This is a genomic window from Paenibacillus sp. FSL R7-277 (assembly GCF_000517965.1).
Taxonomy (GTDB): domain Bacteria; phylum Bacillota; class Bacilli; order Paenibacillales; family Paenibacillaceae; genus Paenibacillus_AQ; species Paenibacillus_AQ silagei.
The window spans coordinates 57,672-156,943 of sequence record NZ_ASPX01000091.1; the positions used below are offsets into that span (position 1 = coordinate 57,672).

The following is a 99,272-nucleotide window of genomic DNA, read 5'->3' on the forward strand; positions in this document are numbered from 1 at the left end:
GGAGCATGCCCGCTGCCTTTGAACGCCCGGCCTTTGATGGCTCCCGGATCAAGCAGGCCCTTAATATGATTAAGGAACGTGCTAATGCCGGACTGCTTGATGCAGGAGATACGGAGCTTCTGCTGCATGCAGGCGAGCGGGTCATTCACATGATGGACTCTATGGAGCGGACAGCCAGCAATTGGGGCATGATTCATGCCGATCTGATTCCAAGTAATTTGGTGTTTGATGGAGAAGAAGTACGGCCCATTGATTTTGGTGCTTGCGGGTTCGGTTATTACTTAGTGGATTTGGGCTGGACGTTCTCCTACATCCATCCTTCATTCAGAGAACAGTTGCTTCAGTCTTATTCCAAGCACCATCCGTTGCCGGATAACTATATTAAAAGGTTAGAGGGCTTCTTCATTGCAGCACAGCTGGAGACGATGAATTTCTGGCTGGGCCTGCCGGACTGGCAGGAATGGCTGCCCGGGCATATCGGTAAATTAGCCAGTAGAGAGATTACGGCCTACTTAAACAATGAATCGTTTCTCTTCAGCGGCGTGCCGTATTGGGAATGAACCTTCACCTGGGCTTGGCACAAACGTAAAAATAAAGACGCTGCGGGGTAACTCCCCGAGCGTCTTTGTTCTTTTTTTATAGAAGGAAGGGACTCCCTTAATTCTGCCCCCCATACCCCTTATACGTACCATAGACGGCATTCGCATACTGATCCGCCAGGATCGGGCGGCCGTAGGAATCGGTGGCTCCTGGATACCAGTTGTCGCCCCCGTTGTAATGTAAGAGTCCGTTGTAGATGTTGCCGAATCTTGCGATCTTCTCATCAAGAATCAGTCCGCCTAAGGCTACCTGATCCTGTTCGCTGCTGTGATTATAGGTACGGCCGAATTTGGCGCTGAATTGGGAGGCATACGCGGCGCGTGTATTCGGCTCGACCTGCATCAAGCCGTCACCGGCGGACGGGCTGCCCGGCAGGCCTGCTCCGAAGCTGCTCTCCTTCTTGATCACCGCGCTCAGCAGTAGTGCGAAATCTCCGCCTTTTCCGAATTTATTGTCCACATTCATGGCATAGGTCCAGATCTGGCTGGGCACCTCGGAGGGGCGGGTGACGCCGGACGCTGGCGGTGAACCGGTGTAGATTTTGACCGAAGACATCTTGTCATTCACACTCTCGCCGACCCAGGAGGAGCTTGATGTATAGGTCCACTTCGTGCCGCCGAAATTATCGTCCGCATACACTTCAACCGTCCAGCCATTCGGTACCTTGAGCGAGGACATCCAGTCATTCGGAATGCCCGCATTGTTCAACTGGGACAGCACATAATTGCCTGTTCCCAGAGTGACGGCCTTGCCGCCATAGTCCCTGTCTGCATAGAAGATGGCTCCGTTCGTGGCCGGGGGGGTGCTGGGCGTGGGTGTCGGTGTAGGTGTTGTGCTGTTCCCGCTCTTCCACAGTGCAGGAACATTCGGCGGCTCCCAGCCGGTCAGGGACGTATGCGCCTGCAGACAGGTATATGTACCTCCTCCATACGTTACGGTGTCATTCACCGCATAGGCCGTGTTCGGTGACCACGCTCCTCTCGCGGCTGCATCTGCATTCGGTAAGGCGGTGAAGAACACGGAGAGCAGTAATACGAACGCGGCCAACAGGGATACAGCTCTAGCTGACACTTTGGTATACAATAGCCAAGCCTCCTTAGATCGTTTCCCCTCATAAAATCACCCCATAAAGCCCCAAAACATAACATTAAAAAGAGCCCTCCAGGGGGCTATTCATCAGGGTACTATATTTTATTACCGATTTTCTAATTCATTCCATAAATCATGTAGTTTTTATATAGCTTGTCGAAAGGATTTTATTACCATATATTAAAAGTTAGATATTCCTTATCCAAAAGAAACGAGGATGCTCTTTTATGAAATTCAAAATAATGTTACTTATCTCAATATTTGCTTTCTTGTTTGTGGGCTGTGACATTAATGTTGTAAATGATCCTCTCCCTCAAGCAGAAATTTATCACCCGCCTTCTTCCCTCTTAGAGATTGCAATTGTGGGTAAAGTCCCTTTTGATTCCGTCAGAAATGTTAACTACATCTCTAAGAACCTCAAGGATATTGTCGAAGACCCTACTATTCATTATGACGGATTAATTATTACTAAGGATTATCTGGCTGAAGCAGCCAAGCAAGAATATAGAGATTTCTTTAGCAACCTAACGTATCCGGTATTTTTCATGGGGACGGAGAATTTGCTAGCGAAGGTATTTCTGGATGACCGTTTAACCCTTGATGCAGCAAGAATAGACGGCTTCGGCGCTAACGTATCCGGATTTGTTCTGTCGGAGGGTAAGCATTTGGAGTGGGGCTTGTATCTACCAGACAACCCTACAGAAGCAGATAAAGATATCAACATGGTTCTAAGAATCTCCAATATATTAGAAGATTTCAAGCGCAAATGGAACAAGGGGCTTCACAGTGATTGATCACTGAGAAGCCCTTGTTCCTTTTAATTATTCATCAGAATGGCATCACGGAAAAGCTCCCCTTGCACCCCTGCACGATGGATAACTCCTCACTTAATCACCTCGAGAAACTTACAATTTTCGACATATCCTTTTCCTTATCTAGCATTCTACACAGGAATTTAGCCTCTTAATGTAAGAAAAGAAAACTTAAATAGTGCAATTTCACACAATTTTCGGCAATGATGCTATCATTAAGGCAATGAGCTTAAGAATGACGAATCTTGTAGATTGGGGTCGGCTTCATGATGAGGGGTATACTAAGGTCCGGTTCTCGTAATATCTGGTTACATATCGCTGTGGTCGTAGTTATCGGGCTGATCGCAAGCTATGCCATCCTGTCTGCAACGCCGGGCGCCCCCAAGCCTCGAAGCAAGGAAGGCCTTCTGGATCTAACACATACTTCTATCCGTATGAATCCGCTGAAGTTACAGGGAGAATGGGCCTTCTATTGGCACGAGCTGCTCTCACCCGGAGACATACGAAGCCGGATGGCAGGCGGGGAACCGGCTGGCCGGGAACGATATATCAACATCCCGGGCTCCTGGCTCGGCTACCCGCTGGACGGTCAAGTGCTGAAGGGCGAAGGCTATGCCACCTTCCAGCTGGTGATCCGGCTTAGTGAGCAGGATAGTCAGGAGCGGCTGGCTCTGCGGCTGCCTACTATTTTTCATGCGTATAAGTTGTGGGTGAATGGAGAGCTGCTGACAGAGGTCGGTGTGGTGGATCAGGACAAGGAGGGCATGACGCCGAGCTTGGCTACGAGACTGGTGTTCTTCCAGCCTGAGGGTGACACGGTCGAGTTGGTTATGCAAGTAGCGAACTTCCATCATAAGCGGGGCGGCATCACCAAGAATATCGAGCTGGGCGGCAGTAATGTGTTAACGGTCCGGACCCATCTGAGGATTGCTGCGGATATGTTCATCACCGCCAGTCTGCTGGTGATCGGCGTGTATCATCTGCTGCTGTTCATGCTGCGGCGTAAAGACCGGGCACCGCTATACTTCGGTCTGTTCACTGTGATGTTCGGTATCCGCTCCCTGCTGAACGGCGAGCTTATGCTTACCCAATGGCTGCCGCATTTTCCGTGGGAGTTGCAGTTCAAGCTTGAGTATCTGATTCTATGCCTTGGCGGGTGGATGATCACGATGTATTTTGAGTGCATTTTCCCGGATTACGTGTCACGGTGGTTCCGCTATGGCAGCCGGATCGTCACCGGTGCACTCTGTCTGGTGGTTGTAGTGACTCCTGCCGTGATCTATTCAAAGATACTAGTGCTGATAGGTGTGGTCGTGGTTCTCCATATGGTGTATCTGATGGTGGGGCTTGCTCATGCGGCGGTGCGGCGGATGGAGGGAGCGCTGATCTTCCTGCTGGTGTCGGTGGTGGCTCTGGCTACGGTGATCAACGATTTCCTGTATTACAACGAATGGTCCCCCATCGGGAACAGCTCGCCGTTCGGGCTGCTTATCTTCACGGTCGCCCAGATGCTGCTGCTCTCTTCAAGATTCACGCAGGCGGCAACGAATGAAGAACGGATTGCGCGGGAGCTGCAGGAAGCCAATCTCAAGCTCACCGGGATGAATGCCAATCTGGAGCAGATCGTACTGGAACGCACCCATGCCTTATCCGCAGCTCACGAGGATCTCCGCCTGTCGTATGAACGGTTACTGCACTCCGAGGAAGGCCGAAAAAAGCTGCTGGCCTACATTACGCATGATCTGCGCATGCCGCTGTCCAGTATGCTGGGTTATGTCGAGGCGGTGATGGACAGGGTCAAGCCGGAGAGCAATGAACAGTATCTGCAGTATATCCGCGATAACACGATAAGGATCAACCGTATGATCGGGGAGCTGAGCTTCTTGTCCCATCTGGAGACAGGGCAAGTGGAGTACCGGATGGTGCCTGTTCAGGTGACTCCGTTCCTGCGCGGCTTCTATGAACAATATGAGCTGGTGGTGCGGGATGCGGGACTGGATTTCGATCTGGACATCGGGGATACAGCAGACCTGGGCGCTGGCCTGCCTGTTGCCCGGATTGATTCGCAACGATTAGAGCAGGCACTATTCAATCTGGTGTCAAATGCAATGAAGTTCACTCCTGGCGGCGGGTTAGTGCGTCTTGCCTTAGCCGTGGACGAGGTGAATGCTACCCGGTGTGCGGTCATCAGCGTGCAAGACTCCGGCATGGGTATTCCTCCAGAGCAGCTGGAGCAGATCTTCGACCGCAATTACCGGGTGGACCGGCCGGGGCTGGACATGGGCGTAGAAGGTAGCGGGCTGGGGCTGGCGATATGCAGGGAAATTGTACAAGCGCATGGCGGGAGTGTCCGGGCGGAGAGCGACGGGAAGACGGGGTCGATTTTCCAGGTCATATTGCCATTGATTCAGGAAGCAGGAGAGTGACAATAGAATGGACACATACCGAATTATGATCGTCGACGACGATCCCCATATCTGTGAGATTGTTCAGCTATACTGCCAGCGGGAAGGCTTCGAGTCCTCGTATTGCCACAGCGGGGCCGATGCTATGGTGCAGCTTGGGTCATTTAACCCGGACCTGATTGTGCTGGATGTGCTGCTGGCGAATGAGAACGGCATTGACTGGTGCAAGAACGCACGCAATTACACGAATGCCCCGATTGTGTTCCTAAGCAGCCAGGAGGAGGATGAGGTGAAGATCAGCGCCTTATCGTATGGCGGGGATGATTATGTGACCAAGCCGTTCAGTCCGGGCGTACTCATGGCCAAGATCAAGGCTCATCTCCGCAGGGTATCCGCGGGCAGAAGGGAACAGCTGCTGGAGCTGCCGGGACTGACGCTGGATTTCTATGCACAGTCGGTCCATATGGGCAGCAGAACGATTTTTCTGTCGAAAAAAGAATTCAGCCTGCTCTCCTACATGGCACAGAACGTGAATCAAGTAGTCACTGTCGATACGCTGTTTCACCTCATCTGGGGGATGAAGAGTCTGGAGGATACGCGAACGGTGGCGGTCCACATCAGTAATCTGCGCAAAAAAATCGAGCAAGACCCTATCCATCCCGAGCGGATTATTACAGTCCGGGGGGCCGGATATATGCTGGTTGCCGGGAAACGCTGAGTACAAGCGAAAACGGATTTGCCGTCCTTTTAAAGGACGGTACTGTTTCAGCGAGAAATAGAAGGCTAATTCATAACGTACAACATATAAATTCTTATATTTTAACAAATCGCTCTAACCGCGGCGGCTATAACAGTCATAATGCCCCGCGCCGCAGATCATAGAAATACTCCACCGCCGGATGCTTCCGCTGCATCTTCACGGACATCCCCTCGATCCGCTTCCGCCCGACTCTCCGGTCCATCAAAGCCAGAATATTCAGTACTATATCACTGCTCTCCAGGCTCTCCTCGATAGGAGTAACCAGGAACTTATTCGCTATTACAATGAAATTCGATTTCGTCAGGGCGGCCTGGGCCAACATCAATGCCTTGGCGTGTTCGGTGGTTAAGCGGCTTCGGGCCATGATGACTAGGCGGTCCTCAGGGATGGGCCCCTTGGCTGTCAGTCTGACTGCTTCAATGTCTTCATGGGTGACGGAGATATGGAGCTCCGGGTCATTCTTGACCTCCAGCTCAGACGAATACCAGCGGATGGGGCAGGACTTGTCGGTCATGCTGAGAATGTTCTTCTTGTCCACCGTAATATAACAGGTGCCTGATTTATCCGGCGAATAGCGGTAAGCGGGCGCCCGGTACTCTACCCGTCCTTCTAAGGATGGACTTAGGAAGCCCTCCAGTTGTTGCTTCAGTTTGCTCCAGGACATGTAATCCCTCCCTATTGAAAATGGGAAAAGGCCTGTCGGCCTCTTCTTGAAGTTCTATGTTACCATACTTCCCGTCCTTGTTGCCCGCCTGTGGAGACTTCGTGATGGATATTATCTGGGGTGATCCAAGATAGGATTTCATCCAGTGTAACCGACTTAGGGTTGATGTTAAGCTGTCCATCTTCCTTATCATGACGCACATGAATCACCCCCTCAATCCTTATACGGATCGAACTCATCCGCGCCCGCCATACATACGCCCACTGGCTTTAGCACATGCATAACCTCAATGGTCCCGGCGTGCGCGTCCAGTACTTCTTGCAGCTTGCGGTATACAAAAGGACTCTCGTCCGTCCCCGCGCCGCGTAGCACTACGCCGAACTGCCGGACCGCCTCCAGCATTTGCGCTGTCGTAATTTGACCGCCGCTGCGGGTACGGGTTTTATAGTTCATACGGCCCGCAGCCTGGGTCCGGCTCATGATTCGGCCCGCTCCATGAACGGTGCTGTAATAAGCATCCCGGTTCTCCTCGCTGTCCTTACCCCGGACGATTACGGAGATGTCTCCCATGCTGCCCCCCATAAAACCAGCCTGGCCGGGAGCCGACGGGGTTGCCCCTTTGCGGACGACGATGACTTCCTTGCCGTCATGCGTCTCTTTCCAGGCATAGTTATGATGGTTGTGCACCGCGAGATCCGCTTCCGTTCCCAGAATCGCCAAGACCTGCTGGATGACATAGTCTCTTCCCGCATAAGCATAGCGCCCGGCCAGCTTCATCGCTCTGTAATACATATCGCCCAGCTCACTGTTCAGGTCGAGCAGAACGGGCGGCTGATCCATCTTTTCCCCGGGGGCATTCGCCAGAAAGTCTCTGCCTGCTGCCAGGTTAAGGAACCCGCTCGCTGTCTTATGCCCGAAGCCTCTGCTGCCGAAATGATTGGCAATCCATACCCGGCCCGTTGCGTCTTCTTCAAGTATATCTACGAAGTGGTTGCCGCTGCCGACCGTACCGAGCTGATTCTGCGCCAGGGCCTTCAGCTTATCATGTACTCCGCTGCCCACCGCCTTGAACACCGCCCAATCCGGGTCGTCGAACAGCTCGTGTTCCACACGCTCGTTATTAACCCGTCCTACACCGAAGGAGATTCTGCGGGCAATCTCATCCATAATCCCTGAGAGCCGCGGCCGCAGCTCCTCTATCTTCAAGCCGGTCCGCACCGCCTTATTCCCGCATCCGATATCGTAGCCTACGCCAGACGGGGAAATCTGTCTATCGTATACGACCACGCCGCCGATTGGCTGGCTGTAGCCTTTATGATGATCCGCCATCAGCAGGGTCTGCACCACATTTCCATTCTCCGCACACACCCGTGCCTGCACCAGTGCTCCTTCATCCGGCTTCCCCCACACGCGCACACCGTCAATATTCTGATAAGCCATATCTTTTCAACCTCCTATGTTCGGGATCACCCGACGCTTCTGTGTCTATATTCGCTTATATCGGGTCCCAGGTACATGGCGGAAGTATTACGATTGGGTAGATATAACAAAATAGAGGACAGGCTTGTTGGCTCCAGGATTATCCCCTGCCATTCATCCGGTCCTCAGTTCATTTACGCATTCGTATCACCCTTGCTCTCCCATACGCCAACATTATAGATGAATACGTCCAGGGTAACGCTGTTCAATGATTCTGGAATCCGTCCGGCAGCGTACGTTCTTATAAAATAAGTAATTCTCCATCACGGAAATAATAAATATTCTCCCGTTTAAAACCGTACAATCCATTTCTGTGCTTAATATGCGGCTCAAATGTAAATAGTGATCCTTCACTAAGCTTCATCTTATTCCCGGACTCAAAGTATTTTCTGTGATCTTTATCGAATTCGATGGTGTGCCCCAAATTTCCGGAAAAATCAAGATTAATGTAACCAAGTTGTTGGACAACCTCATTCATGTATAAGTAGACTTCTTCAAAAGTCATGCCCGGTCTTACAAAATCCATAAATTTGTTATGGAGCTCCTTTTCGGCGTTAATTCCATGTGAAAATTCTAGTGCAGATTCATTATTGGTATGTGCAATTGCGTCTTCGGCAATGACTTTTCCATCAATCACTATTAGTGTTCGTGCATAGTCTCCCCAATAGGCGTTAATCTCTGGACTAAGATCTATAGTCACGATATCATTTCTGCGGACCAATGTATCCGAAGGCTTATACTTCTTACCCGACTCGGACCTAATTGTTCTCTTCCCAACGTGAACAAATGCCCCTACACCGTGATACCAAAAACTATGAATCCCCTTATCTCTCATAATCTCTTCGGCTCTATAGACGATTTCCTTTTCTGTGATGCCTTCTTTAATTATCCCCTGTAATTGACTTATAGTAGCTTTTGCGATGGATTGAACGTAAGTATACTGTGACAGATGCTCCACTCTAAAACCTCTCTCCCCTTGACCGCGCGGATCGCGGCTGCTGGCATTCTATTAAGTCTGATTCTCCGCAACCCTAAGGCAAGCCGTACGCCTGATGAAAGAGTGACGGCCCCAAAAAGAGTGCTTTCTTCGGGTTGGACTTATTAGGATGAATCTGAGGTTCCAGGCAACACGATCACTGTCGGATAACCGATATCCTTGCCATCATGGGCTTGATAATTGAGACCCTTGATCCCGTCTTCTCTTAACTCTGCGGTCTGCCCGCTTCCATAAGTGAATTTATCTTGCTCTACTTTGGTAATAAGCCATTCTCCGCTGCGTTTCTCCAAGGTATATTTCTTAGCAGTTGCGGTGAACGGCTGATCCTTCAATTCTTTATGTTCGAACGTGTATATGTTGGCTTGATTGGAGCTACTCCCTGCATACACATCCGATATGCGAACCGTTGCACTAAGCTTATCCATTTCCGCTCCACGAAGGATTTGAAGCATACGCTCTTTGAGTATGTCGTACTCCTCTTGCGGCATATTCGCCAGATCATCCCGGGTGTATGTTGCAGCATCATATTCGAATACAATATCACCGCTGATCGATGCCCAATATTCTTCACTTACCAGTTCATTTACAGCTTTATGATATTGTCTATATGATTTATGAAGGTTAAGGAGATTATACTCACTCTGTTCAACGATCCTCACCTGCTCCACCATCTGCCGCTTCTCGGAATCGCTTATTGAAGAACCAGAACTGCATGCTGCTAATAGGGATATACACAAGACCAGCAACCCGCACATTAAGCTTTTATAGCTCATGCTCCTCCCCCTTACCTGCCGTTTGTCTGAGCCACTGCGTAATGCCCCCGAAGCTCTTCTAACCGCGCAACATCCTTCATCCCTACGCATTCGAGTCCAGCATCGCCGGAATATTGATTTCCTTCACACAGGAAGCCTTGGACAGGTTCATGACGCATTGCACCAGGGATACGATATCCTGAAGCGGAATCTGCGCACCGTTATAGGCGGACAAGACGGGCTCCACCCCAGCCTCCAATGGAATCTGTGTGGCAATCTCGCCAGGATTGATGACAGTCACACCGATGCCGTATTTCTTCACATGCTCCCTCACCGCATTGGCAATCCCGCGCAGACCGAACTTGGACGCGGCGAACGTTACCTGGGTGTAATCATTATGGTCAAGACCTGCCGTAGAACCAATCAAGAAGATTTTGGCGTTCTCTGACTTTATAAGATTGGGCAAAAGCTTCTGGATGCACGTAATCGCCGAAGTCACATTGATGTTAATAATGCTGGCAATCTCAGCCGGATCATCCTGCTCAAAATCATAGTCATCGCTGAACCCCTTGCTCTCCCATACGCCAACATTATAGATGAATACGTCCAGGGTAACGCCGTTCAATGATTCTGTGATCCGCCCCGCAGCATCCGGCTTCGCCAAGTCAGCCTCAATCCAGGTCCGCTGAACCCCATCCTCCAGCTTCATGCTGTCCGGATATGTTCTGGAGACCACCCAGACCTGATCGCCCGCCACCGGCAGCGCCTTGACGAAGGCCTCTCCCAAGCCTTTACTTGCTCCGAAAATAATAAAGTTTCTCATACGCCCTCCCTCGAGTCCCCAAGCTCTTCCGCCCCGTCTTGCTCCTTGCCTGCGAATTCATCCAGCAGTGCACGCACCTCACGGGTGGACTTGGTGTTCATTAGATTATTTCTGAGTTCACTGGCGCCGCGGAAGCCGCGGACGTAGATTTTGAAGAAGCGGGGCAGCGGCTTGAAGGAACGGGGTTCCATCGCCGAATAGTGATCGTGCAGATCTAGGTGCAGCCTAAGCAGATCCAGAAGCTCCTTGCTGCTATGCTCCCTTGGCTCCTGTTCGAACGCATACGGATTATGAAAAATCCCGCGCCCGATCATAATCCCGTCTACCCCATACTCTGCGGCCAGCTTCAGGCCCGTCTCCCGGTCTGCAATGTCCCCGTTAATCGTCAGCAGGGTGTCCGGCGCGATCTCATCCCGCAGCTTTTTAATCTCAGGAATCAGCTCCCAGTGGGCCGGGACCTTGCTCATCTCCTCCCGCGTACGCAGATGGATGGACAGATTCACAATGTCCTGCTGCAAAATATGAGTCAACCAGCCCCGCCATTCGTCCACGCTGCTGAATCCGAGCCGGGTCTTGACGCTGACGGGCAGTCCTCCGGCCTTCGCCGCCTGTATGATCTCCGCTGCGGTCTCCGGACGGCAGATCAGGCCGCTGCCCTTCCCGTTCTCGGCTACATTCGCTACAGGACAACCCATGTTCAGATCGATGCCCTTGAAGCCCTCTTCAGCCATGCTCATGCTCATCTTCCGGAAATACTCCGGCTTGTCCCCCCAGATGTGCGCGACCATCGGCTGTTCATCCTCGGTGAAGGTTAACCGCCCCCGCACCGCCTGCTTCCCCTCCGGGTGAGCATAGCTCTCTGTATTGACGAACTCCGTAAAAAACACATCCGGCCGGCCCGCCGCACTCACCACATGACGAAACACTACATCCGTCACATCCTCCATCGGAGCCAGTATAAAAAAAGGGCGTGGCAATTCACGCCAGAAATTATTTATCATATGAAGTACCTCTCTATGCGTGCCGGGATAATCCCTTATCCGGCTGTAGTAAAACTAAATTATATCATAACTCCTTGGGATTTGTAGCCGCCAGCCAAGGCCCCCTCTACAGACAAACAACCCCAGAGAATCCTCTGAGGTTGTTTGTGTCTCAATCCGCTTGAACTCTGCCTAACCACACCTGCCATAATCTCTTCTGTCCTCCTCTAGCCCTTGGGTTTCAACTGCTTAATCACGGACATCATCAGGATAATCATCCCCGTGCCGAAGCCTGACATTGATAGGGGAGCCAGGACGAACCGCATGATCTCCCCCTGCACCCAGAAGCTTGCCAGCATGACCACCATACAGATCACGGTGAAAATCCCAACCGTCAGCGTCCCCACGAAATCCGTCAGACTATGATTGTCCTCACGCGCCAGAGTGATCCGGTTCTCCTTCAATAGTGGCAGCTCCAGCAGCTTCGGGATATAGTCCTCCAGCCGCCCCTTCACCTTGCTTAGCTGCTCCTTGACGATCTGCCCCTGATCCATCTGCTCTGCGAAGGACTGGCTCGCTGCGGATAAGGAATACGAATCATCCACAGAGGACAAGGTCCCGTCCAGGGTAATAATCGCCCGGAAGGCCCCGGCCACCGTCGGCTTCAAAGACATTCCCAGCTCGGTAATCATCGACATCAGCCGTCTCATCATGACACTGGTAGGATCAGGCGAGAAAGAGGCTTCGGATAAAAGCCTGCCGAGGCGCCGCTCGATCATTCTCACATCCAGCAGCTCCCCTTCTTCACAGACTCCGGCCAGGCCCTGGGCCATCTGCTTCGTATCCTTCCGGCTGTAGCCCATCAGGAAATTCATCATCCCGGCCCGCTCCTCCTCCGTCAGATAACCCACGGAACCGAAGTCAATCAGCGCGACCTTCCCGTCTTGGGTCAGCATCAGATTGCCGGGATGCGGGTCGGCGTGGAAGATGCCGATCATCAGAATCTGCTGCAGGAATGCGTGCATGATCATTTCGGACACATCGCTGCTCACCTTTCGGGTGAACCGGTGCCCTTCAATATATTCCATGGTCAGAATCTGCTTGGTCGAGTACTCGGCGTAGATCTTCGGCACTTGTATCGGAATATCGTGTTCCTGGAATGCTTGGCGCAGCAGGTTGGTATTCAGCGCTTCGATGTCGAAGTCCGTCTCTTCAATCAGATTCGTTTTGAAGCCTTGGGCGAGCTGGATTAAGCCGAGTCTTTGGATTTTGGAGGAGCGTTCGGAGAGCCGGGTCACGAATTGGATTAACAGATCCAGATCTACGCTCATCTTCTGCTTCACATCCGGCCGCAGGATTTTGACAACTATCTTCTCTCCCGTGGACTTCAGCCGTGCCAGATGCACCTGACCGATCGAAGCGGCTGCAATGGGCTCCATTCCGAAGTCTTCATACGTCTCCTCCAGATCGCCGATTCTGCTGTCGATGATCTCCTTCAGCTCCTTCCGGCTGAGCGGCTTAACCTGGTCATGCAGGCTGGAGAACGCTTCGATATATTGCGCAGGCAGCAGATCCTTCTTGGTCGATAAGACCTGCCCGAACTTCACGAAGACTCCGCCCATGTTATCCAGAATGGCAGCAATCACCTGCGGCAGCTTCGCATGATCCTGCTGGAGCAGATGGTTCAGCCCTTTGCGTGAAGCGATCCAGAGCAGACGGATCATACGCCTGAAGCCCCGTACCTTACCCATCACATACCCGAGCGGGTTCCCGGACTGAAGCAGCTTGAAATTGAATACGCTAAGCAGCATGTAGGTATAGCAGGAGATAAATAGAATCAGCAGCGGGTAATAGATGAACATCACCCTGACCATCTCCGCTTCGGAGGGAACCACAGGCTGCTTGAAGTAGGTTGAGGTTATGATGAGAGTAACAACGGACGTGCTGAAAAGAATCGCCACCATCAACTGGAACTGTTCATGCTTGAAGGTCCTGATGCTGCTTATAATGAAATACAGAATGAACGCCACGACAATAATGCTGCTCATATAGAATTGCTCCAGCACTTGCACTAGCATACTGACCGCCACCGCGCTGATAAGCGGCATCACGATCTTATGCTTCGCATTGAATATATAGGCAAGCGCTACGAACACACCGAAACATATAAGCATTACTATGAAAAAGAACATCCTCCAGCCCCCTGTATCCGCTTCATTATTCCCAATATAGCATACTAGGCTGAAGATGCGGAAACGGGAAAAGGGCGCAGCCGCGAACGCCGCTATTCCAGGCCCTTCAGCGATTCGATCATGTTGATCCGGGTCACCTTGCGTCTAAGCAGCAGGTTGGCCATAAGGGTAAGCGCGAACGCAACCACCACCGACATCAGGAGGCTGGCAATGCCTAATTGATCCGGGATCTGCTGGTGAGTGCTGGATAACGCTTGAACGACCAGCTCATACACATAGCCGCAGACAAGCAGGGCGAACATGACGGCCACCGTGGTAATGATGATATTTTCCCGGAAAATAAGCCGGTTGATCTGATTTCTGAAATAGCCTAATACCTTGAGCGTCGCCAGCTCGCGGTTTCTCTCATACATATTGATCGACGAGATCGTGTAGATCGCGCCAAAGGACAGGATCACCGCGCAAACAATAAACATAATAAAGACAAAGCTGTTTTGCTGCAAAATATAACGCCCTTCCTTCTCCAGTTCATCCTTGCCAGAGATAGCTTCCACCTTTAGATCGTTCCCGAAATCGCTCTGAATACCGGCTAGAGCTTCCTGTGTGTCAGCTTCCACCAGCAGGGTCGACGGTTTGTACACAACCCCAAAGCTTGCCAAATAGTCTGGCGTGATGTAAAAAGCCGGGCTTGAGTATTGTGTAGAAATGCCTAGCACCTTCATCTCTGCCACCTTGTTACCCAGCTCAGGCGCAGTAAAGGCAATGTTTATGGTATCCCCTTCCGCAATGTTATAGTGGTCGGCATACGATTTGGGCACCAGTACACCATGGTCCTCCAGTTGTAGGGGATGGTCTTTGTCATCATAGAAATGAATGAGCCGGTTATCCCGCGCCGTGACAATCAGCTCCGCTTTTTCGGACTGCTGGTTCTTTTTCAGTTCAATCGGGAAGGCGGACAACGCATAATGGCTTTTGATGCCCGAAGGAAGAGACTGCCCTGCCAAGACCTCCCCCGCTTTATAATCGACACGAAGGTCATAGGTGTACACCTGCCGGAACTGACCGGCTACCTTTTGCAGGGAGGCTTGGGTGCCAAAGGCGGTGATTAACAGCACTGTACTGACCATCACCCCGACTGAGCTTGCCAGAACCTTAACCTTGTTCAGAAAAATATTCCGCAAAATCAGCTTGTACCTGTACGGCAACCGTCCCCAGAGCCCCGGAATTCTTTCGATGAGTATGGGCCGTATGGATCTGGGCGGCTTAGGGCGCATGGCCCGTGATGCACTTTCCTTCAATAGATTTCTTCCGCTGAAATAACATGCAAACATTCCAAACAGGCTGGAGACGAGCATGGGCGGGAAGCTCAATCCTATCGACAGGTCAAATTGTATGCCCGGCAGTGTAAAGGACCTTGCATTCGATACCGCGATAAGGGGCACAAATACAGTCGCAGACAGGATGTACCCCAGAATCGAGCCTGCCACTCCGACCAGCACAGGGTAACCCATATAATGAAGCATAATACTGCTTTTGCTCACACCGAGTGCCTTCATGATGCCGACCTGATTCCGCTGGGAATCGATTATTCGGGACATGGCCAGGAATAAGATAATCGCTTCGATCAGGAAGAGCACCAGAGGAATGACCTTGCTCATTAACCCGTTATTATGGAGCGTAGCCTTCAGTCGCGAATAGCTGAACGAGCGTTCCTTGCTCTCTTGGCCCAGATACTGCAGGCCTTTGGACTTCTCCTCTATAGACTTACCGATTTGATCCACATCGTAGCCTTCCTTGGCATCCACCAACAGTTCATTATAGACAAAAACGCCTGCAACCTCAGGGATAACCGCCTCGTTGACGTAAGCAATACCTTCATGCTTATGATCCTGTGTTTCATTCTTTTTGGCGTGCTCCACATTCTCACCTAAGCCGCTGATCCTGAAGGTCAGCTCTTGGTCTTGAACGCGGATCGTCACTTGATCTCCAACTCCGTAGTCATGCTCTGCGGCATAACGGGAATCCAGTACCATCTCACTTGTCCCGGACGGAAGTCCTCCGTCCAGCATCGCCAGCGTGTTGATTTCATTATTCTCAGGGATCGAGTGAATCCTAAGTGTTGAACGGTAGCCGTCAAAAGCCTCCGTGGCATTGAAGGTATACCGCCCCTCCAGCTTACGGATGCCCTCCACTTGGCTGAGCGGCGCGATACTCTCTGGCGGGAGTTGACTATAATACAGGTTCAGATCGCTTAATGTGTGCTCAGCAAAATAAGCCTTCGTATAATCATTTAAATTATTGCTTAAGGTCGCCAGCCCTGTATAGAAAAAAGCACCTACTGCGACAATTAACACAAAAGAGAAAAACTGCCCGAGCGACTGCCTGATATCCCGGAACAGCTTGAATAGAAGCTTCATCTCACCACTCAATCCCTTCAGCACTTTGTCTGTGTTCATTCATTGTAATACTTTCAATCCGGCCGCTCTTCACCTTAATAATCTTGTCCGCCATCTGGGCAATCGCCGAATTATGCGTGACCAGCACAACGCATTTGTTCGTCTCCCTGTTCAAGTCCTCCAAAAGCTTCAATACGGCCTTGCCCGTCACATAATCAAGTGCCCCGGTGGGTTCATCACAGAGCAGCAGCAGCGGATTCTTAGCAACGGCTCTGGCAATCGCCACCCGCTGCTGTTCGCCCCCGGATAGCTGGGACGGGAAGTTACGGTTCCGGCTGCTTAGCCCCACCTTGTGCAGTACCTCCTTGGCATCCAGATGATCCTTGCACACCTCAGCAGCAAATTCGACATTCTCCAGTGCATTCAGGTTGGGGATGAGGTTGTAGAACTGAAACACAAAGCCAACCTTCTCACCACGGTAGCGGGTTAACTTCTTCTCGCTGTACTTCGTGATCTCCTGGCCACCGACAAGAACTTGGCCTGATGTAGCCGTATCCATACCTCCCAGAATGTTAAGAATGGTGCTTTTACCTGCCCCGCTTGCTCCCAGTACTACGACGAACTCCCCTTCGGATATGGAGAAGTCTACACCGTCAAGTGCCCGGATAGTCACCTCCCCTACTTGATACTCCTTGGCTACATTCTTGAACTCAATCAGCTTATTCACTGCTGCTTCCATCTCCTCTGCTTCTCTGAAAGGTCACACAACCACATGAGTGAGGCTGTTATTTCCGGCTTCAGTATGTTAGTATGTTACTCATGTAGCATACTGTAATACATGAAAGTTCAAGCTGTCAATATTAGCCTCCCAGGTTCACCTGGAGCTATGATCCTGCGGATTGACAATTGTTTGTCCATCCCTTATGGTGGTATGTTATATGAGTAACATACTAAGAGGACGAATGGTGAAGCCATGACCATCACTTTTGACGATAATCTACCGATATTCCAGCAAGTCGCCCATATCATTGAGGATGATATTCTGAACGGCACGTTTCGCGTGGACGAGCAGATTCTTTCGGTTGCCCAGTTTTCCCAGCTGTTTCAGATTAATCCGGCCACTGTGGTTAAGGGGATTGGCTTATTGGTCAACGAAGAGATCCTGTACAAAAAAAGAGGGCTCGGCATGTTTGTCGCGGCTGATGCCAAAGAGAAAATTCAGTTGAAACGAAGAGAGCGTTTTACCAAAGAGCTCTTGTCCGAGCTGCTGAACGAAGCCGACAAGCTTGGGCTGACCACCGGCGATATCATTGACATGATCACTCAACTGAGAAAGGACTGAAATCCGTGAGTATAGCATTAGCTTGCGGCCGTCTGACCAAATCCTTCGGCTCTGCTCCGGCTCTGAGGGCGCTCGATTTACAGCTGGAGGAAGGCGTCATTTACGCATTGCTCGGACGCAACGGGGCCGGAAAAACCACTTTACTAAATACGATTGCGGGTGGAATTGCGGCAGATTCCGGCACGATTGAGGTTGGCGGACAGCGGCTGCGCAGGGGAGAGTTACCGAAGGACCTGTGCTATGTGCGCGATCACTACCGGCACTTCGGGGGAGCGAGAGTCATCGAAGCATTGGAGACCGCAGCAGCCTTTTATCCCAGGTGGGATTGGTCTTATGCCCTTGAGCTCCTTGACATCTTTCTAATCGATAAGAACCAGAAGATCCGGCAGCTCTCCAGCGGTAACCAGTCGCTAATCCAGAATGTAATCGGACTGGCCAGCCGGGCGCAGTTAACCTTATACGACGAGCCTGTGCTAAGCCTTGATGTGTTAATGAGGGAACGGTTCTACAAGGCACTTATGGAGGATTACGCCAATCATCCGCGCACGATTCTGGTGTCCACGCATTTGATCGATGAGATCGCACCGGTCGCAGAGAGGATCATTATTCTTGAGTCAGGCGCCCTCCTTCTTCAGGACGATATGGAGCAATGCCAGCAGTCGGCTTATCTGATCCGGGGAAATTTGGAGGCTGTATCTTCCTATACATCCGGCAAACGGGTGATCTACCGCGAGGATTATGGAAGAGGCACGCTTGCCGCTCTTTACGAGAAGCTGAGTGACAAGGACAAACGGTTGGCCCGTGAGCAGGATATATCTATCGAGGTGCTGAGTCTGCAAAAGCTATTCCTGTATTTGATCGAGGGAGGTCTCTAGATTGAGTGCGTTGACCGTTCATTTAAAAGCAACCTACAGACAGCTCAAACTCTATATCTGGCTGGTTCCGATGATTATTGTGCTTGGCCGGACGACAGAACTTGTGATTACCTTCCTGACAGACACGATGGGTGCCTCCCGTCTATCCGAGAGCAACATGCTTATTCTTCTATTGCCATTGTTCGCCATCGCTCTGCCGCTAAGCTATTACAAACGAATTGTTCATTTGGGCGCCAGCCGGATGCAATATTACAGGGGAATACATACCGTTTTTGCCGTCTGGGCGGCAGCCGTCGCCTTGATGAACTCCCTATGGCTCGCCTTACAGGTCCATGTCTTTCACAATTATGATAACGCTATTGATCTGGTCGCCGCCTTTCATTGGAACGACTTTGGCTTTGCCGGTTCATTTCTGTATCAAACAGCCTTTTACCTGATGGCTATGTCTTTGCTGAGTATGCTGGTCTCGGGATTCTTCACCCCCGCAGGCTGGCTGCTGTCTGTACTGGTTGTTGCGGCCATTCCGGTCGGAACAGCCATCCCGGAGCTCCGGGTTCACGTGGCCTCCTTCTTCCGCACCCTGCTGCTGAACGATTCTCTCTTGCTGGGCACCGGATTCAACCTGCTGCTTTATCTTGTTTTCATAGCTGGCGGGTGGCTGTTTACGCGAAGACGGGTCCATTGATCGTTGAACCGGGGGGCTATCCTGTTGACACCTCCAACATTCCAATGTTAAACTCCACCTATAAAATTTGAGGAGGATGGTAGCCGATGATTCCACGTATATGGTAAGCACGCCCAACAAAAGCTGATTTCTCACCAAGTGTGGGCTTTTTTTGTGCTGCTGCTATTTACGTTAAGGACATCGGTTGCGATCCGCTACGGCTTATTTCACTATGCCCGGCTTCGCACTGTCCCGTCATGTAATTGTTGCAGACCCAAGTCCACTTCCGGATTTGGGTCTGTCTTTATTTAGGGAGGTTGAAACCTTATGAATTCGCAATGGAAAAAGACATTTGCCTTCATCTTCAGCGGACAAATCTTCTCGATATTAACCTCTGCGATGGTTCAGTTCTCCATCATCTGGCATCTGACTGCGACCACGGGGTCGGCAGGCGTGCTGATGCTTGCCGGTCTGGCCGGGTTCCTGCCGCAAGCCGTATTAGGCCCGTTCATCGGCGTCTGGCTCGACCGCTGGAACCGTAAGCTCACCATGATCGCCGCGGACAGCGCCATTGCACTAACCAGTCTGATTCTGGGCGCTTATTATCTATGGGGCGAGCCCAGCTTATGGATTGTGTATGCCATCCTGCTGATCCGTTCGGCAGCCTCGTCCTTCCATGCGCCATCGTTCCAGGCGGCGATTCCGCTGATAGCGCCGGAAGACCAGCTCACCCGGGTAGCAGGCTGGAACCAGCTCATCTTCTCCGCTTCCAGCTTACTCGGGCCTGCGCTTGGAATAGCGGTATACTCGGCTTCTTCACTAGGAACCGTATTGCTTTTAGATGTGGCAGGTGCCTTAATCGCTAATGTCATGCTTCTGTTCGTCCAGATTCTTCAACCGAAGCCGGAGAGCGTGGAGACACCCTCGTTCCGTAAGGAGTTTATGCTCGGCTGGCGGGCTTTCCTGTCGCAGAAGCCCATTGTCACGGTAACGGTTGCCATGGCGGTCTTCAGTGTGGTATTCATGCCGCTGGCGGTGCTGTTCCCCTTGATGACGCTATCCCATTTCGGACGCGGCGGTTACAGTGCCAGCCTGATTGAGGCCGTATTCGGGATTGGGATGATCCTTGGCGGTGCGCTGCTGTCGGTGTTTGCTTCCAGGTGGAAGGACACTACCTACATGAGTGTGAGTCTGGTTGTGATCGGGCTCACCTGTGTCCTCAGCGGGGTAGTCGGGCGCGATGCGTTCCTTGCTTTTACCGTCCTCTCGTTCCTGATGGGTGCCGCTGCCCCCTTGTTCAACGGCCCTTACATGGCGATGATCCAGAAGTCTTATGAGCCTGAGCTCCTGGGGCGTGTGCTCTCCTTCGTGACGAGTATTGGACTTTTGTCCTCCCCGATCGGGCTTGCCCTGGCGGGACCTGTGGCCGACAGGTTCGGCGTTCCGTTCTGGTTCTTCTGGTCGGGGATCGTTGTGGTTCTGATTGGATTATTCATATTTATCAGGTTTGCGGGAAAAGGTACAGACGAGCAACCTGCTAGTAAGTAAATGAAGCTAAATAGACCGTCCTCCCGTAAGTGGGAAGGCGGTCTATTTGCCTTACATCAGCGCTATGCACCCGAACTGCCGCAGGACTTCACCAAGTTTATCTATCTGCAAAGCGCTTCAATCGTCTAGATCTGAGCCATAAGCCGAATCCGATGAACAGAATCGTTGTAAACACGCCGGTGGTCGGGCTAAACCACAGTTCGCCTGCCGGCGTGAATGTAATGATCCCCGCAACCGATACCAGCAGGGTAGGCACGCCATCCTCCACTGCGTGCATGAGTACGCACGGCCACACCGATTGCGTAAGACGATAGATTTCAACGTACATGATGGACCAAGCAACCATGAGCACACAGCCTATGACGACATAGCCCCATCTTGACGTAGTCCCGAAATAAGTATCCGGCAGGAAGACCAGATAATAAGCCGTATGCCACAGCGCCCAGACCAGACCGGATACGAGATAGATCATCCAGTCATTCAGCTTCAGCTCAATCAGCTTCGGAGTCAGATAGCCGCGCCAGGCGAACTCCTCGAAGATGTTCTTAACAAAGCTGCCTGCGAGCGATATCCCAACCAATGACAGAATAGTATGTAGTTCGGCCTCTGAAGTGCTGGCGCTATGGAATAGCAGAGCAAGCCCCACCACAATCACCATGATTACCGGATAGATAGCAATGGCTGCGCCGTACCACTTCCTATTTTCTCTAAAATTGAACCTTACGCCCATATCCTTCCAATCGCGGTTCACCAGCCGCAGGACAAGCATGGCGATCACCGGCAAAATCAGCCACAAGCCCATTCCCGGCGAATTCCCTTCCGGCTGATCCGGCAGCTTCGTATCCACCCATACCCCAATCCAGCCGCACGCCAGCACAATAACGATGAACACTAGAAGACTGAGCTTTGTTCTGCCTGCTGTCATATGATCATCCCCTCCGGGTTCAAGATTTCTCCGAGCTACGCTTCGCCGTGCTGATGACATCCTCTGCCGCGCTGTTCAATAGCTGAATCATCTGCTCCTCCGTATAATGGTCCGGCAGCAATTCGTTCGCAACCATTACACTCATCCCGACCTGGAACATCTTCATCTTGAGCAAAATCATCCCCAGTTCATCATCGGTTAATCCATTCAGATCCGGGTCCGTTCGCATCATCTGAATGAACCCTTGCGTCTCTGCCTCATTGTACTTCGCCTGATCATTCTTCTTCATCACCAGATCCCGGAACAGCACCGGATACTCTCTGGCAAAACGGATGCTGGCCGCCCCGATATCATGGAACGGATGCCCGGAGTTCTGCTCCAGCAGAATCTGTCTGCTCACCGTAAGCGTTCTCTGGTATACCTCCTCCACCAGCTCGCCAGCCTCTTTGAAATTGACATAGATGGGGGCGATAGAGCCTCCCAGCTTCTCGGCCACCTTACGGATGGTCACGGCATCCACTCCTTCGGTCCTCGCAATCTCGAACGCCGCATCGATGATTTGTTCTTTGGTGAACTTTTTTTTGGGTGCCACGGGCTTCCTCCTGAAATAGAGCATTAATTACATAACAAATGATATATATCAGATGATATATATAAACCGTCCCAGATGTCAACCTAATCTTAACGGCTTGATTCTCCTTTTTAGCAATTGTTGTGTTCTGAGCACTTGTTCATATAGAATCAAATTATCAGCTTCTCTCCAGAGAATAATGGAACAAATCAGCGTAACTCACGTAAATTCCGATAAGTTAATTCAAGTGATCCCGGCGCAATTTCATCATCACATCATGAAGGAGGCGGCAGCCCGTGGCATTTATCCCGTTAAATTGTCCCAATTGCAGCGGAAGAATTGAATATAAGGAAGGCACCATCCTCAAGTGCCCTTATTGCCAGACTGAGCTTCTGCTCAAGCAAAATAATGTCTACTATGTGGATCAGACCATTAATCATTATCACGGGGCACCCCCTCCCAAGGCCGCGCCGAAGCCACCCGTCTCCGTCTCTATCCCCATTAGGCTGGTGTTGGTTCTGCTGCTGGTGCTGGGCGGGGCCATCGGTACTTATTTCTATTACGGCCTCAGCTCTCCGCAGCAGGCAACCAAGGCTAATCTGTCTGTACGGAATATGCCCGAAAGCGAGGTCCTGCTCACCTTCCTGCGGGAGACCCTGGGTAAGGGCTCTGCCATGCCGACAGAGGAGGAATTGGCCTCACTGCGTTATTTAACTGTGGAGCGTTCGAAGAATGACCAGTGGCAGTTCACTTACAGCTTCTCCGATCCGTTCAGCGATGCGCAGGCCGAGAAGCTTACTTATGTGACCCAGGACAAGCGGCTGAATACCCAGCGGATTGATCAACGTGATTTCGAAGCCTTCAAGGGACTGACAGCACTGAACCTGACGAATACCTACGAGATCAACCAGGCGGACCAGACAACGCTTGCCCATATGCCCGGATTAAAAAGCTATGGCGGCGCCTTCAACGAATCCTTCAGCGCCTTCTCCGGCTACTTCGGCGATAAATCTAAAATTACGGAGCTGTCCACTCAGCTGCGCAGTAATCAGGAAGTGGCCCTGCTGCTGGAATTTCCCAATCTAAGCTCACTATCCATTACCTATGTGGATGAGTCTATAACGGATTTGCATCTGCTTAATAAGCTGCCGCTGAAGTCCCTGTCCCTTACCTTCGTCAATGAGCTGGGGTGGTTGTCGTCTATGACCGGGCTGTCCTCCCTGGCGATTCATTACAGTGAGGCAACAGACCTGCAACCGCTCTATGCGTTAACCGGCCTTAAGGAGCTTCAGCTGTCTTATCTAACCAATGTGAAGTCGATAGACTTCGTGCAGAACATGCCTGCGCTGCAAACGCTGGATATCGAAAACCTGAATTTCTCCAGCTTGGAGTCTCTGGCCGGCAAGACCTCCATTACGTCACTCCGCCTGGCTTCCTTAAGCAAGCTCAGCTCGGTCAAGGCCGTGAACAGCCTGTCCTCGCTGCGGAAATTCACCTTGTCCGGTTATTACGAGCAACCAGACAGCCTTACTTTGCCGGGCGTCAAACGGGTGGAAATCCCAGCTTCCTTCCTCTCCGGGCTGAAGGCCCCTGCGGTAACGGACCTGACACTCCGGGGCGGAAGCGGGGAGCTTAATATGGCTGAGCTGAAGAAATTCCCTGAGCTTGCGGAGCTGTCCCTCTGGGGGGTTGATGAAATGGCCAGTCTCGCCGCCCTCGACAAATTGCCACGTCTACAGAAGCTAAGTATCTTCGACTCGTCGCTGTATATGGAGAGCGATGCCTTATTCCGTCTGAAGCAGGTGAACACGCTGGTGTGCTCGGAATGCCGCCTGAATTTCAAGCAGACAGCAGCAACGAATAGTGTGCTTGAGCATCTGACCTTGGACCGGCCATACTTCTCCATGAACAACAACTCCGTTAGTGAGGTTGACCAGGTGATGCCTTACTTCGCGGGCCTGACTGCCCTGCGTTCCTTCACCCTGCAGGACAACAACCTGGCTTCTCTTGCGTTCATGAGCAAGTGGCAGGCCATCGAGGAGCTTCATCTGGAGAACAATGCGATTTCCAATATAGAGCTTCTGAGCAAGCTGCCCAAGCTGCAACAAGTATTCCTGACTGGCAATTCCGTGGCGAACAAGTCCGTGCTTGATGCAGGCGTGCTGGTGTATTAATTCCCCTATTATGATATGAGAGAATAGACTGCCCTCCTTACAGAGGCTAGCGGTCTATTTTGTCGGCAGCACACTTATAGGTAATGCTTATTAACTGTATAGCAACTATATATTTCATTTATAAGCTATGCAGTACTATACTGAATTTCATAAGGAGGGGAAGTACATGAATGAGCCGGCTTCCAATAACCAATGGCAGGCAGACACGTATGATCACAAACTGGATTTCGTCTCCAAGCTGGGCGGCGATGTCCTCTCGCTGCTCCAGCCTCAGCCCGGTGAATGCGTGCTGGATATCGGCTGCGGGACGGCCGACCTGACGGCTAAGATTGCATCCGCCGGAGCGGAGACTGTTGGCATTGATCTGTCGCCCGAGATGATTGCACGCGGCCGTGCCAAGTACCCGCATCTGAATCTGAGCACCCAGAATGCTTACACATACCGAACCTCCGGGACCTTCGATGCGGTGTTCTCCAACGCTGCACTGCACTGGATGAAGGACGCACACGCAGTTGCCGTGACGGTAGCAAGCGCACTGCGGACCGGCGGACGGTTCGTCGCCGAATTCGGCGGCTACCGCAACGTTGCCGCGCTGGTGAATGCGACCGAGGCCGCACTGTCCGCGCATGGCTATGATCCGCAGGGACGCAATCCATGGTATTTCCCCACCATCGGAGAATATACGGCAGTGCTGGAGGCGCATGGCTTCCTCGTCACGCTGGCCCAGCATTTCGAACGACCGACTCCCTTGCAGGGCGAGAGCGGAATCCGGGATTGGCTCGACATGATGGCCGATGACTTCTTCTACGATGTTAATGCAGAAGACAAGACTGCGATCTATCGCGAAGTGGAAGAGCAGCTACGTCCGGAGCATTACCGGCAGGGCCAATGGATCGCCGACTACCGGCGGCTGCGGGTCTGTGCGGTGAAGATGGCGGACTAAGAATAGATTGGCGGGAAGCCCAGGTGAATCAAGACCTTGGGTTTCTTTGTATTTTCAAGGCAGGGAAAACGGGAGGATTGGGAATATCTGTTTCTTATAATGCAGCTTCTGGGTAATACATAGGGTTGCATCTGTCTACATATCAATTGATTACAGAATAGGAGAACAAACATGGAGAACCAAAACCAGGATACGTACCGTTTTCAGGTGAACTTAAGCGGTATGATCAACATTTTGTCTAACCATTTGTATAGCAGCCCGAAGGTATTCTTAAGAGAGCTGCTCCAGAATGGCATAGACGCGATTACTGCACGGCAGGCCTATTCCCCCGCTGGATATGAAGGCAAGATTCATGTCGAAGTAAGCGGGACCTCTACCGGGGCGACCTTACTGGTAGAAGATAACGGAATCGGGTTAGACGAGGCCGAGATTCATGAGTTCCTGGCGATGATCGGACAATCCTCCAAACGGGGCGAAGACTTTCTCTCCACCAATACCTCTTTTATCGGGCGGTTCGGCATCGGGCTCTTGTCCTGCTTCATGGTGAGTGACGATATCGTTATGGTTACCCAATCCGCCAAGGGCGGCCCTGCACTGGAATGGCGCGGGAAGCCGGACGGCACCTATACGATCCGCAAGCTCGAAGGGGAGCACGCTCCGGGCACCAAGGTTTTTTTGCGTTGTAAAGAAGGGTCCGAAGCTTACTTCGAGGAGAGCAATCTGCAGGAAGGGCTGTTCCATTACGGCGCTCTGCTGCCTTATCCGATCCAGCTGGTGTCGGACCGTAACACCCGCCTGATTAATCCGCTGACCCCGCCGTGGGTCAAAGATCCGCAGCTGGCCCGGAAGCATCGTGACGAGGTGCTGTCCTTCGGTAAGCAGGTGCTGGGAGAGACGTTCCGCGATTTCATCCCCCTGCACACCGCCTCGGGCCGGACGGGAGGCATCGCCTTCATTCTGCCGCACGCGGTTAATCTGAACGCCAAACGCAATCACCGGGTGTACCTGAAGCACATGCTGGTCTCCGAAGCTGCCAGCAATATCCTGCCGGACTGGGCATTCTTCGTGAAATGCCTGATCTGGACCAATGAGCTGCAGCCGACCGCTTCCCGGGAGCATTTCTACGAGAATGCCCAGCTGGAGCAGGTGCGGGAAGAGCTCGGGAACTCCATTCGTCAGGAATTGATGCGGATGGCCGAGTACGACCCGGACCGCCTGCAATCGATCATTTCACTACATGCCTTATCCATGAAGGCTCTCGCAGTGGAAGATTCATCGTTCTATTCTATCATTCACGAGTGGTTGCCGTTTGAGAGCACGTATGGCAGAAAGACGCTTGGCGAGCTGAAGCAGCAGCCTCCCCTGTACTTCACGGCCACGCTGGACGAATACCGCCAGATTACCCACGTGGCTTCGGCCCAATCCATGCTGGTGGTGAACGGCGGGTATATCTATGATGCCGAGCTGCTAGCCCGGCTGCCGCTCATTGACCCGGATGTGCAGACGGAACGGCTGCTGCCGGAGGAGGTGTCGTTATCCTTCACCGATATCACCCCTCAAGAGCGGCTGGACTACTATGAGTCCGTAAGACTCGCAGACAGTGTACTTCAGAAGTTCCGCTGCCAGGTGCAGCTGCGCCGCTTCAAGCCAGAGGAGATTCCTGTCCTCTACACGCTGTCTGAGGAGTCCGCACAGTGGCGTGTAATGGAAGCAACTAAAGAAGTGAGCACCGATGCCCTAGCCTCCGTGCTGGGCAGCTTGGGCGCTTCGCTTAAGGAGACGGCATACGCCACACTCTACTTCAACCTGAATAATCCTGTCATCGGGCGGGCATTTCACCAGGCGAACCAGAAGATGCTGCCCTCCATTGTCGAGATGCTGTACTGCAATGCGCTGATGATGGGACATTATCCGATGAACCGCCAGGAGATCGCGCTGCTGAACCAGGGCATTATTCAATTCATTGATTGGGGATTGACGGCTAATCAAGCCACAGGAGGAGACGAATAGATGAATCTTACCGAGATGGATTTTGACGATCTGATGGAGGAAGCCTATGGCCTGCCCGGAGGCAAGGCTAAGCTGGAGCTACTGGAGCAGGCGGTACGGGTAGCAGATGCCGCAGGAGATATCGATCAAGGCTATGAGGCCCGCAGCGAAATCGTAGAGCTGGGCAGCTTCCACGGGTATCCGATGAAGGCGCTGGTCGCCTTCTCATGGCAGCTGGGACAGTATGACAAGAACCCGGGCCGGTTCGATGATTACAGTCTGATGTGGTCGTACAAGTGGGTGCTGGACCGCATCACCGCTTTTGCAGATATTAGCCGCACTCAGATTGAGAACCTGCTGGAGGATATGAAGACCCGCTATGCAGCGGAAGGCTACAGCAGCCGGACCTATCACTATTACCGGGCGAATATCCTCGAAGATTTCGGGGAGCTGGAAGCTTCAGAGGCCGAATGGGCGATTGTCCAGACCATGGACCGGGACGAGATGAGCGATTGTGAGGCTTGTGAGCAGCATGGCCTGGTCGAGTTCCTGGCGAAGCAGGGAGACGACGAAGCAACCGTGAAGGCGGCTGAACCGATTCTCAAGGGCCGAATGACCTGCGGTGAGGTCCCGCATGTGACCATTACGAAGGTACTGTTCCCACTCCTGCGGCTGGGCCGCCAGAAGGAAGCTGATAAGCTTCAGAAGAAAGGCTATAAGCTGGTAAAAGGAAACCGCGACTTCCTGTATCACCAGGCAGAGCATATTGGTTACCTGGCCCTGACCGATCCGGTCAAGGCGCTGGAGGTCTTTGAAGAGTATATCGCCTCCTCGCTCGATCATGAGAACCCGGCCGATCAGATGATCTTCAACGCCTATTCCGCCAAAATGTTCCGCCGTCTGGCGGAAGAATCCATCCGCTTCCAGGTTAAGCTTCCGGCCGGCCACCCGTGTGAGCGTCAGTCCGAAGACGTCGCTGCGCTTGCGAAGTACTTCAAGCAATTGGCTCTCGCCACAGCGGAGAAGCTGGATAAGCGGAACGGTAACGGCTACTATACTGAGCTGCTGGAGAAGTTGTAGGTTGTGTTCCGGCTGCGGTTTGTAAGAACAAACGCAAATAAGAGCAGCTCCCGTATTGGGGGCTGCTCTTTGTGTATTTTAAATACGCATTTACGTCAAAACTTCTCCAAATTTAGGTAATGCCGAGGCATTTGATATGTTATACTGATTGAGCAATAGAATAGGCTTAAAAGGGTCGGTCGGCTACCTCTCTCAGAAGGGAGGGATGCCTTGTGACAGTGTTTGAAGCAATCATGCTGATGCTAACCTTTGGTTTGCTTATCGTAGCGCTGCTGTCCAATACACACAAATAGACCGCCCTCGACAAAGGCTTGCGGTCTATTTGTCGTATCCTGTTGTTGATGCCTACCGCCCTTAAAAGCGGCTATTGCTCTAGAGAGTCGTGTTAGCGCACGGCTCTCTTAGCATTGTACGCCCGTTCTGCTTATACTATACCACAGGTGTTAACGCATGTTAACAGTGGTTAACAGATTTGTGAGCACCAGTTCGAAGACGTAGTTGCGCTTGCGAAGTACTTCCAGCAGTTGGCTCACGCCACAGTGCATTTCCCGAGGCTCTTGGCATGACCTTCTAATCCCTCATGCTTTCAATTCGTCTTAGGCTCTCCGTGTCACGGGCTGGAGATGCACCGAAGAAGCGTGAATACTCCCGGTTGAACTGTGAGGGACTTTGATAGCCAACATGATATGCAGCACTTGCTACCGGATAGCCCTCGAAGGCAATGAGGTTTCTGGCCTCCAGGAGCCTTAATTGCTTTTGAAATTGAATAGGACTTAACCCCGTGGCCCTTTTAAACTGACGGTGAAAAGTATTTATAGCCATACCCGATTTCGATGCCAGCTCACCAATGTCTATGGGCCTCATAAAATTACTCCGAAACCATTTTACAATTTGGGATATCCGGGATAAATCACTTTCCCGCTGACCAAATTGCCTCAGATACCCTCCCTGTGGTCCCATCAGTACGCGATACAGGATTTCGCGCTCATAAGCTGGTGCAAGAGCCGGAATATCTCTTGGCGCTTTCGATAATCGCAATAAACGCAGCCAGGCCTCCATCAATTCAATATCCATGTCGCAAGCTGCGAATTGCCCGGAAGCAGCCGGTAATAGATTCTCCTGGAGATCTCTTAGCAGACTCTGAAGAATATTCTGATTCAACTTGAGACCAAGGGACATGTAAGGCTGGCCACAGCGGTCCGGATGTACAACCGCCGTTGCAGGAACATGCACTGGTAGTACGTAATAAGATGGTCCTGCCAGTTCCGTGCTGCGCCCCCCGATCGATAGAATCTTTCTTCCTTGAACCGTGAAACCAATCATCGGCTCGTAAAGCGCTGCAAGTTGATGATGAGGGATCGCTCCCTTAATCATACTTAGCCCCGGTACTCCGGTTTCAATCTGCCTGGTGCCCGCATCCTTCATCAGATCCATTATTTCTTCAAGGACATTTTTCATGCACATAGTTTATCACACGAATGGTGCTTTTAGGCAATCAATAGGCATTTTCAGGTCTATTTTGGTGACGCAGCTGCGGCTACAATTAGAACCAAGCCGAACACAAACCAAGGAGGATCTTATGACAATTGCGATAATAACGGGTGGAAGTAATGGCATTGGAAAAGCGGCAGCGCTGGAGCTTGGCAAGCGCGGAATTAGCGTCATTCTCACATACAATTCCTATAAGGACCGGGCAGAAGATGTCGTAAAGGAAATCGAGAAAAATGCAGGTGTCCGGGCAGTCGCATTAAAGCTGGATCTGACTCACATATCAACCTTTGCGGGCTTTATTCAAGAAGTGAAACAGAGTCTCCAAGACATTTGGAACCGGACAACTTTTGATTACTTGGTGAATAATGGCGGCATCGGCGGACCCATGCTGTTCACTGAGATGAGTGAAGAATATTTCGACAAGATTCTGAATACGAACTTCAAAGGACCGGTTTTTCTAACACAACAGCTTGCCGGATTCATGGAGGACGCCGGAGCTATTGTCAATACCACGAGTTCATCCAAAAATCAATCCTTTCCGGGCTACTCCGTCTATGGCTCGTTAAAAGCAGCATTCTCAACCTGGACCCGCTACATTGCCAAAGAGCTTGCACCTCGCCAAATCCGGGTCAACGCCGTGTCGCCTGGTCCTACGCACAGCAATTTCGGCGATGGAGTATTTGATAAACATCCCGAATTCATTAAGCCGCTGGCTGAGCAATCTGTATTTGGCAGAATTGGCCACCCCGAAGATATTGCAAAGGTTATTGTGAGCTTGCTGTCGGATGAGTTCGGGTGGGTTACAGCCCAGGACATTGAAGTGTCTGGCGGACATTTGCTTTAATTAAGAAAAGCTTACTGTCCCCTAAACGCCAATAGACCGTCCTCCTGGCAAAAGGAGTGCGGTCTATTGGGCATATCCTGTTTTTATGCAAATCTCTTACTTATTATACAGTCTGTAAAGGAATACCGCAGCTTCAGCTTTGGTGGTGTTGCCAGCCGGATTGACCTTGTTGCCGCTGCCTTCGATGAGCCCTTCCTTCACCATGGCGGCTACGCTGTTCACCGCATAGGAGGCCACTTTGGACTTGTCGGAGAATCTCTCCAGATCCGCAGCCGTCCCCTGGCTATTCAGCTTCTTCTCGAGCTTCAGGGCTCTCTCGGTCAACACCATCATGTCTTGTCTGGTGATCTTAAGCGCGCTGCCGAAGCTGCCGTTGTCCAGGCCATTCGTAATCCCAAGCGCTTTGGCCATTCCAATCTCATTATAGTAGTAAGCATTCTCCTGTACATCGCTGAAGTTTCCATTTACCTTCGCAGTCAAGCCAAGTGCCCTGACGAGGGAGTACAGGAAATCTGCTCTGGTGATCTCGGTTGACGGATGGAATTCACCGCCCTCAGTCTTGAGAATATCCTTGGATGCAAGGACTTCGACCGCGTTCTTCGCCCATGCTGCCTTTCGGAGATCTGTGAATGTCTTGGATACATAAGCTACTGCGAAATCGCCGAGATGAGTAGTTGTAAAGGTTACCATACCGGTCTTGGAATCATAACGTCCGCTCGGTACGGTTAGAACATTTCCATTTCCGTCAATATACCGGATAACAATCCGTTCAGGATTCTTCAATTCATCCGCAGACGGCTGGTAAGGTACGGATACGGTAACAGGTGCACCAGGATTGCTCCAGGCCGTTTCTTTTCCGTCCGTCTTAAGGCTAAGCTGAATGATCGGTCTATCGCCTAGAGCCGCCTTTACTTCCGCCGGAAGCCCCGACTTGTCACCTTTTCCAATCTCCAGCGATACTTCCTTGCCGCTGCTTTCAGGTGTGCCTGTCAACATATTACCGGAAATAACGACCTGACCGAATTCGGTCGAAATGGTCAGTTTGTTATCCTTGGTTCCGCCGGTCAGTGCTGCAGCAGGCAAGCCTACCGAGTATGATTTCACTCCTTGCACGGCAGGGATGTCCAGCGTCACATTTTTCTCGATGAGTTCCTTTGCTTTTGCCAGATCTGCTACCTTAACCATTGCGGTTCCATTGTTCACTGTTGCCTGCATGGTTACTTTCTGTCCTTCTACAACAGGTGCTGCTGGTGCAGGTGTCGCAGATGCAACAGGTGCAGACGTTGAATAGGTTCCACCAGGTGCAGGCGTTGCTGGTGCTGGTGTTGCTGGTTCAGGTGTTGCAGATGGTGTTCCTGGTTCCGGAGTGGACGGAGTCTCCGTCTTGCTGTTGGTTACTTTCAGGGTATACGTCTTGACCCTGCCGTCTGCCCCTGTGACCTCAATCTTTATATCTGTTTGGGTGCCAGGTGTCAGCGCTATAGCTTCGGAAGCTGTACCGCTGGCAACCACCTTATCGTTCACTTTAAGGGTTGACCTGCTGTCTGCCGCTGCTGCTGTCACAGTAATGCTGCCGGCATCCTTCAGGGACACCTCGTATTCTGTGGTTGCTGCGTTGAATACAGGCTCGAGTGTTCCCGCACTTAGTGTCAGGCTGCTGAGGTCGGCGTTCACGCTATTAGGCGTATAGACTCCAAGGTCGCCAAGGTCGATTTTATTATTCTGAATAGTCTGATATTCGCCTGCAAAGTAATCATCCAGATACGAATGTCCCAGAATGAATCTGTCCGGTTTCATGGCGCCATAGTACCCGGCATTCGCATTACTTTGGCCGTCAAACAGGACATAGCTTCCCTGCCATCCGGAACCGGTTACGCCCCAGCTGATGATGTGATCGATATAAGGGGCAAACTTGTTGAACATTTTGTACAGCAGCGCGTACTGATAACCAAGGGCGTCCGACTGTCTGACATTAAGCGCTGCTGGAGCGGTTGCGCCTCCTCCAGGAGCATCGGTAGGAACCTTAAGGTCAAGCTCTGAATAGGTAATACCCGACAACAGACCACGGTCAACGAGTGAGGCATAAAGGGCCATCGCATATTGGTTGTCGCTGGCAAGGGTCTTACCCACCGCGTCATGTCCCTGGATTCCGATGTCTTCGATCAGGGGTCTTCCGTCATACAGCGGATCGGAGCGCCATGCGGTATTTAATTCAAGAACCATGTTATATACGGTTCTAGCTTTACTGCGGGTGGCAACCCCGTAATCGTTGTAGGTCAGCTTCGGAGGATTGTCTACGATGTAACTGTCAATGCTGCCTTTAGTATCGTGTCCATCCAGCTTCATGTACTCTGGAAGGTTAGCGTAGTTGGCTTTGTAAGCTTCCGCCATCTTGGCGTTGGGGGCCGCGATGTGCGCGTTTTTGAACAGCAGGTATACGTAATGATCGGTGATGTCGCCGCCAATCTCATCATCTGACATGGCAACAAGCCAGTTGGTATGCTTCAGGCTCGTTCTCCAGCTGTTCGGATCCTCAAGGATAAGCTCGCTGTGGCGGCTCTCGTGTACCTCTTCGTTGAGTACATCCCAGGAATTGAAGGGAATGATACCACGGGCTTCGCTGGAGCCGTACTTCGTATCTGTGGTCAGGAAGTGCCGCATCACATACATCGTATGGTTGAACTGCACTCTTCTCGCCATTTCTTTGTCTACCTTAACCGTGGTTGTGACACCATTGCCAAGTCCGTAGAAATTGGCAGAGCCGTTATAACCGGAAGGAAGGTTCGCAGGAATCATCTGTGCCATCCAACCAGGAGCCTGGTTATACCATGCCAGAACATGGCCGTGCGACTTGTACTGCCCGGGAGTTCCAGAATCTCTGATCGCCTGATAAGAGTTGGTAGGGAAGCTATACTCCGCTAAGCCAGGGGCAGTGGTTGCGCCGTTCATGGCCTCGCCGTTCACATTCTTCAGCCATTCCGGACCACGGGGATGCGTGCCATCGGCCTTCAGATTGTTGCCGTCAACGAAGATCTCATAGTGATTGGCTCTCGTTCCGTTTACAGGTCCGGTGCCGATCGCGCCGACCATGAACAGGCCATTCTCCTTATTGTACAGACTCTTTAGAGGCGCTACGGCACTCTGGTGTTCCTTATTGACTACGCTCGGAAGCGCAACACCCTTCGGATCAGGTGCGGTAATCTCAATGTTAGAGACTAGCAGCATACCGGTTTCTTCAGGACGGGCATTCTCCCCATGAAGCTCAAGAATGAAGTTCGAGGAATTGCCCGTTGAGGCGGTAATACTGTGATGCGCCTTCAGCCAGGATTCGCCGTTGTAGCTGCCCACCCAGTCAGGATTCAAGTTGTTGTACTGGTATTCCCTGAGGTAGCTGTCGAGGTTATCGCTGGCATTTCTGACTCTCCATCTCATGAATTTGCCTTGCGCGCTCTTCGGATAGTAGACATCGAATTCAATCGTTGAACCCGCTGTGACATTGACGGCCGGGGACAACGGGGATTCCAGACTGATGCCGCCGAAGGTGCTTTTGCCGTTATGGGCGTAATTAATCTGGAGCACTTCCGCTTTCCCTTGGGCATCTGCAAAAGGATATGCGATCGTCTTGAATGTCCCGCCGGCAAAGTCGGCCGGGACACGGTTATCCAGCGGAGTTCTTGCCTTCCAGGCATTCGTAGGCGCGGTAACTTTTACAGGAACCTTACCCGGACCCGGATCAAGCCGGAAATAGGGATCGGAGCCGTCTGATTTGATATTTGCAGTGAAATTCATTATGGCTTCTTTCAGCGTTGCAATGGCTTCGTCGGCCGGCGTGTTCGCATTACGCGCAAGCTCAAGCGCATCATTAAGAGCTTGGAGTTCGTCTACATGCACCCAGGGCAAAGCCCGGTTCACATCAGAACCGTAGACGGAACCATAGACAGACTGGCTGACCTGGAGCGGGAACTCCGTATTTCCAGTTTTAAGAGCTTCGGCTTGCGCAATGAGGTCGCTCAGTTCAACGGACGGTTCCTCTCCAGCCGCAGCAGCCGGGACGGGAGTATACGTGAAGATGGAGAACAACATGATGATAACGAGAAGGCGGGAGATGCTGACTACATATTTTCTACTGTTCATCTAAGTTTGACTCCTTTTCTTATGGAGATTCTTACCCTTGGTTACGCCAAGTCTGGCTTGACAGTCAATCCTGCACCTCCCTCTGAACCTAATAGCAGACAATGTTTGTAAACGCATTCACGAAAGCGGATGATTAGGCTGTAACAGCTTTCATATTAGCAACTGGAAGGGAAAGTCTAAATACGGGAAATGCACGAATGATTTTAATATATTACGAAAATAGACACACTTCTCGGCTCGCCCTTCCAGAAAAAAGGAGAATATGGGGTGGGAATGGAATATAGGGCAAAAACAAAAAGACCGCCCCCTCTCGCAAAGGTATGCGGTCTATCTGATACTCTACCCGGTTACCTGACTCACATTGTTGGTTCAGCTTTTCAAGCTTGCAGCCTCTAACATTAAATAAAATTGATGATGAAAATGCACTTCATTATTATATATTTTTGTAAATAAACCCATGCACTTATCTATGGTTTCCCCAGTGAACGTTTGGGACATGATGGCTTTATTCGAATAGAACCTTACCGTCTTCCAGTCATTAATAATTTGGTCCAGTAACGGGTTAAGCGTATCCTTGGCATTGATATGATCAAGGTTATACTTATAGAGCGTATTTAACCTGTATTTCTCAGAACATTTTCTATAAATAGTACTGCTTAGTGTTTCTATAATCGTTTCATTGGTTAGAATGAGCTTGTAATTTTCTGCCAACAACAATATATTATTCAAACCTTCCGTGATTTCATTTTGATACCTGAACATATTTTCTACAAATGCATTGATGCTGGTGTGTGCTGACTTCTTATGGTTCAAGAGCTCATGATCACCGGGGGACACTAGTGCATATTCCCAAAAGTAATTTGGCATCTTAACGTGTTCCGATGTCAGGCATGATATTTTAAATTCTGAAAATGGCAGAGAATATTGTCTGTATTCTGTAATATCATCAACCGTATATATTTCCCCGTTCGTAAGATTGAAGCCATAGACAAAAACAGGGTGCAGTCCATGTTTTTTGTTATAGTAAAAGTCTCTCCCGCGTTGATAAAATAAATCAATAAAAATGGAAATCGGATGACCCCTAGAAATAGAGTTTATGATCTCATCTTGTAAAGTATTTAATGCAGGAGATGTTCTGCGAACAGAGATCCCCATTTCCTCAAGGATCTTCTCTTCCTCCTCGAGATCCAACACCTCTAACTTGAAATATCCTCTTGTTTGTATTTTTTGTTTATCAAATCTATAAATACTAATGACATTATTCAGAATCGGCAGCTCATCTTTTTCGAAATAATTGGCAAGCGTTAATAACAAATTGTAGTCGCAATTAAAATACGGAAAATTATGATGAGGAAACATTTTGATCATGCCGTCGAAGGGTTGAAAGGTATCCAGGGAAATAATTTCATCCATACAATATTTCTCCTATACTAAAGTTATTGTCGCTATCACCCAGCCGATATGTGCATTTGATTCAACGCGTACACATTATAGTAATTTGGGATATTCAAATCTTCGTAGTAATCAATCGAGACATTGAAGCCGTTGGTTCGGAAGATGTTTTCGAGCCTGCTGATGTGCTCCCCGTCCAGTCCGTGTACCTCCATTACAATTTGCCTGATTTTGCCCCAATCCTCCGGATCGATGCCTTCCAGTACCTCGAACTCACTTTTTTCCACGTCGATTTTGAGCAGATCAATTTGGTTCAGATCGTAATAGCGGATCATTTCGGAGATCGTAGTTAGCTTGCATCGATGGATTTGTTCATTAAGAAGCTTCGGCGACATCAGATGATCGACAAACCGGTTTAGCATGCGCGGGTCGGCGAAGTCATCCCGGTAATGGTTGATTAACCCGTACCGGAGATCCTGATCGTGGTTCTCCCGGTATTTGATCTGGACAGAATCCGTGGACATTGTAGGAAAATAGGCAAAGTCCGCTTCCTTGATCTCATTGGAAAGCCCGACGTTAACCGTCGTTACGCGAGGCAGCGAGCCCGTATTCATCTTCAAGAGTTCAAACGTCGGAGGCAGCGGCTCAAACGCATATACCCTGCAGTTGCTCTTGCTGCTGACATACAGGGTGAACATGCCGATATTAGCCCCGACATCCATGACCGTGCCATGATCCGGGAGCGTAATCCCGTGCTTGAAATACATCTTCTTCTGGAAAATCTCGTTGTAGAGGAACTCGGTTTCTCCTTCGTTGTTTTGATAGATTTCGATCCCGTTGTCCAGCCGTTTCTTGGCGATGGCCTCTGTCTGCGGCGAAAAGCTCTTGTGCTCCATCCTGCTCATCCGATTCACCTTCTTAACAATTTTTTTGGGGCATTTCTCTAACTGCTGGCGCTCTCATAGTGTTTGACGGCCAGCTTCCAGAACAGCCTGACCACTAGAAGCGATATCACAGGAGCTGCAAAAATCCATATCCCAAGGAACAAGTCCAACCGGTCGATCAAATAAACCGATGGCATGTTGGTGATAAACAGGATAGGCACGACATACAGTCCTATTCTCCGCAGCCATTTGGGGTATATGTACATCGGCATATTGTTCAAATCCCAACATTTGTCCAGTATGTCGAAGATCGAACCGGACTTCACCGTCCAGAAGGCAAGAATCTGCGGAAGCAGAAGCACCGAGTAGGTCACGATCGTGCTGCTCAAGATCACGCCGATATATCCGGCCAAGTGGATAAAGCTTGGCTCGATGCCAAGACGCCGCCAGGCCAATACGATCATCGTGATCCCGGCGATGAGGTTCGGAATCGGAAACGCGAAGTTCACGTTCCGGAATGAAATCATGAACTGCAGCGATAGCGGCTTGGTCATATACAAGTCCAGCGTCCCGTTGCGGATATGGCCGGCAAATCTATAAAAGTTATCCATAAACAGTCCTGTATAGATTGCGATCATAATCGTATAGGTCCCGGTGAAGATCATCATCTGGTCAGGAGAAATTCCGTTAATTTCGATCCCTAGCTGGTAAACGAAGACGATATAGATCAGCTTGGACAACAGAAATACGGTCTCCATGATCAAACCGGAGTAGAAATTCGCTTTGTATTCCATGTAACCAACCAAGCTGTTCTTCGCAAAAATAAAAAACATGCGTACATGCTTCCGAATCTCTGACAAGCTGATACTCACAGATCTAACCTCCAACGGCTACATATTTCTTCATCCCGGAATCCCAAGACAACTTGGAAATGATCATAAGCACAATTACCCAAACCGCCTGTAAGAGGAGCCCGGGCACGATTTCATGAATCGTCAAGCTCCCATTGATGATCTTAACCGGGAAGTATACGACATATTGAAACGGTAAGTAGCTGGAAATTCTGGCAAACGTATCTCCGAAAATATTAATGGGAAAGATGGCGCCACTGAGCAGATAGACGCCTTGGTTGAACGCGATAAAAACGCCCCAAACCTCAGTAATAATGAACGCGAGGGCACTAATCGAATAAAAAAGCAGGAAGTTGATGAGCAGCCCGAACAGAATGCTGACCAGGAACAAAACGATTTGCCCCACTCTAAGCTGAAACTCCCAAATCTGAGTGAACACAATCATCAGGATGACGAATAAGACAAGGACGACCGCGGTCTGAACCGTTTTCCCGCCGAAAAAATTGCATATCCGATAGCTGAAATAATGAATAGGCTGAGCGATAAATTTGCTCAGTCCACCCGTCTTGATATCGTTCGCGACCTCCCCTTCGAAGCCGGCAGAAACCAGCTTGGAGACGACGCCGGACAACACGGAATAAATGATGATCTGCGAATACGAATAGCCGTTAATAATCTCCTGCGGCGAACTGCGAAACACGGCTGTCCAGAGGAAGCATTGGACGAGTATGATGAAGCCGCCGCTGATAATACTCATCAGGAAATCGGTCCGGTATTCCATCTCATTCTGAAGCGCAAGGATGTACGTCCTCTTATACTTTTGCAAGGCTTTCATGTCTGACCCCATCTTTCTGATATAAGCTTTCGATGCCTCGCTCGACAGGTATATCTTCAACGGTGAAATCAAGGATCGGGAACCGGTCCAGCATCATCTTGGAGAGTCGCTGAAGGTCATGCTTATCGATCTCCATAACGGCATTCAGGCCGTCATGCTGAGTAATAACGCCATAGTCGCTTAGCGCTTGCCTCGGTACTTCGTCCGTAAATTGCAGCTTGATAATCTTTTTGGCATGGAACAGCTCGTTCACCCGCCGGAGATCGCCGTCGTATACGATCTTCCCTTGATTGATGATGATCGTTCGTTTGCACAGATCCTCAATATCCGCCATGTAGTGGCTTGTCAGAATGACCGTTGCCTTCGTCTGCTGGTTATAATACTTCAGGAACTCCCGAATGCGCTTCTGCGAAATCAGATCAAGTCCGATTGTAGGCTCATCCAGGAATATCACCTTGGGCCGGTGGATGAGCGACGCAATAAGCTCCATCTTCATCCGTTCCCCCAGCGAAAGTCTCCGCACCTGAATGTTGAGCAGGTCTTTAACGTCAAGCATCTCCGTAAGCTCATCCAGGACAAGGTTGTAGGGCTCATCCTCGACCTCATAGATGCATTTGTTCAGGTACAACGATTCATTCGCCGGTAAATCCCACCACAACTGCGATTTCTGCCCCATCACGATCGAGAACTGCATCTTGAATTCTTTTTTTCGCTCCCAAGGGACATAGCCTAATACCGTCGCCTGCCCGCTTGTCGGATACAAGATGCCGGACAGCATCTTCAGCGTCGTCGTTTTGCCGGAGCCGTTCGGGCCTAAGAATCCGACCATCTCCCCTTGCTCGATGACAAGTGATATTTCGCTAACCGCTTCTTTGATCAATGATTTCCGTTTCACTAAATTTTTGAGCGATTTTTTAAGCCCCAATTCTTTTTCGTAATACTTGAAGCTTTTAGACAATCCTTCCATCTGGATAATGCTCACTCATGCACCTCATTTATGTGAATTTAGAAGAGTTATACACCGTGCAAATGCAAAACACTGCACTTGGAACATGCCGGTGTCAGTCGTTCGTCCATCATTTCCCTTATTCTTCTGTAGTTCATGCTATGCCATAATTCCTGTACAGACGCTTCATGTAATTTGCCGATCTCGAACTCCTTGAAGAATTTACACGCGATAATTGTTCCATCGGGCGTAATGTCCATCCGGTTCGAGAGCGCCAGGCACTTCTTGTTCATCGTGCCTTTGCCCTCCACCTCTTTGCCGAGCACGAAATCCTCGATTTGGTCATGATCCAGATTCGGCTGGTAGCGCAAACGCATTTTCCAGACCCGATTATTGACCCGGTCCAACTCGCTCATGAGAGCAGGAATACGCTCCGGATCGAGCTTGTAGTTAAAGGCGTGCCAGCTTCGTTCGCCCCTGTGCTCGCTCGCCGGAAGGAAGTCGAACTTCTCGTCAAAGTAATTGTCCATTCCCTGCGTGCATTCGTCCGAGATGTACCACGGGAAGCAGACCATGACCATATCTACACCGACGCCCTCCAGAAAGTCCAGCAGATCGTAAAGCTTGTCAGTCATACCATCGTTAACGACGGTATGGATCGTAATTTTGCCCTTGAACCGGTTTTCCTTGCGCAGCTCGACCAGCTTCCGGATCGCATCTATCGCCTTGCTGAATACCCCTTTGCCGCGAAGCGCATCATTCTCTTCTTCGAATCCATCAAGCGCAATGAGCAGCTCCAGGTTATCGGAGATTCTCTGCAAGGCGTCCAGCTTTCGCTCGATCAGCACCGCATTCGTACAGATCGTCGTCTCCCGGGGATAGGCTTCAAGCAAATCGGCCAAACGGTCGAAATGGCTGTATACGAGCGGCTCCCCTCCCCAGATATAGAGTCTCGACTTGGCTGGTTCCGTCTCAAGGATCAGCTTCTCCAGCAGCCCGTAGTCGAGCTGTTCCCGCTGCTGCTCCGGTGTCATGAAGTGATGGTAGCCGGTGTCGTTCCATTGATAGCAATGCTTGCAGCGCAAGTTGCATTGGTTCGTCAGTTTAATCCCGACCGACTCCGGCAACGGTGTCGCGTAACCCGCTATTTTCTCCGTGTTCCGCTTGGTTTCCAACGTATTCCTGATGGTACGTTTCAATATTTGCAAATCCTTTGCGGAATGCTTAATCTCTGATTTCGGATTCATATCAACACACCCTTCTTAAATGTGATAGGTCATTCACATGAATCAGTAGATATAATACCTTGAACAAGCCGTACAAATCGGAAGCATATTTTTTTTCATATACGCGCGGTACTCTTTGTACTTGCCGCTGCGCCAGATATCCAGCAAGCTCTCTTCATTCACGTTGCCGAAGGTCAAATCATAGAAGGCATGGCAGGGCGAAACGTCGCCCCTTGCCGTAATCTCCGCATAAGTCCATGGAAGAGAGCAACGGTTTCGTTTATCTGCCATCTGATGGAAATGTCCCGAGAAATAGTTGTGCAAGTTCTGTTCATCTATCGTCTTCGGATAGGTAATCACATCGATGCGGTTTTTCAAGCAATACTCTTTAACCTTATTGAGCTGTCTCGTCAATTCCGGAATATCGATCTCGCTGAACGAACTGATGTCCCGCCACACCATCCCCTTGGCATAAGGAGCTTCATACACGCCGAATTCCCCACTAAGAACCTCCACATATTGGGCATACTGCTCTTCCGTGGCATAGAGCTGCACTTCCATGCTGATATGGTCCAACATCGACAAGTCGATATGCTTGAAGAAAAATTCCTCGACATACATATAGTTCAAGGGCGTAATGATAAAGGATACACCCATCTTCGGAAATTGCTTGCCTTTGCTTTGCCGGAGCTCATAGAGCTTCTCGATTCCTTTGATTACTTTCTTGAATACGCCTTTGCCTCTCTGCCTATCGTTGATCTCCTCAGGGCCGTCGAGTGACACCCAAATCTTATTAGGCGGAGTCTCGACTAACATCTCGGCATGTTTCTCAAGCAGTGTGCCGTTCGTGGGGAAGTCCGCTACGCTTCCATAATGATTGATCATGGCGAGAATGTCGCTCAGCCAAGGGTACATCAGCGGCTCGCCGCCGAAGAAATCGTAATACGGCTTGCCGGGGCTGCACTGGGTGATGATCTTTTTGATCAGATCCGGGTCCAGCTGCGCTAATGTTTTTTTGCTTTTGTAGGGCCCTTCTAGTCCCCACTCATAGCACATCTTGCATCGCAAATTGCACTCCTCGAGCAGCTGCAAGACGATCCATCTCGGATAGCTTGTCGTATCTTGGGCGACACTCAATTTATTAACACTCATCGCATAACCCCTTCTGCCATTGAAATCTTACCTCTTCATTAACGCGACTCTCGAACAATAATGATCCACATAATTCGTCCGTTCGCCGGGTCTGTTCTTGATCGCTTGATGCATCTCCTTAAGGACATCTACGGAAAAATCCATCTCCCGCCACTTCTCGTAGCGTATTCCGTACCCAAGCGACTCCCACAATTCCAAATTGCTACGCTCATGACTGCCGAACGGCTCCAGTAGAATAAGAGGGGTTTCGGATGCAAGCGAGTCGATCAATGTGCCCGCTCCCGGCTTGGCCACGATAGCCATCGCCTCCGAAGCGACGTCAAATAACCAATGATGATCAGCCTCAGCGGCGTATGATTTCGTATCTTCTCCCGCTATTTCAATGTATGGCGGGAACTCGTGCAGGCCGCTTCCGCTCTTCACCCATGAACACCAATCCGGATCGTTCATCCAATACCGGTGATTGGGATCGGGCTTCGCTTCCTTCCAGTCGTAAGCTACGATATCAAGCCCATAGTTATGGCCGGCAAGCTCCGGAACTTTACTTTGATAAGTGCCCATCCCCCAGCCGCCGCCATGAACAACAAGCCGCCGCTTCCTTGATTCGAAGGGTATTGGCGTACCAGGAAGAACCGGGATTTCGTATCGAATCGCCATCTTATCGGTGTCATAGAGACAAGCATTGTAATAATGCTCGTCATACCGGGGATGATACTTCTTCAGGCTCTTCCAAGACGGGGCCAAATCTGAATCGACGTAGAGCAGGTCTACATGAATTGAATTCGGCAGCATCTTCTCCCTGTACAAATCCAGAATATAGCCCCAGTGTCCGGATAGTGATATGAACTCGTACCGTTCTTCCGCTTTCCACGCCTCCAGCAATAGCTCTACCTGGGCATAATCAATGCTGCCCCGGATATCCATCGGCATTCGGGCCGAAAAATTGGCAAGCGCGAAATCATTGTGGTAAGCCTTCCTGCTGTCTGCAATATGATCCCTTTTGTCTTGCTCCAAATAGCTTTCGAACACGAGCACTTCCGTCGCGATATCCCTCTTCTTGAAACCGCTTGCAGCTAATAGGCCGGGAATATAGAACCCCAGACCGAAACCCGAGCATAGAATCGTTACTTTCCGCTTATTCATAAGCTCCCGGACACCCTTGCGTCTATCGTTCATACAGATGCCGTCTTCTGCAGCTCCGAGATATAATTGCAGAAGGTTGTAACCGACTCCAAAAAATCGAAGTCGAATTGTTCAAAATCGATTTCAATATCGAAACGCTCTTCCACCTTTAATAAGAAAGTAATTAGCTGTAACGAGTCGAGTCCCCCGTCTTCCATGATGCTGGAATGCTCGTTCAAGCGGTTTGCCAGCTGGGCGTCGTCCTTGATTTCGCTTATCATCGCTATGATCTGTTCTTGCATAGGTACCTCCCGTTTAATGGATATATTGACCTTGGTAATACTGGATCGTTCTAGCGAGTGCATCCTGCAAACCGATCGCCGGTTCCCAGTCCATAATAGTCCTTGATACGGTAATATCCGGCTTCCTTCTCCTAGGATCGTCTTCCGGCAGCGGGAGAAACTCGATCTGCGCGTTGGACTTCATGAGCTCCTTCAATACTTCGGCGACTTCAAGGATGGTGACTTCCTGCGGATTCCCCAAATTGACTGGCTGTTCATACGTGGTGCCCAGCAGTCTTATAATCCCTTCCAGCAAATCGTCGATATACTGAAAGCTTCTCGTCTGTCTGCCGTCGCCATAAATCGTAAGGTTGCGCTTGGACATGATTTGATTAATGAAATTGGTAATGACACGTCCGTCATATAAATCCATCTTCGGGCCGAATGTATTGAAGATTCGAATGACCCTTACCGGTATGCCGTATTTCCTGTTCATCCAGTAGGTGATCGCCTCTGCATACCGCTTCGCTTCGTTGTAGCAGCTTCTTGATCCAATCGAATTCACGTTGCCATAGTAGCTCTCCGGCTGAGGGTGAACAGTTGGGTTACCGTAGATCTCGCTTGTTGAAGCCAGGAAAAAAGCGGCCTGCTTTTCATTGGCCAGATGCAGCAGATGCATCGTTCCTTCGCTGTTGACCCTCATCGTTTCGATCGGATAGGACAAATATTTGGGCGGGCTGGCTGGACTTGCGAAATGCATCACCCAATCGACAGGACCTTCAACTGCGAGCGGATAAATGACGTCATGCTCGATAAACCTGAAATTTGGCGACCGCAAGAGATTGTCCATGTTGACAGGGGACCCGGTCAGAAAATTATCGACACCAATAACGGTATGTCCTTCCCGCAGCAGCCTCTCGGCAAGGTTGGAACCGATGAAGCCTGCGACTCCTGTTAATACAATGAAAATAAAGATCCCCCCATTGCCTAAGGTTGGTGAACGGTGCTTGAGGTGAGTGGATACGTGGTGGTTGTGCTTATTCCATACGCTGTACCGAAACGATTATAATCCCGGCATCACTCCCTCCATAGATATACCTGGCTGACATCCACTGCGCCCTCGATGTTACTGAATGCCTACCTGATTCAGCCATCGTTCAAGGAATATGGATTCTTCATTTTCTATATTCGTAATCAGTGTTTGTAAGTTTTTGGAAATTCTCGTGTCCCTTGTCAAATTATATTTCATTGCTACATTCACAAGGATCTTTGCCTTAAGCTCAATGGCTGTGAATTCATCTATATGCTCTTGATTTAATTGATTTAGATGCCGATGATCGTACAAATACTTGAATCTCAGCGTCATTATCTTCTTATGATCATAAAGTAAATGAAAGGGTCTTATATCAAGCATAGCCTTATGTTCCGCTGTCTCTTTCACATAATTAAATAGAGTGGTGTATATTTGCATGCCGAAGTCAAGATGATCCCTGTCGCCCCCATAGTTGAACATCTCCCAATATTCCGGCGTTCTCTTAGTGAAATAATTTCTTATAGAATTCACTAGGGTATCTGCACTGAAATTATCCTGATTTTGTTCGTTGAATTTATACAGATACACCATTTCTCTCAGATAATCATGATTGGTTGTTAGATGATTAGTGTTGAACGCAAGATTGAAATCGGCAAATGAGATCTCAGCCTGACTGTACACGCCGTTCTTAAAGAAATCGGAAACATACAATATCTCCCGATCTAAATCATAGCCGTACACAAATATGTCATGATGCAATTGGAGTCTATGATATCGGTCGCTTAGCGGCACGTAGAAATAATTGATCATGGTGTGGATATAGTTATTGGCATTAATATTTTCTATAATAAAATGAATAACAGAGTCCCATTTAGTCGTTACAGTATCTCTATGTATCTTCTGAGTCGAAATCCATTTGCAACCATCCGAAGGCCGCAGCTCATACGCCAGAGGGAAATAGAAATCTCCCCAATGATGTTTATAATCTTTGTTAATAAATAATTGAATATAATTGCTGAATATCCATGGGTGCGCGCACTCGTAGTGGGTAAGTATGGACAAGAGATGGGCATGTTGCGTATAGGTTGTAATCATCGGATAACGGACCGGCAATATTTCGCTGCGCAATGTTTGAGTTGTATTCTTCAACTTTTCGTCCCCCCTATTCCTTTAGCAATAAGCGCTTCGTGCTTGCCCTGTCCAGTTTTCCTGTTTTTGTTTTTGGAATGTCATCTACAATCCTCCATTGTCTAGGCACTTTATACGAGGATAAATGCAAGTTGCAATGTTTGGTCAGCGCATCTATATCAACCAGACATTCTTCACAAACTTTCAGAAAGGCGACGGGTACTTCGCCTAATAGATCATCGGGCACACCAACAACCATGACTTCCTCCACTTCGTTCAAGCCATATAAAAACTCCTCAATTTCTTCCGGATAGATATTGATACCGCCGGATATAATGATATTTTTCTTTCTGCCTGTGATGATGAGACACCCTGATTCATTCCAATATCCCAAGTCTCCTGTCTTTAACCAACCCTCAACAATGGTAACGTTCGTTAACTCCGGGTTCCTGTAATAACCGAGCATCACATTCGGGCCCTTGACCCAAATTTCTCCTGAAGCAGCAGGTCCTATAACCTCATTCTCTTCTTCGTCAACAAGCCGGATAGAAACGCCACTGACGGGTGATCCACAGGATAAGCAGCGGTCTCCCCGGTCCATCATGCTCACCCGCGGAGAAGCTTCTGTCAATCCATAGGTTTGAATAATGTCCGCTTGGGGGAATACAGTCTGAAGATGGTCTACTAATCTCGCGGGAATCGGCGCACCGCTTATAACAATAAATTCAATGGAATCAAAGGCACTCCAGTGGGTTGTCTGATGATAATCGGAAACAAAGTGCATCAATTGCGTAGGCACCGCTGAGAATGCCGTGACCGCCTTATCCTGAAACAGTCTAAACGCTGTGCGCGGCAGCAAGGGCAAGCTGATCAGCCTAATTTGGGTTCCAAATAGCATGCAAGAAATCAATTGGGTGACAATCGTAGAACTGAAATGAACGGGCATCGTTACAAGAAACGAATCTTGATCCGTATACCCGACCTTTTCGCCATGTGCCAACGCATTCGTTAATACATTCTCATGGGATAACATAACGATTTTAGATGGTCCGGTTGTGCCCGATGTAGGAAGGAGAATCGCACATAGATGGGGATCGGACGAATTCGTGAGCGAGATCGATTCAAACGAAGGCATCGGTTCTTGCGAGAAATCCTGAGCGGTAACCCAATGAATATGGCAATTTAAACCCGCAGGCTGTACATATTTGCTGATAACCAGCTTGGCGTCACTGGCATTTAGAATATTTTCAATCTCTGTTTTGGATGCCGAGTAAGGAACAGGTATTAGTACATGACCGCTGAACTGAATGCCAAGCGAAGCAGTAATGAACAAGGGCTCATTATTTGTGTATACCGCTATATGGCTACCGGCCTCAAGCTCAAAGTTCTTTTGGATATATAGAGCAATCAAGTATGCTTCTGTCATCACTTCCGCATAAGTCCACTGCTGCTTTAGATCTTGAAGGATAATATGATTTTTGCGATCACAAGCCTCCATGAATAAACGCTGAATGATAGTCATCATATCGTTTTCCCGGCCAAATAATTAAGGATTAATCCAGCCGTGGAGAACTTCTCAAACAACAGATCCTCATCAGGGATCGAGATATTAAACTTCGATTCCATTGAAACAATAAGCTTGATGAAGCCTGCCGAATCGATCCCCAGGTCCAGCAAACGGGTATCGGGATCTTCCGGATACTCGATGTCCAGCTCAGCAAAAACTTCATCTCTCAAGATAGATTCTATTGATTTAGACATCCTGTTTCCTCCGTTAGATAATCTTTAGAAAGGCTGATTAGAGAGGATAGCATACATGGTGATATTCAGTAATGAGTAAGTGAAAGTGAGTGTGAAGGAGAATAATCTCAAAACGATGGACAATGTGCATTCGCACTAAAAGAGTTGTTTGCAGAGATGCTGCAATTAATACTGGAGGCGGAATATGACTCGGTGCAGGAATGAAAAGCAGAAAAAAGCATTTTCCCAAGCGATAAAGCCCTGCTGAAAATGCTCTACTTCACTACGGTAAATGACACCCGTAAATGGATATGTTTAGTATAAATTGCAAATATACCAATTGTCAACAATTTAAAATTTTATGCAACACTAGTGAGTACGTCCTTTAGCTGAATAAAGAGGTATATCAGTTGATATACCCCTTTATCAATCTTATTACAATCCAATTAATCCGTTTCCATTTTATTTGAACTGGAACCAGGTTAAATTGGCAACTGTGGTTGAATCTGACTTCACAAAAGTAACATATACCGTATGGGTTCCTACCGCTGTCCCGGCAGTAAGCGGGATATTCTTGAGGGACCATGTCTGCCATCCGCCTGTGCTTTCGGCCGTCCAAGAACCCAGCATAGTGCCTGTAGGGCTATCCAAGTGGAATTCGATCCTTCCGCCGGAATTAGCGGATGCGACCTTCATATCAATGCTTGTTTTAGCTGTACTGCCAAAGTCTACATTTTTAAATGCGATATAGTCGCCATTACTCCCGGCACCCACATTCAGCCCGCCGTCAGTGCTTGACTCATAGGAAAGAACACCGGAACTAAGGTTATAGCCTTCTGCTTCGAATTTCAATGTGTTGAATTTTGGCTCTGCCGCATAGCTGTTCGTATCTGTTATTTTCAAATCTGTCAAATTATTCACCGCAACTCCACCGACGCGAACATTGTTCAATGTCACTCCGGAGACCGTAGAGGTGTCACTCCAACCCTTCATTATTGAAACCTCGCCCAGAGCGCGTAAATTGATATTATTATAGACCACATTTTTGATCGGACCGGTTTTTGCCGAAAGATCAAACCATCTGGAGTGAACACCGGATCTTGGCCAGAAGCCTTCTACATCTATATTGTCGAATACGATGTTCTGTGCTGCTGGAGTCCCATAGAGATGACCTACCGCTAAAGCGCGCCAGCATCTGTATACAAAAGAGTTTTTAACCACGATGCCATCCTGAAGCTGTTTCACTCCATCTCCGACCTTGAAGGCTCCGCATCTGCTCCAGGCCAAAGCATCATCCACCACTACATTTGACTGGTTCTCAGGAGTTCCCGGCCAGTTTGCAGCAATATCGGTAGTGGCTACATCCCAGGTCTTAAAGGAGTACGTGTCATCCTCCGATACGGCGACAGTGTGCTTTATGAGTACATTCTGGCTCTCCTGGATGTCTATTGCATCATTTTCATAATCAAGTTCATTATTGTTGAAGTGCTTAGTATTCTGGAAGGTTACGTTATTGGATCTGGTAACGATTGTAGCCCAGCCACCGCTGTCTCTGATGGTTATGCCGTCAACTGTGAAGTTGCTGCACTGCAAGGGGACAAGAATATTGTTCAAATAATTGTTTGTATTTCTCATATAATGGCCATTGCCGTCAATCGTTCCCCTGCCGTATATCTTAATATTGTTTGCATTGGTTTCGGTATAGATAAACCACGTTCCATCCTTATTTAGAGAATTCTTATGAAAATGGGTAGTGTAATCGCTTGGATTTCCTGAACCCCTGATCACAGAACCACCCGCCAGATAAACCGAAACATTGCTTTTTAGAACAATGTTACCGCTCTTGTACACGCCGGCTGGAACGTATACGATACCACCGCCTGCTGCGTTAGCCGCATTGATGGCATTCTGTATGGCAGTTGTAGCCAATGTGGCACCGGTACTGTCAGCACCGTACTGGGTTTTAACATTGAAAATCCCTGTACCGGAGGAAGCCGGAACATTGGTTTCAAGAGCATCTGCCGCGATAACCAGATCCTTCAGGTTATTGATTTTAACGATAAGATAGGTTGGCGATGAAAGGGTAAAGGTCAGTGTATTTCCGCTCTTAGTTGCAGTGATTCCCAAAGCTTTGGGAGAAATATTATAGGTATTGATGGGCTCGCTTGCTGTTATTGTGATTGTAGTCGTACCTGAAAAAGAGAAATTACAATAATTATAGTTTACAAATACCTCTGAAGTGTCGATTACCGGTATATTGGTAGAGTCTGCTGTTACCGTGTATTGACTGGTCGTGGTATAGACCGACGGTAACGGATAGCTTACAATTGTACCCGCCGCGCTTGCTGTCAAAGGAAAGACAGGTAACAGATTGGCCATACAAAAAATCAATAATGCACTTAATAACTTTAACTTCCTTAACATAAATAAACACCTCTTTCATATTTCATATTTTTTTAGAAAACACTCTGCCATCCCATTTGTATTCGCTTACAACCTGATTATAGTTTGATAGGCGCATCCGGATAAGGCGGGTAATCCCACATTAAGGGCAGATTTCTGCAGCAGCTTTATACAGAGAAGGGAGGCTGCTGAACAAAATCATCACAGAATAGCAAGCAAAAGCGCAAAAATAAAGACGCTGCGGGAAGTCATTCCCGAGCGCCTTCTTGCTTTCATTTATGTCGAATCATCACCTATTTCAGCTCCAGTACAGCCACACTCTCCACATGCACCGTATGCGGGAACATATCCACCGGCGTAACCTCCACCGTACGATAACCCCCGTCCTCCAGCACCCGCAAATCGCGGGCCAGGGTAGATGGGTTGCATGACACGTACACGACACGCTCCGGCTGCATCAGCAGGATGGTCTCCAGCAGGCGCGGGTCGCAGCCCTTGCGCGGGGGATCGACGACGATGACGTCCGGGGTGATGCCCTGTTCTTTCCAAGCCGGGATGACATCCTCCGAAGCGCCGACTTCGAACTTCACGTTGTTCATTCCGTTCAGCTTCGCGTTGGCGCGGGCGTCCTCGATGGCTTCGGGCACGATTTCTACACCATACACCTGATCCGCATGCTGGGCCAGGAATAGGGAGATGGTGCCGATGCCGCAATACGCATCAATCACAGTCTCTTTGCCGGTTAGCGCAGCATACTCCAGCGTTCTGCCGTAGAGCAGCTCGGTCTGCACCGGGTTCACCTGGTAGAAGGACCGTGCCGAGATGGCGAACTGCACCTCGCCAATGTAGTCGTAAATGACCTCGCTGCCCCACAATACGCGGGTATCGTTACCGAAGATGACATTGGTGCGCTGGGTGTTGATGTTCTGGCAGATGCTGACCACTGCCGGAAGCTGCTCGCGGATACTGCCGAGCCAAGCGTCCAGATGCGGGATATCCCGGCCGTTCGTGACCAGCACCAGCATCATCTGACCGGTGCGGAACGCCTTCTTCACCACAACGTGGCGGAGCAGTCCGCGGCCGGTCTCTTCGTCATAGGCGGTGATGCCCAGCTCACGGCCGAGGCTTTTGACAGCAGCAACGACCTTGTCGTTGTCCTCATGCTGGATCAGACAAGTCTCCATGTCGATGATCCGGTGACTGCCGCGTGCGTAGAAGCCGCCGACCAGACCGCCGTCGGTTACCCCGATAGGCACCTGTGCCTTGTTGCGGTAGCGCCAGGGCTCGTCCATGCCGAGGGTGGGCAGCACGCGGATGCCTTCGCCTTCCGTGACGGCAGCACTTGTTGCTTCTGCTTCCGTAAGGGTTTGCTCCGTGCCTCTTATTGGCACACCCGCCACCTCCAGCTTTCCGATCCGCTGCAGGTTGTCCACCACCAGCTGCCGCTTCCATGCGAGCTGCGCGGTGTAGTCCATATGCTGCAGCTGGCAGCCGCCGCATTGATCATAGATAGGGCAGGGTGGCGCGATGCGGTCGGGGCTGGCCTGCACCAGCTCCAGCAGCTTGGCGTAGCCATACTGCTTCTTGGTCTTCAGCACTCTGGCCCGGACTTTCTCACCGGGGAGTGCGCCCTGCACAAAAAGGGTAAAGCCTTCGACGCGGCCTACCCCTTCCCCTTCATGGGTCATGCCGATGATATCGAGCAGGACCTCCTCATTCTTGTTCACTGGCAATCCGGCCACAGCGGCCGGCCTTTGTTCCCGGCGGCTTGCGCTGCGTCCGCTGCGGTGTTTACTCATGTGTATTGGTTCACTTCTTTCATGTTCTTCACTATTCATCTCATTAATCATTAGGGTACTGACAGAACACACTCCTCTTCCTTACGGACCGTACGGACGTTAATTACCATAAAACTTATATTTCAGCCGTGCTAACGGACCGTACAGCGCTTATCTCCTCTCCCATAGGCATTTTAGAGGCCAAAGTGGGCAACTAAAGGCGCTGGAGTCCGTTAGCATGCGTAAAGTGCAATTTTGGGCGAAATAAGAGCTGCCCAGTCCGTTAGCGCAAAGGCTTCCAACTTCTAGCGATTCTGCGCGTTCCATTCCCGCCACAGCAACCTAACTATTCTGCGCAAAAATCCGCAGATGCTGCGGCAGGATGCTGAAGTTGCCCGGCAAGGTGCCGCCCAGCTCGCCGTCCAGGTTCAGCTGTACGTAGCCGGGAGAGGTTACCTCCATGGCATCGGTGCGGAAATGGATAACCTTCTTGTCATTCAGGTGATCTCCACGAATGGTTAGACGCACCAGCCGGATGAACTCGGCCAGGTTGCATTTCTTAACGGCAATAACATCGAGCAAGCCGTCATCGATGCGCGCACCCGGAGCCAGCTTCTCGAAGCCGCCGACCGAATTCGTATTGGCGATCAGGAAGAGCATGAACTCGTCATGGATCATCTCCTGGCCGTTCGCGCGGATGTACAGCTCTTGCGGAGCAAGGCTGGCCATCTTCTCGATCCCCTTCAGGTAATAGGCAAGCTGACCCATCATGGTCTTCAGCTTGCTGGGAACCTCATAGGTCAGCTCCGTCAGTTGTCCCCCGCCTGCTATATTAATGAAGTAACGGTCATTGGCTTTACCGAGATCGATCAGGCGCGCTTCCTGACGCAGAATCAGGTCGCAGGCTTCCTCCCAATTCTTCGGAATGCCCATGGCCCGCGCGAAATCATTCGTCGTTCCCAGCGGCAATATGCCGAGCGGGGGAAGGTTCGGCTTCTCCGCCATCCCGTTAATCACTTCATTAAGCGTACCGTCGCCTCCGGCAGCTATGATCAGATCATAAGTGCCGCGTTCCACAGCTTGGGCTGCAGCCGCAGTAGCATCGCCCTCTCCCGTTGTTGCATGGCAGGTAGCTTCGATACCGCCCATATCCAGCCGGTCTAGAATATCGGCGAGTCGTCTTTTCATTTCTTCCCGACCAGAAGTGGGATTATAAATCAATCTCGCAGTTTTCATTACCGGAACGCCACCTGTTTATATAATGGATAACTTTACTGATTATACCCAATTCTGTACCCCACAAGCAATGTCAGGGGCCAGCTACATTACCCGCTTACGAATTAACGCTGATCCTCAAGACGCTGGAGCGCTGCTTCCACCTGCCGCTGAATCCAGCGCGGCAGCAGCGGATGCGGCAGCAGCGTCTGGCCGGAGTAGGCATAATCAAGCCCCTCCAGCCGCTGCGGAATAACCACTTTGGTGAAGTACCCCTCACTCAAAAAAAGCGGAGCCACCAGTACATCATAGCCCTGCTCCTGCCAATGCTCCACCCGGCTTCTTACACTGTCCGGGTTCAACAGCCCGTAATCAGCTGCAGCCAGCCCGCTTATCTCCCGTACCCGCGCGGCAAGTGAAGAGATGCCCTGCTCCCAGCGCTGCCGGAAGCCGTCATGCCTGCTGCCGTGTCCGACCAGCAGCACCATCTCCCGCCCGGGATGCTGCGACAGTTCCCGGAGCTTATCCCACAGCATCTGTGCAATATCGGGATCGTCATCAACCGGATATCCGTAATGAACCTTCGCGGCAACCCTGAACGGCGCAAGGTCGGTCTCCCGCTCAGGAACCGGCTTAGCGCCCAGCGCATACTCTATCTCATCGACATGCGTACTGCCGGAAGACACAAACAAGGGGATCACAATAATATCTGTGACCCCTGCATGTTCCAGCTTATCAATTCCATCTTGTATCAATCGTCCTTCTACCAGCTCAAGGAAAGCCACTGCCACCGGCAGCTCCTCCCGGAGCGTGAGATGGCTCACTGCCTCATCTACCATCGACACCCAGGCCTGATCACGGGAACCGTGACTGATTAACAATACACCCGGAACCATAAATTATCGGCCCAGACGTTCCAGCGTAAGCTTATAACCGTCATTGCCGTAGTTCAGGCAGCGCTTCACACGGGAAATTGTGGCCGTACTGGCCCCCGTCTCGGCTTCGATCTGATTATATGTAGACCCCTTGCCCAGCATCCGCGCAACCTCAAGGCGCTGTGAGAGCGATTGAATTTCGTTCACTGTGCACAGATCATCAAAGAATACATAACATTCTTCCATATTTTTCAATGTTAAAATAGCCTCAAATAATTGATCGATACTTTTATCGTTTAGCTTCTTTAGCTGCATCGCCCTATCATCCCCTAAACATTAACTTAATGTGACTATCTTGCCTCTACTATATTGTACTGGAGCACATTTTTCAAGCATTAACGGTTTCACGCTGTAAAGAGTGAAATCGATGGACAAACGTCCACCCCAGGCGCACACCATAACCAGGGTTAACCCGTCTCTACTTCCGGCTCCCAGGTTAGACCGCCTTACTCATAGTACTACAAAACCGTTCGAAATCAAGCATGGACACGGTTTCTTCACTTCCGCCTGCCGCTCTATAGGCATCTGCCCTTTTCCGCTGGTATCCCGGTTACCCGGGCATTCGTCTATACCGTCTGTTCGCCCATGACATACAGTATAGCAAACCACTAACGAAGGAATGTGATCCTATGCCTCAGCATTACTATAATCATTCCCGCCAGCAAGGCCGTTCACTGGCTGAACCTTACAATCCGTCACCTTACCCGGGACTATCTGCTTATACACCTGCCCCGCTTCCCGGAGAACCTGAGCTGCTGCCTGCTTACGGCGCTGAAGTCACCGATACGGCACTCGCACTCCCTGCTGCAGAAGCCTCTACCGCGAAGGCCGGAGGCCTGCTTGGCGGACTCGGCAATCTCGGAAGTCTGGCGAATATGGAACAGATCAAGGGCATCGTTGACCGGATGGGCGGGATTGACGGAATCGTCAACACCATGGGCAAGGTGCAGAAGGTGATGCAGGGCTTCTCACAGATGGCTCCGATGGTGAAGCTTATGATGGGCGGGTTCGGCAAAGGCAAGGGAAGCGGAGCGGGAGAGCTCGCCGCCGCAGAGGATGCAGCCCTCTATAGCCCCAAACGGCGCAAAAAAAGACGCCCCGCCGCGAAGCGCCGCAATACCACCTCCAAGAAGCGTAAATCCGGTGGGCCTTCCTCCGTTAAGCGCCGCCGTTCCTAAGCGGCGGCGTTTAACACGCTTGTTCTGTTACTTAAACCAGCCGCTCCGCCGGAACCAGCCGAACATCCCGATCCCCAGCACCAGCATAAGCAGCAGCACTGCGAAATAGCTGTATTTCCATTCCAGCTCCGGCATCACCCTGAAGTTCATTCCATAGATTCCGGCGATCAGCGTCAGCGGCATGAATACCGTGGTAATCACCGTGAGTGTCTTCATAATGGAGTTCATCCGGTTGGAGTTGAGCGAGATATAGCTGTCACGCAGGTCGGCGGTCATTTCCCGGTCAACTTCAATCATGTCAGTCAGCTTCAGCAGATGATCGTAGATATCGCCGAAGTAGACCCGCTCCTCGCCGTTACTCTGCACATGCTGCGAATTGACGATCCGGTACATCAGATCACGCATCGGCACAATCGTCCGCCGCAGCTTCAGCAGTCTTCCACGCACATTGAAGACCTGGCTCATCAGTTCTTCCACCGATTCGTTGCCGCCCTGGCTCTCCAGATCTGCGAGTTCATCCTCCAGCGTATACAGGGACGGGAAATACCTGTCGACCAGCTTGTCCATCACTGTGTAAGCAGCAGCCATCGGCCCGCCCGACCAGCCCTTGCGGCTATGAATCTCAGCTTTGACCATCTGCCACGCTTCCTCCATCTCCGGCTTGTCCTGATGATGGTAGGAGACGAGAAATTTCGGGCTGAGGAACAGGTCGATCTCTTCGGCCTCCAATGTCCGCTCATTCAGCGAATGCAGCACGAAGAACTGCACATCCTCATAATAATCCAGCTTCGGCCGCTGCAAAACATGCATACAGTCTTCAATCGCCAGCGGGTGAAAATGAAAATACGTGTCCAGCCTCAAGGTTTCTTCCTCCGTCGGCATAGCGAAATCCGCCCAGATCCAGGCATAATCATCCAAGACAATATCCTGAAGCAGCAGATCGGTCAGTATCTCGCCCGCATGCGTAACGGCAAGTGTTCGTATCATAATATAAGTCCTCCGCCCTATGTAGGCAATCCGCAGCAGAGCCGCGCTGTTCTAGTTGCTTCCTCCTATTGTACAGCATGTCTACGCAAAAAAATAACCGCCAGCCCGCTGACCAGCGCTCCGGAGGTTTCTTGGTCTTGTCTTTATAGAGTTGACGGCGCCATTTACGGCGAACGGCCCGGTCCGATTTTCCAATATATATAGCTTATCGGCCCAAGCCCTCCAGCACCTCCAGATGCAGCACCTGCAGGAATTTCTTAATATTCACCTTCACCTTGCCGCTATCTCTGCCCTGTTCAATCTCCTTCATCTTCAGGCGCACCTCTTCGAAGTCGAAATACAGCGGCGCATAATGCTCGAACTTCGGATTCCCGTAATCCGTCAGACCAATGGACGCGAGACTTGTCAGACCTGCCGCCAGTGCGCGGCGCAGACGCTGTTCGATGGCCTTGACCTCTTTGGCTGCCTCCGCAGGCACCGGTCTGTACTTGGCAGCGGTCCGCTCGTACAGCTCCTTAAGGGACGGAAGACTTCCGCTGTTCCCTTCGGCTACCGCCAGCTCCATGATCGTGATAATATCACGGCTGCCATTCTCCGAGATCATGCCCATATTCATCAGAATTGGCTGGACAATCTCCTTGACGGTACGCTTGCCAGGCGGCAGCTGCGGCAGTCCGAACTGCAGACCCTCCAGCTTACCCAGCGTCAGCTTGATCTCATCCAGATAACGGCCCATGGCGTAACGTTCATTCACTTTATATAGTACAGATTCCACTTCAATCTTGTTGATCGGCTTGCGGATGAAGAATTCAATTCCGCTCTTGTAGGCGCGGCTCACCATGTCCCCGTTCTCAATCTGCGAGATCATTACGAATTTGGAGCGGCAGCCCTGTGCCTGAAGAGAGAGGATGGTCTCAATCCCGTCCTGGTCCGGCATCAGCAGATCCATCAGCACAATGTCCGGGGTCTCGCTCAGGATCAGGGCTATCCCCTCCTGTCCGCTCTCAGCAGTACCCGTCACCTCACCAAGCCCGCTGTCCTCAATAATATGCTGCAGCATTCTTCTCGCCGACGCGTCGTCATCTACAATACAGAATGATAGCGGCATCCTCTATTCCTCCTTCCGCAGCTTAATGCTCGGCACTGTAATCTGGAACATGGCCCCACCGATATGCGATACCGGCTGAACCGTAATGCTTCCCTCGAACATATTCACAATATCCCGTACATGAGAGAGCCCGATCCCTGTGGCAGCGATGCCCTCTTCATCGAATTTCGTGGTGAAGCCCGGCTCGAACAGCAGGCCGAGGTCACGTTTCCCGATGCCTGTCCCGCTATCGTTCACTGTCAGAATCGTCATGTCGTCCTGCTCATAAGCGTTCAGATGGATGCTGCCTGTCCCTTGGATGACTTCCACCGCATTGGCGGTGAGATTGTTAAGCAGGGTCAATAGAGGAATGTAGCTGTCGGTTGTGTAATCGGAGGTGATGTGAATATGGAATTTGATCTCTTTACCTAGCATTTCTGCATATTTGGCATTGCTCTTAACCGCGAACCTCAGAATGTCCGATAACGGCATGTCCCCGTTCACCTCACGCTCCACCAGCTTCACCAGCCCTGCCAGAATCCGCTGCGAATCCTTCTTCACCTCATGGAGCTGCTGGGTAATATCCAGCACCTGCCGGCTGTAACGCCCTGTGCCTTCCCCGTCCTTCAACTTGCTGTACAGCTCGAAGCTGTTCAGCGTTACCTGCTCCAGGGTGCCTATAGACTTCTTCAGGTAGAACACTTCCCCGTACAGGCCGGAGCCGAATCCGAGCATCTGCTGGGTCCGCTCCTGCTGCTCCCGTTCCCGGATTCGCAGCTGGCTGACAGAGATACTGCTATATACCCCGGTGGTGAAATACGTACGCAGGACGGCAATCGCCATCAGGTACGTCCACTCATTCAGCCGGAAGGTAGCCGAATCCAGTACGATCAGCCGGGTCAGCAGCTCCATTTCATTCGACAGGAGATCGATCAGCGCGGCAACCGCGCCCAGCACCAGCGGATGAAACGTATCGATCCGGCTCTTGATGACACGCATCAGTGCGCCGAACACCATGTAATAGATCATTGCCGAGAAGTGGCTGCTAAGGCTCTGCTCTACCGTCAGTCCGCTTCCCTCCACCATATCCATCGCAGTCCGGAACAGCAGCACAACCACCCCGGCAGCACAACCTGTGCGGATATACGGCAGCTGCCTCATTAACAGCAGGAAGAGGAGAAAGGCGCTGCTGCCCATGGCAATCCGGAAGATATCTCCGTCAAACGGGTTGATCTTGAATTCTCCGGCTACCGCAGTAACGGCGGCCACCAGCAGAATCTGTACCGCCTTCATTCTCAGAATTGATTGTCCCATCGCCACTGCTCCTGCCTTGAGAGGTTGACAACTATAGTATCATAGCCGCACTGGCTTGAATATGGCTTAATCCTCATTCGGCTAAGGTTATACCGCTCTATGCTCAAGCCTTCTGGACAGCAGCGACAGCAGGTAATTGACGACAAAATAAATCAGGGCAACCAGCGCCAGCGTAGGGATGGCATAGCTATAGCTGTGGCCGATGACAATATTGGCATTATGCATCAGCTCCGGCAAAGATATCACAACGGCGAGTGATGTATCCTTCAGCAGGGAGATGAACTGGCTCACCAGTGGCGGAACCATCCGCCGCAGCCCCTGGGGAAGCACGATATGCCATAAGGTCTGTACACTGCTGAGACCGGAGGAACGCGCCGCCTCAATCTGTCCCTTGTCGATCGACATTAAGCCGCCGCGGACAATCTCGGCAATCATCGCCGCTTCGAAGATGGTTAATGCTGCAATGGCTGCAGTAATCAGTCCGAGCTTGATCCCGACCTCCGGCAAGGCAAAGCGGATGAAGAAGATGATCAGCAGCAGCGGCAGATTACGGATCAGCTCCACCAGGTAGAACATGACCGGAGACAGCACCGGTACATCCGAATAACGGATGACGCCAATAATACAGCCGATGATAAAGCTCAGGAAGATCGATACAAAAGCAACGATCAGCGTCACATACAATCCGTCCAGCAGAAACTTCAGATTATCGGCAGAGTATGCCCCTATGAAATCCATAATATCCCTCCTTTAGCTTCAGATGTCCTTTTATGATGCTTCTTAATATTTGCGCTGCAGCCGGCGCTCCCAGATCCGCACGCCGTAGCTTAGCGGAAGCGTAAGCACCAGATAGAGTACCGCTACGAAAATGTAGGTGTCGAAGGTACGGTAAGTCTCAGTAGAGATCCCGTCGGCGAAGTACATCAGATCAAGACCGGCCACCAGAGTCAGTACTGAGGAGTTCTTAATCAGGTTAATGAACTGGTTGCCAAGCGGCGGGATCACCAGCTTGATCGCCTGCGGCAGAATGATATGCAGCATGGTCTGTATGTAGCTGAGACCGGAGGAACGTGCCGCCTCCATCTGTCCCTTGGGCACGGCCATAATTCCGGCACGGATCGCTTCGGCGATGAAGGCCGAGGTATATACGGCGAGTCCAATGGTTCCTGCCTTGAAGCCGTCCAGTGTGAAGCCCAGAGCGGAAGGCCCGTAATAGAAAATATACACAACCAGCAGCAGCGGGATGTTGCGGATGAACTCCACATACACCGCGCCGAACCAGCGCAGACCCTTGACTGAAGTCATGCGGAAGACGGCAACGACCGCACCGATCAGGAAGCTGCCGATCAGGGCCAGCACACTGGATAGCAGCGTACCATAGAAGCCTTCCATATACAGTCCGAAGTACCTCGTTAATATTGAGAAATCCATCAATGTTCACCTGCCTTTACCTGTAGATGAGTTCGTTCCTGCCCGGCATGACCGCCGTTTCTACAAACAAGTAGAAACGGCGTTGCCCTCCTTGGAAAAGGCGGTACCGTTTCTACGAGAATTTCGTGTGAAACCCGTTTATGCGTTCTTACCTTGAGGGAAGAAAGCTCTTGCTTGGAACAGGCTTATTTAGCCGGAGCTTTACCAATCCACTTCGTATAGATGGCATCATACTCCCCATTCGCCTTCAGTTCAGCCAGTGTATTATTAATCGCCTTAACTAAATCCGCGTTGCCTTTCTGGACCGCAATGCCGTAAGGCTCATCGGTAAACGGCTTCCCTACCACCTCGAAGCCGGGGTCCTGTGAGGCCATTCCGTACAGAATTGCATCATCGGTAGTGAGCGCATCACCCTGTCCCGCCTTAAGCGCACTGAAGGCATCCTGGTAGTTATCGAATTCGAGCACGGTTACGCCCGGCACCTTCTCTTTGATATTCTTGATCGAGGTTGCCCCCTTGGAACCGAGGATCTTCGTATCCTTCGTAACGCTCTCAAGGCCTGTAATCGGGCTGCCCTTCTTCACCAGCAGGGACTGGCCGGCCTGGAAATAGACGTCAGAGAAATCGACTTCCTTCTTGCGGTCCTCCGTAATGGTCATGGTAGCCACCACCATATCGATCTCGCCGTTATTCAGCATCGGGATACGTGTCTTGGAGGTGACCTCCTTCAGCTCGATGGCATTCTCGTCACCGAGAATTTTCTTAGCAATGGCCTTGGAGATATCGATGTCGAAGCCTTCCACATTGCCGGAGGCCGGGTCCTTCAGGCCGAACAGGCGGGTATCGAACTTCACGCCGACGAGCAGCTTGCCGCGCTCCTTGATCTTGGCAATGGCCGCGGAGTCAGCGGCTGCTCCTCCGGCAGCGTTGCCGCCTGCCGCATTGTCGTTCTTGCCCTTGTTGTTGCCGCACCCGGCAATGACCAGCATGGCCGCAATCATCAGCACACTTAACACCTTGAAGCTCTTGGACATTTTCATTTCGTTTCCTCCCCGGATTCCTATATATTTAGTTTAGTGGCTTAATACACGGCTGAGAAAAGTACGCGTCCGCTCTTCCTTCGGGCTGGCGAAGAAGGCTTCCGGCTCCGCCTCTTCCACGATCTGCCCCTGATCCATGAAGATGACCCGGTCCGCCACCTCGCGGGCGAAGCCCATCTCATGGGTCACAACGACCATCGTCATGCCCTCGCGGGCCAGGGCGCGCATGACATCCAGCACCTCTCCGACCATCTCCGGGTCCAACGCCGAGGTCGGCTCGTCGAACAGCATAATCTTCGGCTTCATCGCCAGCCCCCGGGCAATCGCCACCCGCTGCTGCTGTCCGCCGGATAGCTGGGAAGGATAGGACTCTGCCTTGTCGGCAATGCCGACCTTCTCCAAATAATACATTGCGGTCTTCTCCGCTTCCGCTTTGCTTAAGCCCAGCACCTTGACCGGGGCCAGCGTGATATTATCTATGACTTTTTTGTGCGGGTACAGGTTGAAGTGCTGGAAGACCATTCCGATCTCTTTGCGCAGGGTATTGATATCTGTCTTGCGTTCGTTTACAGTTATACCGTCCACGGTTAATCCGCCGCTCGTGATCGTCTCCAGACGGTTAATGCAGCGCAGCATCGTGCTCTTGCCGGAGCCGGAAGGACCAACTACAACAACGACTTCCCCTTCCTGAACATGCAGATCAATGCCCTTCAGTACATGGAATTGTCCGTAATGTTTGTCTACCTGATGAAAGTCGATCAATGGCTAGGCCTCCTTTGTCTATTCGGGTGTTTGTCAGCAATGGTAACACTTAAAACAAACCTTACTTCAGAGACTACCAAATCCTACATAATACTACGCAAAATTCATTTCTCATATGTTATTTTCTTTTAATTATGTGATGTATTTCATTTTCTTTTTATGCCTATTAACATTTTTTATCAGTTTCGTGTAGCCTTTTGTGACATTCCTCTCTTGAAAAATCAAATAACCTCCGCTTAGGCCGAGGCTTACCGCTGAACGCAAAAAAAGATGTCCTAAAGCCATCCATGGCTTCTGCGACATCTTGTCCAGGCAATCTATTCTATTCCAGCCCTAGAAGAAGAGCTTGAAGATCACTCCCGCCAGCAAGGCGCTGATCGGAATCGTAATGAACCAGGTAACCACGATCCGTCCGGCTACTCCCCATTTGACAGCAGAGAAGCGCTTGGCTGAACCTACACCCAGAATCGATGAGGTGATCGCGTGGGTTGTACTTACCGGCAGATGCAGCAGCGTAGCCGTGAAAATAACAGAGGCTGCCGAAATATCCGCCGCGAAGCCGTTGATCGGCTCGATTTTGAAAATCTTCGTGCCCATCGTCTTAATAATCTTCCAGCCGCCGATCGACGTTCCGAGTGCCATGGATGTAGCCGCTGCAATCTTAACCCAGAGCGGAACCTCCATCGTATCCAGCCGTCCCGAGGTGACGAGGGCAAAGGTAATGATCCCCATCGCCTTCTGCGCGTCATTCGTACCATGGGTGAAGGATTGCAGTGCGGCCGTCACGATCTGCATCGAACGGAAGCCCTTGTTGACCGTGTGCGGACTCTTCTTCGCGAAGATCCACTTCAGAATCGTCATCACAATATACCCGATTACAAAAGCGATCAGCGGGGAGAAAATCAGCCCCTCTACGATCTCAATGAACCCGCTCCATTTGATATGCTCTGTACCTGCCCCGACATAGACCGCCCCGGCTAACGCACCGATAAGCGCATGGGAGGAGGACGAAGGAATACCCAGCCACCAGGTCACAAGATTCCAGATAATTGCCGCAATGAGCGTCGCTGTGACAATGTCTATCCCGTTGTCCAGCAGGGTCGGATCGGTAATGCTGCCCCCGATCTTCTTCGCCACGCCGGTGAACATCAAGGCGCCGATAAAGTTCATCGAAGCGGCCAGCATGATGGCTGTACGCGGCTTCAGCGCACGGGTTGAGACAGAGGTAGCAATCGCATTGGCAGTATCATGGAAGCCGTTGATAAAGTCGAACGCCAGCGCAAGAAAGATAACAAAAGCTAGTACATATATAGATGTATCCATATTTGAGGCCCCTTATGAGTTACGCATGATGATCGATTCCAGCATGTTGGCTACGTCTTCACATTTATCCGTGGTGGTCTCGAGCCGCTCATACAATTCTTTGCGCTTAATCAGCTCAATCGGGTCCTTCACAGTCTCGAACAGGGCCTTGGTGCAGATACGCAGGACTTCGTCGCCCTGGTTCTCCAGATCATTCAGACGGATGGTGTATTCGCGGATCGCCAGCAGCTTCTTCTGGGAGAGCAAATGAACCGCCTTCTGGATCTCGTATGCACTCTGGCGGAGAATCTCTGCGAACTGGACAATATACTCATCCGCATCCAGCAGGTTATACATATAGAAACGCGAGGCAGAAGCCTCCAGACCATCAATGACATCGTCCATGCTTGTAATCAGATCCATGATGTCGTCCCGCTCCAGCGGCGTAATGAACGTCTTGTTCAATTCCTTGATGACAGTGTGTGTGTAGGTATCGCACTGGGATTCGTATTTCTTCATCTCCCCGGCGAAGTTCTCCACATTGCCCTGGAGAGTCGAGATATTCTGAGCGAAATAATCCGCCGCCTGAACAATGGTGTCAGCCATGTTTTCCAGCGTCTCAAAGAATATATCCTTTTTTCTGAGCCTCATTAGCTTTATACCCCTTTACATGAAATTGCCGTAAAAAAATGCAGCCATCCAAATGTAAATGCATGAAAATGAATGACAACCCTTGTTATCTTATCATATCGACAGAAGGGATAGAAGACAAAAAAACGAACTTTTTTACACTATAATAACAATTCCCTGCAACTTACGAAAATAATCATCCGAACATTCAATCTCCAGCCGGAATTAGGGGGATGCAGGCGCCTGCGCGTATTCGAGATGACTGCTGAACGAAGGACTGTTCGGAACGATCAGAATATGGGTAATCCCCGGGAACATCAGCGCCTCCTTGCCGTCCTTCTTCACGAACCGGATGACGTCTCCGGGGCTGCGCGACCACTTGCCTTTCATCGCTACACCGCGCTGTAACAGCACTGCTTCTCCCCCCAGCTCCGTATCCACCTGCAGCCGGCCGACATCGTCCAGCACCTTATGGTCCGAACCCATCACGATGATGTTTGCCGCTTCCACCGGACGGTTATTATTCAGATCGAGATGCGGCTTGCCGTTCACCCAGCGGGCGTATGTGCGCTGCTCTGCGTTATAATGGTACCCTACATTGTAGCTCTTCAGCAGGAAGTTCACACCCAGCGCAAGCGCCGGGGTGCCCTCCACTGGAATATAATCCGGATCATTGAAAAGAAAACCAGGGACCTTCACGCTCTCCGCATAGCCCAGCTTCACTGCCCCCTCCCGCAGCTTGGCGGCATTGCTGTACAGGTTATGCGGGGCCTTGCGTTCCTTGTCCCGCCAGAAGTAGGCCCCCGCGCGGCCGATTTCGTCCATATCCGCCTTCTTCTGCCGTTGCAGAATGGCATAGGCATCCGGACTGCCTCCGGCATGCACCGTTATGCCGCCATAGCTCTCGCCGATATCCAGCAGGTAAGGGCGGATACTGCGGATCGGCCCAATCTTCACCACCCCGGCATGACTCTGAAAGATACCGATCAGCCGGGTAATTCCGCCTTCGGCCAGCACCTCGTACAGAATATCCGCCTCGCTGATCCCGGACTGCGGGCGGGCCGCCGGGGCATTATTGATCATGACCGCGAGCGGCCGGGGCAGGCTCTCCTCCTCAACCGGCAGGCCTGTTAAGCCGGAGACTGCTATTGCCGGGGCTGGCGTTGCTGTCGGCGAAGGCTGCGGAACTTCGGTCGGCTGCGGCTGCGCCGTAGGCGCTACCACCCGCACGGGCACAGGCGTTGCCTGCTCTTCCCCACAGGCAGAGAGCAGCACGGCGGCAAGGACCAGAGCAGATACAGGACGGGATACATAACGGTTCATCGATATAGACACGTTGTTCCTCCTAATCGTAAGTTACAGCTTGCTTCTCTCGATTCTCTTCTATGAAACTCGCTTCCTTTATTTAATCATAGCTGGCAGAGTTTGTCTTGAGTCAAGTGGAAACGGCAGCACAAAAAGAGTACAGCCCTTATAGCAGCTGTACCCTCTATTCATTCCTATATTAATCAAACATCCAGCAGTTCAGGCTGAGCGTACCGTATTGGTAGGCCTGAATCATTAACTGTGCCGCTCTGCCTTCATCGGCTGCACCCATTACGTAGAAGAGCGGGATGAAATGTTCCTTGCCGTAGGTTGGTACGGCCTCCCTCACATGCGGAGCTTGCTTCTCATACGCATACAGGGAGGGAAGATCCCAGGCCGCAAGCCGCTCTGCAATCCACCCGTCGAAGTCAAGCGCCCATTGCTCCGGCTGATCCTTCTGCTTCAGCAGCCTGAGGTTATGCACCAGACCGCCGCTGCCGATCAGGAGGACACCTTCCTCACGCAGCGGAGCAAGCATCCGTCCGATGTTGTACTGCTCCTCAGGCGAGCGGAGCGAATCCACGGATAAGGCCACGACCGGAATATCCGCCTGCGGGAACATGGTCCTCAGGATGACCCAGGCACCATGATCCAGCCCACGGCCCAGCACGGGCTGATGGGGCAGATTACTATCCTTGAACAGTTCCGAAATACGGCGGCTGAGTGCGGGATCACCTGGAGCAGGATAACTCAGCTGATACATCTCTTCCGGGAACCCGTAGAAATCGTGCTGCGTTTCATGCTGTGCGTCCACTGTGATCAGCTGCTCGGGACTATCCCAATGAGCTGAGAAGATCACAATGCCCCGGGGCTTCCCCAGATCCGAACCCAGCCGCTGCAAGAAACGCGTATAGTCGTTATCCTCAAGTACCAGCAGCGGGGAGCCATGCGCAATGAAAAAGGCCGGTAATTTCATAGGGTAAGAGCCTCCATTTCCGGTATGGTCTTCCCCTTTATTTTACAGCTAATTCCCAGCCATTGCGAGTGCCGTTACTGCTCCTATATCATCCAGTTCTGCCATTCCTCCTGCAGATGCTCCTGCTGGTTCATCCAATCCCGGGTACGCTTCAGCACCTGCTCCTGCGCCGGACCCGAAGAGAAGGTATGATCGCCCTGGAAAATAATCTCCTTGTCGCACCGTCCTTCCGGTCGGGTCCAGAACAGCTTCTGGTAGAGGAAAGCATAATCTACAGGAATCACATCATCGGAGGTTCCGTGGATGACCAGCACATCGCCGCTGAACTTCCCGGCTTCCTGGAACGGCTGGAAGGCAGCCAGGGAATTGAAGTATACCGGAGTGAACGAATAGCCGGCGTAATCTGCTGAACCGCTCTTCACCGACCGGTCGAAGGCATCCCTGCCGACAATCTTGACGATATCATTGAAGGGATAACCGACAGCTGACCACAGTACAAGGTTCTTCACCCGCCGGTCACGGACACCGGTCAGCAGCGCCACCGCACCGCCCAGACTGTGTCCGATCAGTGTTACACGCTGCGGGTCCACATCGGCCGAGCTGATGCCGTAATCCAGCACCGCCCGGGTCTGCCCGATCATCGATTCCATATCTTCGCTACCGTAATCACCGCTGCTCTCCCCGCAGCCCGCATAATCGAAGCGGATTACCATATAGCCATCCTGCGCCAGCTCACGGGCTGCCTTGACGAAGATCCGGTCGACACCGATCCGGCTGCCCACGAAGCCATGGCAGATCACTGCAAGCGGCACCCGGTTCTTGCACCGTCCTGTCCCTGCCCGGTCTGCGGCCGGATAATGTATGCTCGCTGTCAATTCCTCTCCGTTATGCCGGATGATGATATTCCGTTCCATTGCGGCGTCCTCCCCTGAATGGCTGATTTATTTTAAATTATAATAATTCCGATTAACTTAGTATGATTAATATCTCTATTATAATATCTGTGCTAATTTGTTGTCAATACGCATGAAGCCCGCAGCTTACGTCAGCCCTACCGGAGAAAAGGCCCCTTCCACTCCCGCAGGAGCAAAAGAGGCCCATACCCGCTTAGGCATCACTCAGTCATAGCTGTCGTGAAACATGTCGTGCGTCTCCTGCCGGCCTTCCCAATCCCCGAGCCCGTTCTCCTGGCCCTGCCCCGCAGCATCCCATAGGCTGAAGCCGTCAGAATTGCCCCAGTCCCCCACATCATTAGTCGGTACAGGCGCGGTGCCGTCGTTCACAGCCTTGCCGGGTTCCTGCTTGTTCTCCTGTTCCATAACGCTCCCTGCCTTCCCTCTAGCTATAGTTGGTGAAGCCACCACCTCTTCAGTGTTTACTCTTCCAAAAGGATTATTCAGACCTTCGTGAACGAACGTTGTCCTTGCACACGGCTGGTGCACAAACGTATACTCTAGGTTGAAGGTATCCTGATCACTCAATGCTGGAGGTATAGGTCCACACTATGAAAGTCAAAGCTATGATTAAGCAGAACAACCTGCTGCGGGAGCAGATGACGCCGTCTAACCGCTCTTATTACGAAGATATGATTCTGGCGATGCGCGCCAGTTCAGTAGATGCTGTACGTGCAGAGGAGCTGCTGCTGGAGGCGGCTGAGCTGCTGCTGAAGGGACAAGCCAAGGGCAAGAATGCCAAGCAGATTTTTGGCGAGAAGCCCGGTGATTATTTCAAGGACGTGATGGACAGTGTCCCGCCGCGCACACCGCGCAGCCGGCTGAAGAACTCTATGATGATCTCCTGGTCCGCTCTGACCCTGCTGTTCGGGACGCTGGGCATTGCCGGCCTGATTACACAGTGGAGCGGCGGTCCGCAAGAACTCTTCGGCCAGCTCAGCCTGTTCACGCTGGTCGTCGTCGGCGCAGGCTCCATCCTGCTGGTTGAGCTGATTATGAAATGGATGGCCTCCCTGTCGGAGGATGACAGTCCGAAGCCCAAGACCTTCGACATTAAGGCCCTGGGCATCTACATCGGAATTGCTGTGATTGCGGTATTCGCCGGCATATTCCTCGATAATCTGTTCCCGGTGATTCCGATCTCGCCCTGGGTCAGTCTGGCGCTGGCCGCTGCCGGAGGGCTGGGGCTGAAATTCATATTCTTCCCATCTTAGAGCCTGTAACCCACATCCATTCCACACAGGAGGAGACTCGAATGAAAAAGCATGCCGTTCTATCCGCCGCAATCGCCCTGCTCATAGGGCTTCAGGCAGGCGCAGCCGTCCCGGCCGGTGCCGAAGGCAGCGGAAGCAGCCGGACAGGCACTTCCGGTGCAGCTGCAAGCGCTAAGACTGCCAGCCATGCAGAAGCGGTCTATAAGGGCGCGCTGCCGCTGCTGTCCAGCGGTAACCTGCCGGGTACCATTGCCTATATGAAGACGAAGCTATACGCAGTCACTCCTTATCAGGCGACTGTATTGACGCTGAAGCTGGAGAACCTGCATAAGGCGCTGCTGCCCTCCTGGGAGAAGAAATTCAGCAGCAGCGAGGTCCAGCGGAAGCTCCTCACCGTCTACAGAGGGGGAGTCAGCATGGAGAAGCTGGCTGAGAGTACGGATAACGCCGCCTTGCGCGCCCTGCTGCAAAATGCGGGAGAGAGCGGATACAAGCTGGATACTGCCGAGGGCAGCTTTTACCCGGTGATTGATTATGCGGCTTACCGCAAATATAAGCCTTATGTAACGGAGGATATCAGCAGTTATATTTCCATTATGGCGGCTGAATCAGATCTGCCTTCTTCCAAGGATAACGGGCTGATCATTGCTTGGGGCGAGGTAGCCGACCGTGCGCTGACCCAGGAGCAATTCATCCAGACCTATCCCACATCCAACCGGGTACAGGCCGTCAAGAAGCTGTATAACCAGTATGCTGTGAACACCTTCTACGGCCAGAATAACACCCCGCTCTTCCATTACGATAATCTGGAGATGGATCTGGAGGCGCAGAAGGCCTACACCAGCATCCTGGCCAAGAACAGCAGTACCAGTGCTTTCCTGCAGAAGCTTGACGGCTTCATGAAGCTGATGAAGAGTAACGGCTACCTGCTGGACGATGCAGCGGAGCAGTATCTGAAGACCGAGGTGCCTCAGCCGTAGGCGGTTCAATTAAATACCATACAACGTGAAATAGCCCCGTCCAGACTTTGCTGGGCGGGGCTTACTTTGTCTATATGCAGCTACTCGCCGCACCTCAGATCAGCATACTGAACAGATTAACATCCTTGTTAATCTCCACGTAATCGACGCCCTTCTGCTTCATCCGCTCAATCAGCGGGGCGTAGGCCTCGGTGGACATCAGCTCAATGCCGACCAAGGCCGGGCCGTTCTCCTTCTCATTCTTCTTCGTGTACTCGAACCGGGTAATATCATCGTCCGGTCCGACCACCTCGGTCAGGAACTCGCGCAGGGCACCCGCGCGTTGCGGGAAGTTGACCATGAAGTAATGCTTAAGGCCCTCATAGATCAGGGAACGTTCCTTGATCTCCTGCATCCGGTCAATATCGTTGTTGCCGCCGCTGACGATGCAGACCACGCTTTTGCCGCGGATCTGATCACGGTACATGTCCAGTGCAGCAATGGGGAGGGAACCGGCAGGCTCCACCACAATGGCATTCTCATTATACAGCTCCAGAATAGTGGTACACGCCTTGCCCTCCGGCACCTTCACCACATCATCCAGAAGCTTCGAGCAGATATCGAAGGTCAGACCGCCGACACGCTTCACCGCCGCGCCATCCACGAACTTGTTGATCTCCTTCAGGGTGATGACCTCACCGCTCTGCATGGCCTCACTCATCGAAGCCGCGCCGCTGGGCTCCACACCAATAACCTTGGTTGCCGGACTCACCGTCTTGATATAGGTGGCTACACCGGCTGCCAGCCCGCCGCCGCCGATGGTGACGAATACGAAGTCCGCAGGCTTGTCCAGGCTCTCCATCACCTCCATGGCAATGGTTCCGTTGCCGGCAATAATACGCGGCTCATCGAACGGGTGAATCAGGGTCATGCTATAGTCAATGCAAGCCTGCAGCGCTTCATCATAAGCATCATCGAAGGTATCCCCCTTCAGAATCACCTCAACGAATTCGCCGCCGAAGCGCCGGACCTGCTTAATCTTCTGATTAGGAGTAGTGCTCGGCATGAATATCTTGCCTTTGATGCCTAGTGCCTTGCAGGAATACGCCACGCCCTGGGCATGATTTCCCGCACTGGCGCAGACGATGCCCTTGGCTCTGTCTTCGTCAGACAGACTGCGGATCATATTATAGGCTCCCCGGATTTTGAAGGAGCGTACAATCTGCAGATCCTCACGTTTCAAGTATACATTACAGCCGTATTTGGCCGACAATACCGCATCCAGCTGGAGCGGCGTACGGACGATAACCTCCCGCAGCACATGGTGTGCGCGTACAATATCTTCCATTCCTACGATCCGGTTTTCGCCTTCTCTCATGTTTTCCCCGCCTCACTGTCTCTTTCTTATCGTTTCGCTTCTTGTAACATACTCTTCCAAGGACTTTTTTTCAACCCTTGTCCTCTCCACACAATATAGCATCCACTGAGAGTGGAATCACACTCTATATGATGCATGTCAGTGCCTCCATCCGCACACCCACTCTATCTCATTAACTACATCAAGCTGCACAATAGACAGATTACCTAGCCGAAGGAGTCACGCTGGAGTTGAGTAGACTTGCGGTGTAAGCCTGCGGCTGCACAGCCTAGTTACTGCGCATTCAATGGGATTTTTCCTTTTAATTTGCTCACACAGCCTACTTCTGGCGCATTTAATGGGATTTTTCCCCTTAAGTTGCTCACACAGCCCACTTCTGGCGTATATAATGGGATTTTTCCCCTTAAGTTGCTCACACAGCCCACTTCTGGCGTATATAATGGGATTTTCCCCCTTAAGTTGCTCACACAGCCCACTTCTGGCGCATTCAATGGGATTTTTCCCTTCCCTTCCCTTCCCTTCCCCCCCCATTCATCCCACAAACACAAAACGGCCCTGTCATCCATCGGCAGGACCGCCTACACTACTTCTATACCTTAAACCTCGACACCGCACTCAGCAGCTGCGCCGAGCTGAGCTTGATCTCCTCCATCTCCGCTACGATGCTGCCGGACCGCCCGATGATCTGCTCCGCTCCGGCAGCAATGGCTCCCGCTCCTTCTGCCCCCTCATTCGTCGCACTCCCCGTCTCGCTGATTGCAGTAAGCATGCTCTGTATGGAAGCAAGCAGCTCTTCCGAGGTGGCGCTGAAGTCCGTCACCAGCTCCTCGATATACCTGGCATCCTCACTGTACCGCTCTCCGGTCTCCTGCATGGCATCGTAGTCCTTCTTCACCTGGCTGTCCATGAAGCCAAGCATACTCTCCGCAGCCTCCACCAGATTGGACACCGCCTGGACTACCGCCCCTGTCACTCCCTGGATCTCAGTCACCGTCTCACGCGAGTTGTCGGCCAGCTTACGGATCTCCTCTGCCACTACAGCGAACCCCCGGCCCGCTTCCCCGGCCCTTGCCGCCTCAATGGAAGCATTCAGCGATAACAGGTTGGTCTGGGCGGCGATCTCCAGAATGGCGCCCGTAAGCGCGCTGATCTGCGAGATTGATCCCGACTGTTCGATGGCCGTGCGCAGCTTCTCTTCGCTAAGCCCGTACACGGTATCCGCCTGTGTGCGGGATTCCCAGGCTCTCTCCTTCAGCCGCTCCGCCCGTACGTTAATTTCTCCGGCGGCTTCCGCCCCCTCCTGAGCTTTGCGGGCAATCCCGTGGATCGCAGCCTCGATCTGGGTCGTGCTGGCATTCATCTCCTCCATCGAGGCGGCGGTCTGCTGCAAGCCTGCCGACAGCTCCTCCGTAACCCCCGAGATATCGGTGATGCTGCCGTCCAGCACGAATACGTTCTGCTCTGTATTCCCTACCGCGCCCGAGATACTCTGCGAGCTGTGCAGGATCTCTTGAATCAGTAGCTGCTGCGACGCGATCATATCGTTGAAGCCCTCAGCCAGCACCCCGATCTCGCCTCCTGCGGTTACCCTTGCCCTTACCGACAGGTCCCCCGCCTTCGCCTGCCCGAACGCAGCCGTGAGGAGCGGAAACTGCTTCAGGATACTGCCCGAGACCAGATACAGCAGGACAGACAGCACCGCAATCGAAACCATAATGGAGAGGAAGAAAATCAGCTCGAAGCGCTTCAGCTCAAGCTCCGCATGCTTTTGCGGTACGATCAGCGCGACTGACCACTGGTTAGCCACAGCCGGTGAATAGGATACATAGCTGGGCTCGCCATCTATATCTGTCTGGATGACATTCGAGCCCCACTGCAGCATTTTATCGCCGACAGCCTTCCACGATCCACCCAGGTCAGCCATCTTCTTCAGCAGAATATGATCCGGATTGGGATGGTAGATGAACGTCCCTGTCTCATCAATCAGCACGGCATAGCCGCTGCCTTTATAATTAAAAGCGCCCAGCGCAGCTGTAATCTGCTCAATCGAAATATCTGCACTCGCCACGCCGATCAGCTTGCCTGAATCATCAAGCAGCGGTGTGCTGACACTGACGACCATTTTGCCTGACCCCGCATCAATATAAGGATTGGTAATCGTTACACGCTTGTTCGCAGCCGCAGCGGAATACCAGCTTCGCTCCTTCAGCACGTAGTCTGCCGGAGGCTCGAATTCATCCTGGGTAATCACCTTGTTCACCGCATCCAGACCTATGTATACATTGAGCAAATTCTTATTGTTGTTCTTGATCAGGTTCAGCGTCTGGATCAGCTCCGTGTACCCGTCCGTAGTCTTCAGCGTCTGCGCATCCTTCACCCTCAGAATGAAGTCGCGGAGGTAGGCGTTGGCATTGAGCAGTGCCACACTGTCTACAGCAGGCTGCAGCAGGTCGTTGACCTGCACCCCGATCGCCCCTTTCTCATACGTCAGCGAGCTCTTCAGCCCGTCCACGATAAGCTGCTTGGCATTGCTGTAGATCACTACAGACACCGTCATGAAAATAACCACCACAGACAGAATCACTGACAAAAACAGCTTGCCGCGAATCCCCATATTACGGAGTGAGCCGATAAGCCCCCTCTCCCTGACCTTCTTACTCTTTCCCAGTGCCATAGACCCTCCCACCTTCCATGTATAAAGACCCGGGGCTATCCCGGATCTTCTCTGTCTTTTCGACTTATTTCTGCAAAAAAACCCTTTATCCCTGTACCGTTTTCCCATAGGCTGTGAAATAAGTGTGTCCATGTAAGGTATTTTCTCATAATTATCGAGTTAAACCTCTTATTTACCCATATCACTGCTTGTTCATGTCAGGTTATTTGCACAAAAAAGACTCCCTTGTATCTGCTGTATTCAGCAAAGCGCTCTGACATTATTCATCATCGACTTTGCAGTATCGTAGATCCTGTATATCGTCCGTCCGCAATGAATACTTGGCCATCATCGCCCTGTGATGTAATTACGTAGATGTATTGCTCAGGATAGTTGTTAACGCTAACGACCGCCACCAGCACCATCGCCCATTGTGTTCGGTTTTTCGCATACATCGGCATAGGCCTGCGTCCAGTGAAATCAGCGAGGTCACTCCTATTTACTTATCCAAAAAAAACACAGCCCCAAAGGACTGTGTTTGTTATTTCATCTATAGCGTCTATTGCTTCAGCATCCACTTCAGCAGATCAGGCAGGCTCGCCCACAAGCGCGAATGCATAATTACATATTCAATCGCTTCATTGGGATCACCCATACCGACATAATCCGGAAGATTATGCGGCAGCCGCTTCATACCCAGCAGGTAATCCGGCACATGCTTGTTCACTCCGCGGGCTATGCGGTAGAGCATTTTGAGCTGCGAGGTAATGCCGTTCTTCTTGAACTCCAGTACAATCCGGTCATAGGCAAAAGCCGCCGCCGCATCCTCTTCGCCGTAGTTCTTAATGATCCGCTCTGCTTCTTCAAGCTGGTTGCTATACAGATATACAGCAGTCAGCAGATAGCGGGCCCCCGTATTATCATCCTTATTAAGCTCCAGAATATGCTCCAGCATCTCTGTTGCTTCCTCCGCCTTACCGCCGAACCAGCAGGATTCCGCGTAGCTCTGGCAGATCCGGATATAAGGGCGGGTCTCATAGAGCCCCCAGAAGAACCCTTTATGCTTCGTAAAATAAGACTCGCCCAGCTCCCGTCTGCCTGCGGCGATTCCCGCCTTCAGCAGCTCACGGGCGTCCTCCTCATTCTCCGTTTCCTCGGCCAGAATAAGGTAGGCTTCCGGGCTGTCAGGATAGAGCTCCAGCGCCTTCTCCGCCAGCTGGACCCGGCGCTTCGCAGAGGTTGCCTCCATGGCTTGGGCCAGAAGGGTCTGCGCCTTCTCCTGCGGAGTTTCCGCTCCGTTCAGCGCCATCAGATCGTCCGCTTCCCCGGTCATGCCGTATTCCTCGACATAGTTATATATTTCTTTAACCTTGCGGGAGATCGTGGCCGTGGTAATCGCGTATTTGTCCGCCAGCTCCGCCTGCGACAGCATGAAGCCGTACTCCTCGGACAGCAGGTATTCGATCGCCGCACAGAATGAGCCTGTCTTCTTCACGGCCGGCTTGGTCTGGCGGGAGAAGCCGTTCCACAGCAGCAGTGCTTCCAGGATCAGCTCACGGTCATACTGGTCTCTCATGTGCTCGATCAGCTCCAGCGCCAGCTGTTCATGGGCCGGATGCTCCCAGTTCAGCTCCTTCGCCACCATCTTCTTCAGCTTGGGCAGCGTAAGCTTGCCCGCAGCAGGGGCGGCACTTACCGTAACCGGCTGTTCCTCGTGCACGATTACGCCGGGTATGGTTACAGGTGCTTGCGCCGCTGCATCCCCTGCGTTAACCAGCCGCAGCATCGACTGTGCCGCCGCTCTGTCTTTCTCCATGCAGCATTTCTTATATTTGTTCCCGCTTCCACACGGGCATAAGTCATTTCTTCCTACCTTACTCAAAACTAATTCCCCCTTAAATCAGTAACTGTACATCCGCATAAACATCGCTGTTATTGTACTATTATAGCATTCGTTATGGAATTGTTAAAAAAGGCCTTTCCTTAGAAAGGAAAGACCCTTTATCTGTATATATCCGCACATTTTCCCCCGTACGAGTTGTATTATAGCACTTCTCCTACAACTTGTCAGTCCTTTTTTTGGGACTTTTTTCTCAGACCAGTGCCTTCATTGCGATATCACTGCGGTTCTGTTTGCCCGCAAACGTAATATTCTCCGCACGTGCATAGGCCGATGTACGTGCTTCGGCAATGGTTGCGCCCAAGCCTACCACCCCAAGCACGCGGCCGCCGGTAGTCACCCAGCCGCCGTCCCCGCTGCGTGCGGTTCCGGCATGGAAGACCAGCGCAGAGCCGCTGTCATCCAACCCGCTGATCGGCACACCCTTCGGGTAAGGCCCGGGATATCCCTCCGAGGCCAGCACCACGCAGACTGCCGCCTCTTCGCTCCACTCGATCGGAATATCGGCGAGTCTGCCTTCGGTCACAGCCAGGAAGATCTCCAGCAGATCGCTTCGCAGCCGGGGAAGAACCACCTGTGTCTCCGGGTCCCCAAAGCGGGCATTGAACTCAATCGTTTTCGGTCTGCCGTCCGGCGAGATCATCAGTCCTGCGAACAGCACTCCGCTGAAGGGACGGCCCTCAGCCACCATCGCTCTGGCTGTCGGCTCAATAATCGTCTCGACCGCTTCACGGATGATCGCTTCATCGATATGCGGCAGCGGGGAATACGTCCCCATGCCTCCCGTATTAGGTCCTTTATCGCCGTCGAATACAGGCTTATGGTCCTGGGCCGCAGCCATCGGCCGCACCGTTTCGCCATCCACGAACGCCAGAATCGACATTTCCTGCCCGGCAAGGAACTCTTCAATGACGACCTGCGCCCCTGCTTCCCCGAAAACCTTGTCGACCATGATCTCCTGAAGGGCCTGCTCCGCCTCTTCCCGGGAATACGCCACGGTTACCCCTTTGCCTGCGGCCAGGCCGTCCGCCTTGATGACAATCGGCAGTTCTTGGCTCCGCAGATAGGACAAGGCTGTCTCATAATCGCTGAATTTCTCATAAGCGGCTGTCGGAATACTGTATTTATGCAGCAGATCCTTCATGAAGGTCTTACTGCCCTCAATCTCTGCGGCATTCTTCCGCGGGCCGAATACAGGGATATCCTGGGCTTCGAAGGCGTCCACAATGCCTGCAGCGAGCGGATCATCCGGTCCGATGACCACCAGTCCTACCTTCTTCTCCTTGGCAAAAGCGGTCAGCTTATCGAACTCGAAGACGCCGATCGGCACACATTCCGCAAGCTGCGCAATCCCGGCATTGCCGGGGGCGCAGTAGATTTTACCGGCACGGGGACTGCGGGACAAGCTCCAGATGATCGCATGCTCACGTCCGCCGCCTCCGACTACTAAAATATCCATAAGGCTCTGATCCTCCCAGCGTGCTAGTGTTTGAAATGGCGTACGCCGGTGAAGACCATGGCAATGCCGTATTCATTGGCAACCTTAATCGATTCCTCGTCCTTGATCGAGCCTCCCGGCTGAATAACTGCCGTAATTCCCGCCTTCGCAGCCATTTCCAGTGTATCGCCCATCGGGAAGAAGGCATCTGATGCCAGCACAGCACCCTTCGCTTTCTCGCCTGCTTGTTCAATGGCAATCTTGGCCGCACCGACACGGTTCATCTGTCCTGCACCTACACCGACTGTCATATCGTCAGCCGCCAGCACGATGGCGTTGGACTTCACATGCTTCACAACCTTCCAGCCGAACAACAGCTGCTTCAGCTCTTCTTCGGTAGGCTTGCGGTCGGTTACCACTTGCAATTCCTCAGGATTCACAGAGTGTACATCGCTCTCCTGCACCACCATTCCCCCTTCAACGGAGGTGACCACAAAGCTGCTCTTGCGGGATGCAGCGGTGCTGAGGTTGCCCAGCTTAAGCAGGCGGATATTCTTTTTCTTCGTCAGGATCTCCAGCGCTTCGTCTGTGAAGCCTGGGGCCAAGATGATTTCGAGAAAAATATCCTTCAGCAGATTAGCCGTATCCGCATCAATAATCCGGTTGGCTGCCACAATTCCGCCGAAAATGGAGGTAGGGTCCGCATTGTATGCTTTTTGATACGCTTCATAGACGCTTGTGCCCACGCCCACACCGCAAGGATTCATATGCTTCACGGCTACAACCGCAGGCTCTTCGAATTCTTTGACAATCTGGAGCGCTGCGTTCGCGTCATTGATATTGTTGTAGGACAGCTCTTTGCCGTGCAGCTGCTCAGCAGCCGTCAGGGTATCCTGCGCCGCCAGCGGCTTGCGGTAGAACGCAGCCTTCTGATGCGGGTTCTCGCCGTAGCGCAGATCCTGGATTTTCTCATAAGTGACCGTGTAACGCTCCGGCAGCGGTTCACCGGTGACATTCGCCAGATAATCGGCAATCAGGGCATCGTAAGCCGCCGTATGGCGGAAGACTTTGGCCGCAAGACGTTTGCGGGTTGCAAGGGTTGTATCTCCACCGGCGCGTACTTCTTCAAGCACATTCGCATAGTCGGCTGCGTCCACCACCACACTGACAAACGCATGGTTCTTCGCCGCAGAACGCAGCATGGTCGGTCCGCCGATATCGATGTTCTCGATAGCCTCTTCATAAGACACATCCGGCTTGGCAATCGTCTCCGCGAACGGATAGAGATTCACCACGACGAGGTCGATGTAATCAAGGCCAAGCTCATTCATCTGACGCGTATGCTCTTCGTTGTCACGAACGGCCAGGAGGCCGCTGTGTACAGCTGGATGTAGGGTTTTGACGCGTCCATCCATGATCTCAGGGAAGCCGGTAACATCAGAGATGCCAATGACCGGAACGCCTTCCTTCGCCAAAAGTGTGCTGGTGCCGCCTGTGGAGATAATTTCTACGCCTAATGCAGACAACTCGCGGCAAAAATCCACGATGCCCTGTTTGTCCGATACGCTGACCAGCGCTCTCTTGATACTCACTTTGAATAGTCCTCCTCTGGATTCACGCTAGATTATTGGGGTGTAGGTTTTAGTTGGATTTTTGTCATCTAATTTCGGCAGGTAAGCACGTAGCGGGGCAGTAGTTGGAAAATATACACTTAAATAACGCCAGATAAGCTAAACCACTCGATTGGGGTCAGATTAGCTGTACTTTTTCCACTTACGCTCCGCTCACCGCACCTATCAGCCAGATTAGTTGGAGAAAATCCACCTGTTACTGTAGCTTAGCTTATTGGGTTGGGAATACTATAACCTTTAAAAATAGAATTACCTTGTAACTGTGGATGATTGCCGGATGAACACTGGATGATTACAGACACGAATCTTGTAGAATAGGGTGGTAATTCAGGTAATCAGGTGTTCTGGTTGTTTCTGGTGTTTCTGTCCTGCATATATCCTTTTGTGCTTATGCCAGCAAACCTGTATTTTCGCAATTTCAGGCCAAGCCGCCAGATCTTCCGTCAATTACTGCCACTTGTGAAGTATTTCCCGAGAAATATCAGAATCGGCCGGGGTTTGCCAGAAATGTCGGAATTACTCAGTTCAACAGCCGGTACAGGCAGCTATGCAGCAACTTCGCTTAATCGCCAATGGTCGTCATTCTTCCGTTCAATTCTACTTTTCCGGCGGCAAAAGCACTCACTACCTCAGGATACAGCGCGTATTCCACCTGATGGATGCGTGCAGCCAGCGATTCAGCGGTATCTCCAGACTGGACCTCCACGCTGCGCTGGGCGATCACCGGTCCGGTATCCATGCCTCCATCGACAAAATGCACGGTCACGCCCGTCAGCTTCACGCCATACTCCAGCGCCTGCCCGATCGCGTCCTTCCCGGCAAACGCCGGCAGCAGCGAAGGATGAATGTTGATGATCCGTCCGGCATACGGTGCGAGCAGAACAGGGGAGATCAGCCGCATGTAGCCGGCCAGCACCACCAGTCCGATGTTCCGGCGCTGCAATTCAGCTACAATCGCGGCCTCATACTGCTCCCGGCCCGCGAAGTCCTTCGGCCGCAGCAGCAGAGCAGGAATGCCTGCCTCCTCTGCCCGCTGTGCTACAGGCGCTTCCGGCTTGTCCGAGACCAGCAGCTCTATGCTGCCTCCGCCCAACCTGCCCTCCCGCTGTGCCTGGACCAGTGCAGCGAAATTGCTGCCTGTTCCGGAGGCAAAGACAGCGATTCGGCTCCACTCCATCAGACTTCAGCTCCCGTAAAGGTAACGATGCGCTCTCCTTCAGTAACCGTGCCGATCCGGTAAGCCTCTTCCCCGCTCGCCTTAAGCAGCTCCAGCGCACGCTCTCCGTCCGCTTCCGCCACGACCAGCACCAGCCCCACGCCCATATTGAACGTTGTGAACATGTCGCGGTTGCTTACCTGCCCCTTGCTCTGCATCAGGCTGAAGACCGGCTGAATCGGCCAGGAGCCATAGTTAATCTCTACATTCACATTCTCCGGCAATACGCGCGGAATATTCTCGATGAACCCGCCGCCGGTAATATGGGCCATACCCTTGACCGGAAGCTGTTCGAGCAGAGCGAGCAGCGGCTTCACGTAGATCCGGGTTGGGGCCAGCAGAACATCCGCCAGCGGCGCTCCCAGCTCCGGCACAACCTCATCTAAGCCGTAACCGTCTTCCTCCAGCAGCAGCTTGCGCACCAGCGAGAAGCCGTTGCTGTGAATCCCGCTCGAAGCCAGTCCGATCACTGTGTCTCCTGGAGCAATGTCTGCTCCGGTTACCAGCTTCGCCTTATCGGCCACACCGACGGTGAATCCGGCGATATCATACTCGCCTGCCGCATACATGCCCGGCATCTCGGCGGTCTCGCCGCCGATCAGCGCGCAGCCCGCCTGATGGCAGCCTTCGGCGATCCCGGAGACAATGGCTTCAATCTTCTCCGGCACGACCTTATCGCAGGCCAGATAATCTAGGAAGAACAGCGGCTCAGCGCCCTGTACCACGATGTCATTCACGCACATGGCGACCGCATCGATACCAATCGTGTCGTGGCGGTCAGCCGCGAACGCGATCTTCAGCTTCGTGCCCACACCGTCTGTTCCCGATACGAGAACCGGCTCTTCGTACTTGTCCTTATTCAGGCCGAACAGGGCGCCGAAGCCGCCCAGCTCCGTCATCACTTCCGGACGGTATGTGCGCTTCACATGCTTCTTCATGCGTTCTACTGCTTCATTGCCAGCCGCAATATCTACTCCGGCTTTCTTGTACGCTTCTGACACTTTTGGACACCTCATTTAAGTTAGTTTAGAGCGCGTGTTCGGGGCGGCAGGGATTTGGTTCGGTTGGTGGTTATATTCGTCATTCCGAGGAACATTTGGACTTCCGGCCGCTGTTATATTTGGATTTCCTTGATTTGAACCGCTGATCGCGGTAGAAATCCAAATATAAAGGCGAACGCTATCGCTCCTACAGTTCCAAATTTCCTCTCCATGACTCCCACCACCGGGTTTTCAAACCCATACCGCAAGCCGAAATTTTGCGCCTTGCACAGCGGCAAGGGGTCGGCGTTGTGGGCGAAGCCCAGCGCCTCCTTAGGCAACCGCTCCCCCGACTTTGCGATAGCAAACAGGACGGGGGCGGGAGCTAGGCCCGCACGGGGCGAAGCCGTGCGGTCTCTAGGGCGACAGAACCTCCGGATTTGCGCAGCAAACAGGACGGGTTCTGCAGGCCTTGCCGCACGGAGCGAAGCCGTGCGTTCCTTAAGGCGACAGAACCTCCGATTTTGCGACAGCAAACAGGGCTGGTTCTGGGGCACTTCCTCGCACGGGGCGAAGCCGTGCGTTCCCAAGGGCGACAGAACCTCCGATTTTGCGCAGCAAACAGGACAGATTCTGGAGCCAGAGGGCCCGGCGGACCGCAGGCCGCCGGGGGTGCAGCGCCGTGAAGCGTGTCCCGGCCGTGCGCAGCACACAGGGACAAAGCGGGCACCCGCACCCACGCCCACTTAGCAAGTTTAGAGCAGACTCAGGCCGCCAAACTTTCGGGTGGCCGGAGGGCAGCGCCCTCCGGGGTCCCCCTTCGCAAGGGGGATTTAGGGGGATGGGCACCAGATGTTAACAGCTGCATCCGTCCTTCTCTTCCCCGCCGAAATCCACCTGCGTCGGGTAATCATTGTCGAAGCAGGACAGGCAGAGGCCGCCTTTGTAGTCGTCACTATTATAGCCGCCGATGGACTGGATCAGTCCGTCAGGGGAGAGGAACGCCAGGGAATCGGCGTTGATCTCCTTGCACATCTCGGCGATGGTCTTGTAAGAAGCGATTAGCTCGCGGCGGTCCGGGGTATCGATGCCATAGAAGCATGGATTCTTGAACGGCGGCGAGGTAATCCGCACGTGGACCTCTACGGCTCCGGCTTCGCGCAGCAGGTTGACGATCCGGCGCGAGGTCGTGCCGCGCACGATGGAATCGTCGATCATCACTACGCGCTGGCCCTCGACGACGCGGCGCACAGCGCTCAGCTTCATCTTCACGCCCTGCTCACGCAGCTCCTGGCTGGGCTGGATGAACGTGCGGCCGGTATACTTGTTCTTGATCAGCCCCAGCTCGTACGGGATGCCCGTCTGCTCGGCATAGCCGATGGCGGCGGAGATACTGGAATCCGGCACGCCGGTGACAATATCCGCATCCACGAAGGCTTCGAGCGCCATACGGCTACCCATGCGCTTGCGCGCGGAGTGCAGGTTGGAGCCGTTCAGATCACTGTCCGGGCGGGCGAAGTAGATGTACTCCATCGCGCACAGCGCTTTGCGCTTAGGCTCGGCGAAGCGTTCTTCACGGAAGCCGTTCTGGTCCAGCACCAACAGTTCACCCGGTTCAATATCACGCACCAGCTGGGCACCGATTACTTCAAGCGCACACGACTCGGAAGCGAAGACATAGGCTTCGCCCAGACGGCCCATCACAAGCGGACGGAGTCCGTGGGTGTCTGATGCGACAATCAGCTTGTCATTGGTCATCAAGAGGAAGGCGAAGCCGCCGACCAGCTGCGACAAGGCATCCTTCGTCGCTTCGACAAAATCCTTCTGTGAACGCGCAATCAGATGCGCCAGCACCTCGGTATCACTGGTCGTCTGGAAGATCGAGCCGCCCTGCTCCAGCTGCTTGCGGATCAGCGGTTCGTTAACGATATTGCCGTTCGTGGCAATCGCCAGATCGCCGTCACGGTATTTGAAGACCAGCGGCTGCGCATTGGTCAGCCGGCTGTCTCCGCTGGTGGAGTAACGCACATGGCCGATGGACATGTCTCCCACCAGCGAAGCAATCTTGTCTTTGTCGAAGACTTCCTTCACCAGGCCCATGCCGCGGTGATAGTTGAAGTCGCGTCCATCCGCCACGCAGATGCCCGCGCTCTCTTCCCCGCGATGCTGCAGAGCATGCAGGCCGTAGTAGGACATGGAAGCGGCTTCCGGGTGTCCGAAGACCCCGAAGACGCCGCATTCCTCTTTTAATGTGTCAAAAATATCTCCCGAGCCCGTTCCTTCGTTGTAAAAGTCGCCGGTCCACAGGATAGGGGCTTCCTGCTTGTTCCCGGTCTTTATTTCATAAGACATGGAATAGCATCCTCCCAAATGGTCTTGAGTTCAGTAACGGCTTCATCCAGTGCAGCCGCGCCGTCCAGCGCCACACGCAGGCGGTCCCCGCCAACGGTTCCAATGATCTCAACAGGTACGCCATAAGCGGCAACTGCAGCCTTCAGCTCTTCTGCACGGTCAGGTGCCGAAGTCAGGAGGATACGGGACTGGCTCTCGCTGAACAGTGCTACATCCTGGCGAAGTCCGCCGGCAGACAGCTCGATATTCGCACCGATGCTGCCGCTGATGCAGCTCTCTGCGAGTGCACCAGCCAAGCCGCCCTCAGACAGATCATGCGCCGAGCGGACCAGACCGCTGCGGATCGCAGCGAGCACAGCATCCAGCAGCTTACGTTCAGTTGCCAGATCAAGTGCTGGGGGACGGCCTTCGGTCAAGCCGTGAACAGCATATTGGAATTCACTGCCGCCAAGCTCTGCCTTCGTAACACCCAGCAGTAGTACAGCATCGCCTTCCTGCTTGAAGGCCTGGGTTGTAATGTGATCAGTATCTTCAATGAGACCGACCATGCCGACAACCGGTGTCGGGTAGATGGACCCAGAGGCATTCTCGTTATACAGGCTGACATTCCCGCCGATCACCGGCGTATCCAGCACCCGGCAGGCTTCCGCCATACCGTCTACCGCCCGTTCCATCTGCCAGAAGATCTCCGGCTTCTCCGGGCTTCCGAAGTTCAGGTTGTCCGTAATCGCCAGCGGCTGGGCACCAGAGCAGACGATGTTGCGCGCCGCTTCGCTGACAGCAATCCGTCCGCCCACTTCTGGGTCCAGATAGACATAACGGCCGTTGCAGTCAGTCGTCATCGCCAGGCCTTTGCGTGTACCGTGGATAGTTACTACAGCCGCATCGGAACCCGGACGAACAGCCGTACTGGTGCGGACCATGTAATCGTATTGGTTGTATACCCAAGCCTTGCTGGCTACAGTAGGTGAGCCCAATACTGTACGCAGCGCGCCGCCCAGATCGGTTACTTCTTCATAACGCAGTGTATCAATCGCTGCATTCTCCTCGTAGTAAGCAGGCACCGCAGACGGTTTGTTATAGATCGGACATTCATCTACCAGCGCCTTCACCGGCATATCGCCGACCACTTCGCCGTGATGGAACAGCTTCAGGCGGCCGTCATCCGTAACCTTGCCGACCTTGCGGCAAATAACGCCCCAGCGATCGAAGATTTCCTGGGCCTGGGTCTCATCCTTAGGCTCCACCACGAACAGCATCCGCTCCTGGGATTCCGAGAGCATCATTTCATACGGGGTCATCCCGTCTTCACGCTGCGGCACCTGATCCAGATACAGTTCCAGACCGTTGCCTGCCTTGCTTGCCATTTCCGCGCTGGAGCAGGTCAGTCCAGCTGCTCCCATATCCTGAATGCCGAGGACGATGCCGCTGTCGATCAGCTCCAGACAGGATTCCATCACCAGCTTCTCCATGAACGGATCGCCGACCTGAACTGCTGTCTTCTTGGCTTCAGATTCTTCACTCAGCTCCACAGAGGCGAAGGTCGCACCATGAATGCCGTCACGGCCAGTAGGCGGACCTACGTAGAACACGGGGTTACCTACCCCTTTGGCGACACCGCGCTGGATTTTATCATGATCAATCAGACCGACACACATTGCATTCACCAGCGGATTGCCGTCATAGCTGTTGTCGAACATAATTTCCCCGCCGACAGTAGGGATGCCGATACAGTTGCCGTAGCCTGCGATCCCGGACACAACATGCTCGAACAGATATTTGACCCGGTCGCTCTCAAGCTTCCCGAACCGCAGGGAGTTCAGCAGCGCCACCGGTCTTGCACCCATGGAGAAAATATCGCGGATAATCCCGCCCACCCCGGTCGCCGCGCCCTGATAAGGCTCTACCGCCGACGGATGGTTGTGGCTTTCGATTTTGAAGACAACGGCCTGGTTATCACCAATGTCCACGATGCCCGCGCCTTCGCCCGGTCCCATCAGCACCTTAGGCCCGCTTGTCGGGAAGCGGCTCAGCAGCGGCTTGGAGTTCTTATATGCACAGTGCTCAGACCACATGACGCTGAACACACCGATTTCTGTATAGTTGGGTTTACGTCCCATGAAGGAGGTAATGAGCTCATATTCGCTGTCTGATACACCGAACTGACTGTAGATTTTCTGCTCCGCGATCTGCTCTGCGGTCGGCTCCTTAGCGGATACTTGCTGCGTCATAACGATCCCTCCATGTCTTGAGAATGGATGTGAACATCCGTTTGCCGTCTTCCGAGCCCAGCAGGCTATTCGCTGCACGCTCCGGGTGAGGCATCATGCCGACTACATTGCCCGCCCTATTACTGACTCCGGCAATATCGGCCACCGAACCGTTCGGGTTGTCACTGTAGGTAAAAACGATCTGATTATTCGCGTGCAGCTCTGCGAGCGTCTCTTCATCACAATAATAATTGCCTTCGCCATGCGCGATCGGAATGACGATCTCTTCATCCTTCGCATAGTCAATAGTAAACGGGGTTGTGTTATTAACGACCTTAAGCACTGTGTCATGACAACGGAACTTCATCGACATGTTGCGGCGCAGCGCGCCCGGCAGAAGACCTGCTTCGGTCAGAATCTGGAACCCGTTGCAGATACCAAGCACGAACTTGCCCTGCTCTGCCGCCTTAGCCACTTCAGCCATTACTGGAGCGAACCGGGAGATTGCGCCGCAGCGCAGATAGTCACCATAAGAGAAGCCGCCAGGCACGAGAATGCAGTCATACGCCGACAGGTCTGTCGCTGTATGCCATACATAATCTACTGGTTCGCCGAGGCTGTCTTCTACTGCCTTGTAGCAGTCAATGTCACAATTGGAGCCTGGAAAGACAAGTACCGCAAATTTCATGACGTTTAGTCCTCCAATTCGTAGCGGTAATCCTCGATCACCGTGTTGGCCAGCAGCTTCTCGCACATTTCCTTCAGGCGTCCTTCCGCTTCTGCGCGGTTATCGGTATCGAGGGTCAGCTCCATATATTTGCCGATACGCAGACTTTCAACTTCCTGGAATCCAACGGAATGCAGCGCCCCTTGCACGGCTACACCTTGGGGATCGAGCACGCTTTTCTTGATGGTGACGTAGACTGTCGCTTTTAACATACGCTTGTAGTTCCTCCTAGAGTTTAATGAACTGAATTAGGCTTAATGGCAGCTTGCTTAACTGCATAATGTACAACTATATTCTCAATATTCCCGGCAAAATAACTGTAGAGAATGCAATTAAAGTAACTCTACAACGACTTTCCAGTGAGGCGGTGATAGATATCCAGGTACCGGCGCGACGTCTCTTCGACCACCTCAGGCGGCAACGGGTCCGGCTTACTGTTTTTGTCCCAGGAGGAGGCTGACAGGTAGGTGCGAACCGGCTCCTTATCCATGCTGTCGATCTCAATATCCAGTGCGTACTTGTCCTTGGCCCAGAAGCGGGAAGCATCCGGTGTGAAAATCTCGTCGATCAGAATCACCTTGCCGTCCAGCAGCCCGAACTCGAACTTGCAATCTGCCAGGATGATGCCGCGATCGTTACAATATTCTCTGGCAAAAGCGAACAGCTTCAGGCTCTTCTCCTTCAGCTCAAGTGCAAGCTCTGCACCAATCAGCTCCTGCATCTGTTCAAAAGGGATATCCTCATCATGGCCGACATCATTCTTGGCTGCCGGTGTGAAAATCGGTTCGGCCAGCACTGCATTCTTGTGCAGTCCCTTAGGAAGCTCGATTCCGTTCACCTTGCCGGTCTCCTGATACTGCCGCCAGCCGCCGCCTGTAATGCAGCCGCGCACGACACATTCGATATCAATCCGCTGGGCTTTACGGACGACCATGATGCGGTTCTTCAACGCTTCACGGTCCTTTACAATATCCCCTAGCTTGTCCACCTCGATATGCACCACATGGTTCTCGATCAGCTCCTTGGTCTCTCCGAACCAGAAGGCGCTGAGCCGGTTGAGCACGTTGCCTTTGTCCGGCACCGCCGGGTCCAGCACGTAATCGAATGCGGAGATCCGGTCTGTCACAACGATCAGCACCTCATCACCCAAATCGTACAGCTCACGAACCTTGCCTTTGTAGAGCAGCGGCGCATTTATTAGTTCCACGGCAGTGGATACGGCCGATGATGTCATGACCTTTCCTCCCTTGAACAAATGATCTTGCTATAATTTCTCCTTCGGGTTAATAGGGTCACTTCAGAAATTTTGGACTTCCGATCGCTGTTATCCTCAGATTTCCTGATTTGAACCGCTATTTGCGGTTGAAATCCGAGGATAAAGGCGAACGCTGACGCTTCTCCAGTTCCAAAATCCCCTCCGCTCCTCCTTTAACCCCAATATCTAAATTCTCTCAAGCTCATCAGTTCACCACTGACTTACCTTTTTTAAAAATTTAAATGAGCTCTAGCTTGCGGAAGATGGTGTCCACATGCTTCAGATGCCAGGAAGGATTGAACGCATCCTCGATCTCTTCTGCGCTAAGCACGGCCGTGATCTCCGGGGTTGCTTCCACGATGTCACGGAACTGGATCTGCTCCTCCCAGGCCTGCATCGCACGCGGCTGCACAGTGTCGTACGCCTGCTCGCGGCTGAAGCCCTTGTCGATCAGCTTCGTCAGAATACGGCCGGAGAACGGAACGCCGAAGGTACGGTTCATGTTGCGCTTCATATTCTCAGGGAATACGGTCAGGTTCTTCACGATATTGCCGAAGCGGTTCAGCATATAGTTCAGCAGCATGGTCGCATCCGGCAGGATAATCCGTTCCACGGAGGAATGCGAGATATCGCGTTCGTGCCACAGCGGCACGTTCTCGTAAGCTGTCATCATATGGCCGCGGATCACGCGCGACAGGCCGGAGATGTTCTCGCAGCCGATCGGATTACGCTTGTGCGGCATGGCGGACGAACCCTTTTGACCCTTGGCAAAAGCCTCCTCTACCTCGCGGATCTCACTCTTCTGCAAAGCGCGGATCTCGGTAGCGAACTTGTCGAGGGAAGTGGCAACCAGTGCCAGCGCCGCCATATACTCTGCATGACGGTCACGCTGTAAGGTCTGGGTGGAGATTGGTGCCGGGCTGGTGCCCAGCTTGCGGCAGACGAATTCTTCCACGAACGGGTCGATATTGGCATAGGTGCCGACCGCCCCGGAGATTTTGCCGAATTGTACGCCGCTGGCGGCATGACGGAAGCGCTCCAGGTTGCGCTTCATTTCCTCATACCACAGCGCCATCTTCAGGCCGAATGTTGTTGGCTCTGCATGTACGCCATGGGTACGGCCCATCATCGGGGTATCCTTGTAGGCGATGGCTTTGTCTTTTAGAATCTCAATGAAACGGATAATATCCTGCTCCAGAATCTCGTTGGCCTGACGCAGCAGGTAACCCAGCGCCGTATCGACCACATCTGTCGAGGTTAGTCCGTAATGCACCCATTTGCGCTCTGCGCCAAGACTCTCGGATACTGCACGGGTAAAAGCAATCACATCATGGCGCGTCTCCAGTTCAATCTCATCAATCCGCGCGATGTCGAATTTGGCATCCTTGCGCAGCTTCGCGGCATCCTCATGCGGGATCACTCCCAGCTCGGCCCACGCCTCACAGGCGCAAATCTCAACCTCCAGCCACGCGTTGAATTTATTCTCTTCGGTCCAAATGGCCCGCATCTCAGGTCTGCTGTAACGTTCAATCATAGCTTGTCAGTTCCTCCAAAGGTTAGTTTGCTCTACCCAGGACAATCCGTCGCCGGTATCCTTGCAGAGCAGGTTGATATGGCCCATTTTACGGCCGGTTTTGCTCTCGGTCTTACCATATATATGAAGCTTGGGCGATATCCCAAGCCGGGTTGCCTCTTCATTCGCACGGCAGGCTGCCTGAACGGCTCCGTCCAGATGCTCGCCGAGTACATTCACCATCACCACAGGAGTCAGCAGCTTCGTATCGCCCAGGGGCAGATTGCAGATCGCCCGCACATGCTGCTCGAACTGCGAGGTCACGCAGGCATCCATCGTGTAATGGCCGGAGTTATGCGGACGCGGTGCCAGCTCATTGACGAACAGCTCTCCATCCTCCGTCACGAACATCTCAACCGCCAGCAGCCCGACCGCCTTCATGCCGGAGACAATCCGCTCGGCCAGCTCGCAGGCCCGCCGCTGAATCTCCTCCGGCACCCGCGCAGGGACAATCGAGAGATGCAGGATATTCTCCACATGAATGTTCTCGGCAGGCGGGAAGCTCTTAACCTCCCCCGAGGCACTCCGGGCGGCGATGACCGAAATCTCACATTTGAAGGTGATGAATTTCTCCAGCACCAGCTCCGGCACCTGCGCCCCGGGCGCGACTTGCCGGAACGCTGCGGCCAGCTCTTCCGGTCTGCGGATCACGGCTTGTCCCTTGCCGTCATATCCTCCTGTGGCTGTCTTCAGCACACAGGGCAGGCCCAGCTCGGCAGCCGCCGCTTCCAGCTCCGCCAGGCTGCCGACCTTGCGGTACGGGGCAACGGGCACGCCGGCCGCCTCGATCGCCGCCTTCTCGCGCAGCCGGTGCTGCGTCGTATACAGCAGCGCGCTGCCCTGCGGCACGTACGATTCCTCCGTCAGCAGCGCGGCTACGCCCGCGTCCACATTCTCGAACTCGTACGTGATGACGTCGGAGCGCCGCGCCAGCTCGCGCGCGGCGTCCCGGTCATTGTACGCCGCAGTGATCTGCGGCGTCACCTGCCCGCACGGCGCATCCTTTGCCGGGTCCAGCGCCACGAAGCGGTAGCCCATGGCGCTGCCGGACAACGCCATCATGCGCCCGAGCTGCCCGCCGCCGAGCACGCCGATCGTTGCGCCGGGCAGCAGCGTCCGCGGCGGCTGCGCCCCGGTCTCTTCCCGCTCTGCCCCAGCCCCGGCATCTATCGTTCTGCCTTCAGCCTTTATCGCCCGCTCCGCCCCGGCACCTTCAGCTTCGCCTGCAGCCTTTACCGCCCGTTCCACCTCAGCACCGCCCGCTTCGCCTTCAACCTCAGCCCGCTCCGCGCCACCCTCCAGCCGTCCGGCCTTCAGCTCCTCCAGGCTCATAGACTCTCGCTGCTTTCCAGCACCTCTTGCTGAGTCGCCTCGCGCCGCAGCTGCACCCGCTGCGCTACCTCCGGCTCGAAGGCGCCGATGATCTGCGCCGCCAGCAGTCCCGCATTGATAGCTCCGGCGCGTCCGATCGCTACCGTCGCTACCGGGATGCCCGCAGGCATCTGCACAATAGACAGCAGCGAATCCATGCCGTTCAAAGCCTTCGACTGTACGGGGACCCCGATAACAGGCAGTGTGGTCTTCGCAGCCACCATACCTGGCAGATGCGCCGCGCCGCCCGCTCCGGCGATAATGACCCGCAGGCCGCGCTCCGCCGCCTCCTCGGCATAACGGAACATCAGATCCGGTGTGCGGTGTGCGGAGACAACCTTTTTCTCATAAGCTATGCCTAGCTCCTCCAACACCTCACAGGTATGCTCCATCGTTTCATAGTCCGATTTGCTGCCCATAATGACACCTACTTGCACAGACATCGTTCACCCAGCCTTCCATTTCCGTTATAGAGATTTCTCTGATTTCAGTGTGTCCCGTTTCCTGCCAATTCCCGCATGAACCGTGAAAAATAGCCCGGACTCCAGACGCATTCTGCTGCGGGTGGACCCGGACTACTAAGGAATCAGGTGATAACCGCCCGGCAGCTGCATACTCCCCGTCTCTACAGGCAGGAGAATGCAGGAACACCGCCCCGGGCTGCGGGGAGGCTATCTGCTGTCGTTCCAGTTATCCTATTTCCTCGTAGTCCGGCAATTTACGGTTACCGGGTAGAAACTTCCGGGCCTTATCCCCGGTTTTATACGAGCTCTTCATAGATTCAGTTTAACAACGCCCTACACATCATGTCAACTTAAACACGAACATTGTCATATCATGTCTGTAAAATGTTCGCTTTTGGGCTAAATTGAAAATCTTACTCCCGCTAATTCGCCCATCTTCGTATTAAAAAAAGGGGAACGCCTCAGCGTCCCTCTACTAAAGTTCCTATTATTTAACAACCAGCACCGGAATGCGCGCACTTTGCACCACATTATGGCTGACGCTGCCCAGAACGAATTCCCGGATACCGCCCAACCCCCGGCTGCCGATGACGATTACATCTGCACCCTGCTCCTTGGCATAATTCAGAATAATTTCCGCAGGCGATCCCTGCAGCAATTCTACCGTAGCATTCAGACCTTCGGCTTCCAGCCGGCTTTTCACCTCATCCGTAGTCTGGACCGCGAGGTCATAATAATCCTTGTTCACCGATGCCGGCAGAGGCGCGAGCGCTTCCCCGATGAAGAACCGCGGGAATTCAAATGCGTGTACGACGTACAGGGAGGACCCCGGAGTTACCTTAGCCAGCTCAATCGCCCGTTCCAGAGCCTGATTCGAAGCCTTTGAACCGTCATAGGCAAGCAGAATTTTAGAGAATAACATATACGCCACCTCTTTCTATTATTTACATCATTACCAAGCCTGCAAAGGTCTTACCTCAAAAAATATCCATACAGTACCATATTCAGCAGCAGCAGCAGCGGAATTCCGAGTCTGAAGGAAGTATGCCTTGTCTTGTGGCGTTTGCGGTACATGGCAATCAGCACACCCAGCGCCCCGCCCATGAACGCCAGCAGGAACAGTGTCTTCTCCGGCACCCGATCCCGTCTTTTCCGGGCCTTGTTCTTGTCTTCCGACATCACTACATACCCGATAATGTTGATCAGCGCGAACCACAGCAATACAACCTTGACCATCCTTCCGGCCCCTCCTCCTAGCATCCTATCTGCTCTCTATTATATTACCCAATCCGGCAAAACACCAATAACCTCACATCACCGGCCCTGCAACCGCCGCTCTTTCTTGCTCTGCTTGCCTGCGAATCCGGCCTCCCTGATCCAGAACCAGGACAGCACCGCCGCAAGCACCGCCGCAATAGCGCCCAGCCAGAAGCCTCCGCGCAGACCGTACGCCGCACTCATCCATCCCGCTACAAAAGGACCGCCGGACATGCCGATCGCATACACCGCCTGATAGAACCCCATCGCTGTCGCCCGCTTGAACGGAGCTACCCCGGAGACGGATTTACCCAGCAGCAGCGGGAAGATCAGGCCTTGCATGAACCCGTTTCCGATCTGTGTGGCACATAAGGCGGCAAGCGTTGGCATCGAAGGAATGAGCAGCGTGAACACCGCACTTCCGGCAAAACCGAGCATCAGCGTCCCCCGGTCCCCCAGCCACCGGCCGAACAGGCGCGCTCCATAGAGGGTCGCTACCGCATGAGGCAGCATAAAAGCCAGCGTCAGCCAGCCGAGACTCCCCTTGCTCGCGCCAATATAGAGCGCCTGGTTCGGCGTGTAGCCGAACATTGTAATGAACAGCACACAATGGGCCAGCACCGATAACAGTGATACTTTTACCAGCAGCGGCTCCTTCACGACACCGGCCAGATCCTTGAGCTTAATCGCCGTGCGCTTCTCCAGCTGTTGCTCCGGAAGACGGACGACCAGCAGCATCGCGGCCACCGCCACAATCCCACCGATGATGAACGGGGTATTCCAGCCGAAGTGGTCTACGATATAGCCGCTGATCATCATGCTGGTTAACTGGGCAATCACCGTGGTGAACTGGAGCATACCCATAGCCCTGCCCGCCTCTTCTTTCGGAAAATACCCCGCGAACATCACCGAGTACACGACCCACGCCGATGCTGCTATCCCCGAAACCGCCCGCGCCGCCAGCGCCCAGCCCGGATGTGCCCCTGCCAGGAACAGCAGACAGCTCGCTCCGCTTGCGATCAGCCCCAGATAAATGAACGGCCGCCGCCGGTTAAGCACATCTGAACCCATCCCTATCGGCAGCCGGAACAGAATCTGCATCAGGCCGTAAATCCCCAGCACCGCTCCCACCATGACATAAGAAGCTCCCAGATGCTCCACATACGGCGAGAGCACCGGAACATAGATATAAGAAGAGAACCAGAACATAAAGACGATCACCAGAAAATACAACCGGCTGCTCCCCTTCGTACCCGGGGCCTCTGCCGCTTTCGTCACACCCGCTAAACCTTCAGCCGCCGCCACTTCTCCACCTGCCCCACTCTATTTACCGGAGCCCTAACGCCTGACCCCGTATCAATCTTCTACAGTAAAGCATATCTGCCGTCCCTTGGACAGCCTTACTTTGGCTTCCTGCGGCTACTTGCCCTTCTGCTTCGCTTCCATCGCAGCCTTCAGCAGGTCCCCAAGATTGTTGCCGGCACTTTCCGTCTTGCTGTACTGCTGCACCAGCTTCTGCTGCTCGCGTTTGTTGATATGCTTGTGGTCCTTATCCATCGTCTCTGTAATTCCGCAGCCGAGGCACTGCACATACTTCCCGGCCTTGCCTTCCTTCATCTCCATCTTCTTATGGCACTGCGGGCAGCGGCGGTTCGACAGCTGCTTCTCGCCCGCCCGGGTGTAGCCGCAGTCCTCCTTCGGACAGACCAGCAGCTTGCCGCGTTTGGTCTTCTTTTCTAACATCCTTGTTCCACACTCCGGACAATGGCTGTTAGAGACATTATGCGGCTTGTATTCCGCTCCGCTGTTCTTCACCCCGGACACCAGCTCCTGGGCCATACTCCGGATACCCTGTAAAAAAGGCTCCGGGCGCCCCTGCCCGCGCGCAATTCTCTCCAGCTCCGCTTCCCAGCGTGCCGTCAGCTCCGGTGTACGCAGCTGTCCCGAGACCAGCTCAATCAACTGCTTGCCCTTGCCGGTCGGATGCAGCAGATTGCCCTGCCGTTCAATCGTATCCGAGCTGACCAGCTTCTCAATAATATCCGCACGGGTGGCCGGTGTCCCCAGCCCATGCTTCTCCATCTGCGTCAGCAGCGTGGCTTCATTATAACGCTTCGGCGGCTGTGTCCGTCCCGGCTTGATGATGCAGCGCGCAAGCTTCACAGGGTCACCTTCCCGCAGCTCCGGCAGCTTCACACTGCCTGCTGCGGGTTCATCCCCCGCATCCTCCTCGTCGTCATCCGAGCTCATATCTCCGCCGTATACCTCACGCCAGCCTGCATCCTTGATGGTAGTTCCCTTCACATAGAAGCTTTCACCATCTACGGTTACCGTCACAGCTACGGCATCATAACGGGCCGGAGAATAGAACAGGCTGATGAACCGCCTTACGATCAGATCGTAGAGTTTCCGCTCTTCCGCACTCAGCAGATTGAGCAGCACCGTCTGCTCTGTCGGAATAATCGCGTGGTGATCGCTGACCTTGCTGTCATCGACAATCCGCTTCGTAATCGGCAGCGGCTTCCGCAGCAGCGGTCTAGCGAGGGCTGCATAAGGACCGACAGCCACGCTGTCGAGCCTTTCTTTTAGCGTGCCCGTCATATCAGCGGTCAGATAACGGCTGTCTGTACGCGGATAGGTGACCAGCTTATGCTGTTCATACAGCTTTTGGAGCACACTTGAGGTCTGTTTCGCTGAGAAGCCGAATTTACGGTTGGCATCCCGCTGCAGTTCTGTCAGATCATAAGCCAGCGGATGCGGCTCGCTTTTCTCACTCTTCTGCACCTTAGTAATCCGTCCGCTGCGGCCCGTGAGCTTCTCCTTGAGGACCCCCGTCTTCTCCCTGTCAAAAATCCGGCCATCCCCGCCCTGCGCACGCCACCCCGCCTGGAAATTCCCGAAATCCCCAGTCAGCAGGTCATATTCCTGGGAACGGAAGCCGGTAATCTCATTCTCCCGGTCCATAATCATTCCCAGGGTAGGGGTCTGCACACGCCCCGCAGAGAGCGGCGCGCCGAACTTGCAGGTTAAGGCCCGCGTCACATTCAGCCCGATCATCCAATCCGCCTCAGCACGGCAGCGGGCAGATTCATACAGCCGGTCGAAATCCCGTCCAGGCCGCAGCGAAGCGAAGCCTTCTTTAATGGCCTTATCCGTCTGAGAAGAGATCCACAGCCGCCGGAACGGCTTTTTCCAGCCTGCCATATTCATAATCCAGCGGGCCAGCAGCTCACCCTCACGCGCCGCATCCGTTGCTACGATCAGCTCCTCTATATCCTGCCGCTTCATTAACTGCTGCACAGCCTTATATTGCTGGCTGGTCTCGCGCAGCACCTTCAGCTTGGCCTTCTCTGGAAGAATCGGCAGATCCTCCAGCGCCCAGGTTGCATATTTATTGTTATAGTCCTCAGGCTCAGCCAGGCCAACCAGATGCCCCAGCGCCCAGGTCACCACATATTTCGGACCTTCCATATAACTCTTCTGTTTATTCCCACAGCCCAGCACCCGCGCAATCTCACGGGCCACCGACGGCTTCTCTGCCAATACCAATACCTTCATCGTCCAAACCCCTCCCTGTCATCAACAACCTATTATACCATGACATACAAGTCCGCAATTATCATCAGGCCGAATTCCCTTCACTTCAGCTAGACTAGAATCATCCCCCAGCCGAAAGGAGTCACAGCCAATGCCCGCCTCAGAATTGTATAATATTATACCAGTAGGAGTAGTAACGGGAACACAGCAGAACCTGCGACTTGAGATTAGACCCGAATACAGACCTGCCTTGAAGGGGTTAGATGCTTTCAGCCACTGCCAGATCCTGTGGTGGATTCATGAGTTTGCAGATGATAGCTTCCGGGCGACTACTCAGATTGAGCCTCCCTATAATGCGCCGGTAAGCGGTGTTTTTGCGACCCGGTCTCCGGTCCGCCCTAATCCGCTTGGACTCACGGTTGCCCGTATTATATCCGTCGATCTTGATCAGGGAATTGTGGAGGTCAGCGGACTGGATGCTTATCCGGGAACGCCGGTGCTTGATATCAAAGCTTATTTCCCTTCCACCGACCGTGTTCGTCAGGTTAGAGTGCCCGCATGGGCCGCCTCATGGGGGAAGTGGACTGTAGAGTAACCATAAGAGGAGAGGACTTTATGAAGAACAGCCAGCTTATTCTGCAGGCGACCCAATATATCGAAGCGAATCTGAAGCAGCCGCTGTCTGTTCTGACCCTTTCCAGAGAGAGCGGCTATTCCCTGTTCCATTTCATCCGCCTGTTTCAGGGGGTTACCGGACTGACACCAGGCGACTATATAGCAAGACGGAGGATTTCAGAGGCGGCCAGGGATATTCTAGGCAGACCCGAGCGGACCTTTCACGAGATCTCACTGGACTATGCTTATAATGATTACGAGACCTTCACCCGGGCTTTCAAAAGACTGCTGCGCACCACCCCCACCCATATCCGCCATAAGTCTAACCAGGTTATTCCTATGTTTCTCCATCCCTTACAGCCGGCTGATTTACCGCATTGGTCAGAGCAGAAGGGCGCCTCTCCTGACCTGATTGAGCTTGGTGCAATCAGGCTTCAGGGGCCATTCATTACCGTTACGCAAGATCAGTCGGTCATCGGAGCAGCTTGGGAGCAGCTATTCAGCAATCTTCCGGCTATCCCGGACCGCAAGCTTCCAGAGCAGTATTACCAGCTAGGCTATTGGCCGAATAACTATGAGGATAACGGAATCTCCTTTCACATCGCCTGTGAGCTAAACTCCATATCATCTGTACATACCGGCACTAGCGTTCAGGCAAGCTGTGGACAAGCAGTCAACCACCTCCCTATCCACACTCTGCCGCCAGCACGTTATCTTAGATTTAAGCATACAGGGCCATCCGCAGAAGTTTCTGCTACCTACAAATATATCTATGGCGTTTTTCTGCCGAGAACCGATTACCGCCTGAACCTCCCTTATGAATTTGAATACTACGGTCAGGGCTATCTGGGACCCCACCATCCGAACTCCGTAAGTGAAATCTACATTCCGTTAACGCTGCTCTAATCAGCAAAATAACCCCACAAAGTGAGGCTTTAGCTTCGATGATGACTCAGGCCTTTTTCAAAAAAGCCCGCATCTGCACAGCAGACGCGGACAAGGGCTCAGCCTATCTTACCCATTCCCGTTTTCACGGTTCGCGGGTTCATGGAATCACTATAGTGCTCTCAAGATCCTTATGATAAGTTCTCACCGGTTTCCCATTGTCATCCAACAAGAGCTTCAGCTCATTATCCAAAGTGAATGTATACGGTCTGACCGTAATCGTCTTGGGTGGTTGCGGGAAGATATTGTACAGACTATCCACAATAGGATGCTGAACGGCCTTCCTCAAGGCATATCCTTGGGCGGAAGTAGCCACATTACCGGCATCATCCACAAGCTCATAGAATACCTCCGTTGGACCATATTCCCCTGTCTGCTCCGGTGATGCAGGCACTTCCCCTTCACTGGTGATGATCATCCTCATGGCAGCAGGCGTGATGTCCAGACTCTTTACTTTATAATGGAAGGAGTCTTTGCTCGCCCCCTGGCCCGGGGTAAGGTTGATGATTCCCTCCGCAAGTTTCTTCACCGTTACCTGGAACTCAAACGGCTCGGCGATCTGGGCAACCGGTACGCGGATATTTACCTTGAATTCGTCTCCGAGAGCTGATGTATTCCACAACTCTCTCATTTCCAATAAAAGGGTGTTTGGTTGTCCCTGTACGTCTCCTGTAGAAGAAGAACCAAAGCCGAGACGCTCCCCAGATTCCAGGGTAACTTCCGGCAACCCTAGCAGCCCTTTGGTCGATTGGTCAAACTCATCGGTTTTAAAGTTCGTAATCTCCGCCAGCACCCGCTCATCCACTACTCCAGCTCTTTCAAATCCAATGGCCAGCTGAATTCCGTCATAGAATACTTCCGTAACACTTAACGTCACTCCATCTTTGGTAACGCTCATATTAGGCGATGTGGTCAGGCCCTGTTCAGCGGCCAATTTCAGGCCCGGGTTGTCCGTGTGCTTGAATATACTGCTGAAGACAGGAATTTGACTCAAGGTATCGGCCCAGGCCGGGGAGATGAATCCTGCAGTTATCGTACCTAATCCTATCAGGGCGGCTATGCTTGCGGCTGCCAACGTCTTCTTAAGCAATTTGCTTCCTCCTCTGGTCTCCAAATGTTCGATCCGGTTCATAATCTGCTCATTATAGCTATCTACAGGAAGCTCTACTCTTCCGACGCTGCTGCGAATACGTTCCAGCATTTGCTTCTCAGTTTGATTCTGCCACTTCTCCATGAGCACACCCTCCCTTTTCATCCGCTTTTTGCTGAATCAGTTTTTTACGGAGCCGTTCATATTTTTTGCGCAGCGCCGCCGAACTGCTTCCGGTAATCATTGAGATCTCTTCGAAGCTGTATTGTTCAATGACACGAAGGATTAATAGCCCCCGCTCTTCCGAAGTGAGATTTTCAAAAATCCGGTCTACCGGCGACTCCTCCGGCAACGCTTGTTGATTCGTCATCAGTTGCAGCTTATAAAGGGACAGTAACCGGCTGCGGCGCTTACGCCTGCGAAGCTGGTCCAGGCAATGATGATAAGCCACCTTATATAGCCAGGCCGAAAAAGAAACCCGCCGTTCATAACGCCCAAGCTGCTGATACACCTTAACGAATATATCCTGCACAGCATCCTCCGCTTCTTCACGGCTCCTTAAGAGATAGTAGCAATACGTGTAAATCTTTCTTTCATACTCCTTAATTATTGTTGAGAACGCTTGCCTGTCTCCTGCGTGTACCTGATGAATGGCTTCTTCAATCTTATTTGGATTCATTGGGCCCCCGGGGTTGCCTTGCTCCAAAGGAATCACCTCCACTTTCCTTTTACACCTGTATAACGAATGCCAATTGTGTATTTGTGACATATAAGGAAATAGCAAATATGACAAAAGACAGTTCCCCTGAAATTCGAGCAACTGTCTAGATTTAACGCTATGTAAGTCTCCCTCAGACATCAACCTATCTTCTAAGCTTCAGGCAAGCTTCAAAAAAGATCCGCTCCCCGTCTTGCCCGCGCACATATAACCCTTCTTCAGTCAGAGAAGATCGCATAACACTAATCTCCTCAGCATATTTGGCTTCCTGAGCATAGGTGATATGAAGCCCCGTAAGCTCTAACTCCTCCCACTCCTCCAGCGCCAGGGCATCACAACATAAATCTGCATATCGCGCGTTGTTAAGATGTTTGTTGTTATCCAGCCCGCTATATCTTACCTGATAACTGTAAGTCTCCTGCAAGAGAAGTTCGGGTGGAAGGATTACTTTATCCGGCAGACTCCCTACGGAATCTTCTAAATACGGCTCAACAACAATAGGCAAGGCTGACGGACGCAAAATCTTCCGCTTCCCGATATCCACAAGGGCCCAGATCGATCGCGCCGAAGCAAGCTCTACACCTTGGGCGTCATAGATCCGGTAATCCCGCTGCCAGAGCGGTCCTTTGTTTCCTTTACTCCAGGTATGTACCTCAAGAAGCTCACCCGGGGATGGCAGACGCTGCAGATTCAGATCCAGGGTGATGACCATCCAGCCCATGCCCGCCTTGAGCATACTCTCCATACTTAGCCCCAGGCTGCTTACAGCCGAATCCGCAGCACGCTGCATGATATCCAGCAGGAAGGAGAGCTTGCCCCTTGAACGGTAATCCGTGTCACTTGCCTGAACCCTGAACTGCTCTGTCCACAAAAAGCTGCTATGCTTATCCATAACCTTTGGCTCCTTCACCTGTCTATCCCCAATTTTCGGTACCTATCCACATTATTGTACCGGATATCCACATCATTTGGGGAGAAGTATCAAAAAAACTAAATCTATCCACATGTGTATAACTATGCGCCACTTGTAAGAAGACCTGGAATCTACTCACAACCTGTCCACAAGGCTTCCCCGAAAATACAAAAAGACCACTATTGATTTCTCAACAGTGGTCTTGTGTGCTTGGCAACGTCCTACTCTCCCAGGACCCTTCGGTCCAAGTACCATCGGCGCTGGAGGGCTTAACGGTCGTGTTCGGGATGGGTACGTGTGGAACCCCTCCGCTATCGCCACCAAACGGGCATTTACAGCGTAAATGCTTCAGGAATTTGATTCCTGAAAACTGAATCCGAAATGAATCTGCGTTTGCCCTTCTTACGGGGCCCCCGGAAAGTACTCGGAATCCGCTTCGTCAGCGTCATCTTCACTTTTTG

Annotated in this window: 88 protein-coding genes, 1 rRNA gene and 1 riboswitch (1 of these 90 only partly in view); of the genes, 19 read left to right on the plus strand and 70 right to left on the minus strand. The window is 52.3% G+C overall.

Going from position 1 to position 99,272, the window contains the following annotated elements; all coding sequences use genetic code 11:
* Positions 1 to 560 carry the 3' portion of a phosphotransferase enzyme family protein gene (locus C173_RS26610; RefSeq protein WP_235192034.1) on the plus strand. The gene continues 406 nt to the left of window position 1, outside the view, so the window shows 560 of its 966 coding nt (coding positions 407–966); the start codon falls outside the window, past its left edge; it ends in the stop codon at positions 558 to 560.
* A gap of 97 nt (positions 561 to 657) precedes the next feature.
* Here C173_RS26610 and C173_RS26615 read toward each other — a convergent pair whose 3' ends face one another.
* Entirely contained in the window at positions 658 to 1,683 is a 1,026-nt protein-coding gene (locus C173_RS26615; protein ID WP_036730826.1) for a carbohydrate-binding protein, read from the minus strand.
* Positions 1,684 to 1,916: 233 nt separating this feature from the next.
* On the opposite strand from C173_RS26615, the gene C173_RS26620 reads away from it, so the two are divergent.
* From C173_RS26620 to C173_RS26630, 3 genes are all read left to right on the plus strand, one after another.
* Positions 1,917 to 2,483 (plus strand): hypothetical protein, encoded by a 567-nt coding sequence (locus C173_RS26620; RefSeq protein WP_036730828.1) that lies wholly within the window; start codon positions 1,917 to 1,919, stop codon positions 2,481 to 2,483.
* 284 nt (positions 2,484 to 2,767) lie between these two features.
* Complete coding sequence (locus C173_RS26625; RefSeq protein ID WP_036730830.1) at positions 2,768 to 4,927, plus strand: sensor histidine kinase; 2,160 nt, start codon at positions 2,768 to 2,770, stop codon at positions 4,925 to 4,927.
* A 7-nt stretch (positions 4,928 to 4,934) separates the two neighbouring features.
* Positions 4,935 to 5,624, plus strand: coding sequence for a response regulator transcription factor (locus C173_RS26630; protein ID WP_036730832.1), 690 nt, complete (start codon positions 4,935 to 4,937; stop codon positions 5,622 to 5,624).
* Between the two features lie 136 nt (positions 5,625 to 5,760).
* Here C173_RS26630 and C173_RS26635 read toward each other — a convergent pair whose 3' ends face one another.
* The 10 genes from C173_RS26635 to C173_RS26675 form a co-directional block, all read right to left on the minus strand.
* Positions 5,761 to 6,330: an SF0329 family protein gene (locus C173_RS26635; RefSeq protein WP_036730834.1), complete on the minus strand. Its 570-nt coding sequence runs from the start codon at positions 6,328 to 6,330 to the stop codon at positions 5,761 to 5,763.
* 59 nt (positions 6,331 to 6,389) lie between these two features.
* Positions 6,390 to 6,569, minus strand: coding sequence for an AbrB/MazE/SpoVT family DNA-binding domain-containing protein (locus C173_RS33895; protein WP_081751355.1), 180 nt, complete (start codon positions 6,567 to 6,569; stop codon positions 6,390 to 6,392).
* The gene (locus C173_RS26640) at positions 6,544 to 7,770 is read right to left on the minus strand and encodes an RtcB family protein (RefSeq protein WP_036730836.1); all 1,227 of its coding nucleotides are present in this window, start codon (positions 7,768 to 7,770) and stop codon (positions 6,544 to 6,546) included. The genes C173_RS33895 and C173_RS26640 overlap by 26 nt, the downstream gene beginning before the upstream one ends.
* Before the next feature lie 280 nt (positions 7,771 to 8,050).
* Positions 8,051 to 8,767 carry a M24 family metallopeptidase gene (locus C173_RS33900; RefSeq protein WP_155991654.1) on the minus strand — a complete coding sequence of 239 codons (717 nt, stop codon included), beginning with the start codon at positions 8,765 to 8,767 and terminating at the stop codon, positions 8,051 to 8,053.
* Positions 8,768 to 8,910: 143 nt separating this feature from the next.
* A complete protein-coding gene (locus C173_RS26650) occupies positions 8,911 to 9,579 on the minus strand; it encodes a hypothetical protein (RefSeq protein WP_155991655.1) in 669 nt (222 codons plus the stop codon).
* A gap of 82 nt (positions 9,580 to 9,661) precedes the next feature.
* Positions 9,662 to 10,381: an SDR family NAD(P)-dependent oxidoreductase gene (locus tag C173_RS26655; RefSeq protein ID WP_036730840.1), complete on the minus strand. Its 720-nt coding sequence runs from the start codon at positions 10,379 to 10,381 to the stop codon at positions 9,662 to 9,664.
* Positions 10,378 to 11,382 (minus strand): tRNA dihydrouridine synthase, encoded by a 1,005-nt coding sequence (locus tag C173_RS26660; RefSeq protein WP_036730842.1) that lies wholly within the window; start codon positions 11,380 to 11,382, stop codon positions 10,378 to 10,380. Before C173_RS26660 ends, C173_RS26655 begins: the two co-directional genes overlap by 4 nt.
* 206 nt (positions 11,383 to 11,588) lie before the next feature.
* Positions 11,589 to 13,535 (minus strand): ABC1 kinase family protein, encoded by a 1,947-nt coding sequence (locus C173_RS26665; RefSeq protein ID WP_235192035.1) that lies wholly within the window; start codon positions 13,533 to 13,535, stop codon positions 11,589 to 11,591.
* A 110-nt stretch (positions 13,536 to 13,645) separates the two neighbouring features.
* The gene (locus C173_RS26670) at positions 13,646 to 15,970 is read right to left on the minus strand and encodes an ABC transporter permease (RefSeq protein WP_036730846.1); all 2,325 of its coding nucleotides are present in this window, start codon (positions 15,968 to 15,970) and stop codon (positions 13,646 to 13,648) included.
* A gap of 1 nt (position 15,971) precedes the next feature.
* Positions 15,972 to 16,676: an ABC transporter ATP-binding protein gene (locus C173_RS26675; protein ID WP_036730990.1), complete on the minus strand. Its 705-nt coding sequence runs from the start codon at positions 16,674 to 16,676 to the stop codon at positions 15,972 to 15,974.
* A gap of 246 nt (positions 16,677 to 16,922) precedes the next feature.
* Here C173_RS26675 and C173_RS26680 point away from each other — a divergent pair, with 246 nt between their 5' ends.
* The 4 genes from C173_RS26680 to C173_RS26695 all read left to right on the plus strand — a co-directional run bounded on the left by C173_RS26680 (position 16,923) and on the right by C173_RS26695 (position 20,378).
* Positions 16,923 to 17,291 carry a GntR family transcriptional regulator gene (locus C173_RS26680; RefSeq protein ID WP_036730848.1) on the plus strand — a complete coding sequence of 123 codons (369 nt, stop codon included), beginning with the start codon at positions 16,923 to 16,925 and terminating at the stop codon, positions 17,289 to 17,291.
* A 5-nt stretch (positions 17,292 to 17,296) separates the two neighbouring features.
* Entirely contained in the window at positions 17,297 to 18,166 is an 870-nt protein-coding gene (locus C173_RS26685) for an ATP-binding cassette domain-containing protein (RefSeq protein WP_036730850.1), read from the plus strand.
* Position 18,167: 1 nt separating this feature from the next.
* A complete protein-coding gene (locus tag C173_RS26690) occupies positions 18,168 to 18,851 on the plus strand; it encodes a hypothetical protein (RefSeq protein WP_036730852.1) in 684 nt (227 codons plus the stop codon).
* Positions 18,852 to 19,157: 306 nt separating this feature from the next.
* The gene (locus tag C173_RS26695; RefSeq protein ID WP_051478458.1) at positions 19,158 to 20,378 is read left to right on the plus strand and encodes an MFS transporter; all 1,221 of its coding nucleotides are present in this window, start codon (positions 19,158 to 19,160) and stop codon (positions 20,376 to 20,378) included.
* Positions 20,379 to 20,475: 97 nt separating this feature from the next.
* Here C173_RS26695 and C173_RS26700 read toward each other — a convergent pair whose 3' ends face one another.
* Complete coding sequence (locus C173_RS26700; protein ID WP_036730854.1) at positions 20,476 to 21,303, minus strand: CPBP family glutamic-type intramembrane protease; 828 nt, start codon at positions 21,301 to 21,303, stop codon at positions 20,476 to 20,478.
* A 19-nt stretch (positions 21,304 to 21,322) separates the two neighbouring features.
* Entirely contained in the window at positions 21,323 to 21,895 is a 573-nt protein-coding gene (locus C173_RS26705) for a TetR/AcrR family transcriptional regulator (RefSeq protein ID WP_036730856.1), read from the minus strand.
* A gap of 275 nt (positions 21,896 to 22,170) precedes the next feature.
* Between C173_RS26705 and C173_RS26710 the strand changes: the two genes are divergently transcribed.
* The 5 genes from C173_RS26710 (at position 22,171) to C173_RS35710 (ending at position 28,353) form a co-directional block, all read left to right on the plus strand.
* On the plus strand, positions 22,171 to 24,048 hold the full coding sequence (locus C173_RS26710; protein ID WP_036730858.1) for a leucine-rich repeat domain-containing protein: 1,878 nt from the start codon (positions 22,171 to 22,173) through the stop codon (positions 24,046 to 24,048).
* Between the two features lie 166 nt (positions 24,049 to 24,214).
* Complete coding sequence (locus tag C173_RS26715; protein WP_036730860.1) at positions 24,215 to 24,991, plus strand: class I SAM-dependent methyltransferase; 777 nt, start codon at positions 24,215 to 24,217, stop codon at positions 24,989 to 24,991.
* 171 nt (positions 24,992 to 25,162) lie between these two features.
* Positions 25,163 to 27,001 (plus strand): HSP90 family protein, encoded by a 1,839-nt coding sequence (locus C173_RS26720; RefSeq protein WP_036730862.1) that lies wholly within the window; start codon positions 25,163 to 25,165, stop codon positions 26,999 to 27,001.
* On the plus strand, positions 27,002 to 28,060 hold the full coding sequence (locus C173_RS26725) for a hypothetical protein (protein ID WP_036730864.1): 1,059 nt from the start codon (positions 27,002 to 27,004) through the stop codon (positions 28,058 to 28,060).
* Positions 28,061 to 28,278: 218 nt separating this feature from the next.
* On the plus strand, positions 28,279 to 28,353 hold the full coding sequence (locus C173_RS35710) for a putative holin-like toxin (RefSeq protein ID WP_442792678.1): 75 nt from the start codon (positions 28,279 to 28,281) through the stop codon (positions 28,351 to 28,353).
* A 277-nt stretch (positions 28,354 to 28,630) separates the two neighbouring features.
* Here C173_RS35710 and C173_RS26730 read toward each other — a convergent pair whose 3' ends face one another.
* The gene (locus C173_RS26730; protein WP_036730866.1) at positions 28,631 to 29,518 is read right to left on the minus strand and encodes an AraC family transcriptional regulator; all 888 of its coding nucleotides are present in this window, start codon (positions 29,516 to 29,518) and stop codon (positions 28,631 to 28,633) included.
* A gap of 121 nt (positions 29,519 to 29,639) precedes the next feature.
* On the opposite strand from C173_RS26730, the gene C173_RS26735 reads away from it, so the two are divergent.
* On the plus strand, positions 29,640 to 30,395 hold the full coding sequence (locus C173_RS26735; protein WP_036730868.1) for an SDR family NAD(P)-dependent oxidoreductase: 756 nt from the start codon (positions 29,640 to 29,642) through the stop codon (positions 30,393 to 30,395).
* A gap of 96 nt (positions 30,396 to 30,491) precedes the next feature.
* Here C173_RS26735 and C173_RS35420 read toward each other — a convergent pair whose 3' ends face one another.
* The 19 genes from C173_RS35420 to C173_RS26830 form a co-directional block, all read right to left on the minus strand.
* The gene (locus C173_RS35420) at positions 30,492 to 34,529 is read right to left on the minus strand and encodes an S-layer homology domain-containing protein (RefSeq protein ID WP_051478461.1); all 4,038 of its coding nucleotides are present in this window, start codon (positions 34,527 to 34,529) and stop codon (positions 30,492 to 30,494) included.
* Positions 34,530 to 34,898: 369 nt separating this feature from the next.
* Positions 34,899 to 35,942, minus strand: coding sequence for a hypothetical protein (locus C173_RS26745; protein WP_036730870.1), 1,044 nt, complete (start codon positions 35,940 to 35,942; stop codon positions 34,899 to 34,901).
* Positions 35,943 to 35,977: 35 nt separating this feature from the next.
* Positions 35,978 to 36,826: an FkbM family methyltransferase gene (locus C173_RS26750; RefSeq protein WP_036730873.1), complete on the minus strand. Its 849-nt coding sequence runs from the start codon at positions 36,824 to 36,826 to the stop codon at positions 35,978 to 35,980.
* 38 nt (positions 36,827 to 36,864) lie between these two features.
* On the minus strand, positions 36,865 to 37,677 hold the full coding sequence (locus tag C173_RS26755; protein WP_036730875.1) for an ABC transporter permease: 813 nt from the start codon (positions 37,675 to 37,677) through the stop codon (positions 36,865 to 36,867).
* A 4-nt stretch (positions 37,678 to 37,681) separates the two neighbouring features.
* Positions 37,682 to 38,491: an ABC transporter permease gene (locus tag C173_RS26760; RefSeq protein WP_036730877.1), complete on the minus strand. Its 810-nt coding sequence runs from the start codon at positions 38,489 to 38,491 to the stop codon at positions 37,682 to 37,684.
* Positions 38,469 to 39,473 carry an ABC transporter ATP-binding protein gene (locus tag C173_RS26765; RefSeq protein WP_155991656.1) on the minus strand — a complete coding sequence of 335 codons (1,005 nt, stop codon included), beginning with the start codon at positions 39,471 to 39,473 and terminating at the stop codon, positions 38,469 to 38,471. Before C173_RS26765 ends, C173_RS26760 begins: the two co-directional genes overlap by 23 nt.
* 32 nt (positions 39,474 to 39,505) lie before the next feature.
* Entirely contained in the window at positions 39,506 to 40,684 is a 1,179-nt protein-coding gene (locus C173_RS26770) for a radical SAM/SPASM domain-containing protein (RefSeq protein WP_036730879.1), read from the minus strand.
* Between the two features lie 42 nt (positions 40,685 to 40,726).
* The gene (locus tag C173_RS26775) at positions 40,727 to 41,815 is read right to left on the minus strand and encodes a radical SAM protein (RefSeq protein WP_036730881.1); all 1,089 of its coding nucleotides are present in this window, start codon (positions 41,813 to 41,815) and stop codon (positions 40,727 to 40,729) included.
* A 27-nt stretch (positions 41,816 to 41,842) separates the two neighbouring features.
* Positions 41,843 to 42,991: a UDP-glucuronosyltransferase gene (locus C173_RS26780; RefSeq protein WP_235192036.1), complete on the minus strand. Its 1,149-nt coding sequence runs from the start codon at positions 42,989 to 42,991 to the stop codon at positions 41,843 to 41,845.
* A complete protein-coding gene (locus tag C173_RS26785; protein ID WP_036730883.1) occupies positions 42,988 to 43,239 on the minus strand; it encodes an acyl carrier protein in 252 nt (83 codons plus the stop codon). Before C173_RS26785 ends, C173_RS26780 begins: the two co-directional genes overlap by 4 nt.
* Before the next feature lie 13 nt (positions 43,240 to 43,252).
* Positions 43,253 to 44,194 (minus strand): NAD-dependent epimerase/dehydratase family protein, encoded by a 942-nt coding sequence (locus tag C173_RS26790; protein WP_327196500.1) that lies wholly within the window; start codon positions 44,192 to 44,194, stop codon positions 43,253 to 43,255.
* 150 nt (positions 44,195 to 44,344) lie between these two features.
* Complete coding sequence (locus C173_RS26795) at positions 44,345 to 45,400, minus strand: hypothetical protein (RefSeq protein ID WP_036730887.1); 1,056 nt, start codon at positions 45,398 to 45,400, stop codon at positions 44,345 to 44,347.
* Between the two features lie 13 nt (positions 45,401 to 45,413).
* The gene (locus C173_RS26800; protein WP_081751357.1) at positions 45,414 to 46,904 is read right to left on the minus strand and encodes a class I adenylate-forming enzyme family protein; all 1,491 of its coding nucleotides are present in this window, start codon (positions 46,902 to 46,904) and stop codon (positions 45,414 to 45,416) included.
* Entirely contained in the window at positions 46,901 to 47,140 is a 240-nt protein-coding gene (locus tag C173_RS26805) for an acyl carrier protein (protein WP_036730891.1), read from the minus strand. The genes C173_RS26800 and C173_RS26805 overlap by 4 nt, the downstream gene beginning before the upstream one ends.
* Before the next feature lie 441 nt (positions 47,141 to 47,581).
* Complete coding sequence (locus C173_RS26810; protein ID WP_051478462.1) at positions 47,582 to 49,498, minus strand: carbohydrate-binding protein; 1,917 nt, start codon at positions 49,496 to 49,498, stop codon at positions 47,582 to 47,584.
* Positions 49,499 to 49,815: 317 nt separating this feature from the next.
* Positions 49,816 to 51,321, minus strand: a complete 1,506-nt coding sequence (rlmD, locus tag C173_RS26815; RefSeq protein ID WP_036730893.1) for a 23S rRNA (uracil(1939)-C(5))-methyltransferase RlmD — start codon at positions 51,319 to 51,321, stop codon at positions 49,816 to 49,818.
* A 321-nt stretch (positions 51,322 to 51,642) separates the two neighbouring features.
* The gene (locus tag C173_RS26820; protein WP_036730895.1) at positions 51,643 to 52,536 is read right to left on the minus strand and encodes a diacylglycerol kinase; all 894 of its coding nucleotides are present in this window, start codon (positions 52,534 to 52,536) and stop codon (positions 51,643 to 51,645) included.
* A gap of 104 nt (positions 52,537 to 52,640) precedes the next feature.
* On the minus strand, positions 52,641 to 53,411 hold the full coding sequence (locus C173_RS26825; RefSeq protein WP_036730897.1) for a sirohydrochlorin chelatase: 771 nt from the start codon (positions 53,409 to 53,411) through the stop codon (positions 52,641 to 52,643).
* Between the two features lie 3 nt (positions 53,412 to 53,414).
* Positions 53,415 to 53,705: a YerC/YecD family TrpR-related protein gene (locus C173_RS26830; RefSeq protein ID WP_019913624.1), complete on the minus strand. Its 291-nt coding sequence runs from the start codon at positions 53,703 to 53,705 to the stop codon at positions 53,415 to 53,417.
* A 374-nt stretch (positions 53,706 to 54,079) separates the two neighbouring features.
* On the opposite strand from C173_RS26830, the gene C173_RS26835 reads away from it, so the two are divergent.
* A complete protein-coding gene (locus C173_RS26835) occupies positions 54,080 to 54,628 on the plus strand; it encodes a hypothetical protein (RefSeq protein WP_036730899.1) in 549 nt (182 codons plus the stop codon).
* A 27-nt stretch (positions 54,629 to 54,655) separates the two neighbouring features.
* Here the strand turns inward: C173_RS26835 and corA are convergent, their stop codons facing one another.
* The 13 genes from corA to C173_RS26900 form a co-directional block, all read right to left on the minus strand.
* Positions 54,656 to 55,615 (minus strand): magnesium/cobalt transporter CorA, encoded by a 960-nt coding sequence (corA, locus tag C173_RS26840; RefSeq protein WP_036730901.1) that lies wholly within the window; start codon positions 55,613 to 55,615, stop codon positions 54,656 to 54,658.
* A gap of 205 nt (positions 55,616 to 55,820) precedes the next feature.
* Positions 55,821 to 56,723: a response regulator gene (locus C173_RS26845; protein WP_036730902.1), complete on the minus strand. Its 903-nt coding sequence runs from the start codon at positions 56,721 to 56,723 to the stop codon at positions 55,821 to 55,823.
* 3 nt (positions 56,724 to 56,726) lie between these two features.
* The gene (locus C173_RS26850) at positions 56,727 to 58,016 is read right to left on the minus strand and encodes an ATP-binding protein (RefSeq protein WP_036730903.1); all 1,290 of its coding nucleotides are present in this window, start codon (positions 58,014 to 58,016) and stop codon (positions 56,727 to 56,729) included.
* 87 nt (positions 58,017 to 58,103) lie between these two features.
* Positions 58,104 to 58,754: an amino acid ABC transporter permease gene (locus C173_RS26855; protein WP_036730904.1), complete on the minus strand. Its 651-nt coding sequence runs from the start codon at positions 58,752 to 58,754 to the stop codon at positions 58,104 to 58,106.
* A 42-nt stretch (positions 58,755 to 58,796) separates the two neighbouring features.
* Complete coding sequence (locus C173_RS26860; protein ID WP_155991657.1) at positions 58,797 to 59,447, minus strand: amino acid ABC transporter permease; 651 nt, start codon at positions 59,445 to 59,447, stop codon at positions 58,797 to 58,799.
* Positions 59,448 to 59,632: 185 nt separating this feature from the next.
* Positions 59,633 to 60,487 (minus strand): glutamate ABC transporter substrate-binding protein, encoded by an 855-nt coding sequence (locus C173_RS26865; RefSeq protein ID WP_036730906.1) that lies wholly within the window; start codon positions 60,485 to 60,487, stop codon positions 59,633 to 59,635.
* A gap of 33 nt (positions 60,488 to 60,520) precedes the next feature.
* Positions 60,521 to 61,249 (minus strand): amino acid ABC transporter ATP-binding protein, encoded by a 729-nt coding sequence (locus C173_RS26870; RefSeq protein ID WP_036693252.1) that lies wholly within the window; start codon positions 61,247 to 61,249, stop codon positions 60,521 to 60,523.
* Between the two features lie 333 nt (positions 61,250 to 61,582).
* Positions 61,583 to 62,572 (minus strand): inorganic phosphate transporter, encoded by a 990-nt coding sequence (locus C173_RS26875; RefSeq protein WP_036730908.1) that lies wholly within the window; start codon positions 62,570 to 62,572, stop codon positions 61,583 to 61,585.
* 12 nt (positions 62,573 to 62,584) lie between these two features.
* Positions 62,585 to 63,202, minus strand: coding sequence for a DUF47 domain-containing protein (locus tag C173_RS26880; RefSeq protein ID WP_036730910.1), 618 nt, complete (start codon positions 63,200 to 63,202; stop codon positions 62,585 to 62,587).
* Positions 63,203 to 63,406: 204 nt separating this feature from the next.
* Positions 63,407 to 64,516 carry a DUF3048 domain-containing protein gene (locus C173_RS26885; RefSeq protein ID WP_327196499.1) on the minus strand — a complete coding sequence of 370 codons (1,110 nt, stop codon included), beginning with the start codon at positions 64,514 to 64,516 and terminating at the stop codon, positions 63,407 to 63,409.
* Positions 64,517 to 64,685: 169 nt separating this feature from the next.
* Positions 64,686 to 65,462, minus strand: coding sequence for a DODA-type extradiol aromatic ring-opening family dioxygenase (locus C173_RS26890; RefSeq protein ID WP_036730914.1), 777 nt, complete (start codon positions 65,460 to 65,462; stop codon positions 64,686 to 64,688).
* Between the two features lie 83 nt (positions 65,463 to 65,545).
* Positions 65,546 to 66,376, minus strand: a complete 831-nt coding sequence (locus C173_RS26895; protein ID WP_036730916.1) for an alpha/beta hydrolase family protein — start codon at positions 66,374 to 66,376, stop codon at positions 65,546 to 65,548.
* A 204-nt stretch (positions 66,377 to 66,580) separates the two neighbouring features.
* Complete coding sequence (locus C173_RS26900; RefSeq protein WP_036730918.1) at positions 66,581 to 66,781, minus strand: hypothetical protein; 201 nt, start codon at positions 66,779 to 66,781, stop codon at positions 66,581 to 66,583.
* A 185-nt stretch (positions 66,782 to 66,966) separates the two neighbouring features.
* On the opposite strand from C173_RS26900, the gene C173_RS26905 reads away from it, so the two are divergent.
* On the plus strand, positions 66,967 to 67,629 hold the full coding sequence (locus tag C173_RS26905; protein ID WP_036730920.1) for a DUF1129 family protein: 663 nt from the start codon (positions 66,967 to 66,969) through the stop codon (positions 67,627 to 67,629).
* Between the two features lie 41 nt (positions 67,630 to 67,670).
* Positions 67,671 to 68,609 carry a hypothetical protein gene (locus tag C173_RS26910; protein ID WP_051478463.1) on the plus strand — a complete coding sequence of 313 codons (939 nt, stop codon included), beginning with the start codon at positions 67,671 to 67,673 and terminating at the stop codon, positions 68,607 to 68,609.
* Positions 68,610 to 68,703: 94 nt separating this feature from the next.
* On the opposite strand, the gene ilvA is transcribed toward C173_RS26910, so the two are convergent.
* The 20 genes from ilvA to C173_RS27015 form a co-directional block, all read right to left on the minus strand.
* Positions 68,704 to 69,966 (minus strand): threonine ammonia-lyase IlvA, encoded by a 1,263-nt coding sequence (gene ilvA, locus C173_RS26915; protein ID WP_036730922.1) that lies wholly within the window; start codon positions 69,964 to 69,966, stop codon positions 68,704 to 68,706.
* A gap of 272 nt (positions 69,967 to 70,238) precedes the next feature.
* Complete coding sequence (locus C173_RS26920; RefSeq protein WP_235192037.1) at positions 70,239 to 70,457, minus strand: hypothetical protein; 219 nt, start codon at positions 70,455 to 70,457, stop codon at positions 70,239 to 70,241.
* 98 nt (positions 70,458 to 70,555) lie between these two features.
* Complete coding sequence (locus C173_RS26925) at positions 70,556 to 72,640, minus strand: methyl-accepting chemotaxis protein (protein ID WP_036730926.1); 2,085 nt, start codon at positions 72,638 to 72,640, stop codon at positions 70,556 to 70,558.
* A gap of 538 nt (positions 72,641 to 73,178) precedes the next feature.
* A complete protein-coding gene (locus C173_RS26930; RefSeq protein WP_036730928.1) occupies positions 73,179 to 74,501 on the minus strand; it encodes an SEC-C metal-binding domain-containing protein in 1,323 nt (440 codons plus the stop codon).
* 211 nt (positions 74,502 to 74,712) lie between these two features.
* Positions 74,713 to 75,978: a phosphoribosylamine--glycine ligase gene (purD, locus tag C173_RS26935; RefSeq protein ID WP_036730930.1), complete on the minus strand. Its 1,266-nt coding sequence runs from the start codon at positions 75,976 to 75,978 to the stop codon at positions 74,713 to 74,715.
* 23 nt (positions 75,979 to 76,001) lie between these two features.
* Positions 76,002 to 77,549: a bifunctional phosphoribosylaminoimidazolecarboxamide formyltransferase/IMP cyclohydrolase gene (gene purH, locus C173_RS26940; RefSeq protein ID WP_036730931.1), complete on the minus strand. Its 1,548-nt coding sequence runs from the start codon at positions 77,547 to 77,549 to the stop codon at positions 76,002 to 76,004.
* A gap of 601 nt (positions 77,550 to 78,150) precedes the next feature.
* A complete protein-coding gene (gene purN, locus C173_RS26945) occupies positions 78,151 to 78,765 on the minus strand; it encodes a phosphoribosylglycinamide formyltransferase (RefSeq protein ID WP_036730933.1) in 615 nt (204 codons plus the stop codon).
* A complete protein-coding gene (gene purM / locus C173_RS26950) occupies positions 78,765 to 79,805 on the minus strand; it encodes a phosphoribosylformylglycinamidine cyclo-ligase (RefSeq protein WP_036730936.1) in 1,041 nt (346 codons plus the stop codon). Before purM ends, purN begins: the two co-directional genes overlap by 1 nt.
* Positions 79,806 to 80,639: 834 nt before the next feature.
* A complete protein-coding gene (gene purF, locus C173_RS26960) occupies positions 80,640 to 82,136 on the minus strand; it encodes an amidophosphoribosyltransferase (RefSeq protein ID WP_036730940.1) in 1,497 nt (498 codons plus the stop codon).
* Positions 82,121 to 84,367: a phosphoribosylformylglycinamidine synthase subunit PurL gene (gene purL, locus C173_RS26965; protein ID WP_036730942.1), complete on the minus strand. Its 2,247-nt coding sequence runs from the start codon at positions 84,365 to 84,367 to the stop codon at positions 82,121 to 82,123. Before purL ends, purF begins: the two co-directional genes overlap by 16 nt.
* Positions 84,345 to 85,034, minus strand: a complete 690-nt coding sequence (purQ, locus tag C173_RS26970) for a phosphoribosylformylglycinamidine synthase subunit PurQ (RefSeq protein ID WP_036730944.1) — start codon at positions 85,032 to 85,034, stop codon at positions 84,345 to 84,347. The genes purL and purQ overlap by 23 nt, the downstream gene beginning before the upstream one ends.
* A gap of 5 nt (positions 85,035 to 85,039) precedes the next feature.
* Positions 85,040 to 85,285 carry a phosphoribosylformylglycinamidine synthase subunit PurS gene (gene purS, locus C173_RS26975; RefSeq protein WP_019913657.1) on the minus strand — a complete coding sequence of 82 codons (246 nt, stop codon included), beginning with the start codon at positions 85,283 to 85,285 and terminating at the stop codon, positions 85,040 to 85,042.
* A gap of 131 nt (positions 85,286 to 85,416) precedes the next feature.
* Positions 85,417 to 86,307 (minus strand): phosphoribosylaminoimidazolesuccinocarboxamide synthase, encoded by an 891-nt coding sequence (locus C173_RS26980; protein ID WP_036730946.1) that lies wholly within the window; start codon positions 86,305 to 86,307, stop codon positions 85,417 to 85,419.
* 259 nt (positions 86,308 to 86,566) lie between these two features.
* On the minus strand, positions 86,567 to 87,862 hold the full coding sequence (gene purB / locus C173_RS26985) for an adenylosuccinate lyase (RefSeq protein ID WP_036730948.1): 1,296 nt from the start codon (positions 87,860 to 87,862) through the stop codon (positions 86,567 to 86,569).
* Between the two features lie 6 nt (positions 87,863 to 87,868).
* Positions 87,869 to 89,233 carry a 5-(carboxyamino)imidazole ribonucleotide synthase gene (purK, locus tag C173_RS26990; RefSeq protein ID WP_235192038.1) on the minus strand — a complete coding sequence of 455 codons (1,365 nt, stop codon included), beginning with the start codon at positions 89,231 to 89,233 and terminating at the stop codon, positions 87,869 to 87,871.
* The gene (purE, locus tag C173_RS26995) at positions 89,230 to 89,715 is read right to left on the minus strand and encodes a 5-(carboxyamino)imidazole ribonucleotide mutase (protein WP_036730950.1); all 486 of its coding nucleotides are present in this window, start codon (positions 89,713 to 89,715) and stop codon (positions 89,230 to 89,232) included. Before purE ends, purK begins: the two co-directional genes overlap by 4 nt.
* A 243-nt stretch (positions 89,716 to 89,958) precedes the next feature.
* Positions 89,959 to 90,060, minus strand: a riboswitch (purine riboswitch).
* Between the two features lie 163 nt (positions 90,061 to 90,223).
* Positions 90,224 to 90,658, minus strand: coding sequence for a universal stress protein (locus C173_RS27000; RefSeq protein WP_036730952.1), 435 nt, complete (start codon positions 90,656 to 90,658; stop codon positions 90,224 to 90,226).
* Between the two features lie 50 nt (positions 90,659 to 90,708).
* Positions 90,709 to 90,972: a DUF1294 domain-containing protein gene (locus C173_RS27005; protein WP_036693313.1), complete on the minus strand. Its 264-nt coding sequence runs from the start codon at positions 90,970 to 90,972 to the stop codon at positions 90,709 to 90,711.
* Positions 90,973 to 91,050: 78 nt separating this feature from the next.
* On the minus strand, positions 91,051 to 92,271 hold the full coding sequence (locus tag C173_RS27010; protein WP_235192039.1) for an MFS transporter: 1,221 nt from the start codon (positions 92,269 to 92,271) through the stop codon (positions 91,051 to 91,053).
* Between the two features lie 141 nt (positions 92,272 to 92,412).
* On the minus strand, positions 92,413 to 94,551 hold the full coding sequence (locus tag C173_RS27015) for a DNA topoisomerase III (protein WP_036730954.1): 2,139 nt from the start codon (positions 94,549 to 94,551) through the stop codon (positions 92,413 to 92,415).
* Between the two features lie 130 nt (positions 94,552 to 94,681).
* Here C173_RS27015 and tsaA point away from each other — a divergent pair, with 130 nt between their 5' ends.
* Both tsaA and C173_RS27025 read left to right on the plus strand, forming a co-directional pair.
* Entirely contained in the window at positions 94,682 to 95,125 is a 444-nt protein-coding gene (gene tsaA / locus C173_RS27020) for a tRNA (N6-threonylcarbamoyladenosine(37)-N6)-methyltransferase TrmO (protein WP_051478466.1), read from the plus strand.
* Positions 95,126 to 95,145: 20 nt separating this feature from the next.
* Positions 95,146 to 96,051, plus strand: coding sequence for an AraC family transcriptional regulator (locus tag C173_RS27025; RefSeq protein ID WP_036730956.1), 906 nt, complete (start codon positions 95,146 to 95,148; stop codon positions 96,049 to 96,051).
* A 139-nt stretch (positions 96,052 to 96,190) separates the two neighbouring features.
* Here C173_RS27025 and C173_RS27030 read toward each other — a convergent pair whose 3' ends face one another.
* From C173_RS27030 to rrf, 4 genes are all read right to left on the minus strand, one after another.
* Positions 96,191 to 97,324 carry a DUF4179 domain-containing protein gene (locus C173_RS27030; RefSeq protein WP_036730958.1) on the minus strand — a complete coding sequence of 378 codons (1,134 nt, stop codon included), beginning with the start codon at positions 97,322 to 97,324 and terminating at the stop codon, positions 96,191 to 96,193.
* On the minus strand, positions 97,299 to 97,859 hold the full coding sequence (locus C173_RS27035; protein ID WP_036731006.1) for an RNA polymerase sigma factor: 561 nt from the start codon (positions 97,857 to 97,859) through the stop codon (positions 97,299 to 97,301). The genes C173_RS27030 and C173_RS27035 overlap by 26 nt, the downstream gene beginning before the upstream one ends.
* A 184-nt stretch (positions 97,860 to 98,043) precedes the next feature.
* Positions 98,044 to 98,790 (minus strand): acyl-[acyl-carrier-protein] thioesterase, encoded by a 747-nt coding sequence (locus tag C173_RS27040; protein ID WP_036730960.1) that lies wholly within the window; start codon positions 98,788 to 98,790, stop codon positions 98,044 to 98,046.
* Between the two features lie 229 nt (positions 98,791 to 99,019).
* Positions 99,020 to 99,136: ribosomal RNA gene (rrf, locus tag C173_RS27045) — 5S ribosomal RNA — on the minus strand.
* Positions 99,137 to 99,272 lie beyond the last annotated feature (136 nt).

Coding starts and splice junctions, on each gene's coding strand:
- C173_RS26620 (WP_036730828.1), top strand. CDS start 1,917: ATGAAATTCAAAATAATGTTACTTATCTCAATATTTGCTTTCTTGTTT.
- C173_RS26625 (WP_036730830.1), top strand. CDS start 2,768: ATGATGAGGGGTATACTAAGGTCCGGTTCTCGTAATATCTGGTTACAT.
- C173_RS26630 (WP_036730832.1), top strand. CDS start 4,935: ATGGACACATACCGAATTATGATCGTCGACGACGATCCCCATATCTGT.
- C173_RS26635 (WP_036730834.1), bottom strand. CDS start 6,330: ATGTCCTGGAGCAAACTGAAGCAACAACTGGAGGGCTTCCTAAGTCCA.
- C173_RS33895 (WP_081751355.1), bottom strand. CDS start 6,569: ATGAGTTCGATCCGTATAAGGATTGAGGGGGTGATTCATGTGCGTCAT.
- C173_RS26640 (WP_036730836.1), bottom strand. CDS start 7,770: ATGGCTTATCAGAATATTGACGGTGTGCGCGTGTGGGGGAAGCCGGAT.
- C173_RS26650 (WP_155991655.1), bottom strand. CDS start 9,579: ATGAGCTATAAAAGCTTAATGTGCGGGTTGCTGGTCTTGTGTATATCC.
- C173_RS26655 (WP_036730840.1), bottom strand. CDS start 10,381: ATGAGAAACTTTATTATTTTCGGAGCAAGTAAAGGCTTGGGAGAGGCC.
- C173_RS26660 (WP_036730842.1), bottom strand. CDS start 11,382: ATGATAAATAATTTCTGGCGTGAATTGCCACGCCCTTTTTTTATACTG.
- C173_RS26665 (WP_235192035.1), bottom strand. CDS start 13,535: ATGCTTATATGTTTCGGTGTGTTCGTAGCGCTTGCCTATATATTCAAT.
- C173_RS26670 (WP_036730846.1), bottom strand. CDS start 15,970: ATGAAGCTTCTATTCAAGCTGTTCCGGGATATCAGGCAGTCGCTCGGG.
- C173_RS26680 (WP_036730848.1), top strand. CDS start 16,923: ATGACCATCACTTTTGACGATAATCTACCGATATTCCAGCAAGTCGCC.
- C173_RS26695 (WP_051478458.1), top strand. CDS start 19,158: ATGAATTCGCAATGGAAAAAGACATTTGCCTTCATCTTCAGCGGACAA.
- C173_RS26700 (WP_036730854.1), bottom strand. CDS start 21,303: ATGACAGCAGGCAGAACAAAGCTCAGTCTTCTAGTGTTCATCGTTATT.
- C173_RS26715 (WP_036730860.1), top strand. CDS start 24,215: ATGAATGAGCCGGCTTCCAATAACCAATGGCAGGCAGACACGTATGAT.
- C173_RS26720 (WP_036730862.1), top strand. CDS start 25,163: ATGGAGAACCAAAACCAGGATACGTACCGTTTTCAGGTGAACTTAAGC.
- C173_RS26725 (WP_036730864.1), top strand. CDS start 27,002: ATGAATCTTACCGAGATGGATTTTGACGATCTGATGGAGGAAGCCTAT.
- C173_RS26730 (WP_036730866.1), bottom strand. CDS start 29,518: ATGAAAAATGTCCTTGAAGAAATAATGGATCTGATGAAGGATGCGGGC.
- C173_RS26735 (WP_036730868.1), top strand. CDS start 29,640: ATGACAATTGCGATAATAACGGGTGGAAGTAATGGCATTGGAAAAGCG.
- C173_RS35420 (WP_051478461.1), bottom strand. CDS start 34,529: ATGAACAGTAGAAAATATGTAGTCAGCATCTCCCGCCTTCTCGTTATC.
- C173_RS26745 (WP_036730870.1), bottom strand. CDS start 35,942: ATGGATGAAATTATTTCCCTGGATACCTTTCAACCCTTCGACGGCATG.
- C173_RS26750 (WP_036730873.1), bottom strand. CDS start 36,826: ATGAGCAGGATGGAGCACAAGAGCTTTTCGCCGCAGACAGAGGCCATC.
- C173_RS26760 (WP_036730877.1), bottom strand. CDS start 38,491: ATGAAAGCCTTGCAAAAGTATAAGAGGACGTACATCCTTGCGCTTCAG.
- C173_RS26770 (WP_036730879.1), bottom strand. CDS start 40,684: ATGAATCCGAAATCAGAGATTAAGCATTCCGCAAAGGATTTGCAAATA.
- C173_RS26775 (WP_036730881.1), bottom strand. CDS start 41,815: ATGAGTGTTAATAAATTGAGTGTCGCCCAAGATACGACAAGCTATCCG.
- C173_RS26780 (WP_235192036.1), bottom strand. CDS start 42,991: ATGAACGATAGACGCAAGGGTGTCCGGGAGCTTATGAATAAGCGGAAA.
- C173_RS26785 (WP_036730883.1), bottom strand. CDS start 43,239: ATGCAAGAACAGATCATAGCGATGATAAGCGAAATCAAGGACGACGCC.
- C173_RS26800 (WP_081751357.1), bottom strand. CDS start 46,904: ATGATGACTATCATTCAGCGTTTATTCATGGAGGCTTGTGATCGCAAA.
- C173_RS26805 (WP_036730891.1), bottom strand. CDS start 47,140: ATGTCTAAATCAATAGAATCTATCTTGAGAGATGAAGTTTTTGCTGAG.
- C173_RS26810 (WP_051478462.1), bottom strand. CDS start 49,498: ATGGCCAATCTGTTACCTGTCTTTCCTTTGACAGCAAGCGCGGCGGGT.
- rlmD (WP_036730893.1), bottom strand. CDS start 51,321: ATGAGTAAACACCGCAGCGGACGCAGCGCAAGCCGCCGGGAACAAAGG.
- C173_RS26820 (WP_036730895.1), bottom strand. CDS start 52,536: ATGAAAACTGCGAGATTGATTTATAATCCCACTTCTGGTCGGGAAGAA.
- C173_RS26825 (WP_036730897.1), bottom strand. CDS start 53,411: ATGGTTCCGGGTGTATTGTTAATCAGTCACGGTTCCCGTGATCAGGCC.
- C173_RS26830 (WP_019913624.1), bottom strand. CDS start 53,705: ATGCAGCTAAAGAAGCTAAACGATAAAAGTATCGATCAATTATTTGAG.
- C173_RS26835 (WP_036730899.1), top strand. CDS start 54,080: ATGCCTCAGCATTACTATAATCATTCCCGCCAGCAAGGCCGTTCACTG.
- corA (WP_036730901.1), bottom strand. CDS start 55,615: ATGATACGAACACTTGCCGTTACGCATGCGGGCGAGATACTGACCGAT.
- C173_RS26845 (WP_036730902.1), bottom strand. CDS start 56,723: ATGCCGCTATCATTCTGTATTGTAGATGACGACGCGTCGGCGAGAAGA.
- C173_RS26850 (WP_036730903.1), bottom strand. CDS start 58,016: ATGGGACAATCAATTCTGAGAATGAAGGCGGTACAGATTCTGCTGGTG.
- C173_RS26855 (WP_036730904.1), bottom strand. CDS start 58,754: ATGGATTTCATAGGGGCATACTCTGCCGATAATCTGAAGTTTCTGCTG.
- C173_RS26860 (WP_155991657.1), bottom strand. CDS start 59,447: ATGGATTTCTCAATATTAACGAGGTACTTCGGACTGTATATGGAAGGC.
- C173_RS26865 (WP_036730906.1), bottom strand. CDS start 60,487: ATGAAAATGTCCAAGAGCTTCAAGGTGTTAAGTGTGCTGATGATTGCG.
- C173_RS26875 (WP_036730908.1), bottom strand. CDS start 62,572: ATGGATACATCTATATATGTACTAGCTTTTGTTATCTTTCTTGCGCTG.
- C173_RS26880 (WP_036730910.1), bottom strand. CDS start 63,202: ATGAGGCTCAGAAAAAAGGATATATTCTTTGAGACGCTGGAAAACATG.
- C173_RS26890 (WP_036730914.1), bottom strand. CDS start 65,462: ATGAAATTACCGGCCTTTTTCATTGCGCATGGCTCCCCGCTGCTGGTA.
- C173_RS26895 (WP_036730916.1), bottom strand. CDS start 66,376: ATGGAACGGAATATCATCATCCGGCATAACGGAGAGGAATTGACAGCG.
- C173_RS26900 (WP_036730918.1), bottom strand. CDS start 66,781: ATGGAACAGGAGAACAAGCAGGAACCCGGCAAGGCTGTGAACGACGGC.
- C173_RS26905 (WP_036730920.1), top strand. CDS start 66,967: ATGAAAGTCAAAGCTATGATTAAGCAGAACAACCTGCTGCGGGAGCAG.
- C173_RS26910 (WP_051478463.1), top strand. CDS start 67,671: ATGAAAAAGCATGCCGTTCTATCCGCCGCAATCGCCCTGCTCATAGGG.
- ilvA (WP_036730922.1), bottom strand. CDS start 69,966: ATGAGAGAAGGCGAAAACCGGATCGTAGGAATGGAAGATATTGTACGC.
- C173_RS26925 (WP_036730926.1), bottom strand. CDS start 72,640: ATGGCACTGGGAAAGAGTAAGAAGGTCAGGGAGAGGGGGCTTATCGGC.
- purD (WP_036730930.1), bottom strand. CDS start 75,978: ATGGATATTTTAGTAGTCGGAGGCGGCGGACGTGAGCATGCGATCATC.
- purN (WP_036730933.1), bottom strand. CDS start 78,765: ATGGAGTGGAGCCGAATCGCTGTCTTTGCCTCCGGAACAGGCAGCAAT.
- purF (WP_036730940.1), bottom strand. CDS start 82,136: ATGTCTTATGAAATAAAGACCGGGAACAAGCAGGAAGCCCCTATCCTG.
- purL (WP_036730942.1), bottom strand. CDS start 84,367: ATGACGCAGCAAGTATCCGCTAAGGAGCCGACCGCAGAGCAGATCGCG.
- purQ (WP_036730944.1), bottom strand. CDS start 85,034: ATGAAATTTGCGGTACTTGTCTTTCCAGGCTCCAATTGTGACATTGAC.
- purS (WP_019913657.1), bottom strand. CDS start 85,285: ATGTTAAAAGCGACAGTCTACGTCACCATCAAGAAAAGCGTGCTCGAT.
- C173_RS26980 (WP_036730946.1), bottom strand. CDS start 86,307: ATGACATCATCGGCCGTATCCACTGCCGTGGAACTAATAAATGCGCCG.
- purB (WP_036730948.1), bottom strand. CDS start 87,862: ATGATTGAACGTTACAGCAGACCTGAGATGCGGGCCATTTGGACCGAA.
- purK (WP_235192038.1), bottom strand. CDS start 89,233: ATGAGCCTGGAGGAGCTGAAGGCCGGACGGCTGGAGGGTGGCGCGGAG.
- purE (WP_036730950.1), bottom strand. CDS start 89,715: ATGTCTGTGCAAGTAGGTGTCATTATGGGCAGCAAATCGGACTATGAA.
- C173_RS27000 (WP_036730952.1), bottom strand. CDS start 90,658: ATGTTATTCTCTAAAATTCTGCTTGCCTATGACGGTTCAAAGGCTTCG.
- C173_RS27005 (WP_036693313.1), bottom strand. CDS start 90,972: ATGGTCAAGGTTGTATTGCTGTGGTTCGCGCTGATCAACATTATCGGG.
- C173_RS27015 (WP_036730954.1), bottom strand. CDS start 94,551: ATGAAGGTATTGGTATTGGCAGAGAAGCCGTCGGTGGCCCGTGAGATT.
- tsaA (WP_051478466.1), top strand. CDS start 94,682: ATGCCCGCCTCAGAATTGTATAATATTATACCAGTAGGAGTAGTAACG.
- C173_RS27025 (WP_036730956.1), top strand. CDS start 95,146: ATGAAGAACAGCCAGCTTATTCTGCAGGCGACCCAATATATCGAAGCG.
- C173_RS27030 (WP_036730958.1), bottom strand. CDS start 97,324: ATGGAGAAGTGGCAGAATCAAACTGAGAAGCAAATGCTGGAACGTATT.
- C173_RS27035 (WP_036731006.1), bottom strand. CDS start 97,859: ATGAATCCAAATAAGATTGAAGAAGCCATTCATCAGGTACACGCAGGA.
- C173_RS27040 (WP_036730960.1), bottom strand. CDS start 98,790: ATGGATAAGCATAGCAGCTTTTTGTGGACAGAGCAGTTCAGGGTTCAG.